The sequence below is a fragment of the Pseudonocardia sp. ICBG162 genome, from assembly GCF_020496225.1.
Lineage (GTDB): Bacteria > Actinomycetota > Actinomycetes > Mycobacteriales > Pseudonocardiaceae > Pseudonocardia > Pseudonocardia alni.
Genome location: NZ_JAHLJD010000017.1, coordinates 223,251 through 336,572 on the forward strand (window position 1 = coordinate 223,251; position 113,322 = coordinate 336,572).

Consider the following 113,322-nt stretch of genomic DNA (forward strand, 5'->3'; position numbering starts at 1 on the left):
GCCTGCAGCCGGGCCCGCTGCTGCTGGAGCGCTCCGGGGACATCGTGTGGGCGCTGCTCGCCGGGTTCTTCCTGGCGATGATCGTGCTGCTGATCCTCAACCTGCCGTTCGCGCCGCTGTGGGCGCAGCTGCTGCGGGTCCCGAAGTCCTACCTGTACGCGGGCATCGCGGTGTTCGCCGCATTCGGCGTGTACGCCTCCGGGGCGAGCCAGGTCGACCTGGTGATCATGCTGGTGGTGGGGTGCTCGGGCTGGCGATGCGGCTCTACGACATCCCCGTCGCGCCGGTGCTGATCGCGGTGATCCTCGGGCCGCTGGCGGAGTACTCGCTGCGCGACGCGATGGGCAACTCCGACAACGACCCGGCGGTGCTGGTGTCGAGCCCGATCACCGTGGTGCTGTACCTGCTGCTCCTCGCCGGCCTGGGGTGGACGGCGTGGCGCCGGTTCGCCGAGAAGCGCGCCGCCGACGTGTGATCACCCCGCGGCGCGGGCCAGCTCGACGGCCCGCGCCAGGGTGGTGAGGCGCTCGTCGAGCGTCTCCCCCGCGGGGTAGAGCCGGACGGTGCCGACGCCGGCGGCGGCCCAGTCCCGCAGCCGCGCGGCGACCCGTTCCTCGGTGCCGATCAGCGTCGTCCCCAGCACCATCTCGTCGGTGACCAGGGCCGCGGCGCCGGCCCGGTCCCCGCCCTGCCAGGCGGCGCGGACGGCGTCGGCGCGCTCGCCCCAGCCCTGGCGGCGGTAGGCGTCGAAGTAGAAGTTCCGCCGGGCGGTGCCCATCCCGCCGAGGCTGAACGCGATGCCGGGGCGGCGGGCGTCGACCATCGCCGCCTGGTCGGCCTCGTCGGCGGCGAAGGCGACCTCGGCGCCCTGGCAGACCTCGATCGCGGACCGGTCCCGCCCGGCGGCGCGCAGACCGGTGTCGAGGTGGGCGAGGTAGGCGTCGGCGCCCTCGGGGACGAAGCTCGTGCCCAGCCAGCCGTCGGCGACCCGCCCGGTGAGCTCCAGCATCCGCGGGGACAGCGCCGCGACGAACACCGGCAGGTCCGGCACCGGCGTGGTCGACAGCCGCATCGGGCGGCCCTCACCGCCGGGCAGCGGGATCGCGACGGTCTCGCCGTCGTAGGCGATGCGCTCCCCCGCGCAGGCGGCCCGGATGACCTCGATCGTCTCGCGCAGCCGGGTGAGCGGGCGGGCGAACGGCACCCCGTGCAGGCCTTCGATCACCTGCGGGCCGGACGGGCCGAGCCCGAGCAGGAACCGGCCCTGCGACATGTCGTGCAGGGTCAGCGCGGCCTGGGCGATCGCGACCGGCGAGCGGGTGCCGACCTGGATCACCCCGGAGCCGAGCCGGATCCGCTCGGTGCGGGCGGCGAGGTAGCCCAGCGCCGACGGCGCGTCCGAGCCCCACGCCTCGGCGACCCAGCAGTCGTCGAGGCCCAGGCGTTCGGCCTCGACGACGAACTCGACGGTCTCGCGCCAGTCACCGCCGGAGGCCTCGACCGTCGTGGCGGTCCTCATCGGCCGTCCCGGACGAGCCCGACCGGGCCGTACGCGGGCACGTCCCCCGCGGCGAGCACCGCCGCGACCATCGGCGCCAGCAGCGCGGCGAGCTCGGCGGTCCGTTCCGGGTTGAGAGCGCCCCACGGGCGGGCGGCGGCCCGGTCGGTGAGCCGTTCGATCTCGTCGTGCTCGTCGGCGCCGGCGGCGGTGAGCGCGCCGGTGGCGTCGACCCAGCCGCGGGCCCGCAGGTCCTCCGCGCCGGCCGCCCAGGCCTCCGGGTCGAAGCCGCGGGCGGTGCGCAGCCACTCGCCGTCGGTCTCCCCGGCGGCGATCTTGAGGTGGTGCGCGGCGACCGGGCCGACGCCCCGCGCGACCAGGACCGCGACGTGACCGTCCCCGCGGTGCTCGCGCAGCGTCGTCGTCGCCTGCCAGAGGGTCTCGAGGTCGCCGTCGGGGCGGGGCAGCGCGGCGTTCGCGGCGGCGAGGACGCGGCCGTCGACGTCGACCTCCCCGGCGGCGGCCCAGGCGAGCTCCGCGGCCCGGTGCAGCGCGGCCGGGTCGGCGGCCGGGCCGGTGCCGTCGAGCCCGGACCGGCGCAGCGCGGCGGCGGAACCGGCGAGCCGGGCCGCGAGCGCCCCGTCGGGGGTCGCGAGCGACCAGACCCCGGGCAGCGCACGGGCGGCCATCGACGGGTGGAAGCCGTGGAACGCGGCCGTCACGGGTGCCGCTCCCACCGGCCCCAGCGGGGCGGCGCGCATCGCGAAGTAGCCGCGCCAGAACCCGCGGAACCCGGCCGCCTCGGCGGCGGCCCGCGCCTCGGGGGCGAAGTACACGACGTCGTGGACCGGTTCGAGCTCGGTCCACAGTGTCCGCGCGGTCTGCACCGCGATGTCGGGGACGGTCACCACCGCACCGTAGTGCGGCGGTGACCGTCCCGGACAGGTCTCTCCCGCTCGGCGGTCAGGAGAGGTGGTGGCGCTCCTGCAGCGCGTAGACGGGGGTGTCGATGCCCGCCTCACGCGCCTTGAGCTGCAACGCCAGGTACAGCGAGTAGAACCGGCTCTGGTGCAGGTTGCCGCCGTGGAACCACAGGTTCTGCTGCTGGGTGGGCTTCCACATGTTGCGCTGCTCGCCCTCCCAGGGACCGGGGTCCTTGGTCGTGTCCGAGCCGAGGCCCCACACCTTGCCCACCTTGTCCGCGACGTCCTGGCCGACGATGTCGGCGGCGAGGCCGTTCATCGACCGGTAGCCGGTCGCGAACACGACGAGGTCGGCGTCGAGCTCGGTGCCGTCGGCGAGCCGCACGCCCTTCTCGGTGAACTCCTGCATCTGCCCGCGGACCAGCTTCACCTTGCCGTCGGCGACGAGCTCGGCGGCACCGACGTCGATGTAGTAGCCCGAGCCCCGGCGCAGGTACTTCATGAACAGGCCGGAGTCGTCGTCGCCGAAGTCCAGCTCGAACCCGGCCTCCTCCAGCCGCCGGTAGTAGTCCGCGTCGACCTCGCGGGCCTTGTCGTAGGCGGGCTTCTGGAAGGTGTGCATGATCCGGTACGGCAGCGACGCGAAGATCATGTCGGCGGTGTGGGTGTCGACGCCCGCCTTGACCGCGCGCTCGGAGTAGAGATCCCCGAGGCCGTACTCCATCAGTGTGTCGGACTTGATGATGTGGGTGGACGAGCGCTGCACCATGGTGACGTCGGCGCCGACCTCCCACAGCGACCCGCAGATGTCGAACGCGGAGTTGTTCGACCCGATGACCACGACCTTCTTGCCCCGGTAGGCGTCCGGGCCGGGGTGCTGCGACGAGTGCTGCACCTCGCCCCGGAACTGCTCCCTGCCCGGGAAGTCGGGGATGTTCGGCTTGCCGGAGACGCCGAGCGCGATCACCAGCTGGCGCGGGCGCAGGGTGATCTGCTCGCCCGCCTTGTCGACGACGACGCTCCACCGGCCGGACGCCTCGTCGAACTCGGCGCTGCGCGCGGTGGTGGAGCCCCAGTAGTTCAGCTCCATGATCCGCGTGTAGAACTCCAGCCAGTCGCCGATCTTGTCCTTCGGCGCGAACACCGGCCAGTTGTCCGGGAACTTCAGGTACGGCAGGTGGTCGTACCAGACCGGGTCGTGCAGGGCGAGGCTCTTGTAGCGCTTGCGCCACGAGTCGCCGGGCCGCTCGTTGCGCTCGACGATGATCGTGTCGACGCCGAGCTGGCGCAGCCGGGCACCCAGCGCGATACCGCCCTGGCCGCCACCGATGATCACGACCTCGGGGTCGCGGGTGCGCCCCAGCTCGGCCAGCTCGGCCTCGCGGCGCTCCTTCCAGGTGACCCGGTCCGGGTTGGCGCCGTGCTCGGTGCCGAACGGCCGGTTCTCCCCGCGGGGCTCCTCGTGCCCCTTGAGCTCGTCGAGGGTGGTGAGGAAGGTCCACGCCTTCCCGTCGACGATGCGGACGTGCCCGGAGCCGCGCCCGACGGCGGTCTCGAAGGTGAACCACCCGTCGGTGACACCACCGGCCTCGGTCGGCTCGGCGGACAGCGTCCAGTGCGACGGGTCGGTCGCGTCCAGGGTGTTCCGGAGCAGGTCACGGACGCCGTCGTGGTGCTCGACGGTCTTCAGGTTCCAGGTGAACGCGACCAGGTCGCGCCAGTAGCTCTCGTCGGCGAACAGCGCGACGGCGCGGTCGATGTCACGGGCGGACAGGGCGTCGGCGAAGGCGGTGAGCCAGCCCTCCGCGGTCGTGCGTGCCGCCGTCTTCTCCTGCGTGGTGGTCACGGGCACCTCCTGCGAGCGGTTCGCCACGACCGGGGCGGCGCTCGCCGTCCTGCCGCGGTCGTCGGGGCAACGGAGGTGAGTGAACACCACGCGCGTGACCCACGACACCGGTTGCGGGGAGGTTGCAACCGCCGCGCGGTGCGGCAAGCTCGTGCCCTGTGCGGGTGTTGGTGGTCGAGGACGACGCGGGCGTGGCCGGCGCGGTGGTCGACGCCGTGCGGGCCCGCGGGCACGGCGTGCTGCACGCGGCCACCACGACCGAGGCCGCCGAGCTGCTGGGCGAGGCCGAGCTGGTGCTGCTCGACCTGGGCCTGCCCGACGGCGACGGCCTGGGCCTGCTGCACCGCCTGCGCCGGACCTCGGCGGTGCCGGTGATCGTCCTGACGGCGCGCTCGGCCGAGCACGACGTCGTCCGCGGCCTGCACCTGGGCGCCGACGACTACCTGGTCAAGCCGGTGCGGTTGCGCGAGCTGCTGGCCCGGATCGACGCCGTCGCCCGCCGGGTCCCGGCCGGGACGGCGGCCCCCGGGGTGGTCGAGGCGGACGACGTGCGCGTCGACCTCGACGCGCGGCGGGTCACCGTCGGCGGCACCGAGACCGCGCTGACCGCGACGGAGTTCGCGGTGCTGGCCGCGCTGGCCCGCCGCCCCGGGGTCGCGGTGAGCCGCCGCCAGGTGCTCGAGGAGGTGTGGGGCGACGGGAGCATGGCCGCGTCCCGGTCGCTGGACGTGCACGTCGCCGCGCTGCGCGCCAAGCTCGACCGGCCCGGGCTGCTCGCGACGGTGCGCGGGTTCGGCTTCCGGCTGGGCCGGTGACGGCGTGCGCCGCCGCCTGCTGCTGGTGCTGTCGCTGTTCTCCCTGCTGACCGTGGCCGCGTTCGTCGCCCCCCTGCTCGACCAGCGCGCCACCGCGCGGGCCCAGGTGTGGACGCTGACCCGGTCCGACGACCTGGACCGCTTCGTCGCGCTCGCCGCGCTGGTGGCCGGGGGCGACGACACGGTGCGCGACGACCTGGACCGCGGCGCCCGCCGGCACGCCGAGCTGTACGGCGAGGGGGTGCTCGTCGTGGACGCGCAGCGCCGCACCGTGGTGTCCGCGGGTCTGGAGCCCGGCGACCCCGGTGTGCCCGCGGCGCTCGACGCGGCACTGCGCAACCAGCCCGCCGACGCGCCCGCCCGGCTCACCCCGTTCGACCGGGACCCGGTGCTGCTGTGGCAGCCGGTCGGCACCGGCACCAGGGCCGACGGCGCCGTGCTGCTGCGCGCCGACCCGTCGCGGGCCGCGTCCGACGTCGCCGTGACGTGGGTGCTCGTGCTGGCCGGGGCGCTGGCCGCCGCGGCGGTGTTCGCCGCGATCGCGCTGCTGCTCGCCCGCTGGGTGCTGCGCCCGGTCGGGGCGCTGGCCCGCGGGGTCGGGGCCGTCGCGCAGGGCCGGGCCGGGGAGCAGATCACGGTGTCCGACGGGCCGGTGGAGCTGCGTGCGCTCGCCGAGTCGTTCAACCGGATGTCGGCGTCGGTGCGGGCCGGCGCGGAGGAGCAGCGGCGGCTGGTCGCCGACGCCTCGCACCAGATCCGCAACCCGCTCGCGGCGCTGCGGCTGCGCGCGGACGGCCTGGACCCGTACGTCGGGCCGGGCGGGCGCGCCGCCTACGACTCGACGCTCGGCGAGGTCGACCGGCTGGAACGGCTGCTCGACGGCATGCTCGGGCTGGCCTCCGCGGAGGCGACGGCCTCGGCGGTCGCGGCCGGTGCCGCGGACCCGGCCCGGTGCGACGCCGGGCTGGTCGCCGCCGGCCGGGTCGACGCGTGGCGCCCGGCCGCCGACGCCGCCGGGGTCGTGCTCGACGGACGCGCCGGCCGCCTCGACGGGGGGCCCGACGACGCGACCGACGACGCGACCGACGACGGGGTCGACGTCGACTGGCCGGACACCGACCTGGAACAGGTGCTGGACGTGCTGCTGGACAACGCGGTCCGGCACACCCCGGCGGGCACGACGGTGCGGGTGCGCTGGGCGGGCGGCCCGGACGGGGTCACGGTCTCGGTCGCCGACGACGGCCCCGGCATCGCCGGGACCGACCTCGGCCGGGCCCGGGAGCGGTTCTGGCAGGGAGCCTCCCCCGGCGCCGGGGGCAGCTCCGGGCTGGGGCTGGCGATCGCCGACCGGCTCGCCGCGGCGCACGGCGGGCGCCTCGACCTGGGCCCCGCCGCGGGTGGCGGGTTGCTGGCCACCCTGGTCCTGGGGCGGGCGCGGTGACCGGGACGCGGGCGGCGTCCCCGGGGGACACGGCCGCCCCGCTCCCCCGGCGCACGGTCCTCGGTGGGCTCGGGCTGCTCGGGCTGCTCGCCGCGTGCTCCCCCGGCCCGGACCCCGCGCTGCCGCTGGCCGCCGGCGAGCCGGGTGGGTTCTACGCCGAGTTCTCCGCGCTGCTCGCCGGGGTCGCCGCCGCGGCCGGACCGGCGCTGCGCCCGGTCGTCACCGGCGGGTCGCGGGACAACGCCGTGCTCGTCGCCCGCGGAGGGGCGGCCGTCGGGCTCGCGCTGACCGACCTCGTGCTGGCCGCGCGGGCCGGGGCCGCCCCGTTCACCGCGCCGCTGGAGCTGCGCGCGATCGGCCGCGTCTACGAGAACTACCTGCAGCTCGCGGTGCGGGCCGACACGCCCTTCGCCCGGCTCGCCGACCTCGCCGACCGGCCGGTGTCGCTCGGCGCCCCCGGGTCCGGCGCCGCCCTGACCGGGGCCCGGTTGCTCGCCGTGTCCGGCACCCGGGTCCGGGCCCGCGAGCTCGACCTCGCGACGGCGACGGCGTCGCTGGCCGACGGCCGGATCGACGGCTTCCTCTGGTCCGGCGGGGTGCCGACCCCCGCCGTCGGGGAGCTCGCGGCACGCCGGGCGATCCGGCTGCTGCCCCTCGCCGAGCACCTGCCCGCCCTGCGGGCCCGGTTCGGCACCGGCCCCTACACGGCGGCGGCCGTCCCCGCCGGGGCGTACGGCGCGCCCGGCCCCGTCGCCACCGTCGGGGTGGCGAACCTGCTGGTCGCCGCGCCGCGGCTGCCGGACGCCGACGCCGGCGCCGTGGCCCGCCTGCTCGTCGAGCGCGCCCCCGACCTCGTGCCCGCCTCGGCGCTGGGCACCCAGTACCTCGACCAGCCGGCGCTGGTCGACACCGGCGACGTGCCGCTGCACCCCGGGGCCGCGGCCGCGTACCGCGAGCTGCACGGATGAGACTCCCAAGACCCGGTTAAGAACCGCAGGGCGGCGCCGGGCGCGCTCCTACCGTCGCGTCACCACCTCCGGCGCAACGAGGAGCCCGAGCATGAGCAACGACGCCACCGGACTGCAGCGACACCCGTCCGAACCCCTGATCCCACCGACCGGGCGCGCCCGGTTCCGCAGCCTGGGCCCCGGTCTGCTGGCCGCGGCGACCGGCGTCGGCGCGGGCGACCTGGTCGCGACGATGGTCGCGGGCGCCCAGTACGGCACGGCGCTGCTCTGGGCCGCGGTGCTCGGCACCGTCCTGAAGCTGGCGCTGGGCGAGGGTGTCGGGCGCTGGCACCTCGCGTCCGGCTCGACGCTGCTCGACGGCTGGCGGCACCTGGGCCGCTGGGCGACCGGCTTCTTCGCCGCCTACATCGTGATCTGGGGCTTCGTCTACGGGGCCACCGCGATGTCGGCGGTCGGGCTGCCGCTCAACGCGCTGTTCGGCGGGCTGTCGGTGCGCTACTGGGCGATGATCGCCGGCGTCGTCGGCCTGGCCCTGGTGTGGGCGCAGCGCTACCACGTGTTCGAGAAGTTCATGACCGTGCTGGTGCTGGTCAAGTTCGTGTCCGTGGTGTCGGTGGCGGTGCTGGTATCCCCCGACCTCGGGAACCTCGCGACCGGGCTGGTCCCGACCCTGCCCGCCGGGTCGACGGTCTACGTCCTCGGCCTGATCGGCGGCGTCGGCGGGACCATCACCATGGCCGCCTACGGGTACTGGATGTTCGCGAAGGGCTGGAAGGGCACCGGCTGGCTGTCGATGATGCGCCTGGACAACGCCGTCGGCTACACGATGACCGGCGTCTTCGTCGTCGCGATGCTCGTCGTCGGCTCCACGATGCTGCTCGGCCAGGACCTCACCGAGAACGACCGCGGCCTGCTGACCCTGGGCGAGGCGCTCGGCGCGAGCTACGGCGAGTGGGCCCGCATCCTGTTCCTGGTCGGCTTCCTCGCGGTCACCTCCAGCTCGCTGTTCGGCGTCTGGAACGGCGTGAGCCTGCTGTTCGCCGACCTGGTCCGCACGCTGCGCCTGCCGCACGGGAAGGCCGCCGCGACCGCCGGCACCGAGGCCGCCGTGGGCGGGACGGCGACCGTCGCGGCCGACGGCGAGGCCGCGGGCGGGAGCCGCGAGGGCGCGTTCGTCTCCACCGTCGTCGAGCGGTCGCGGCCCTTCCGCGGCTACCTGCTCTGGCTGACCTTCCCGCCGATGATGCTGCTGTTCATCGACCGGCCCTTCGGGCTGACCCTGGTCTACGGGGTGCTCGGCTCGGTGTTCATGCCGTTCCTCGCGGTCACCCTGATGCTGCTGCTCAACTCGCGGCGCATCCCGGCCGCGGGCCGGTCCGGGTGGCTGTCGAACGTGCTGCTCGGTTCCTCCTCGGCGCTGTTCCTGACGCTCCTGGTGACCGACCTCCACCAGCGCTTCTTCTCCTGAGCGGGTCGCGGGGTCGCGGGGTCGGCGTCCGTCCGCCGGCAGGTCCGCGATCCCGCGCGGGGTGGCTCGGGCAGGTCAGGACCTGCAGGACGTCCGCCCCGTCAGGCCGCGCCGGGAGACGACGGGGTCCGCTCGCCCGCCTCGACCGGCACGTCCAGGGTGTTGCCGGCGGGCGGCAGCGGGCAGGTGGCGTGCGCGGTGAACGCGCACGGCAGGTTCACCACCCGGTTCAGGTCCACCTCCAGCGTCCCGTCCGGCGCCGGGTCGTCGGTGCGCAGGATGCGGCCGCCGCCGTAGGTGGTGTCCCCGGAGGTGGCGTCGCGGAAGTGCAGCGACAGGCCGCCGTCCTTCCCGGCCAGCGCCACGAGCCGCTGCGGGGCACCGGCCCAGGTGAACGCGACCTCGCCGACCGCGGTCGGGAAGTGCTGCAACCCGGCGACGACGGCGTCGACCGTCACCGTCCGCGGCGCGTCGTAGGGGGTGAACACGGCGTCGACGACGGCGGCCGGGTCGTAGGGCCAGGCGGGCACCCCGGTGAACGCGGTCCGGGTGCGGGCCTGCGGGTCGCGCACGCGCAGCGCCCACGAGTCGGTGCGCCGCGCGATCTCGACGACCCGCTCCCCCACCGCGATCATCACGCCGGGGGCGCCGTCGACGGGCCGGACGTGCGCGGTGCCGTCGAGCGGTCCGGTCGCGCCGGGCAGCACGACCCCGTCGGCCGCGACGGCGGTGACCGCGACCTCGTCGGGTCCCGCGGCGCGCCAGGTCCCGGGCAGCCCGGGTACGGCACCGGCACCGTCGTCGAGTCAGTGCAGGGCGGTCAGGGACAGCCAGCCGTGCGGCTCGCGGAGGGTCTGCTCGCGCGCGGCACGCCACGCGTCGTGGGCGGTGAGGGTGCTCGTCATGTGGGGGCAACACCCCACCCGGGCTGAGGTGTTCCCCCGGTGCCGCGGCTCAGTGCACGCGGCGGCGGACCGACTCCGGGTCCGGGCGGGTCAGCGCGATCACCCCGCCGAGCGCGACGAGGACACCGGCCAGCGCCGCCCCCTCCCAGCCGGGCCGGATCCGGTCGCCGAGCAGCGCGATCCCGACGAGACCGGGCACGACCACCTCGGTCACCGACAGCACCGCCGTCGCCGGGCCGACGGCGCCGTCCTGCAGGGCGCGGGCGAAGGCCAGCACCCCGAGCACCCCCAACGCGACGACGCCGTACACCAGCGGGTCGAGCAGCAGGCTGCCCGCGGTCTCCCACCGGAGCGGGCCGGGGTGGATCGCGCGGACGGCCAGCGCCGTGCCGCCGAAGCCCAGCCCGGCCAGCAGCGCCAGCAGCATCGGCCGCCCGGCCCGCCACACGAACGGGGCGGCGGCGAGGATCACCACGAACGACACCAGCAGGACCGGGGTGGCCACGGGGGGCAGCGCGTCCGGGCGGTCCGGCTCGGCGCTCGCGGCGACCACGACCAGCCCCGCCAGCACCGCGGCGACCGCCCACCGGTCGCGCCGGATGAGGTTCCACGGGTTCCAGCCGTGGTCGGCCAGCGTGGTCAGCGCGATCGCGCCCGCCAGGATCGACTGCACCGCGAAGACCGGCAGGTACCGCAGCGCGACGACGGTGAGCACCCAGGCCACGACGTCGGCGAGCAGCCCGGCCAGGAACCACGGCTGCAGCCACACCGGGCGCCCGTACTTCGCCAGCCTGCTGCCGCGGGCCTCCCAGAGGGCGGCGACGGTGTTGCCGACCATCGCGGTCGCGGCGATCAGCAGGGCGAACAGTGTGGTCATGTCCGGGCCCATCCTGCCCGCCCGCGGCACGATCTGCTCCGGACACGCCGATCGGCGCCCGTGGGTGTGGTGGCCGGTGCCGGGCGTGCACACTCGGCGCATGCGCATGCGGTTCGGCCCGGACTCCGACGACGAGTTCCACGCGGCCGCCCAGGAACTGCTCGACGGGTTCGCGGCGTGGCTGACCGAGAACGAGGTGGTCGCCGAACCGATGTCGGCGGAGCTGCTGCTGCAGTACAAGTGGCTCGCCGGCGACGGCGACCTCGCCGACTGGCCGCTGGAGCACATCGAGACCTTCCTCGACGGCTGGTGCCCGCACATCGTGCTGGAGCACCGGCTGCCGGTGCGGCTGGTGCCCGCCAGCGTCGCCGCGTTCGTGGAGTTCCTCGACGAGCGCGGACTGCTGGCCCCGGGCTCGCCGCGGCCGTCGCAGGTGCGGCGGCTGTGCGGCGAGTACGTCGAGGAGTACGACGAGCTGGAGGCCGGGGCCGGGTCGCCGCTGCTCACCGAGCTGGGCGACGACCCGGACCCGGTGCGGATCCCCTCGCCCGCCGACCGGGCGGCGTCCGCGGCGCAGGCCCGGATCCTGCACGACGCGCGGGCGCTGGCCGGCTGGTGCGGCCCGCGCGGCCGGGCCCTGACCGCGACGGGCAACCTGCGCCTGGCCGACGCCCGCGAGCTGGTCGGCCTGCTCGGCACCGGCGACGAGCCGGACCGCGTCGCCCGCCTCGACCGCTCGACCCGGCTGCGGACCCTGACCTGGGTGCTGGAGACGAGCGTGCGCGCCGGCGCCGTCCGGCGGGAGTCGGGGCGGCTGGTGGCGGTGCCGCGCTTCGCCGGGCTGGACGACACCTCCGCCCACGAGGACCTGGTGCTCGCCGCCCGCGAGGTGGGCGCGCTGTCGACCGGCTGGCCGCACGTCGCCGCCGAGGACACCGCGGACCCGGACCTGCCCGTCCGGGAGGCCGCGCCGATCGCGGTCGACGACACCGCACCCGACGCGGACGTGGTGTTCACCGGCGAGATCGACGACGAGGCGATCGAGGCACTGCTGCGCGCCGAGGAGGGTCCGCCGTCGGAGGACGCGACCCCGGCCCTGCTGTTCCTGCTGCGCCACGTCGACGACGGCGTCGACCACGACGACCTGCGCCACGCCCTGGACGTGCTGCTCGACTGGACCGAGGACGCGGACGGGGACGCCGACGTCGCCTCGCTCCGGACCGCGACGCTGCTGGAGCAGCTGGAGCGGCTCGGGTTGGTCGAATGGGCCGGGTCGCGCCACGAGCCCGACGGGGCGGAGGAGGTCCGGGTCGGCGGGATCGTGCAGCTCACCCCGGGCGGGGTCGCGTGTGCGCTCCTGCTGCTCGCCGCGGAGGACCTGCACTACCCGACCCGGCCGGACCCGGCGGTCGCCTCGGCCGCGGAGATCGTCGAGCTGGCCGGGGAGGTCCCGCCCGACGAGTGGCGCCGCGACATCGACGCCTGGCACGCCGCGCAGCCCGATCCGGCGCGGGCGGTGGCCGAGTTCGTGGCGGCGGCGCTCGCACCGGGCCAGACCCTGCTCGTCGCCCTCACCGCGACCGGCGTGGCCGCGGACCGCTTCGGCGCCGAGGCCGTCGACACCCTGCTGCACGACCACCTCGACGGCCCGCACCGCGGCATGGTGGCGCGCCGGCTGGTCGCGCGCGGCGAGATCGACGCCGACGCCGTCGAGCCGGAGCTGCTGCTCACCGCCTCGATCGACGTGCTGGCCGTCGCGCTGGACACCGTCGACGCCGAGGACTGGCCGGACGCGTTCGCCGCCGAGTTCCCGCCCGAGACCCTCGAGGTGTTCGACGCCGTGTGGCAGCTGGACCACCCGCGGGTCGGCGAGGTGCTGGCCGCGCTCGGCGAGCACCACCCGGACGCCGCGGTGGCCACGGCCGCACGCCGGGCCCGGGAACGCTGGCGCAGCCGGACCGGGGGCGCCTGAGCCGTCGGGCGCAGCCGCTCGCCGCGAACCCCGACGCATGCGAACATGTGTTCGTGCGCGGCCTGGCCACCATCCTGCATGCCGACCTGGACTCGTTCTACGCGTCGGTCGAGCAGCGCGACGACCCGCGCCTGCGGAGGCGGCCGGTGATCGTGGGCGGCGGTGTCGTGCTGGCCGCGAGCTACGAGGCGAAGGCACACGGTGTGCGGACCGCCATGAACGGCCGCCAGGCGCGGGCGCTGTGCCCGCAGGCGGTCGTCGTCCCACCGCGGATGGCGGCCTACTCCGAGGCGAGCCGCCGGGTGTTCGCGCTGTTCCGCGACACGACCCCCGAGGTCGAGGGACTGTCGATCGACGAGGCGTTCCTGGAGGTCGGCGGCCTGGCGAGGATCGCGGGCACGCCCCGGGAGATCGCCGCGCGGCTGCGCGAGCGGGTGGCCAGGGAGGCGGGGCTGCCGATCAGCGTCGGCGTGGCCCGCACCAAGTTCCTCGCCAAGGTGGCCAGTGGGGCGTCGAAACCGGACGGGCTGCTCGTCGTCGACCCGGCACGGGAGCGGGAGTTCCTGCACCCGCTGCCGGTGCGCAGCCTATGGGGCGTCGGGGCGGTGACGGCGGGGCGGCTGCACGAGGTGGGCGTGCGGACCGTCGCCGACGTCGCCGCGCTCGGCGAGGCCGCGCTCGTGTCCTACCTGGGGCCGGCCGCGGGACGGCACCTGCACGCGCTCGCGCACCTGCGGGACCCCCGCCCGGTGGACACGCACCGGACACGCCGTTCGATCGGGTCGCAGCGGGCCCTGGGCCGCCGCCCGCGCACCGACGCCGAGCTCGACGGCATCCTGGCCTCGACCGTCGACCGGCTGGCCCGGCGCCTGCGCGCCCCCCGCGGGTCCGACCGCGACGAGCCGGACGAGACCCTCGACCCTCTCGGCGCCGCGGGGGGCGGGCGGGTCTGCCGCACCGTCGTGCTGCGGGTGCGGTTCGGCGACTACGCCCGGATCACGCGCTCGCACACGCTGCCGGTCGCGACCGCGCACACGCCGACGATCCTCTCGGCCGCCCGCCGGCTGCTGCACGACGCCCTGCCCGACATCCACGCCCGCGGCATCACCCTGCTCGGCCTGTCGCTGACCAACCTGGACCGCGACGACGCCCTGCAGCTGGAGCTCCCCCTCGACGCCCACGCCGGCCCGGCCCTGGACACCGCGCTCGACGCCGTCCGCAGCCGGTTCGGCTCGGCCTCGGTCGGCCGCGCCAGCCGCCTCGGCCACGACGAGGGGCTGCAGGTGCCCCTGCTCCCCGAACACGAGTGATCGTCAACCCGAGGTTGACGAAAGACGGTCGTCAACTTACGGTTGACGCATGACGCCACCGACGCCCCTGGGCGGCACCGTCCGCCTCGACGACCTCATCCACGCCATCACCTCGGTCCACCAGGACCCGCTGGAGCAGCTCTCCGACGCCGTGCTCGCCGGGGACCACCTCGGCGAGGTCGCCGACCACCTGATCGGCCACTTCGTGGACCGGGCCCGCCGGGCCGGGGCGTCGTGGACCGACATCGGCCGCAGCATGGGCGTCACCAAGCAGGCCGCGCAGAAGCGGTTCGTCCCCCGTCCGGACGCCCCGGAGAACATGGCCCAGGGCTTCGAGCGGTTCACCCCGCGGGCCCGCAACGTCGTGGTCTCCGCGCAGAACGAGGCCCGCACGGCCGAGAACGACCGGATCACCCCGGCGCACCTGGTCCTCGGCCTGCTCGCCGAGCCGCAGGGGCTGGCCGTCGCGCTGCTGACCGGGCTGGGCACCGACACCACGGCGCTGCGCGAGGCCGCCGTCGCCGCGCTCCCGGAACGCGCGACGACGGTGCCCGCCCTGATCCCGTTCGACCCGGCCGCGAAGAAGGCCCTGGAGCTGACCTTCCGGCACGCGCTGCGGATGGGGCACAACTACGTCGGGACCGAGCACGTCCTGCTGGCCCTGCTGGAGCAGGAGGACGGCGACGGTGTCCTGACCCGGTCGGGCGTCGACGATGAGCGGGTGGAGCAGGCCGTCACCGAGGCGATCGCCGCGATGACCGGGGGCGGGGCCGGGGAGAGCTGACGGCGGGGTGGAGACGCCGTGGCCGGGGCGGGACCCCGGGCGGGCTCAGGTCGCGAGCTCGATGCTCCCCCGCACCGACTCCGGTGCCCCGTCGGACCCGGCCGCGACGTCGATGCGGTCCCCGTCCGGGGTCCCGCCGACCCAGACGTCGGCGCCGGCGAAGGCGGGAGCGGTGAGGCGGTACTCGAAGCCGCGCACGAACGCCGTCGGGCGGTGGCGGCGCGCGATCTCCAGGCCGAGCAGGGCGAACAGCGGGCCGTGCACGACCAGACCGGGGTAGCCCTCGACGCCGGTGACGTAGGGCAGGTCGTAGTGGATGCGGTGGGTGTTGTAGGTCAGCGCCGACATCCGGAACAGCAGCTCCGGGCCGGTCGGCACGGTGAAGGCCCACTCGTGCTCCGGGCGTGGTGCCGGGTCCGGCGCGACCGTGCCCCGGACCGTGCCGGCCGGCTGCGAGCGGTAGACGATGTCCTGCTCCTCGACGCAGAGCAGCGTGTCGCCGCGGCGGAACTCCGCCCGCGTCGTCACGAACGCCATCTCGCCGCTGCGGCCCTGCTTGACCCGGACCGGGCCGAGCTCCTGGCGGCGGGTCACCGGTTCGCCGACCCGCCACGGGGCGTGCCAGGTCAGGCGTCCGCCGGCGAACATGCGTCGCCGGTCCGGGACCGGCGGCAGGAAGTGGCCCTCGCGGGGGTGGCCGTCGTCGCCGAGCGCGGACATCGGCGGGGTGTCGAGGAAGGCGAGCCAGTGCCACAGCGGCGGGAGCGGGTCCCCGTCGGCGGCGACCGGGTCGAGGTCGAGCAGCCCGGAGAACGCGGCGACCGACCACGGGGTGACGGTGTCGGTGCCGACGAGCGGACCGGGGGCCCAGCCGTCGAGGGCGGCGGCCAGGTCCGCGGGGGCGTCGCCGGGGCCGGTCACGACGCGACCTGGTAGCGGGTGTGCTGCAGGATCGTCCAGGCCACCAACGCCGGGTTGTCCACCATCGGCACGTGCCCGACGCCGGGGAGCACCACCAGCTCGGCGCCGGGGACGGCGTCCATCATCGGGCGGCCGTAGCGGCCGTAGGGGATGGTGCGGTCGGAGCCCGACCAGGCGATCCGCACCGGGCAGGGCAGCTGCTCGAACGGGGCGATCGCGGTGTCCATCCGGGCCGCGGACAGCAGCGGCTCCAGGATGGTGCAGCCGGCGAGGTCGTCGAACAGCTCCGCGACCTCCTCGGGGGTGTAGCGGTCGGTGTGCTCGGCCAGGGTGAGCAGCAGCAGCCTGCGGATCACCCCGCACGAGGCCAGCGCACGCACCGGCGCCCAGCCGGCGAGCAGCGCCCCGATCCGGAACGTCGCGAGCAGCCGGTACAGGTCCGCGGGCACCGACCAGGCCCCGGCCGGGGACAGCGCGACGACCGACCGGGCCCGGCCGCGACGGGCCAGCTCCAGCGCGGCCCAGCCGCCGAGGGAGTTGCCGACCACGTGCGGCCGCTCGGGCACACCGATCGCGTCGAGCTGCTCGGTCAGGCCGTCGACCAGCAGGTCGACGCTGAACTCGCCCTCGGGCATCGGCGGGCCGTCGAGGTGGCCGGGCATGGTCACCGCCCAGACCTCGTGGTGCTCCTCCAACATGGGCAGCAACGGCTTCCAGGCCCGCCACGACGAGGTCATCCCGTGGAGCAGCAGCAGCGGCTCCCCCGAGCCGCCGACGTGGTACGCGCTCATCCGACGATCATGGGCTCCGCGGCCCCGGGCTGCAGCGCGAGGACCTCCGCGAAACCGCCGGCCAGGCAGCGGGCGAACTCCTCGCGGTCGGTGATCGCGGCCGCGTCGATGTTGGCGCCGACGCAGCACTGGTCCCCGTGGGTGACCACGGAGATCATCGCGGCGCAGCCGGGCAGCGGCGCGAACGGGTAGACGCGGTCGATCCGGGCGCCGCAGAGGAACGCCTCGGAGCGCAGCCCCGGCACGTTCGACGCCTGGAGGTCGTTGCCCTGCGTCGACCCGCCCGCGACCAGGGTCAGCAGCGGGCCGGGCAGCCGGGCCAGCAGCGGCGCGACGACGTCGGGGCTCTCCAGTGCGGGCTCCTCGCGGGCCGCACGCATCTGCTCCCCCACCTCCCGGATCCTCCGGGCCGGGTCGGCGATGCCCATCGGCGCGGCGAGCCGGGCCGGCGCCCAGCGGTTGCCGCCCGCGGCGTCGCCCTCGCGGCGCACCGACACCGGCACCGAGGTGCGCAGCGTCGCGTCGCCGGTGACCGGGTGCCCCATCGCCTCGTGGTAGAGCCGGAACCCGCCGAGCAGCGAGGCGACGAAGGCGTCGTTGAACGAGCCGCCCACCGACTTGCCCGCCGCGCGCAGGTCGGCGAAGTCGACGTCGAGCGCCACGAACCGCCAGGACATGCCACGCGGGCGCAGCAGCTCCGAACCGCCGCCCGGCGGCGGGGACAGCACCCGCAGCGCCGAGTCGAGGTAGCGGGCGGTGTCGCGGGCCGCCGAGAGCGGGTGGGTGAGCGCGCCGACGACGTCGCGGGCGGCACGGGCGGCCGCCGGGACGATCCCGGCCTCGCGGCGGACGAGCCGGTCGACCTCGGCGAGCGGGTCGGGCGAGGTCGGCTCGGGCGCGGCGGGCTGCGGCTTGGTGTCGTCGTGCTCGCGCTTGCGGCTGTGCAGCTGCGACAGGAGCTGGACCACGCCCATGCCGTCGGTGAGCACGTGGTGCAGCTTCAGCAGGAACGCCGCGCGCCCGCCGGGCAGCCCCTCGACGAGCATGGCCTCCCACGGCGGCCGCTCCCGGTCGAACGGGGTCATCATGAACTGCTCGGCGATCGGGGACAGCTCCGCCCAGAAGCCCGGTCCGGCGCCGGGGATCCGCACCCGGCGCAGGTGGTAGTGCAGGTCGAACTCGACGTCGTGGATCCAGTACGGCGTGCCGAGCCCGCCCAGCGGCTCCCGGATGCGCTCGCGGAAGCGCGGGACCATCCGCGTCGCCCAGTCCACGGCGGCGACGAGCCGGTCCCAGTCGGGCTTGGCGTCGAGCAGCTCGACCGCCAGGACCGGGGACCGGAAACGGGGGTCGTCGCCCTCGGCCCGCCACATCATGACCTCGAACGGCGACATCTCGCGGGCCGAGCCCCAGCCCGCCGGGGAGTCGCTCATGCCGGGTCCTCCTGGCTGTCGTCGCTGCGGTCGTACTGCTGGGCGATGCGGCGCTCCGGCCACGCGGCGAGCGTGTCGAGGAACCGGCCGCGGACCTCCTCGGCGTACTTCCCGGCGTCCTCGGGGACCCAGGACGAGGTGTCCACCGGGGGCAGGACGGCGACCTGCACGGTGCCGCCGCGCAGGGTCTGGGCGCCCCGCCACATGATCTCCCCCGCGTTGCGGATGACCACGGGCACGATCGGCACTCCGGCCTGCATCGCGATGTGGAACGCGCCCTTCTTGAACGGGCCGAGCCGGGGCGTCGGCGAGCGCGTGCCCTCCGGCGCGATCGCGAGCGAGATCCCCTCGTCGCGCAGCTTGTCGACGGCCGGCTGCAGCGCCGCCCGGGCGGCGCGGGAGTTGGAGCGGTCGATGAACGCGACGTCGGCGGCCCAGAACAGCTGTCCCCACACGGGGATCTGCGCGGCCTCCTTCTTCGCGACGCCGGTGAAGTTCTCGCGCAGCAGCTTCATCAGCACCGGCACGTCGAACTTCGACTGGTGGTTGAACACGAACACGCACGGCCGGGCGGAGTGGAGGTACTCCGCGCCGGTCACCTCGACGTCGATGCCGGCCAGCCCGAAGCCGACGTCGGCGCCGACCGAGCCCGCCATGTCGACGAAGCGGCGCCGCGAGCCGTGCAGCAGGCCCGCCCCGGCCGCGGCGGCCAGCCCGGCGGCCATGCCGCCGTAGAAGACCGCGGTGCGGGCGACGTCGGTGACGCTGGGGAACAGCCCGCCGCGCGGCGCGCAGTCCAGGACCGGCCAGCCCCTCTCGCCGGCGAGCGCGCGCAGCGAGTCGGTCGGTGAGACCGCGACCGCGTGGCCGACCGCGGACAGGAACTCCGCGTCCTCGGTGCCGTTGGCGTAGCCGAAGCAGTCCGCCAGGTCGACGCCGTGCGCGGCGGCGTCGGCGCGGACCGCCTCGGCCTTGCCCGCGCCCCACAGCGAGGTGCCCGCGACGCGGCCGGTGAGCACGCCGTCGCGCACCTCCAGCTCGGTGCACAGCACCCGGTCCGCGCCGAGCTCGTCGGCCATCGGCTGCACCTGGAACCGGGTGGCCGAGGACGCCATGACGACCTGGTGGCCCTGCTCCTGGTGGGCGGCGACCAGCTCCCACACCTCCGGGTGCAGCGAGCCCGCGATCTCGTCGCGGAACAGCGTCCGCCCGAGGGCGTGGAGCTCGTCCTCGCTGCGGCCCTTCCAGGTCGCGAGCGTGATGGACAGGAACTCCTTGAAGTCGTCGTCGGTGCGGATCCCGCGCATGCCCGACAGCACGGTGCGCACCATCTCGACCGGCCCGACGTCGAACTCGCGCAGCCGTCTGCGGTAGAAGGCGCCCGCGGAGTAGCCGTCGATGACGGTGCCGTCGTAGTCGAAGTACGCGACCGTCCCCGGTCCCGGCTCCGCCTCCCGGATGGCCCGGAGCCGGTCCCGGGTGTCCCCGGCCGGCGTCCCGTCAGCTGGCGACACCCGTATCCCCTTCCACACGCTGCTCCGTCCCGGACGGCGGGACCACCGGTGACACCGGGACGGCCCCGGGCACCGCCGTCCCGCCGGAGCCGAGGACCACCTCGAGGCGGGCGCGCTGCAGCTCGCCCAGCCGTCCCAGATCGTGGATCACCGCGGTGACCTCCGCCAGCCAGGCCGCGCGCCGCTCGCCCAGGGGCGCTCCGGCCGCGCCGGACTCCGGTTCGCCGAGCAGGTCGCGGTTGTCGGCCTGGCGCACTGCGGTGGCGTACAGCTCACGCGACACCGAGTCGGCGCGGTCGACCCGCTGCTGCAGCAGCATCTGCCGCCCGACGCCGAGGCAGTCCTCCAGGAACTCCTTCTCGTCGGTCATCGGCTCCTCGCCCAGGGCGGCGAGCCGGTCCGCGACGACGAGCTGGGCGTCGAGGAACGACCGCAGCACGCCCGGTGCGACCAGCAGCGGCGCCTGGCGCAGCGCGCCGCGCACGTCGGACGGGTTCGCCGCGCGGGTCCGCCACTCCGGGTCGACCAGGTCCAGCTCGGCGATGATCTCGGCCCGGAACTCGCGGCGGGTGGAGAAGAAGAACTCGAACTTGAGCAGGTCACGCAGCCGGGCCAGCTCGCGCCACGCGACCTCGACGATGTCCTCGTCGGGGTCGGCGTCGCCGACGCGCAGCAGTGCGACCTCGAGCATGGCGCGGTTGAGCAGGTGGTGCAGGGCGCCGTTGCGGTAGAACGCCGCGACGTGGTGGCGGTCGGTGCTGACGGCGAACACCGGCTCGGTGCCGGCGTCGTAGACGGTGACGACACCGGCCTCGGCGAGCCGGTCCAGCGTCATCCGCAGGCCGTGCCGGGTCCGCAGTTCGGCGATCGGCACCGGGATCCCGCGCGCTTCCAGGTAGTCCGCCAGCGGCGCGACGACCTCCCGGACCTGCTGCAGGGTCAGCGCCCGGTCCTGCGCCCAGAGCAGCGCGAACGTCGCGAGCGAGGTCGCCGTCGCCGGGGTGACGCGGTTGATGCCCGCGCACACCCGGAACGCGACCTTCTCCAGCTGCGCGCGGCCGGGGCCGGCGTCCTCCAGGGCGCGGCGCAGCGCGAACGGCTCGGCGAAGCGCACCCGGGCGGTGCCGATGTGGCGGCGCTGGTCGCGGAAGTAGCCGAACAGCCAGCCCAGTCCCTCGGCCTTCTTCTGCCCGCCGCGCTGCTCGGCGGCCATCGCGCCGACCTCGTGCAGCTGGTCGTAGACGATGGACACCGGGACCAGCACGGCGTCGAGCTCCGGGCGCTCCTCCAGCGCGGAGACCAGGTAGCGCAGCAGCCCGATGCGGGGCTTGCGCAGCTTCCCGGTGCGACTGCGGCCGCCCTCGAGGTACCACTCCAGGTTGAAGCGCTTGGACAGCAGGTGGCCGAGGTACTCGGTCATCGCCGCCTTGTAGACGGTGTCGCCGCCGAAGCTGCGGCGGATGAACACGATCCCGGCCCGGCGGCCCAGCGACCCCAGCGGCCAGAACGACAGGTTGTTGCCGCCGAGCACGTGGTTGCGCGGGAAGTTGCGGTCGTGCAGGACCTCGGCGAACAGCAGCGGGTCGGCGTAGGAGCGGTGGCTGGGCAGGAACACCAGCGCGTGCTCCTTGTTGAGCTCCCGCAGCCGCTCCAGGCCCGACTCGTCGACCTGGACGTCCCAGGCCTTCGCGTGCATCGGGCTCATCACGGCCCGGAAGGCGTCGATCGCCGGCGGGCTCTGCACGGCCGCCATCTCGTGCAGGCAGGACTCCAGGTCCCGCTCGATCTCGGCGGCGGGCTTCCCGGTCCGCGCGGCCAGCCCGTCGACGAGCGTCGGGAAGCGGGCCGAGGAGGTGATCTGCTCGACCATCCGGCGCGGCACCTTGTACCGGTCACCGAGGACGCGGCGCTCGGCGCGGTCGCAGGCCAGGATCGCCTGCCGGGCGACGAACCGGGTGAACCCGTCCGAGCCGGGCCTGCCGTTCTCCTGGGCGACGAACCGGGACACCAGGTCGGCGACGGTCGCGGGCTCCCCCGTCACGACCCGGGCCGCGTCCGGGCGGTGCTTCACCATCGACGGGTGCAGCGGCGACCAGGCCATCCGCATGACCGCGGACGTCGCCAGGCCGGTGAGCTTGCGGACCGGGCCGCTGTCCTCCGGCTCGGGGGTCAGCCACGCGACCCGGGCCGGGACGATCACCGTGCCGTCGCCGTGCAGGGCCTCCCCCAGCGCGGACGGCACCTCGCCGTTCGCGCCGAGCGCGACCACGGCGGCGGCCGGGTGCTCCTGTTCGGCCCAGCGGCGCAGGATGCCGCGTTCGGTGTGCGACCGGGCCTGGGTGACGACGACCTCTCGTCCGCCGGTGAGGTCGTTGTTCGTCATGGAGGCCCCCTGTCGGCACGCCCCGCCGCGGTGCGGCGCCTGGGGGGTCAACCTAGTTACCCGCCGGTTGGGCAACAACCCGACGCGGCGGGTCCCGGCGAACTCACACGATCTTGTACGCCTCGGTGAGCACGTGCCGCAGGATCTGCTCCATCTCGTCGAACTCGGCCCGGCCGGCGATCAGCGGCGGCGCCAGCTGGATCACGACGTCGCCGCGGTCGTCGGGGCGGCAGTACAGGCCCGCCTCGAACAGCGCCCCGGGCAGGAACCCGCGCACGAGCTTCTCCCGCTCCTGCGGGCCGAAGGTCTCCCGGGTGTCCCGGTCGCGCACGAGCTCGATCGCCCAGAAGTAGCCGTCGCCGCGGACGTCGCCGACGATCGGAAGGTCACGGAGCCGGTCGAGGGTCGCGCCGAACTCGTCGGCGTGGGACAGGACGTTGCCGTAGAGGTCCTCGCGCTCCATGAGGTCGAGGTTCGCGAGCGCGACGGCGGCCGAGACCGGGTGCCCGCCCCAGGTGTAGCCGTGCGGGAACGTGACGCCGGGGGCGAGGAACGGCTCGATCACCTTCTCCGAGGCGATCATCGCGCCCATCGGCCCGTAGCCCGAGGTCATGCCCTTCGCGCAGGTGATGATGTCCGGGGTGAACCCGAACTTCGCGCTGGCGAACGGGACGCCGTGGCGGCCGAAGCCGGTGATCACCTCGTCGGCGACGAGCAGCACGTCGTGCCGGTCGCAGATCTCGCGGACCCGGGCGAAGTACGACGGCGGCGCGGTCAGGCAGCCGCCGGAGTTCTGCACCGGCTCCAGCACGACCGCGGCGACGGTGTCCGCGCCCTCGAACGCGATGGCCTCCTCGATCCGGTCGGCGGCCCAGCGGCCCAGAGCCTCGGCGTCGCCGTCGAACTCGGGGTGGCGGTAGAGGTTGGTGTTGGGCACGCGGAACCCGCCGGGCGCCAGCGGCTCGAAGTCCTTCTTCATCGCAGGCAGCCCGGTCACGGCCATCGCCCCGTGCGTGGTGCCGTGGTACGCCGTCGCCCGGGAGATCACCTTGTGCTTGAGCGGGCGGCCGCGGAGCTTGAAGTACTGCTTGGCCACCTTCCAGGCGCTCTCGACGGCCTCGCCGCCGCCGGAGGTGAAGAAGACCCGGTTCAGGTCGCCGGGGGCGAGGTGGGCCAGCCGCTCGGCGAGCTCGGCCGCGGGCGGGGTCGTGTAGCCCCAGACCGGGAAGAACGCCAGCTCCGACGCCTGCTTCGCGGCGACCTCGGCCAGCTCACGCCGCCCGTGCCCGGCCTGCACGACGAACAGGCCGGCGAGGCCGTCGAGGATGCGGCGGCCGCGGTCGTCCCACAGGTGCACGCCCTCGCCGCGGGTGATGACGGGGATCGGGTTCGCGCCGTCGCGGCCGTGCATCCGGGCGAAGTGCATCCAGAGGTGTCGGCCGGCGGCGTCGGCGTGCGGCGAGAGGGCGGGCGCGTCCGGGGTGGCTCCGGCCTCGGTCCGGGTCGTGTTCTCGACGGCGGTCACGTGGGGCTCCCTCGGTAGCGGCGCGGTACGCCTCCGATCGTCGGCGCCGCGGCGGCCCCGGTCAGGGATACGATCCGTATCGTCCTGGGCCTCCTGGCGGACGGAGTGGATCCCGGTGCACCCGACCATCGCCGACGTGCTGGCCCGTCCGGAGGTCCGGGCCGGGGCACCCGCCGTACGGGCCGGGCGGGCGGCGCTGGGCACCCCGGTGCGCTGGGTGCACGTCAGCGAGGTCGCCGACCCGGCCGGGACGCTGCCGCCGGGGGTGCTGGTGCTCTCGGTCGGGGTGCCGGTGGCCGACCCCACCACCGTCCCGGCCCGCTACGTCGACGCGCTGCGGGCCGCCGGGGCGGTCGGGCTGGTCGTGGAGATCGGCCAGCAGCTGCCGTCGCTGCCCGCCGGGCTGGTGCAGGCCGCCCGGGCGGCCGGGTTCCCGCTGGTGGAGCTGCGGCGCACGGTGCGTTTCGCCGAGATCGTCGCGGGCGTGCTGGGGCAGGTCGTCGCCCGCCGCGACGACGACCCGGGGCCGCCGGGCGCCGAGGCCGCGTTCCGGTCGCTCGCCCTGCACCGGGTGCCGCCGGGGCGCGTGGTCGGGGAGCTGACCCGCCGGATCGACGCGCCCGTGGTGTGCGAGGACCTCGCGCACCGGGTGCTGCTCACCGCGGGCGGTCCGGACCTGCGGGACTGGGCGGCGCGCTCGCGGCTGGCCGGGCCCGCCGGGCCGGAGGGCTGGGCGACCGCGCCGGTCGGGCGGCCCGGGGCGCGGTGGGGGCGGCTGACGGTGCCGTCGCGGCCGACGCCGGGCACCGCCGACCGGGTCCGCGCACTGCTCGACGCCGCCGCGGACGCGGTGTCGCTGCTCGACCCGTCGCCCGAGGGCCTGCTGCGGTCCGCCCGCGACGCGCTGGTGGCCGACCTGGCCGCGGCGGTGCCGTCCGACGCCGGACGGCTGGCGGTGCGGGCCCGCGCCGCCGGGCTGGACACCGAGGGTCCGCTGTCGGTGGTGGCGCTGCGCCCGGCCGGGGACGACGCCCCCGAGCGGGCCGTCGACCCGGAGCAGGCCGTCGACGCGGCGCTCGCCGTCGTCGCACCGGGGGCGACGGTGGTCTCCCCCGCGCCCGGGGAGCTGGTCGTGCTCGTGCCCGGCGACGGCGGCCCGCTGCTCGCCGCGCTGCCCGCCACGGTGGCCGCGGCGACGGCCGGGCCGGGCCCGTTCGCCGCGGTGGCGGACCTGCTGCGCCGGGCCCGCGACGACGCGGCCGCGCACGCCGCGACCGGCGGCCGCGGCCCCGTCCGGGTGCCCGCGCTGCGCGGGCTGGTGCACCGCCTCGGCGACGACCCGGCCCTGCTCGGCTTCGCCGCGGACGTGCTCGGCCCGGTGACGGCGCTGCCCGCCGCCGCGCGCGCCGACGCCCGGGACACGCTGTGGGCCCTGGTCGAGGCGGGCGGGGTCGTCGCCGACGTCGCCCGCAGGCTCGGGGTGGGCCGCCCCGCCGCCTACGCCCGGCTGCGCCGCCTGTCCGGCCTGCTGGGCCTCGACCTCACCGACCCCGAGGTGCGGACGGCACTGCACCTGGCCCTGCTGGTCGACGCCCGCGCCGCCCGCTGAGCCCGCCGCTCAGGGCCGGTCGGCCCACAGCAGCGTCGCCGAGCCGAGGGTGTCGGTGACCGTGTCGTGCAGCGGCCGCCCGTAGCCCGCGGCGACCTCGCGGACCGGGCGGGCGGTGACCGTCCAGCCGTGGCGGCGCAGCCAGTCGTCGCAGGACTCGGTCCGGGGCTCGGCGAAGAACAGCTCGCGGACGTCGGTGGTGTGCAGCATCTCCCGGGCCGCCGCGCGGAACGACGGCTCGTCCGCGATCCGGTCCACCTGGTCGCCGAAGTGCTCGACGGCGATCCGGCTGCCCGGCACCGACAGCGCGTGCACCCGCTCGAACAGGAGCTGCTCGGCGTCGGCGGGCAGGTAGGGCAGCAGCCCCTCGGCCAGCCAGGCGGTCGGCCGGTCCGGGTCGAAGCCGGCCGCGGCGAGCGCGGCGGGCCAGTCGTGGCGCAGGTCGACCGGCACGGTGACCCGGCGCGCGGTGGGCGCGATGCCCGCCCCGGCGACGACCTCGTCCTTGAAGTCCAGCACCTTCGGCTGGTCGACCTCGAACACCGTGGTCCCGGCGGGCCACGGCAGGCGCAGGGCCCGCGCGTCGAGGCCCGCGGCGAGCAGCACGACCTGGGTCGTCCCGGCGCCGGTCAGGGCCTCGTCGAAGAACCGGGAGCGCACGCCCTGGTAGCCGGCCTGCACGACCCACGGGTCGGCGGCGTCGTCCGGGTCCTCCGGCACGGCCGACAGCGTCCCGGCCGCGTCGACGAACCGCTGGGCGTACGGGTCGTCGACCAGCCGGTCGGCGCGGCGGGTCTCCAGTGCCCGCCCCGCGGCGACGGCCAGGGCGGTGGCGCCCACGCTGCTGGTGATGTCCCACTGATCGTCGGCTGTGCGCATGACGATCACGCTAGGAGCAGACGGTTAGCATTACTCATCAGTCACGCGGATGATCACTCGCACGGCGCAGGCGGTACCGGACACCGGATCCCATACCGACACTGCGTGTGTGAGCCGTAACACCGCGTAGATCGGGGGCGAGTCGGCCACATGGACCTCCGACGGGTCACCGGCTACCTCGCGCTCACCCTGCTCGCGCTGTACTGGCTGTGGGTGCTCACGCGCACCGCCCCGGTGCTGCGACGCGGCTGCCGCGACCGGCCGCTGCGCATCCGGCTGACCCTGCTCCGGACGGCCGCGGTCGGCTGGACGGCGCTGTTCGTCGCCACCGTGCACTTCTGGGCGACGTCGTGGTGGCACGTGGTCGTGGCGCTGCCGGTCGCGCTCGCGGGCGGGGCCGGGCTGCAGCGGGTGCACCGGCGCCTGGTCGCCCCGCCCCGGCACCGCGTCGCGCTGGCCCGGCGGGTCCGCCGCGCCGGTCACTTCCAGGTCATCCGCCACCCCGGGTCCCCCGGGCCGCACCGGCACGCGGCCGTCGAGGGCGCGCCGCGGCGCGTCCGGGACGTCCGCGACCTGGCGTGGCCGCCCGGTCAGCCCGCGGCGCCGACCGGGGTGCGGTCCTCGGGGTCGTCCTCCTCGGCGGGCTCGACGGCCGGCTCACCGACCAGCTCGCCGTAGACGACGGTCAGGGCCTCGGCGATCCGCGCCCGGTCGAACCGCGACACCGCACGGTCCCGGCCCGCGATCCCGAGCCCGGCGCGCAGGGCGTCGTCGCCGAGCACGCCGCGCAGCGCGACCGCCAGCTCGGCGGGCCGGGCCGGGCGGACCAGCACCCCGGTCACCCCCTCGACGACGACGTCGCGCAGCCCGCCCACGCCCGTCGCCACGACCGCCCGCGCGCAGGCCATCGCCTGCAGGACCGGCCCGACCCCGACGTCGTGCTCCGGTGCGGCGACCACGACGTCGGCCGAGCGCAGCAGCCGCGGCAGCAGGCCGCCCTCGACCGGCCCGAGGAACCGGACGCGCCCGGCCACGCCGGCCTCGCGGGCGATGCCGAACAGGCGCGCGCGGTCGGGGTCCGGGTCCGCCGCGCCGCCGGCGACGAGCAGCTCGGCGGTGCGGATCCGGGCCAGCGCCCGGATCACCGTGTCCATCCCGGCACCGTCGGCCAGCGAGCCGACGGCGAGCAGCCGCGGCCGGTCGCCCCGGCGCAGCGCCGGGCCGTCGGGGGTGAACACGTCGGTGTCGACGGCGGCGGGCACCGTCCGCAACGCCGCCCGCGGCACCCCGCGGCGCAGCAGGGCGGTGTGCTGCTCCTCGCTGGAGGCCAGCACGCGGGCCGCCCCCTGCGACGACCCGGTGCGGGCCGCGGGGATGGCAGCCGGGCCCGGGCAGTCGGCCGGGTAGACCTGCACGACCGGCACCCCGGTCGCGGCGGCGGCGGCCCCGGCTCGCGGGCCGATGGCGTGCACCACCTGGGGCGGGTCGTCGGACCATGCCGCGGCCAGTGCGGTGTCCTGCCCGGCGTCCCACGGCTGCACGCGCAGTGCGCCGCCACCGGCCGGGGCGGTCAGGTCGGGGTCGTCGGGGACGTCGGTGAACACCCGGACCGTGTGACCGGCGGCGGCCAGCGAGGCGGCGGTGATACCCGCGCCGCACGTTCGCGGGACCTCGGGGGTACGGATGACGGCGATGCGCAAGCGGATCCTCCACGTCGTGCTCGCGGCTGCGGGCACGCGCAGTTGGCTCTACGCGTCGGACCAGTGACCGTACCCGCTCCGGCCCGTCCACGGGTGGGGGACCGCGGGAGTGTGCGAAGCGGGCACATCGGGTAACCGGGTCGCGTCGGGCGGGCCGGCCCGGCAGGACGTGGAGGGGGCGGGGCCGTGACCGCGCAGTCCTGGATCCTGAGGGTGGAGCCCGACGCGGCCGCGTGCCGCACGGCCCGGCACGAGCTGACGCGGTTCCTGACCCCGCTGGTGGACGACCTGACCGTCGACGACGCGACGCTGGTGCTGCACGAGCTGGTCGCGAACGGCGTCGACCACGCGCACACCCCGATGCTGGTGACCGCCCGGGTGCGCGACGGCGCGGTGCGGCTGCGTGTGCGCGACGGATCGGTCGTATGCGGACACGAGCAGCCCCACGACCCCACCGCGACCCGCGGGCGCGGCCTGCAGATCGTCGGCCGGCTCTCGCAGCGCTGGGGGGTGCGCCGGCACCGCGGCGGCAAGACGACCTGGGCCGACGTCGGGCCGGTCGGCGCCAGCCCGGCCCCGGACCTGCACCTGGTGCGGCCGGCCTGACCGGTCCACCCGATCCGGCCGGTCCGGCCCGGGAACGGCCGGTGCGTGGCGCTACGGGCGGAGGGTCAGGCCCGGGCGGACAGCCGCGCGCCGTCGGACCGCGGCGCCAGCCCGAGACGCTCGACCAGCTCGGTCGTCGCCGTCGACCGGTTGAGGCAGTAGAAGTGGATCCCGGGGACTCCCTCGGCGAGCAGCCGCTCGCACAGCTCGCCGGTGACCTCCATGCCCGCGGCGCGGAACGCCGCCGTGTCACCGGAGTAGGGCGCGAGCCGCTCGACGAGCGCCGCCGGCAGCGGCGAGCCGGACAGCTCGGGCCCCTTGTGGAAGGTCTTCTCCGAGGTCAGCGGCATGATGCCGGGGATGATCGGCTGGTCGAACCCGGCGGCGGCGACCCGGTCGCGCAGCCGCAGGAAGCCGTCGGGCTCCAGGAACAGCTGGGTGACGGCGAACTCCGCCCCCGCCCGGAACTTCCCGACGAGCCGCTCGGTGTCGGCGTCGAGGTCGGCCGAGCGCGGGTGGCCGTAGGGGAACGCGGCGACGCCGACGCAGAACGGGCCGGACCGCTTGATCAGCGCGACGAGCTGGTCGGCGTACTCGAGCCCCTCGGGGTGGGCGACCCACTCGCCGAGCGGGTCGCCGGGCGGGTCCCCGCGCAGCGCCATGATGTTGCGGACGCCCGCGGCGGCCAGCGACCCGATCACGTGGCGCAGCTCGTCGGTCGAGTGCGAGACGGCGGTCAGGTGCGCCATCGAGCAGAGCGTGGTGTCGGTGGCGATCCGCTCGACCGTGCGCACGGTGCGGTCGCGGCTGGAGCCGCCCGCGCCGTAGGTCACCGAGACGTAGGCGGGGTCGAGCACCTCGAGGCGGCGGATGGCGCGCCACAGCTCCGCCTCGCCCTGGTCGTCCTTCGGCGGGAAGAACTCCACCGCGAAGAAGGGTCGGTCGACGCTGATCCGTTCGGTCACCGTGGATGCGGAACTCGTCGTCACGGCGACGACCTTACGGGGCGCACCACCGGCCGGTCGCCCACCGACGGGCCCGCACCGCCCCCGAGCGGCCATGACGTGCACCACCACCGCATCGACGGGCCGGGTCCCGGGTGCACCGATAGCCTGGTCGTCGTGGCCGACCCCGTCTCCCCCGTGTCCGCACCGTCCGGTCCGTCCGGGTCCCCGGGCCTGTCCACGGCAGGTCCGGCTCCGCTGGACGACGCGCTGCCCCAGCACGTGGAACGGGTGCTGGCCGGGTACCTGGACCGCCGCCGCACCGAGGTGCTGGGCATCGACCCGGTCGTCGTGCAGGCCGCCGACGCGCTGGCCGGGTTCGTCCTGGGCGGCGGGAAGCGGCTGCGGCCGACCTTCGCCTGGTGGGGCTGGCGCGGCGCGGGCGGCGACCCGGCCGACCCGCACGCGCAGGGCGTGCTGAGCGCGATCGCGTCGCTGGAGCTGATCCAGGCGTGCGCGCTGGTCCACGACGACCTGATGGACGCCTCCTCGACCCGGCGCGGCCGGCCCACGGTGCACGTCGAGTTCGCCCGGATGCACGCGGCGAACGGCTGGTCGGGCCCGCCGGCCCGGTTCGGCGCCGCCGTCGCGATCCTCGTCGGGGACCTGGCCCAGGTGTGGGCCGACGACATGTTCCACGCCGCCGCGCTGCCCGAGGGCGCCCACACCCGCGCGGCCGAGCCGTGGCGGGCGATGCGCACCGAGGTGCTGTCCGGCCAGTACCTCGACGTGCTGGCCCAGGCCTCCGGGGACACCGCCGAGTCGACCGCGCTGACCATCGACCGGTTCAAGACCGCCGCCTACACCGTCGAGCGGCCGCTGCACCTGGGCGCGGCGATCGCCGGGGCCGACCCGCGGGTCGTCGCGGCCTACCGGCGCTACGGCGCCGACATCGGCGTCGCCTTCCAGCTGCGCGACGACCTGCTGGGCGTGTTCGGCGACCCGCGGGTCACCGGCAAGCCCGCCGGGGACGACCTGCGCGAGGGCAAGCGGACCCTCCTGGTCGCCGCGGCCCTGCAGCGCGCCGAGCAGCGCGGGGACCGGGCCGCCGCCGACGTCGTCCTCTCCGCGCTCGGCGACCCCGACCTGGACGCCGCGAGCCTGGACCGGGCCCGCTCCGCGCTGTCGGAGCTGGGCGCGGTGCAGTCGGTGGAGCAGCGGATCGCCGCGCTCACCGGCGCCGCGCTCGACGCGCTCGACTCCGCTCCGGTCGCCGAACCGGGCCGCTCGCACCTGTTCGAGCTGGCCGAGCGCGCGACCCGGCGGGCCTGGTGAGCGGGGTGCGGCGGATCGAGGGGCACACCGACCACGTCGTCGTCGTGGGGGCGGGGCTGGCCGGGCTGTCGACGGCGCTGCACCTGCTGGGCGCGGGCCGCCGCGTCACGATCGTCGAGCGGGAGGACTTCCCCGGCGGCCGCGCCGGGCGGCTCGACGTGACCGACGACCACGGCACCTACGCCCTGGACACCGGGCCGACCGTGCTGACCATGCCGGAGCTGCTGGACTCCGCGTTCGCCGCCGTCGGCGAGACGACCGCGGACCGGCTCGACCTCGTCCGGCTCGACCCGGCCTACCGGGCCGAGTTCGCCGACGGCTCGGCCATCGCCGTGCACACCGACGCCGCCGCGATGGAGCACGAGATCCGCGAGCAGTGCGGCCCGGACTCCGCGGCCGGGTACCGGCGGCTGCGCCGCTGGCTCACCGACCTCTACCGCGCCGAGATGGACGACTTCATCGGCGCGAACATGGACTCGCCGCTGTCGCTGCTCGGCCCCGACCTGGCCCGGCTCGCCGCGCTCGGCGGCTTCGGGCGGCTCGGGAAGCGGATCGACCGCTTCCTGCCCGACGAGCGGCTGCGCCGGGTGTTCTCCTTCCAGGCGCTCTACGCCGGTGTCTCCCCGCGCGACGCGCTCGGCGCCTACGGCGTGATCGCCTACATGGACACCGTCGCGGGCGTGTACTTCCCGCGCGGCGGCATGCGGATGATGGGCACCGCGCTGGCCGGCGCGGCCGCCGACGCGGGAGCGGAGATCCACTACGGCCGCACCGTGACCGGCCTGGACCGCTCCGGGGACCGGGTCACCGCGGTCCGGCACGCCGGTCCCGACGGCGCCGACGAGTCGCTCACCCCGTGCGACGCGGTCGTGCTCACCCCCGAGCTGCCCGCGGCCTACGCCCTGCTCGGCGGGGCCCCGCGGCGCCCGGTCGGGCTGCGCTGGTCGCCCAGCGCCGTCGTCGTGCACGCCGGGATGCCCGCGCCCGCCCCCGGCACCGCGCAGCACCACCACACGATCTCCTTCGGCGGCTCCTGGGCGGGCACCTTCCGCGAGATCATCGACGAGGGACGGCTGATGTCCGACCCGTCGCTGCTGGTCACCCGGCCCGGGCTGACCGACCCGTCGCTGCAGCCCGGCGGGCGCGAGGTCATGAGCGTGCTCGCCCCGTGCCCGAACACCGCCGTGGCGCCCGGCATCGACTGGGACCGGGTCGGCCCGGCGTACGCCGAGGAGCTGTTCGGCGTGCTCGCCGACCGCGGGCTGGTGGACCCCTCCGCGCAGCCGAGCTGGACCCGGATGTGGACCCCGCAGGACTGGGCGGCCGCCGGGATGGCCGCGGGCACGCCGTTCTCGGCGTCGCACACGCTGGCCCAGACCGGCCCGTTCCGGCCGCGCAACCTGGTCCGCGGGACGGCGAACGCGGTGCTCGCCGGGTGCGGCACGACCCCCGGCGTCGGGATCCCGCCGGTGCTGATCTCCGGGCGGCTGGCGGCCGAGCGGATCACCGGTCCGCGCCCGGCCGAGCACGCCGGGCACGGGGCCGCGGCCCGCACGGGGCCCTGAGGAGGGCACTGCGGGCGGGCGCCGAGTAGGAGCGCCGAGGGGCGTGGAATCATGCTTCCCGACGATGCCCGACCAGCACACACGGACACGATGACGGCTCAGCCCTCGCCCCCGCTCCCCCGCCCGGCGGCACCCGAACCGGTGACGCCGGACCCCGGCACGGGCGCGGTCGTGCCCCCGCCGCCCGCACCGCGGCCCGCGGGCCCCGGCCTGGTCGAGCGGCTCGGCTCGCCACCACGGGGCGTCCTGCTGCTGGGGCTGGCCGGGACCGTGCTGATGTTCCTCGGCTCGTTCGGCGGCGGCGGGATCCCGATGCGGGACCCGGTGATCGGCAACTCGGCGCTGTCGTTCTGGCGCTACGGCCACGGCGCGATGCTCGCGACGGTCGTGATCTACGTCGGCCTGGTGCTGATGGTGTGGGCGTGGGTGCGGCTGGGCCGCGCCGTGCTCGCCCGTCGCGCCGGTGGCCGCGCGGTGCTGACGACGGCGGCGGTGTGGATGCTGCCGATGCTCGTCACGGCGCCGCTGTTCACCCGCGACCCCTACAGCTACCTCGCCCAGGGCGCGCTGCCGCTGGCCGGGTACGACCCGTACGTCGTCGGGCCGGACACCATGGGCGGGATCTTCACCGACAACGTCCACTTCTTCTGGCAGGACACCCCCGCCCCCTACGGGCCGCTGTTCATCCTGCTCGCGCAGGGCGTGGTCCTGCTGGTCGGCCAGAACGTGCTGCTCGGCGTCGTGCTGATGCGGCTGACCCTGGTCACCGGGCTGCTGCTGCTCGTGGCGGTGCTGCCCGCGCTGACCCGGCGCCTCGGCGGGCGCCCCGCGGTCGCGCTGTGGCTGGCCGTGGCGAACCCGGTGATGGTCGTGCACATGGTCGGCGGGGTGCACAACGACCTGCTGGTCGTCGGCCTGCTGCCGCTGGCGGCGCTGCTGGCGCTGCGGCAGCGGTTCGTGTGGGCGATCGTCGTCGCGTCGCTGGCGATGGCGGTGAAGGCCTCGGCCGGGATCGTGCTGCCGTTCCTGGTGCTGGTGTGGGCCGCGAAGCTGTCCGGCGGGTTCTGGTCGCGGCTGGTCCGGGCCGGGGTGCCGTCGGTGGCCGTGTTCGGCGCTGTGTTCGGCGGGGCCACCTGGCTCACCGGGTTCGGGCTGGGCTGGCTGCCCGCGCTCAGCGCCCCGTCGATGATCGTGAACTGGCTGTCGGTGCCGACCGCCTTCGGTCAGGCGACCGCGAGCGTGGCCGGGATGTTCGCCGGTGAGGTGAACACCCAGGCGTTCGTCGACACGTTCCGGTTCATCGGCGCGCTGGTGATGGGCCTGCTGATCGCCCTGCTGTGGTGGCGCGGCCGCGACGACCCGCGGGCCGCGGTGCGCAACGCCGCGATCGCCCTCGCGCTGGCCGCCGTGCTCTCCCCCACCACGCTGCCGTGGTACCTGAGCTGGGGGTTCTGCCTGCTCGCGATGACCCCGTGGAGCGCGCGCGGACTGCAGTGGGTGGTCTTCGGCTCGATCTGGCTGATGATCGTGTACTTCCCCGACGGCGAGACCGCCCTCTACGTGCCGCACTACCTGCTGGTGTGTGCCATGGCCGGTGTCCTGGCCGCGGTGTCGCTGCTCCGCCCGGACCCGCTGGGGCTGCGCCGGGGCGCCCCGGAGGCACCGTCGACCGCGCCCACCACCGATGCGGGCGTCCGCGGCTGAGCGGGCCGGGCGCGTCGAGCTCGACGCCGCCGGCCTGACCGACCCGCAGCTGCGGGCCGCCTACGCGGCCTGCCGCGCGCTGCACGCCGAGCACGGGCGCACCTACTTCCTGGCGACCCGGCTGCTGCCCCCGGAGCGACGGGTCGACATCCACGCCCTCTACGGCTTCGCCCGCTTCGCCGACGAGATCGTCGACGACCCCGACGGCGCGGGCGGCGGGGACCCGCAGACGCGGCTCGACGCGCTCGACGCCGAGCTGGCGGCCGCACTGGCGGGCGCACCGCTGCGCGGCAGCAGGCCCGAGGTGCTCGCCGTCGCCGAGACCGCGCGCCGCCACGACCTCGACGCGTCGCTGTTCCGGGACTTCATGGTCTCGATGCGGATGGACCTGACCGTCACCGACTACGCCACCGACGACGAGCTGGCCGTCTACGTGCACGGCTCGGCCGCCGTGATCGGGCTCCAGACGCTGCCGGTGCTCGGGACGGTCGTGCCGCGGGCGGAGGCCGAGCCGCACGCCGCGCTGCTGGGCGTGGCGTTCCAGATCACGAACTTCCTGCGCGACGTCGGCGAGGACCTCGACCGCGGCCGGGTGTACCTGCCCGCCGACGAGCTCGCCGCGTTCGGCGTCGACCGGGAGCTGCTGGCCTGGAGCCGGCGCACCGGGCGCCCGGACCCGCGGATCCGCCGCGCCCTGGCCCACCTCGTCGCCCGGACCCGGGCCACCTACCGGCGGGCCGACCCCGGGATCCCGATGCTGGAGCCGGTGTCGCGGGCCTGCGTCGGCGCCGCCCGGGTGCTGTACGCGGAGATCCTCGACGAGATCGCCGACGCCGGTTACGACGTGCTGACCCACCGGGTCGCGGTGCCGAACCGGCGCCGGGCCGCCGTCGCGCTGCCCCGGCTCGGCCGGGCGCTGGCCGCCCGCGGGACCCAGCTGGCCCGCGAACGCGCCGGGCGTCCGTCCCGCGGGTGAGCCGGGCCGGGCGGAACGCTCAGAAGGCCATGGCCTGGGCGCGGCGCTTGATCTCCTTGTGCCGGCCCGCGCGCAGCGCGGTGATCGGGGCACCGGAGAGCGACTCCTCCTCGGTGAACAGCCAGCTCAGGATGGCGTCGTCGTCGTAGCCGCCGTCGCGGAGGACGACGATCGTGCCCGGCAACCCGCGCACGACACCGTCGTCGTCGAGCAGCGCGGTCGGGACGACGACGTCGTGCCCGTTCTTGAACGACAGGAGCTGCCCGTCGCGGACGAGCTGGTGCACCCGGGAGACGGGGATCGACAGGCGGTCGGCCACCTCGGCGACGCTCAGCGTCTCCTCGGTGACAGCGGCGGGGAGGGACTCGTTCACAGCCGGACACTGTCCCACACCGCCCCGGGCGGCGCCGACGCCCACCGGACCGGCCGACGCGGTGGGGTCCTACGCCGACCACCTGCACGACCGACCCGATCCCCACCGGTAACCTGACCCGCGATGAGCTCACCGTCCGGTCCGGTCGATCCCGGCGCCCCGGGTGGGGCCGGGCGGCTCGCCGCCGACGGCCCCGGCGAGGTGCTGCTCGACGGTCGCTACCGGGTCGGCCCGGTGCTGGCCCGCGGCGGCATGTCGACGGTGCACCACGGCACCGACACCCGTCTCGAACGCGCCGTCGCGATCAAGGTGATGGACCCGCGGATGGCCGGGGACCACGCCTTCCGCACCCGGTTCGACCGGGAGGCGCGGCTCGCGGCCCGGATCGACCACCCGTGCGTCGTCGCCGTCTACGACCGGGGCACCGTCCCCGCGGGCCCGCTGGGCGAGGCCAGCCTGTTCGTCGTCATGGAGCTGGTCGACGGCGGCACCCTGCGCGACGTGCTGCGCGCCCGCGGCGCGCTCGGGCTCCCGGCCGCGGTGCGGGTGCTCGAACCGGTCCTCGCCGGGCTGGCCCGCGCGCACCGGCTCGGCATGGTGCACCGCGACGTGAAGCCGGAGAACGTGCTGATCTCCTCCGGCGGCGAGGTGAAGGTGGCCGACTTCGGCCTGCTCACCGCGGCCGCCGAGGCCGGGGTCAGCCACGCAGGGATGATCCTCGGGACGATGGCCTACCTCTCCCCCGAGCAGGTGGTGTCCGGTCGCGCCGACGGCCGCAGCGACGTCTACGCCGCCGGGGTCGTGCTCTACGAGATGCTGACCGGGCAGCCGCCCTACACCGCCGACAACCCGCTGTCGGTGGCCTACCGCCACGTGAACGAGGACGTGCCGCCGCCGTCGGCGCTGGTCCCGGGGCTGCCGCCGGCCGTGGACGCGCTCGTCGCCCGGGCCACCTCGCGGGACCCCGAGCAGCGCCCGGTCGACGCGGAGCACTTCCGCCGCGAGCTGCTGGACATGGCCGACCGGCTGGGCCTGCCGCGGACCGCGACGCCGCGCCCGCCGGGCCCGCCCCCGCCCGACGACGGCGCCACCCTCCCCGCGGGCCCGCTGCGCCACCGCCCGCTCGACGCCGCCGCACCGGGCCCCGGCGGCACCCGGGTGCAGACCCGGGCCCGCGGCGCGCACGGCACCGCCGTCACCCCCGCCGGGCAGCCGGAGCCGATGACCCGCGAGGAGCTGGCCGGGCGCCGCCGTCGCGGCCGCCGGGTGTTCGCGCTGTGGATGGTGCTGCTCCTGCTGCTGGCCGCGCTGGCCGGGACGGGCGCCTGGTGGCTCGGGTCGGGCCGCTGGACCACGATGCCCGCGGTCACCGGCCTGGACCGCGAGCGGGCGACCGCGCTCGTCGCCGAGTCCGACCTGACGCCCACGGTCACCGAACGGGCCGACGACGACGTGGCGCCCGACCTCGTCGCGCAGGTGGACCCGGCTCCGGAGACCCGGGTGCTGCGCGGGACCACGGTCACCCTGGTGGTGTCCACCGGCCGTCCCGCGGTGCCCGACGTGCCCGCGGGCAGCGCCGTGGACACCGCGGAGGACGCCGTACGCCGCGCCGGGCTGACCCCGGTGCGCTCGACGAGCGCCGAGGAGTTCAGCAGCGAGGTCCCCGCCGGTGCGGTGATCCGCACCGACCCGCCCGCCGGGACCCGGCTCGCCGGTGGTGCCGCGGTCACCCTGGTGACCAGCCGGGGCGCCGAGCCGGCACCGCCGCCCCCGGCGCCGACCGCCGAGCCCGCGGCGCCCACCTCCGTGCCGTTCGTGATCGGCATGCGGGCCGACGAGGCGGAGGCGCTGCTGCGTCAGGACGGGTTCGAGGTCGACATCGAGCGCAGCTTCCCCTTCGGCCGCCGCGACGGCCGCGTGGTCGGCCAGGACCCGGGGGCGGGCGGCGACGCCGAGCCCGGCGACACGGTCACCCTGACCGTGCTCTGAGCCCGCGTCGCGGGTGGGAGCCGGCGTCCCGGCCGGGTGGCGGCCCGGCCGGGACACCGGCGTTCGAGGGGCCCTACAGCCCGAAGCGGGTGCGCTCGGCGTCGCCGATCTCGGGCAGCTGCGCCCCGGCGACGGTGACCGCGAGGGCACCGGCGCGCACGGCGTAGCGCGCGGCGTCCGGCAGGTCGTCCCCCGCGGCGAGCCGCACGGCGACGGCCGCCAGGAACGCGTCGCCCGACCCGGTGGTGTCCACCACGTCGGCCCGTATCGCATCCACTGTGGACACCGTAGCCGCTCGCGCGTCGTGCACCTCGCAGCCCGCGGCCCCGCGTGTCACGACCGACCGGGGCACCGGGTGCTCCCCCAGCAGCGCGGCCTCGTGCTCGTTGACCACGAGCACGTCGGTGGCGGCGAGCAGCTCGGCGGGCACCGGGGCGTAGGGCGAGAGGTTCAGCACCACCGTGGTCCCGGCGGCGCGGGCGGCCCGGGCGGCGGCCAGCACCGTCGGGACACCGATCTCCAGGCACAGGGTCAGCACCGCGACGTCGTCGAAGGCGGGCAGGTCCCCCGGCTCCAGGGCGGCGTTGGCCCCGGGCGAGACGACGATCGTGTTGTCGCCCGCGGCGTCGACGGTGATGACCGCGGTGCCGGTGGCCGTGCCGGTCCGCACCGCGACCCGGTCGACGTCGGCACCGGCGGCGGCGACGGCGTCGCGGACGGTCCGGCCGTGGTCGTCGTCGCCGACCGCGCCGACCATGCCCACGCCGACCCCGGCGGCGGCCCCGAGCCGGGCGGCGGCGACGGCCTGGTTGGCGCCCTTGCCGCCGGGGCCCACGGTCAGGTCCGACCCGGCCACGGTCTCCCCCGGCCCCGGGAAGCGCTCGGTGCGCACCACCAGGTCGGCGTTGAGCGAGCCGACGACCAGCACCCGGCTCATCGGGCGTCCACCACGTCGTGCGCGGCGCCGGTCTCGGCGGCGGCAGGGCGCGGGATGAGCAGCGACAGCGCGAACGCGCCCGCGGTGCACGCGGCCCCGACCAGCATGCCCGCGGTGTAGCCGCCGGCCCCGGTCTGCCCGGCCCCGCCGACGGCGACCTGCACCGCGGGCAGCACCACGAAGCTGATCCCGGCGCCGAGGTTGAACGCGCCGGCGTTGAGCCCGGGCAGCATGCCGGGCCGGTCGGCGGGCGAGAGCAGCACGCCCAGGCCGTTGAGCATGATGTTGGCGATGCCGGCGTAGGTGACGCCGAGCAGCAGCGTCGCGACGACCAGCACCGCGAACGAGTGCACGCCCACGACCGCCAGCAGCACGGTGGCGACGACGCTGCCGGCCAGCCCGACCCGCAGCACGGTGCGGTAGCCGAGCACCGGGGCCAGGCGACCGGCGAACGGCCCGACCAGCCAGCCGATCAGCGCGTAGGGGGCGAGCAGGGCGAGTGCGGTGAGGTCCGCACCGAGCCCGAACCCGGCCGTGGGGTTCTGCGCGATCGAGGCGACCAGGCCGTTGACCACGGCGAACACCCCGGTCACGGTCAGCAGCGTGGTGCCGAGCGTGGCCCAGGTGGCGCGCCGGCGCAGGTCCTCGGGCGCGACGAGCGGCTGCGCGGTGCGGCCCTGCAGCCGCCAGAACACCACCGCGGCGACGACGGCGAGCAGCGCGTACCCGGCGACCCGGCCCCAGCGCGCGTCGGACAGCGCGGCGGCCTCGTCGAAGGCCAGCAGCAGCGCGCCGACCGCGACGACCAGCGGGACGACCCCGCGCCAGTCCATCCGGGTGCCCTGCGAGGGGCGGGACTCCACGCCCCACACGGCGACGAGCACCAGCGCGACGACGGTGACCGCGGCGATGACCCAGAAGATCGAGCGGAAGCCGTGGTGGGTGGCCAGCCAGCCGCCGAGCAGCGCGTCGAGACCGGCCACGCCGCCGTTCACGGCGGTGATCAGGCCGAGCACGATCCCGTAGCGGCGCGGGTCGGCGATCTCGCTGCGCAGCATGAGCAGGCAGATCGGGACGACCGGCCCGGTGATGCCCTGCAGGGCCCGGCCGGCGAACAGCATCGGCACGCTGACGGCGAGGGCGGCGACGACGATGCCGACCAGCATGACCGCGAGCATCACCAGCAGCACCCGCCGGCGCCCCGCGATGTCGGACAGCCGCGGCAGGAACAGCGAGAACATCGCCGCGAGGGTGAAGAACATCGTCTGGGACAGGCCGACGGTGGCGTCGTCGGTGCCCAGCTCGCGGGCCATGGTGACCAGTGCGGGGCTGAGCATGGAGGCGTTGAGCTGGAACGCCACGCAGGCGGCCAGCACCGCCACGACGAGCGTGACGACCGGGCGGCGGTCGGGGGTGGTCATGCGATCTGCTCCGTTGCAGTGAGATCAGTGAGATCAGTGAGGTCGGCGGGGTCGCCGATGGCGCGCAGCGCGTCCACGACGAGCTCCCAGAACCGGGCGTGGTCGAGCTCCAGCGCGGCGTGCGTGCGGCATCCGGCCGGGGCCGGGCCGCGCCGGTCGGCGACCGTCATCCCGGTGGTGTGCCGGCCCGCGGTCTCGACGACGATCGGCATCGGGAACGCCCGCACGATCGTCGGGTCGATGACGTGGGCGACGGCGCACGGGTCGTGGACCGGCGGGGCGTCGAAGCCCTGGACGTCGCGGTAGGTGGCGGCGAAGAAGTCCAGCAGCTCGTCGACGAAGCGCGCCGGGCCGGTCCCGACGGCGCGGATCGCGCGGCGCACCTCGGGACCGGCCAGCGCCTGGTGGGTCAGGTCGAGCCCGACCATGACCACCTCCCAGCCCGCCTCGAACACGATCGCGGCGGCCTCGGGGTCGATGGCGATGTTGAACTCGGCCACCGGGGTCCGGTTGCCGACGGCGACGCCGCCGCCCATCAGCACCACCCGCTTGACCCGGTCGACGATCTCGGGGGCGCGCCGGGCGGCGAGCGCGATGTTGGTCAGCCCGCCGGTGGGGACGAGGGTGACGGTGCCCGGCTCGTGGGCCAGCACGGTCTCCACGATGAGGTCCACGGCGTGGGTGTCCACCGTGGCGAACGCCGGTGCGGGCAGCTCCGGGCCGTCCAGGCCGGTCTCGCCGTGGATGTCGGCGGCGACGGCGATCTCCCGCAGCAGCGGGCGGTCGGCGCCGGCCGCGAACGGCACGCCGGTGATCCCGGCCAGGGTCGCGACCGACAGCGCGTTGCGGGTCACCTTGTCCAGCGTCTGGTTCCCGACGACCGTGGTGACGGCGAGCAGCTCGATCCGCGGGTCGCCGTGGGCGAGCAGCAGCGCGATCGCGTCGTCGTGGCCCGGATCGCAGTCCAGGACGATCTTCTCGGTCATCTCCGGTGTCCCACCTCGTCGTCGCGGTCGTCCGGGGCGCTCCTGACGTGTCGACTGTGACTCGTCAAGCGCATGACGTCAAGCGCTTGATGTATGGCGCGTCCGGGTAGGCTCGCCGGATGGCAGGACCGGTGGGCCGGCGGGTGACCGCGGCGATGGTGGCCCGGCGGGCGGGGACGAGCGTGTCCACCGTGTCGCTGGTGGTGAACGGCAAGTCGCGCGGACGGGTGTCCGCGGTGATCACCGAGCGGGTCCGCGCCGCGGTCGACGAGCTGGGCTACGTGGTCGACCACGCGGCGAGCTCGCTCGCCCGCGGGACCACCGACCTCGTCGTGCTGCTCGCCCCCGACCTCCCCAACCCCTACTTCGGGCGGGTCACCACCGGGATCCGGGAGGCGCTGGGCAGCAGGCACCAGCTGATGCTGTCGGTGATCGAGGGCGGCGAACAGCCCGGCGCCGACGACGTCCGCCGGGTCGCGGCGTTCCGCCCGGCCGGGCTGCTGGTGCACGCGCCGTCGCCGACGTTCCTCGACGACCTCGAACCGGGCGGCCCGCCACTGGTGCTGATGGACGCCCCCGGCTTCGAGGGCCGCGCGGCCACCGTGACCTTCGACCTGGAGCCGGGCGTGCGCGCGCTGGTCGCGCACCTCGCCGAGGCCGGGCACACGGTGCTCGCCTACCTGGAGGGCTCGACGCCCTCGGCCACCTTCACCGTGCGCCGTGAGCTGCTCGCCCGGGTCGCCGCCGAGCACGGCCTGCGGGTCCTCGACGACGGCACCCGGGCCGGGCTGACCCTCGACGCCGCCGCCGACGTCAGCACCGAGGCGCTGCCGCGTTGGCGGGCGGCCGGGGCCACCGCGGTCGTCGCGGCGGCGGACACGATGGCCTACGGCGTGCTGGCCGCCGCGCACCGGCTCGGGCTGGCCGTGCCGGGGGACATCGCCGTCGCCGGGTTCGACGACCTGCCGTACTCGCAGGTGACGGCGCCGTCGCTGACGAGTGTGGCGCTGCCGGCCGAGGAGCTCGGCCGCGCCGCGGCCCAGCGGCTGGCCGCCGTGCTCGCCGGGGACGGCGACGGCGCCGCCGCTCCCCTGCTGCCCTCACGGCTCGCGGCCCGGGCCAGCACCGGCGGCTGAGACGCATCGAGGGCTGATCAGCCGAGCGACCAGGTCCAGATCTCCCCGCTCGACCCCGACACCGCCTGCCGCCCGTCCGGGGTGACGACGACGTCGAAGCCGGCACCCCGGTTCTGCATCCGGTCGACCACCCGGCCGGTCGCGGTGTCCCACACCCACAGACCGCCCTGGTTGCCGGTGGCGACCACCCGGGACCCGTCCGGGGTGAAGGTGACGGCCTGCAGGTGGTTGACCGGCCCGGTGAGCACGCGCACCGGGGCACCGTCGGCGGTCCGCCACAGGTGCACCCGCTCGCCGTCGGTGGCGGCGGCGACCAGCGCGCCGTCCGGGGCGAACGCGACGTCGTTGACCGCGAGCCCGTCACCGGTGTCGAGGGTCGCCCCCGGAGTGCCGTCGGCGCCGACGAGCACGACGGCGCCGTCGGTCCCGACCGCCACCGTCCCACCGTCCGGGGACCAGGCCAGCGCACGGGCGGTGTCCGGGACGGCGACGACCGGACCGGGTGCGCCGCCGGGCAGCACGCGGAAACGGACCGTGTCGTCGGCGCCGCCGGTCACCAGCGTCGCGCCGTCCGGGGCGAACGCGACCGCCTCGACGTCGCCGTCGTGACCGGGAAGCTCCACCGGGGCTCCGCCGGACAGGTCGTGGAGCCGGACCGCGCCGCGGTCGGACGCCGACGCCACCGTGCGCCCGTCCGGGCTCAGCGCGACGTCGTTGACGGCGGCGCCGGGGTCCCCGGGCAGCGCGCAGACCGCGGCCCCGGCGGCGCGGTCCCACACCGTGACCCGGCCGAGGCGGTCCCCGGCGACGAGCAGGTTCCCGTCGGCGGACAGGGCGAGCGCCAGCACCGTCCGGGCGTCCCGGTCCAGGGTGAGCCGCTGCCCGACCGCTCCCGGCGCGGCCGCCACCGGTGGGACCGGGGCGGGCGCGTCGGCCGGTGCCGCGCACCGGGGCGCGGACGACCCCGCTCCCGACGCCGTCGTCGCACCGCTGCCGCAGCCCGCCACCGGCAGTACCGTCAGCAGCAGCACCGCGCAGGCCCCACCCAGCCGTCGTCGCACGGCGTCCCCCTCCGTCGAACCGGTCGACATGGATCGAACCGGACGTCGAGGGGATACCGACCGTAGGACTACCGGCTCAGCCGCGCAGCATCTCCGCGACCAGGAACGCCAGCTCCAGGCTCTGCTGGGTGTTCAGCCGCGGGTCGCAGGCGGTCTCGTACCGGCCGGCGAGGTCGGTGTCGGAGATCCGCTGCGCGCCGCCGAGGCACTCGGTGACGTCCTCGCCGGTGACCTCGACGTGGATGCCGCCGGGGTGCGTGCCGAGCGAGCGGTGCACCTCGAAGAAGCCCTGCACCTCGTCGACGATCCGGTCGAAGTGCCGGGTCTTGTAGCCGGTCGAGGCCTCGTGGGTGTTGCCGTGCATCGGGTCGCACTGCCAGATGACCTTGTGCCCGGAGGCGGTCACCTTCTCGACGATCGCCGGGAGCACGTCGCGGACCTTGTCGTTGCCCATCCGGGAGATCAGCGACAGCCGGCCCGGGCGGTTGTGCGGGTCGAGCCGCTCGACGTACTCGACGGCCTGGTCGGGCGTCGTCGTCGGGCCGATCTTCATGCCGATCGGGTTGGCCAGCAGCTCCGCGAACGCGACGTGCGCGCCGTCGAGCTGGCGGGTCCGCTCGCCGATCCAGAGGAAGTGCGTGGACAGGTCGTAGAGCTTCGGGGACTCCCCGCCGGTGGGGTCGCGCTCCAGGTCCAGGCGCAGCATGGCGCGCTCGTAGTCGAGCAGCAGCGCCTCGTGGCTGGCGTAGAACTCGACCTGGTGCAGGTTGTGGTCGCGCACCCCGCAGGCGTCCATGAAGCGGACGGCGCGGTCGATCTCGGCGGCGACGGCCTCGTAGCGCACGCCCGCGGCAGAGGTGCGGACGAAGTCCTTGTTCCAGTCGTGCACCTTGGACAGGTCGGCCAGCCCGGTCGCGGTCAGGCCGCGGACCAGGTTCATCGCCGCCGAGGCGTTCGCGTAGGCGCGCACCATCCGCGACGGGTCCGGGATCCGGCCCTGCGCGTCCGGGGCGAGCCCGTTGACGATGTCCCCGCGGTAGGACGGCAGCCCGCTCGCGTCGGTCGGCGAGCTGCGCGGCTTGGCGTACTGCCCGGCGATCCGGCCGACCTTGACCACCGGCATCGAGGCGCCGTAGGTCAGAACGACGGCCATCTGCAGCAGCGTGCGAATCGTCGCCCGGATGTGCGGCTCGGTGTTGTCGACGAAGGTCTCGGCGCAGTCGCCGCCCTGCAGCAGGAACGCCTCGCCGTTCGCGACGTCGGCGAGCCGGGACTGCAGCCGGTCGACCTCCGGCGGCAGCACCACCGGCGGGACGGACTCGAGGACCTTCCGCACGTCGCCCACCTGCGACGGATCGGGCCACTCGGGCTGCTGGGCGGCAGGGCGGGAGAGCGCGTCGTCCAGGGCGGAGCGCAGGTCCGCGGGCAGCGGCGGCAGCTCCGGGAGGACGTCGATCGGCGCGTCGACGGACCAGTTCACGCCGCCCAGCCTAGGCCGCGGCCGATCCCTACCGGGGCGCGGCCCCCGTCGCGAGGGTCTCCGCGATCACTTCCCAGCGCCGCAGGTTGTGCCGGGCGTCGGCGAGCGCGTCGTGCGCCTCGGCGGGCGGCGGGGGCAGCGCCGGGCGGCCCGCGTCCTCCCACCGCTGGCGCAGCTCGCGGGTGAAGCGCGGGATCGGCCGCGGCAGCGCGGGCATCGCGCCCCACAGCTGGCACAGCGCCACATGGTCGTAGGCGGCGATCCAGGCCCACAGCTCGACGTCGCCGGGGGCGCCGGTGCAGAAGTCGAGGATCTCCTCGCGCATCCGGGCCCGCGACATCCAGGCCCGGTCGCTGGGCGAGGGCAGCTTGGGCAGGACGTTGGCCCGCACCCACTTGCCGGCCCGGTCCGGGTCGAACTCGGTGGACACGGCATAGAACTCGCGGCCGTCCTCGCCGACGATCCCGATCGACACCAGGTCGATCGTCGTGCCGTCCTCGATGAACTCGGTGTCGTAGAAGAAGCGCATGGTGCCGTCCTGTCTACCGGAGTCGATCAGGAGGCGCGGGAGTCGGGCACGTTCGCGTCCGGCCGCGGCAGGCTCTGGCGCGACGGGGCGGGCGGCGGCGCACCGGCCGCGGCCTTCTCCTTGACCGACGCCGCGTAGAGGTCGACGTAGGTCTGCCCGGACAGCTCCATCAGCGAGTACATGATCTCGTCGGTCATGGAGCGTTCGATGAACCGGTCCCCGGCCATGCCCTCGTACCGGGAGAAGTCCAGCGGCTCGCCGATCACGATCTTCACCTTGCGCGGGCGCCACATCTTGGACCCGATGGGGTTGACCTTGTCGGTGCCCACCATCGCGACCGGGATGACCGGCACCCCGGCCTCCAGGGCCATCCGGGCGACGCCGGTCTTGCCCTTGTAGAGCCGCCCGTCGGGCGAGCGGGTGCCCTCCGGGTAGATCCCGAGCAGCTTGCCCTCGTTCAGCAGCCGGACCGCGGTGTCCATCGCGGCGCGCGCCGCGGACCCGCCGGACCGGTCCACCGGGACCTGCCCGACGCCGGTGAAGAACTGCTTCTTGAACCAGCCGCGGATCCCGGGCTCGGTGAAGTACTCGCGCTTGGCGAGGAAGGTCACCCGCCGCGGCAGCATCAACGGCAGGAAGAAGGAGTCGGCCACCGCGAGGTGGTTGCTGGCGAGGATCGCGCCGGCACCACCGGGCACGTTCTCGGCACCGCGCACCTCCGGCCGGCAGAACAGCCTCATCAACGGGCCGAGCAGCACGAACTTGGACCACCAGTACAGCACCCTGCGCTGCCTCCCTACCGACTTCGGCGACAGCCTACGGAGCGTCGACACCTCCTCACAACGGGGCGGTGGTCACCGGGGTCGGGCGGTCCCCGCGCCGCGCCCGCGCGGGCCCGTGGGCGGTGTCGGGCGGGACACGGGCCGTGACAGGATGGGAGCCGCCGCGAGCGGGGAGGGACGGACGGGTATGAGTTCCGCAGACCCCGCGCGTGAGGGCGAGGACCGGCCCGACGACGACTTCGACTCCATCGTCGCCGCCTGGCGCGAGGAGGGGTCGGTCCCCGACTGGCCCACCGAGCGTGCCGAGCGCACCGACCCCGGTGACGCGGCCGGGGCCGCGGGGTCCACGGCCGACCGGCCCGCGCACCGGCCGGGCCCCGCCGCCCCGCACCCGGGCACCGGCACGGGTGCCGAGCAGGACGACCACTACCACCCCCCGGAGCCGCCGCCGCTGCCCCGGCCGGGACCGCCGGCCGTCGTGGGTGGCGGGCTGATCGCGGTCGGGCTGCTGCTGTGCATCGCGCCGGGGCTGATCGGCGTCGGCGGGACCTGGCCGCTGCCGCTGGGGCTGGTGCTCATCGCGGCCGGCCTGGGCTGGCTGCTGCTGCGGCTGTGGAGCCCGGACACCGACGAGGGCCCCGACCCCTGGGACGACGGCTCGCGGCTGTAGCGCTCAGCTCCGGACGCCGGTCCGCAGGCTCTCGCGGGCCAGCGTCGCCGCGCCCACGACGGCGGCGGCCGCGCCGAGCTGTGCGGTCCGGATCCGGGCCAGCGGCCGGTTGCCCGACCCGGTGAGGATGCGGGCGTAGTGCTCCCGGGCGGCGTCGAGGAACAGCGGCGCCGACGCCGACACCCCGCCCGCGATCACCACGAGGTCCGGGTCGAAGACGTCCGCGACGAGCGAGAGCCCCTCCCCCAGCCAGCGCCCCATGTCGTCGACGGCGGCGCGGGCGACCGGGTCGCCCTCGCGCGCGGCGGCGGCGACCCGCTTGCCGGTGACCCGCCCCGGGTCGACGGCGGCCTCGCGGGCCAGCCCGGACGGGCCGGGCACGTCGCCGCCCGAGAGCATCTCCAGCGCGGTGGCGCCGAGTGCGGTCCCGCTGCAGTAGCGCTCCCAGCAGCCGCGCTTGCCGCACGGGCAGGCCCGCCCGTCCGGGACGACCCGCAGGTGCCCCAGCTCGGGTGCGACGCCGTGCGCGCCGCGGTAGAGCCGGCCGTCGAGCAGCAGGGCGCCGCCGATCCCGGTGCCCAGCGCGATCACCAGCGCCACCGAGGCACCGGCCGCGGCGCCGTAGCGTCGCTCGGCGAGCGCGGCGGAGTTCGCGTCGTGCTCCACGACGACCGGGATCCCGCCGAGCCGGGCGCCGATCCGCTCGGCGACCGGGGCGTCGCGCCAGGACAGGTGCGGCGCGTAGCGGACCAGGCCGCGCGGGGCGTCGACGAACCCGGCGAGCGCGAGTCCGACGGCGGCGACGGTGTGCCTGCGCCGCAGCTCGTCGACGGCGCCGGCGATGGCCGCCTCCAGCGCGTCGTCGGTGCGCGGGGTCGGCGCGGAGGCGGAGTCGAGGATCTCCCCCTCGGCGTCGACGACGCCCGCGCGCACGCTGGTGCCCCCGACGTCCACCCCGATGGTGCGGACGTCGGACATCCTGGGGCTCATGTCCGGTGCACCACGATCCGCTGCACGGAGCGTCCGCCGCCGTGCGGACGGCGGGGTTCCTGGCGCGCGGGCGGGGCGGCCTCCTCGAGCACCGCGACGAGCACGGCGAGCAGCCCGGTGGCGTGGTCGGCGAGCCGGGTGACCAGCTCCGACCGCTCCCCCCGCACGACGGCGATCAGCGCGCACACCGGGCAGGCGGTGCAGGAGCCGGCGTCGCCGGGGCCGGGGTCGCTCCCGGCGGCCCGCAGCGAGTCCGACATCGTCTCGGTGGCCGCGCGCAGCCGGTCGAGCAGCGCCACCGCGGTGACCCGCAGGTCCTCCGGGATGCCGCCGTGGTCGCCGCAGTGGGTGCCGCCCCGCGTGTCACGGCCGGTCACGAGGTCATCCAGGTGCCCGGGTCGGGCACGAAGGAGATCACCAGGCGGGCGTCGGAGCCGCGGCCCTCCAGCCGGGCGCCGGTGGCCTCGCAGCGGCGCAGCACCGACGGCAGCGAGACCACGCGCCGGGAGAACCCGATGCCGACGACCATGTCGTCGCCGACCCGGGCGAGGTCCAGCGGGGCGTCCTGGGCGCCGGGCAGCGCCACGTCGAGCTCGAACTCGGTGTCGGCGGAGACGCCGTGGCCTGCGGTGCGGCGCAGCTCCATCAGCGGCCGCGGCGGGGCGCCGTCGGCGGTGCCCGCGGGGTCGTCGTCGCCGTAGACCGACAGGGCCAGCTCGCGCAGCGCGCCGACGCCGGTCGGCTCGGCGGCGGTGTAGCGGACCGCGGTCACCGGCACGTCCGCACCGAGCTCGCCCAGCTCGGCGAGCACGGACTGCTGCTCGGTCGCGCGTTCGCGCAGCCAGCGCGCCGCGGGCCCGCGCAGCGACGGCGGCGGGCCGGGCATCACCCGGTTCGCCAGCAGCCCGTCGACCCGCAGCTCGTGCAGGGCGAGCGCGGTCAGCGTCCGGCGGGTCTCGGCCGCGACGACCCGTTCCGGGGTCAGCACCAGCCGGATCGAGGTGCGGGACCGGTCGGCGAGCAGGCCGCGCAGCCCGCGCAGCTGCTCGGCCAGCACGCCGAGCGCGTCGACCGTGCGGTCCCAGCCCGCACCGTCGGCCTTGGCCCCGGCGAGCCCGGCGACCAGGCCGCGCACGGCGCGCCGGTGCGCGGGGAACAGCCGCTCCAGGTAGCCCGACAGCGCCTCGGGCAGGGTGAGCAGCCGCAGCGTCTCCGCGGTCGGCCCGCAGTCGACGACGACGACGTCGAAGCGGCCGGAGTCGGCGTAGCGCTGCACCTCGACCAGCGCGAGGAGGTCCTCGACGCCGGGCAGCACGGTCAGCTCGTCGGCGACGAGCTCGTCCACCCCGGCCCCGGCGAGCATCGTGCGCAGGTGCCCCTGCAGGTCGCCCCAGGCGCCCTCGAGCAGGTGGCGGGCCTCGATGTGGGCGCCCCACAGGTTCTCGGTGACCTCGGTGGGCTCGGCACCCAGCTCGGCGTCCAGCGCGTCACCGAGGGAGTGCGCCGGGTCGGTGGACACGACCAGCGCGGACCGGCCGGTCCCGGCGACGTGCGCGGCCGTCGCGGCGGCCAGGGTCGTCTTGCCGACCCCGCCCTTGCCGGTGAAGAGCACGACGCGCACAGCGCGGAGCCTAACGATCGCGTCCGCGTCGCCGCCGACCGGCTCAGCCCTTCTCGACGCGGCGCTTGAGGCCCTTCAGCGCGGCGTCGATGATCACTTTCTCCGCCTTGCGACGGAGCATCCCGATCATCGGGAAGTTGACCTCGACGCTGAGCTCGTAGGTGACGGTGGTGCCGCCGGCGTCGCCGACCAGCCGGTACGCGCCGTCCTGGGCGCGCTGGATGCCGCCCTTGACCAGCGTCCAGGACACCGAGCGGTCGTCGGCGGCCCAGTCGTAGTCGAGGGTGTAGGTGTCCTTGATGGCCCCGGCGTCCATCGCGAAGCGGACCTGGCGGGCGCGGCCGTCGGCACCGGCGTCGAGGATCTCGGCGCTGGTGATCTGGTCGGTCCACTCGGGGTAGGACGCGAAGTCCGCGATCACCGCCATGACCCGCTCCGGCGGGGCGTCGATGTGAATCGAGGACGAGGTCGCGTCGGCCATGGCGGGAGGCTATCCGGTGGTCAGAACCGGAGCACGTAGGGCGTGCCGTGCGCGCGGAAGTGTCCGGCGTTGACGCACTCGGTGCGGCCGATCCGGGCACGGCGGTGCAGCGGCTGGTGCACGTGCCCGAACAGGGCGTGCGACGGCTGCTCGGCCCGGATCCGCGCGGTCAGCGGGGCGCTGGCGATCTCGGCGCGACGGGTGACGACGTCGTAGGTCAGGCCCGGGTGCGCCGGCGGGACGTGGGTGCACAGCACGTCGGCCGGGCCGAGCGCGTCCAGGCGCGCGGTCCACTCCTCGTGGGTCACGAAGTGCGGCCGCCAGGGACCGGTGCGGCGCGGGTCGATCCCGGGCGGCAGCGGCACCCCGCCGAGGAAGCCGAACCGGCGACCGCCGATCTCGACCACCCGTCCGTCGGCGCGGGTGACGCCGTCGGTGTCGGGCCAGGCGTCGGGGACGTCGACGTTGCCCGGGATCGCCCAGACCGGCACCCCGAGCCCGCCCAGCACCCCGAAGACCTCGGCGTACTGCGCGGCGACGGCCTCGGCGACGGCGGCGCCCGGGTCGGCGAACCGGGCCCAGGAGCGCTCCAGCAGGCCCAGCATCTGCGCGCGCGGCGCCCCGATCCGGCGCATCCGGCCGAACTCCGCGGCCACCTCGGGCCCGAGCAGCCGGGAGATGATCCCGTTGGTCGGGTCGCGGTAGTCGATGAACTCCAGCAGGTCGCCGAGCACGAGCACCCCGTCGGCACCCTCGGCGGCGCGGGCGAGCGGGACGGTGGCGCCGTGGACGTCGGTGACGACGTGCAGCCGCACGCTCAGGCCGTCCGGTCCGGCCGGAACGCCGACGGCGCGACGCCCGCCGGGCGCCCGCCCTCCAGGCGTCGCTTGAGCGCGAAGGCGTGCGCCTTGAACGCGCGGTGCCGCCGGTCGGACTCCGCGCGCAGCCACCGGCGGCGCCGCAGCCGGCCACCGGGCGGCGGGCCGTCCGGGTCCGCGCGCAGGAAGAAGTGCAGGACGGTGCCGTCGCCCTCCGGCTCGCACCAGACCTCCATGGTCCCGACGAGCGCGCCGGTCACGGTCCAGCGCAGCCCGGCCGGTCCGCGGTCGTGCGCGACCTCGGGGCGCAGGTCGGGCCAGTACGACGGCCACCGGGCCGGGTCGGCGAACTCCGCCGCGACCCGCTCGCGGGGCACGGCCAGGAAGGTCTCGTCGATCACGTCGATCGCGGGCACCCGGTCAGCGTGCCACCCCGTGCGACGGCGCCGGTCACGGGTACCGTCGCGGCCCGGACCGGACCGGCGGCACCACCGACCGATCCGTTATGTCCGATTCGATGTACGTGGACCCTACTCTCCGGTAGGTTCTGCTCCGAGGTGTCGCCGCAGCCGTCGCGGCGACCGTGTTCAGCCTGTCGAGGCCGCCAGGAGGTCGATCCCCGTGCGTGAGTACAGCGTTCCCGCCGCGGTGTCCGTGGGAGACGAGGAATCGCTCTCGGACGCCGTGTTCGACAACGCCGCGCAGCACCCGTCGGACGTGCTCTACCGCCGCAAGGGCGCGGACGGGAGCTGGTCGGAGGTGACCGCGGCCGAGTTCGGCGAGCAGGTCACCCGGATCGCCGCCGGGCTGGTCGCCGCGGGCGTGCAGGCCGGGGACCGGGTCGCGCTGCTGTCGCGGACCCGGTACGAGTGGACCCTGTTCGACTACGCGATCCTCGCCGCGGGCGGGGTCACCGTGCCGATCTACGAGACGTCGTCGCCGGACCAGATCTCCTGGATCGTGTCCGACTCCGGCGCCGTCGGGATCGTCGTGGAGACCGCCGAGCACGCCGCGTCGGTGGAGAAGGTCCGCGGGGACCTGCCCGAGCTGCGCACCGTCTGGCAGATCGAGCCGGCCGCGTCGGCCCCGGACGCCCCCTCGGCGGTCGAGCAGCTGCGCGGCCTCGGCGCGGACACCCCCGACGACGTGGTGCACGAGCGCCGCGGCGGGGTGCGCGCCGACGACCTGTGCACCCTGATCTACACCTCGGGCACCACCGGCCGCCCCAAGGGCTGCGAGCTGACCCACCGCAACCTGATCGCCGAGATCCGCACGATCGCCGCGACGATCCCGCACCTGTTCGAGCCCGGGGACTCGGTGCTGCTGTTCCTGCCGCTCGCGCACGTGTTCGGCAAGGCCATCCAGTGCGGCTGCCTGTCCACCCGCACGATCGTCGGCCACTCCCCCGACGTGAAGACCCTGCTGCCCGACCTGGCGGACTTCCGGCCGACCTTCCTGCTCGCGGTGCCGCGGGTGTTCGAGAAGGTCTACAACGGCGCGCGGCTCAAGGCGCACAACGACGGCAAGGGCAAGATCTTCGACGCGGCCGCCGACACCGCGATCGCCTACTCCGAGGCGCTCGACGCGGGCGGGCCCGGCCTGCTGCTCAAGGCCCGGCACGCGCTGTTCGACAAGCTCGTCTACGGCAAGCTGCGCGCCGCCGTCGGCGGCCGGGTCAAGGCCGCGGTGTCCGGCTCGGCGCCGCTCGGGGGCCGGCTCGGGCACTTCTTCCGCGGCATCGGGCTGCCCGTGCTGGAGGGCTACGGCCTGACCGAGACCTCCGCGGGCATCACCCTGAACACCGTCGACGGCCAGCGCGTCGGCTCGGTGGGGCGCCCGGTCCCCGGCTGCGCGGTCCGGATCGCCTCCGACGGCGAGATCATGCTGCGCGGCGACATCGTCTTCCGCGGCTACTGGAAGAACGAGGAGGCCTCGAAGGAGGCCCTGGAGTCCGACGGCTGGTTCCACTCCGGCGACATCGGCGAGCTCGACGACGCCGGCTTCCTCACCATCACCGGCCGCAAGAAGGAGATCATCGTCACCGCCGGCGGCAAGAACGTCGCCCCGGCCGTGCTCGAGGACCGGCTGCGGGCGCACCCGCTGGTCGGGCAGTGCATCGTGATCGGCGACCAGAAGCCGTTCATCTCCGCGCTGGTCACCATCGACCCGGACGCCCTGCCGGGCTGGCGCGAGCGCAACGGCAAGCCCGCGGGCGACGGCAGCTCGGCCGCCGACCTCGTCGACGACCCGGAGCTGCGCGGCGAGATCGCGGCCGCGGTCGAGGACGCCAACCAGGCCGTCTCGCGGGCCGAGCAGATCCGCAAGTTCACGATCCTGCCGCACGACTTCAGCGAGGCCGGCGGCGAGCTGACGCCGACGATGAAGGTCAAGCGCAAGGTCGTCGTGGAGTCCTACTCCGGCGAGATCGAGGCGCTCTACGCGGGCACCACCGCCGACAAGGGCTGACCCCCGCCGGCGACGACGGGTCGTGCGCTCAGCGCGGCCCGTCGTCGCCGGTCAGGAAGCCGTGCAGGCGCGCCGCCGACGACGGCCCGCCCCAGATCCGCCGGACGCGGGCCCGCCCGGCGCGGCCCATCGCCGTCGCCCGGGCGGGGTCGACGAGCAGGTCCGCGACCCGGTCGGCGACGGCGGCGACGTCGCGTCCCGGCACGACGTGGCCGGTCACGCCCTCCTCGACGGTCTCCGGCGCCCCGCCGGAGTCCCCCGCGACGACGGGCAGTCCCGACGCCGCGGCCTCCAGCAGCGCGATCCCCAGCCCCTCGACGTCGAGCCCGCCCAGGTGGGTGCGGCACGGCAGGGCGAACACGTCCCCGGCGGCGTGGTGCGCGGCGAGCTCGGCGGCCGGGACCCCGCCGGTGAGCACCACGGCGTCGGTCACCCCGGCGCGTGCCGCCAGTGTGCGCAGCCGGTCCCGGTAGGGCCCGCCGCCGACGAGCAGCAGCCGGGCGCCCGGCACCCGGCGGCGGATCCGCGGCAGCGCCGCGACCAGCACGTCTTGGCCCTTGCGCGGCACCAGCCGGGACACGCACGTCACGACCGGTGCGTCGCCGAGCCGGTACCGGGCCCGGACCGCGGCGCGGGCGGCCGGGTCGGGTGCGAAGCGGACGGTGTCCACCGGGGGCGGCAGGACCTCCAGCGCCGCGTCCGGGCCGAGCGCGCCGGCGAGCCGGCCGCGGGTCCAGCGCGAGACCGTGGTGACGACGTCGGCGTCCCGGCCGATCCGGTGCAGCGCCCGGCGCGCGCCGGGCAGCATCGACCAGCCGACCTCGTGGCCGTGCGTGGTGGCGACGACCCGCTCCACCCCGGCCCGGCGGCGCAGGTACGGGCCGAGCAGCCCCAGCGGCGCGGCCGCGCCGAACCAGACGGTCCCGGCGTCGTGCTCGCGGGCCAGCTCCGCGGCGCGCCGGGCGACCTCGGGGACCGGCAGCATCAGCGACGACCGGTGCCGGTGCACCGGGAACGGCAGCGTGGCGTCGTGATCGGCGGCGCCGCGCCAGGCGGGCGCGTGGACCGCGAGCGAGTCCGGCGGGAGCGCGCGGGCGAGGTCGGACAGGTAGGACTGGATGCCGCCGGGCCGGGGCGGGAAGTCGTTGGTCACCAGCAGCGTGCGCGCCACGGTCGGCGACGCTAGTCCCCGGCGGGGCGCCGGCCCCCGGTGGTCACCGGCGGGCCGGGCGGCGGGGGTCGGGACGGCGGCTCCGCACGCGCGCTGCGCGTCGGGGATGCGGGCCGCCGTCCGACACTCCGGGGAGCGGACGAGTTCCGCGTCCTCACCGTTGCGTGACCGGAACGGTCGCCCGCCGGGGTGGCGCTGCTCCGTACGAGTGGTGGTGGTCGCTCGACGGCACAGCTGGTGAGGATGTCGTGCTGTTCAGGTGAACGAGCGCGGCGGCCCGCGGTGACGGCCCCGGCCCGGATTTTCTCCGGCGCGGCCATTCTGTCGGACCCCTCCCCTAGCGTCCGCGGTGCTCGACCACCTCGGGTCCGACGAAGGAGGAGCCATGATCGTCGACTGCGATCGCTGCGAGGTCCGCGGTGCCGCGTGCGGTGCCTGCGTCATCGGGGTGCTGCTGGAGGTCCCGGAGGACGACCGGCCGATCCCCTACCTTCCCGTCGACCTGCCCGCCGGCACGGTCGCCACGACCGTCGCCCCGGTCGAGTTCGCCGAGCCGGAGCGCCGGGCGCTGCAGGTGCTGGCCGAGGGCGGCCTCATCCCGCACCTGCGCCTGGTCGAGCCGGGCGCACCGGCGCCCGGCCGGGCCGGACGTACGGCGCTGCCGATGCCGGTGGTCCCGCCGGCCGGGCACGGGCCCCGGCACCGTGACGTGGGGTGAGCGCTCAGCCGCCGAGGCGGCGCAGCAGCACCGCGGACGCCACGGTGTGCGCGCCCCGGCGGCGCACCGAGCGCACGATCTCCTGGTCCGACGTCGCGACCAGCAGCGGCCGGCCCGCCGGCTCGGCGGCGACGAGGTCGCGGACGACGTCGTCGGCGATCACCCCGGCGTCGCTGAACAGCACCCGCACCCCGCGGCTGCCGCGCACCGGCGCGGCGATCACGGCGGCACCGTCGAACACCACGGTGATCTCGGCCCCCGTGCGGGCACCCAGCGCGCCGAGCTGGGCCACCAGCCGGGAGCGCTGGTCGGCCAGCGGCAGGTCCGGGTAGCCGGTCTTGCTGACGTTGTAGCCGTCGACGATGAGGTGCACCGACGGCACGGTCAGCAGCGCGTCCAGCGCGGCCAGCCCGTCGACGGGGGCCGCGACGCGCGCGCCGGTCCCGCGGTCGCCCGTGCCCGCGACGAGGTCCGCCGGCCGCGGTCCGCCCGCGCCGACGTCGAGCTCGCGGCGCAGGCCCGAGATCGCGCCGCTGACGGTGTCGAGCAGCAGCTCCAGGCGCACCTCGTCGCCGCGACGGGCCTCGCGGGCGGCCTGGCGGGCGGCGGCGACCTGACCGGCCGCGGCGTCGGCCCGGCGGCGTTCCCGGTCGGCGCGCTCGCGCTCGGCGGCGGTCTCGGCGCGGGAGCGGGCGAGCTCCTCGTCGACGCCGCCGCGCAGCCGCGCGACCTCCTCCTCCAGCTCGGTGCGGGCGTCGAGTGCGGCACGCAGCCGGGCGCCCTGGTCGCTGACCCGGCGGCGCATCTGCTGGTACTCGGTCTCCCGCTCCCCGACGAGCGCCCGTGCGCGTTCCCGTTCCTCGACCAGCTCGGCCCGGGCCCGTTCGAGCTCGGCGGTGAGCTTGTCGGCCTTGGCCAGGGCCTCGTCGCGCTCGGCGCGCAGGTTCGCCAGGTCCGCGGTCTGCCCCACCTCGGCGACCCGCCGGTGCGCGAGCGGATCGGCGGTGAGCAGCGCGACCGCGGCCGCGTCGAGCTTGTCGACCGGTGCGGGCAGCGGATCCGCGACGGACCCGGCCTCCGCGGCGGGGATCGTCCCGTCCACCGGTGATCCGGCCGCGCGCTGCGCCGCGGGACGGCCGGACGGGCCGGTCCCCTCCGCGGCTCCGGTGTCCCCGGTGGGTGCACCGGGTCCGCCCGGGGGCACGGGCGGGTCGCCGGCGGGTCCTGCCGAGGAGAGCTCGGGCAGCTCCAGCTCACCGGGCCGGTTCTCGGCCCACCAGGCCACCACGGCCGCCCGGAACGCCGCGTCCTGCTGCAGCCGGGCCACCAGCACCTGCCCGCCGAGACGGGCCCGCTTGGCGGGGGTGAACCGGGCGAAGCGGCGCAGCGGGGTGGGGACGTCCCCGGCCGGCAGCCCGCCCAGCGCGGTACCCGCGATCTCGGCGAGCCGGGCCCGCAGCGGGGCGGGCAGCTCCGGCCAGTCGCCCGCGGCCGGGTCGGCGGCGCACGACGAGGCCCCGGAGCACGTGGGCTCCGGTCGCTCCGTGTCGTCGTGCGCCATCGGTCCAGGTTATCCCCGCCCGACCCGGATCGCCGTCGGCGTGGCCGTCCGCACCCGGGACGTCCCCGATCGGTGTCGGCGCCCCGCTCCCCCGGTCCCGGGCCGGGTGTTCGAACATACTGTCGGACCCCACGGCTACGGTGCGGGGCGTGACCTCCTGCTCCCCGCAGCTCACCTTCGACGAGCTGGGCACGCCGCTGCGCGACGTCACCTTCTGCGTGGTGGACCTGGAGACCACCGGCGGCAGCCACCGGACCGACGCCATCACCGAGGTCGGCGCCGTCGCGGTGCGCGGCGGCAGCCGGATCTCCGAGCTCGGCACCCTCGTCGACCCGGGCGTGCGCGTCCCGGCCGACATCACCCGGCTGACCGGCATCACGAACGCGATGCTGCACGACGCGCCACCGCTGGGCGCGGTCCTGCCCTCGGTGCTCGACATGCTCCGCGGCTCGGTGCTGGTGGCGCACAACGCCCCGTTCGACACGGGGTTCCTCAAGGCCGCCTGCGAGCGCCTCGACCGCCCCTGGCCCGGCCCGCCGGTCCTGTGCACCGCCCGGCTCGCCCGGGCCGTGCTCCCGCACGCCGAGTGCCCCAGCGTGAAGCTGGGCACGCTGGCCCGGCACTTCGGCTCTGTGCCACCACCCCGGACCACCGGGCACTGACCGACGCCCGGGCGACCGTCGAGGTGCTGCACCACCTGCTGGAGCGGATCGGGAACCTGGGCGTGCAGAGCCTGGAGGAGCTGCTGCAGCTCGTCCGTGACCGGGCCCCGCACCGGCCCACCACCACCCAGCGCCGCCGCAGGCACCTGGCTAACGACGTGCCCTCCGAGCCCGGGGTGTACCTGTTCCGCGGCGGCGACGGCCAGGTGCTCTACGTCGGCACCAGCGGCGACCTGCACCGGCGGGTGCGGTCGTACTTCACGGCCGGGGAGAAGCGCCGACGGGTCCGCGACATGCTCGCCCGCGCCGAGAAGGTCGACACGGTGGTCTGCGCGCACGCCCTGGAGGCCTCGGTGCGCGAGCTGGCGCTCATCGCCGCGCACCGCCCGCCGTACAACCGGCGCTCCCGCAACCCCGGCCGGGCCTACTGGGTGGTGCCGACGGCGGAGGCGTTCCCGCGGCTGTCGGTCGTCGCCACCCCGCGGGCGGGTGCCCTGGGCCCGTTCGGGTCGCAGCGGGCCGCGACCGACGTGCTCGACGCGGCACTCGACGCGCTGCCGCTGCGCCGGTGCACGATCCGCATCCCGGCCCGGAACCCGTCGGCGACGCCGTGCGCGCTGCACGAGCTGGGCCGCTGCGCCGCCCCGTGCGCCGGGCTGCAGCCCGCCGAGGACTACGCGCCCGCCGTGCACGCCTGGGGCGACCTCGTCGCGGGGCGGGACGACGGCCCGCTGCGGGTGCTGGCCACCGAGGTCGACGACCGGTCCGCCGGCGGGCGCTACGAGGCGGCCGCACGGGCCCGGGACCGGCTGGCCACGCTGGCCGCCGGGGTCGACCGGGGCGGAACCCTCGCCGCGCTCGCGGGGATCGACGAGCTGGTCGGTGCCCGGCCCGACGGGCGGGGCGGCTGGGAGCTCGCCGTCCTGCGCCACGGACGGCTCGCCGCCGCGGGCAACGCCCCGCGCGGGGTGCGGCCGATGCCGGTCGTCGAGGCGCTGCGGACCGGAGCGCAGACGGTCCTGCCCGGCGACGGGCCGCTGCGCGGGGCCCCGTCGGAGGAGGTCCGGATCCTGCACCGCTGGCTCACCACCGGCGGGACCCGGCTGGTGTACTGCGACCCGCCGTGGGCGGAGCCGGCACGGGGCGGGGGTGCCTGGCGGGAGTGGGCCGACCGGGCCCGGGAGGCGTCGCACCGCACCGGGGACCGCTCCCCCGACGAGCCCGCCGGGGTCTGAGAACGTACGACGGCGGCCCCGCCGGAGACCGTGTCTCCGGCGGGGCCGCCGTGGAGTGCTTCCGGGCCGGGGCCCGGGCCGTGCTCAGTCGCGCGGCTGCTGCGGACGACCACCGTCGTCCGGGCGGCCCGCGAGCTCACCACTGCGGGACTCGAGCTCCGCCCGCGCCTCGTGACGCCGGCGGGACTCCTCGAGCTCCCGCTCATGGGCCTCGTGGCGGGCCACGGCCAGCGCACGGGACTCCTCGGCCGGGTCCGGCGTGAGCAGCGAACCGGAGACCGGCTCACCCGCCAGGCCGAGCTGGTTCATCCGCTTGGGCACCGAGGCGCCCTGGTACTCCAGCGGGATGGCGTGACCGTGCGAGTCGACGCCGCCCAGCGGCTGGTGCACCTCGATGAACTCACCGTGCGGCAGCCGCTTGATGATGCCCGTCTCGATGCCGTGCTCCAGCACCGCGCGGTCCGACCGCTGCAGACCGATGCACCAGCGGTAGGCCACCCAGTACACGATCGGCGGCACGACGAGCAGACCGATGCGGCCGGCCCACGTGGTCGCGTTCAGCGAGATGTGGAAGAAGTACGAGATCCAGTCGTTGAACCCGCACATCACGAGCCACAGGTAGAACGAGATCGCCATGGCGCCGAGCGCGGTCCGGACCGGGACGTCGCGCGGACGCTGCAGCAGGTTGTGCAGCGCGTCGTCCCCGGTGAAGCGCCGTTCGATGGCCGGGTAGGCCCCGGCGAGCACGAACAGCACCGGCAGGAAGCCCGCGGTGGGGATGAACGCCGCCGGGATCGTGTACGTCCCGAACAGGTAGAACTCCCACGGCGGGAAGATCCGGCCCATGCCCTCCGACCACAGCATGTAGAAGTCCGGCTGCGACCCGGCGGAGATGTGCGAGGCGTCGTACGGCCCGAGGTGCCAGATGGGGTTCATCTGGAACAGGCCCGAGATCAGCGTCAGCACACCGGCGACGACGAAGAAGAACGCGCCGCCCTTCGCCGCGAACTGCGGCATGATCCGCACGCCGACGACGTTGTTCTCGGTCCGGCCGGGGCCGGGGAACTGGGTGTGCTTCTGGTACCAGACCAGGCCGAGGTGCACGGCGATCAGCGCGAGGATGATGCCGGGCAGGATCAGCACGTGGATGATGTAGAGCCGCGGGATGATCTCGGTCCCGGGGAACTCGCCGCCGAACAGCGCCCAGTGCACCCAGGTGCCCATGATCGGCACGGTCAGCGTGATGCCCGAGGCGATCCGCAGCCCGACGCCCGAGAGCAGGTCGTCCGGCAGGGAGTAGCCGGTGAAGCCGGCGAAGGTGCCCAGCAGGATCAGGACGACGCCGATGGTCCAGTTGGCCTCACGCGGCTTGCGGAACGCGCCGGTGAAGAACACCCGGAACATGTGGATGATCATCGCCGCGACGAAGAGCAGCGCCGCCCAGTGGTGCAGCTGACGCATGAACAGGCCGCCGCGGACCTCGAGCGAGATCTCCAGCGCGGACTCGTAGGCCCGCGACATGTGGACGCCGCGCAGCGGGTCGTACGGCCCGTTGTAGACGACCTCCTGCATGGAGGGGTCGAAGAACAGCGCCAGGTAGGTGCCCGACAGCAGCACGATGATGAAGCTGTACAGGGCGATCTCGCCCAGCATGAACGACCAGTGGGTCGGGAAGACCTTGTTGAACTGCTTCCGGAGCCCCGCCGCCGCGTGGTAACGCTGGTCCGCCTGGTCGAGTGCCGCGCCGCCCTTGGCCGCGAGGCCACCCGAGGAGGTGGTGGGTGTCGTGATCGAACTCATGTCGTCTTCGGCCTCTCCCAGAACGCGGGTCCGACGGGCTCCACGAAGTCGCTGCGGGCGACGAAGTAGCCCTCCTCGTTCACCGTGATCGGCAGCTGCGGCAACGGCCGGGCGGCCGGCCCGAAGACGGGCTCGGCGTCCTGCGTGGCCAGGAACTGCGACTGGTGGCACGGGCAGAGAATGCGGTTGTCCTGCGCCTGGAACAGCGAGGTCGGGCACCCGAGGTGGGTACAGACCTTCGACCAGGCGTAGAAGTCACCGTAGTTGAAGTTCTCCTGACCGGGGCGCTTGGTGACCTCGGTCCCGGGGCGGAGACGGATGAGCATGACCGGCGCGTCCGAGGCGCGCTGCGCGTGCAGCAGCTCTTCCTCGTTGCCCCGCTCGCTCTCGCGGTACGGGAAGACGGTCATCATCGCACCCGGCTCCATGTCCTCGGGTCGCACTCGGGCGATCTCGGAGAGGATACCCGTGTCGGTGCGCAGGTACACCGTCTCGCCGTTCTCCGGACGCCAGCCGGTGTGCCACAGCGGGGAGTCGTCGCCCTCGGCCCACGGGTTCCGGATGATGCCGCCGAGCGCGACGACACCGGTGCCGATACCGGCCACCGCCGCGGCCAGACCGGCGCTGCGGATGATCAGCTTGCGACGCCCGATCGTGGTGCCCTTGCCGGCGTCGGCGACCTGGGCCAGGAAGGTGGCGCGGTCGACGTCGGTGGACGGGCCGTCGTGGCGCTGCTGGACCGAGGTCTCCTCCGGGAACAGCTTCTTCACCATCTGGATGACCGCGATGCCGATGGAGAGCACCGAGAACCCGAAGGTGAAGCCGATGACCGGGGTGTAGAGGTTGTAGAGCGCGTGGCCGGGCTCGCCGACGTTGACGTACTCCCACGGCCACGCGATGAACGCGACCACGAAGGCGATCATGGAGATCGCCGAGATGACGAACCACAGCGCGACCGAACGCTCGGCGCGCTTCTCCGCGCGGGTCCCCGGGATCGGGAACGCCGGCGTGTTGTGCACGACCTCGACCTCGTCGAGCTCGCCGGCCAGACGGGCCAGCTGCTCGGGCGACATCGCGTCGAGCTCCTCCTTGGTCGGACGACGGTCCGACCCGGTGCTGACTTCGCTGCTCAACTCTTCGCCCCCAACCAGATGGCGAACCCGACCAGACCGGACATCACGACGGCGAAGATGAAGACACCCTCGGCCGTCGGACCGAGACCCAGCAGCGAGTAGCCGCCCGGGTCGTTGGCGTGGTTCACCGACTTGATGTACGCGATGATGTCCTGCTTCTCCTGCGGCGTGAGCTGCTGGTCGGAGAAGCGCGGCATGTTCTGCGGACCGGTCTGCATCGCGGTGTAGATCTGCTCCTCGCTGGCCGGCTCGAGCGCGGGAGCGTACTTGCCGGACGACAGCGCGCCGCCGACACCGGTGAAGTTGTGGCACGAGGCGCAGTTCAGGCGGTACAGCACGCCGCCGCGGCCCGGGTCGTCGCCGCGCAGGGCCTCGCCGGTCGCGGCCGGGGTGACCGGCCCGCCGCCGTTGGCCTGCACGAACGCGCCCAGCGCCTCGAGGTTCGCCCGGCCCTCCTGGGTCTCCGGGTCGAAGATCGGCAGCGGGTGCTTGCGGGCCGCCTGGGCCTCCTGGCGCGCCATCGGCATACGGCCCGAGGACACCTGGAAGTAGACCGCCGCGTCACCGACGCCGATGAGGCTCGGGCCGCGGTCCTGGACGCCCTGCAGGTTCGCACCGTGGCAGGTGATGCAGGTGTTGTTGTAGAGCTGCTCGCCCTTGGCGATCAGCGCGGTGTCCTGCTGCGCCTGGGCGACCTGCGGCTGCGGCGCGAAGGCGGCGTAGAGGAAACCGACGGACAGCAGGCCCAGCCCGATGGCGAGGGCGCCGGCGATGCGGCGCTTCATCTTGCCGTGCGGACGGGTGCGGCCCCCGGCCTTCTCGTCCGGCCGTGCGGCCGGTGGTGGGTTCTGGTTCTCGGTCATCGCTGGGGGTCTTCCAACCTCGACGTCGTGGCGGGTGCTGTCAGGGAACGGGCGGCGCGATCGGTCAGCGGATGAAGTAGATCGTGGCGAACAGCCCGATCCACACCACGTCGACGAAGTGCCAGTAGTACGACACCACGATCGCCGCGGTGGCCTGGGCGGGCGTGAACTTGCTGAGCTTCGTGCGGATGATCAGGTACACGAACGCGACCAGGCCGCCGACCACGTGCAGCCCGTGGAAGCCGGTCGCCAGGTAGAAGACCGACCCGTAGGCGCTCGACGCGATCGTCGTCTCGTGCGAGGTGACCAGGGTGTAGTACTCGAAGGCCTGGCCGAGCACGAAGAACGTCCCCATCGCCAGCGTCAGGGCGTACCAGCGACGCAGGCCGAACACGTCACCACGCTCGGCGGCGAACACGCCGAACTGGCAGGTGAACGAGGACGCCACGAGCACGATCGTGATCGCGAGCGCGTAGGGGACGTCGAGCTCGGTGGGCGGCGGCGGCCAGGGGCCGTCGTTCTGCGCCCGCGCGGTGAAGTACATCGCGAACAGCCCGGCGAAGAACATCAGCTCGCTGGAGAGCCAGACGATGGTGCCGATGCTGACCAGGTTGGGGCGGTTCAGCGAATGGATCCGCGCGCTGATGTTGGGTGCCGCTGTCGTCACGTCGGGCATTATGACCCGAGCCGAACTTCTACGGCTTGTCGGGATACCCCTCGCCACATCACGATCGGCGAACGGACCCCATGATCACCGAACTCTTCGCCTGGTCGGGGCGACCGAACGGCCGCCGGACGGCCCCGTCCCGGACCGCCGACACGACAACGTTCGGGGGCGACGGAGGGTTCCCCTAGTATCCCCGGCGTGAGCGGACGAGCGGCAGAGATCGGCAGCGCGGCCGGATCGGTGACGGGGACCAGCACGGTGCTGGTCTACAGCCACCGTCCCGAGGTCCGCGAGAGCATCATCGAGGCGGTCGGGCGGCGGCCCGCGCCGGACGTGGGCCGGGTGCGCTGGGTGGAGGCGGCCGGCATCGCCGAGGTCCTCGCGGCCTGCGACGCCGGCGAGGCCGACCTGCTGGTCCTCGACGGCGAGGCGCAGCCGACCGGCGGGATGGGCGTGGCCAAGCAGCTGCGTCACGAGATCGTCGACTGCCCCCCGATCGTGCTGACCGTCCGCCGCCGGGACGACCGCTGGCTCGCCACCTGGTCGGAGGCGGACGCCGTGCTCGTGCACCCGCTCGACCCGATCGAGGCGGCCGAGGTCGTCGCGCAGGTCCTGCGCGACCACCGGCCCGGCACCCTGACCCAGCAGCAGTAGCGAGACAGAGGACACCTCACGTCGTGAGCGCACCCACCTGGCCCTCCGTGATCGGCCGCCTGATGCGCGGCGAGGACGTCACCGCCGACGAGGCGACCTGGGCGATGGGTCAGGTCTTCGCCGGCGAGGCGACCCCGGCGCAGCTCGCCGGGTTCCTCGTGGCGCTGCGCGCGAAGGGCGAGACGCCCGCGGAGATCTCGGGCATGGCCGACGCGATGCTCGCCCACGCGCTGCGGGTGCACGTGCCCGGCCGCTCGGTCGACGTCGTCGGCACCGGCGGGGACCAGGCGCACACGGTGAACATCTCCACGATGGCGGCGGTCGTCGTCGCGGCGGCGGGTGCGCCGGTGGTCAAGCACGGCGGGCGCGCGGCGTCGTCGCAGTGCGGGACGGCCGACGTGCTGGAGGAGCTGGGTGTCGCGATCGAGCTGACCCCGTCCGCGGTCGAGCGGTGCGCCGCGGAGCTGGGGATCGCGTTCTGCTTCGCGCAGTCCTTCCACCCCGCCATGCGCTACGCCGGCGGGGTCCGTCGCGAGCTCGGCGTCCCGACCGCGATGAACCTGCTCGGGCCGCTGTCCAACCCGGCCCAGCCGGAGACCGGCCTGATCGGCTGCGCCGACCCCCGGCACGCCGCGACGATGGCCGAGGTCTTCGCCCGGCGCGGCAAGTCGGTACTGGTGGTGCGCGGCGACGACGGGCTCGACGAGCTCACCACCACCGGGCGCAGCACCGTCTGGATCAGCGACGGCGGCACCGTCCGCGAGGAGCGGCTCGACCCGGCCGACCTCGGGGTCGGCGTGGCCACCGCCGAGGACCTGCGCGGCGGCACCCGGCAGGTCAACGCCGCCGTCGTCCGCGACCTGGTGGCCGGCAAGACCGGTCCGGTGCGCGACGCGGTGCTGCTCAACGCCGCCGGGGCGCTCGCCGCGCACCGCGGGGTGGGCCCGGACCTCACCGCGTCGGTCGGGGCGGCGCTCGACGCCGTCGCCGAGGCGGTGGACTCCGGTGCGGCCGCGGACCTGCTGGCCCGCTGGGCCGCGCTCTCGACCGAGCTCGCGTCGGCCTGACCCGCGGGGCCGGGCTCAGTCGAGCCCGATGGCGAACGCGGCGTCGGTGTCGGCCTTGGAGTAGGACCGGAACGCGATGTGGGTGTCGGTCCCGACGACGCCGTCGATCCGGCTGAGCCGGCTGGCGATCACGTCGGCGAGCTGCTCGTGCTCGCGCACCTTGACGATCGCGATCAGGTCCACGTCACCGGCGCAGGAGTAGACCTCCGACACGCCGTCGAGGTCCGCGATGGCCTGCGCGGTCTCGGGGATCCGGTCGGCGGCGGTGTGCACCAGGACGATCGCGGTGATCACGGTGGGGCTCCCCCTCGGGTCAGGGCGTGGCGGACACCGATGAGGCTAGTGGGGGCATCCCCTGTGGCGCAGGCCGCATCCGGTTGCTACTGTGATCGTCATGCGCACCGTCGAGCACACCCTTGCTCCGGCCGCAGCGCTGCCCGCACGACTTCTCGCGGTAGTAGCACTGCGCGTCGGCTGATCCAGGCCGCCGACGCGCCCGCGCCGCAATCCCGGCGCTTCCCTCCCGCACACCGCGGTGAGGATCTACGAGACCTGGCTCGCGTTCCCGCTTCTCTCTCGCGCAACGCATGGAGCCACATCATCATGAGCATCACCGCCGACCGTCCCACCACCACCTTCTCCTTCCCCACCGGTTCCGGTGGCGCCGCGGACATCGCGTCCCGGATGCCCCGCCGGCACACCGTCGTCACCGGCGACGGGATGGCCGGGGTCATGCAGATCGCCTCGGCGCTGCAGAGCTGCGGCCGCACGCTGCGCGAGTTCTGCGTCGACGTCCGTGAGGGCGTCGCCTACAGCTCGGTCACCTGCACCATGTCGATGACCCCCGACGAGGCCGACGACTTCTCCCGCGGCATGGGCGCGATGTCCTGCGTCATGGCGGTCGACCCATACTGAGCCGCACGGCGGCCGCGCGGGACCGGGCCGCTACGACCGTGAGCTGCGGCTGCGGGCGGCGTCGAGCATCTCCGCCCGGTCGGCGATCTTGACGCGGTCGGTGCCGCCGCGCCGCTCCCCCAGTGCGAGCTCAGCGGCGTCGAGACGCAGCCAGTCCTCCCACAGCACGGGGTCGACGCCGTAGGAGCGCATCCGCTCCACGACGGCGTCGCCACCCGGCCGCGGCGGCGTCGCCAGGGCCGGCAGGTCGGCCAGCACCGACTCCGCGGTCTGCGCGCCGTCGCCCTTGTTGGTGCCGATCACCCCGGTCGGGCCCCGCTTGATCCACCCGGCCACGTAGCTGCCGCGCACCGGCTCCCCGCCGAGCAGCACCCGTCCGGCCTCGTGCGGGACGGTGCCGGTGGCCGCGTCGAACGGCAGGCCCTCGATGGGCTCGCCCGCGTAGCCGATGGCCCGCACGACCAGGCCCGCCTCCAGGGTCTCCCGCTCCCCCGTGCCGCGCACGCGGCCGTCGTCGCCGAGGGCGTTGCGTTCGATCTCGACGGCGCCGACCCGGCCGGTGCCGTCGTCGACGAGGCGGACCGGGGACCGCAGGAACCGCAGGTGGATCCGCCGGGGCGCGCCGGTGGAGGACCGGCCGGCCCACTCGGTGAGCATCTCGATGTTCTGGCGCATCCGGCGTTCCTCCGGCTCGGCGACGCCCGCGGCGAGCAGGCCGTCGTCGTGCACCACGACGTCGACGTCGTCGAGGCCGCCGAGACCGCGCAGCTCGGCGGGGGTGAACTTCACGTGCAGCGGGTCGCGCCGGACCAGTACGTGCACGTCGGTGACCGCGCTCTCCCGCAGCGCGTCGAGCACCGCGTCGTGCGCGTCGGTGGCGGCGAGGTCGTCGGCGGGGCGGGCCAGGACCCGCGCGACGTCGACGGCGACGTTCCCCGCGCCGACCACGACCACGCCGGGGCGGTCGAGCAGCGGGCCGGGACCGACCGCGTCGGGGTGCCCGCAGTACCAGGACACGAACGCGCCGGACCCGACCGAGCCCGCGAGGTCCTCCCCCGGGACGCCGAGGTCGCGGTCGACCGCGCTGCCCGTCGCGTGCACGACGGCGTGGTAGTGCTCCCGCAGCGCCTCCCCCGGGATGCCGCCGGGGCCGACGTGGACGTTGCCGAGGAACCGGACGCGGTCGCTGTCGTCGAAGGTCTTCACCAGGGCCCGGATGACCGACTTCATCTTCACGTGGTCGGGGGCGACGCCGTAGCGGACCAGACCGTAGGGCGCGGGCAGCCGGTCGATCACGTCGACGTGCACCGACGGGTCACCCGCCAGCAGCGCCTCGGCCGTGTACAGGCCGGACGGTCCGGACCCGATGACGGCGATCCGGTGGGGTCGTGGGGCGGGGACCTGCGGGGTCGACACGTGCGCACCTCCGAGCCGGGGACGGTGACGACGCTAACAGCGATGACCCGTCCGGGCGATCATCGGCGCAGCGCGGTGCCGACGGCGCGCACCGCGGTCCGCCCGTCGGGCAGCAGCAGCTCCGTGCCCAGGGTGCGGAAGCGGCGGCCGTCGCGGATCGCGACGGTGCGGGCCCGCAGCCGGTCGGTGACCTGCACCGGGCGCAGGAACTCCACCGTCGTCGACAGCGGCCGGGCGTCCGCGGCGCCGGGGTGCGCGGACTGGGCCGCGGCGGCGAGCCCGGACAGGACCGCGCCGTGGGTGGTGCCGTTGAGGTTCGTCGTCGACGGGCCGGGGGTGAACACGACGTCGCCGTCGGCGTCGCGCTCGAGGTGCTCCGGCCGCAGCCGGGTGGCGTCGAACGGCGGCAGCGCGGCCCGGACGTCGGTGCCGGCGGCGGTGGTGGTCCCCGTCGCGGGCGCGGTCGCGAGCCCGCCGGGGCCCGCGGGGGCACCGGTCAGCGCGAAGGTGGCGACGACGTGCGCGACGGCGACCCCGGTGTCGTCGCGCATCTCGGCCCGGCCGACGCCGACCTCGTCGTCGAGGTGCAGCAGCGTCAGCTCGGCGCGCAGCCACCGCGCGTCCGGTGCGGGCACCCCGGCCACGTCCAGGCGCAGGTCGACGGTGGGCGCGCCGGCGGTGAGCCGCGCGGTGGAGAACACGAGGTAGCCGAGGCCCGCGTCGGCCAGCAGCGCCGGGAGGACCGGGAGGACCCGGCCGTCGGCGGTGCGGACACCGTCGTGCAGCGGGGCGCGCACCACCACGCGCTCCGGCGTCGACGACGGGTCGGGGGCCATCCCGAGACCGGACTCGACCGGCGCGCGCCGCAGCCGCTCCCGGGTGCCCGGTCCGGGCCTGGTCGGCTGCGGCTGCGTCGTGCCGGTCATGATCCCATCGTGCGTCACGCCGGGGGCGCTCCCGGCCCCGGGTCCCGGTACCAGGCGGTGAGCAGCTCGGCCTCGTCGTCGACGGCGCGCCGGTCGGCGGCGTCGAGCGGGGTGAACGGGGTGGTGACGACGCGGCCGTCGCGGTGCTCCCAGGTGCCGGCGACCCGGCCGTGCAGCAGGAACACCGGCGCCGAGCGGGGCCGGGTCGTGGCGAACACGTGATGGCGGTGCTCGGCGGGCACGATCCCGGTGGCCGCGGCGTGCCCGAGCAGCAGCACCGCGTCGTAGGGGCCGAGGAAGCGCACCGGCAGCGGGGTGCCGGGCCCGGGCAGCGGGGCGCGCGGCACGTCGAGCAGCGCGGTGCCGTCCTCGGCGGCGAACGGGCGCAGGTCCTGTCCCGCCAGGGCGGCACGGGCGACGCCGACCGGCCAGCCGGCGAACCGCGCGACGTCCGGCGCGGACGCGGGCCCGAAGGCCCGCAGGTAGCGGCGGGCCAGCGTGGCCCGTGCCGCGGCGGGATCGGGCTCCGGGCCGGGCGCGGCGAGGCCGTGGACGTGGGCGCGCGGGGTCGCCCAGGTACCGGCGGGCGGGACCCGCACGAGCCCGACCCAGTGCTGCACGCCGGGGAAGACACCCGCGGGCAGGCCCGCGTCGGCGAGTGCGGCGGTGATCTCGGCGTGCCGGCGCGGCCCGTCGGCCAGCAGCCCGCCGACGACGCGTGCGGCGGCGGTCATGTCGGCGTCGGTGACGTCGCGGAGCAGCCGCAGTCAGTCCGCGCGCTGCTCGGCGCGGACGGCGGCGGTGAACACCGGGTGGTCGCGGCGGCTGAGCATGTGGATGGTCGAGCGCATCGCCCAGGCCTGTACGACGCGTCCGTCGTGCAGCATCGCGGTCAGCGTGGCCCGCTCGAAGCCGGTCAGCCGCGACCACAGCCCGAGGTAGCCCGACGGGGCGTGCTGGGTCTGCAGCCCGCCGATGCGTTCCAGGGCGCGCGGCACCCTCAGGGCGGCGCGCCCGGTGAGGAGCTGGCGGGCGAGCAGGGCCCGCAGCCGGTCGTCGGCGGTGAGGACGCGCACCCGGCGAGTGTGCCGGTCAGCCCGCCGTCCGGGTGTACCGGTCCGCGGGGCGGGCGAGCCCGAAGCGGTCGCGCAGGGTGCCGTCGTAGGGGGCGGGCGTCCAGGCGTCGCCGAGTGCGGGCAGCAGGCCGTCGACGATCTCGTCCACCCCGGACGGCAGCGCCAGCGGGACCAGCACGAACCCGTCGGCGGCGCGCTCCTCGGCGGCGTCGCGCAGCAGGGCCGCGAGCGCGGCCGGGTCGCCGACGTGGCGCAGCGTCGCCGGGGCGGGGTCGGCGTCGGCGGGGGCGAGTGCGTCGAGCTCGCGCAGCCGCGCGGCGGCGTCGTCGCCCAGCAGGGTCTCGACGTCGAGCAGCACGGTGACCTGCTCGGGGTCGCGCCCGGCGTCGGCGACGGCGGCACGGACCCGGTCCCGGGCCTCGGCGGCTCCGGCGACCGTGTCGGCCGCGACCCGGACGACGTCGGCGTAGCGGCCGACGGTCGCCAGCGCCTCGGTCTCGTCGCCGCGCAGCACGGTCAGGGGCTGCCCCTGCGGCGGGCGCGGTGTGATCGACGGACCGGTCACGGAGAAGAACTCGCCGGTGAAGTCGATGTGGTGGAGCCGGTCGCGGTCGACGAAGCGTCCGGTGGCGGCGTCGCGGATCTCGGCGTCGTCCTCCCAGGAGTCCCACAGCCGGGCGGCGACCTCGATGGCCTCGCCGGCCTCCCGCCAGAGGGAGGCCGCGTCGCGGTCGGCGCGCGCACGGCCGAACAGGTCGGCCTCGGCCTGCGTGCGCGACACGTCGGGCTGCCAGCCGGCCCGCCCGGTGGACACGAAGTCCAGGGTGGCGACGGCCTTGGACAGGTGGAACGGCTCGGTGTGGGTGACCGTCACCGTCGGCACGACCCCGATGCCGGGGACGGCGGGCGCGACCCGCGCGGCGACGGCGACGGCGTCGAGGGTGCCGGGCAGTGCGGCCGGGTCGGCACCGGGCGGCCGCAGCGAGTCGGGCAGCGCGACGAGGTCGAGGCCGCCGCGCGCCGCGGTGCGGACCAGGTCCAGGTGGTACGGGGCGGTGAACAGCCGGGCCGGGTCGGCGCCGCCGAGCCGCCACGCGCCGGGGTGGCGCCCCGCCGCTCCGAGTTCGACCGCCAGGTGCAGACGTCCGCTCACCGTGCCTCCGTCGCTCGAGATCAGCTCCTGGGAGGGCCAACCCGCCGCGGGCGCGGTCTGTTCCCGGCTACCCGGCGGCGCGCAGGTCCGCCTCGATCGCGGCGGCGCAGGCGCGCAGCTCGGGCAGGATGTCGGCGCGCAGGCCGTCGGCGTCGTTGCGGGAGGCGTGGGTGGAGACGTTCGCGGCCGCGACGACCCGCCCGGCTCGGTCGTGGACGGGCACCGCGACCGAGCGCAGCCCGGCCTCCAGCTCCTGGTCGACGACGCAGTGCCCGTCGGTGCGGACCCGGTCCAGCTCGGTGCGCAGCTGCTCCGGGGTCGAGACGGTGTGCGCGGTCAGCGCCGCCGGCTCCAGCGCGCCGAGGTAGGAGTCGAGGGTGGCGGGCGGGAGCGCGGCGAGCAGGACGCGGCCCATCGACGTCGCCCAGGCCGGGAAGCGGGTCCCGATGGTGATGGTGACGGTCATGATCCGCGAGGTGGGGACGCGGGCGACGTAGACGACGTCGTAGCCGGTGTGCGGGTCGCCGTCGAGGACCGACACCGACGCGGACTCGCGCACCGTGGCGACCAGGCGCTCCAGGTGCGGGGCCGCGATCTCGGGCAGGCCCATCGCGGACAGGTAGGACCAGCCGAGCTCCAGCACCCGCGGGGTGAGGGTGAACAGCCTGCCGTCGGTGCGGACGTAGCCCTCCTCGGCCAGGGTGAGCAGGAACCGGCGGGCCGCGGCGCGGGTGAGCCCGGTGGCACGGGCGACGTCGGCGAGGGTCTGCTGCGGGCGCTGCGCGTCGAAGGACCGGATGACGGCCAGCCCGCGGGCCAGCGAGCGGACCTGCTCGGTGCGCGGGGCGCCCACGTCCTCCGGGGTGCTCACGCCGGCCGTCCGGCGAGGACGGTGTCGACCAGGTCGGCGGCGTGCCCGGTGCCGTGGCCCTGGGCGCCCGCGGCGAGGTCGAGGTTGCGGGCCATCGCCTCGGGGTGCACCTGCAGCCCCTCCAGGCTCACCCGCAGCCGGGCCGCGGCGCCCGCGGTGACCCGCAGCAGCGCGACGAGCGTCTCCCACTCCGCGTGCCAGGCCCCGGCGGCACGCTGGAACTCCTGCTCGGCGCCGGCGAGCAGCGTCGCGACCAGGCCGGGGGCGCGCTTCGCGGCGCCACGGGCGGTGACGGCCGCGGCCGGGTTGCGCTTGTGCGGCATCGACGACGAGTCCCCCGGCGCGGACTCCGACACCTCGCCGAGCTCGGTGGCGGACAGCAGCACGACGTCGCCCGCGGGTTTGGCGCAGGCCCCGGCGGCGACGCCGAGCGCCCCGGCGAGCTCGCCGATGCGGCTGCGTTCGGTGTGCCACGGCACGCCCTGCGGGGCGAGCCCGAGCCGCGCGGCCAGCGCGTCGGCGACGGCCGGGCCGTGCGGGTGGACGGCCGCGAGGGTGCCCGCGGCGCCGCCGTAGGAGACCGGCAGCGCGGTGAGCACCCGGTCGAGGCCGGTGCGGGCCCGGTCCAGCCCGGTGCACCAGGTGCCGGCGACCAGGCCGAAGGTGGTGGGCAGCGCCTGCTGGCCGAGGGTGCGGGCGGCGCACGGGGTGTCGCGGTGGGTGGCGGCGAGCGCGGCCGCGGCGTCGGCGCAGGCGGTGAGGTCGGCGACGACGCGGTGCCCGGCCCGGCGGGTGAGCAGCATCAGCGCGGTGTCCATGACGTCCTGGCTGGTGGCGCCCGGATGCACCGCCCGCTCGGCACCGGGCTGGATCCGCGCCGCGGCCGCCTTGAGCCGCTTGACCAGCGGGATCACCGGGTTGCCGCCCTCGACCGACTCGGCGGCCAGCGCGTGCGGGTCGACGCCCGCGACGGCGGCGACGGCGCGTTCCACCGCGTCGGCGTCGTGCTCGGTGACCGCGCCCTGCTCGGCGGCGACCGCCGACAGCGCCAGCTCGACCTCCAGCAGGGCGGCGATCCACGCGCCGTCGTCGAGCAGGCCGTCGACCCGGTCGGTGCCGGACAGCGGCCCGAGCAGTGTGTTCGCCATGCGTACAAGCGTACGACCTGCGACCGTCGGGGAGAAGGGACGGCCGGGTCACCCGGGAGGCAGAATGACCCGACGTGCTGACCCACATCCTGCTCGACCTCGACGGCACCCTCGTCGACTCCGCCCCCGGCATCCTCGGCTCGATGCGCCGCGCGATCGACGAGGTGGGCCTGGACGTCCCCGAGTCCGCGCTCGGCACGCACCTGCTCGGCCCGCCGCTCTACCGCAGCCTGCCCCCGATCCTCGGCGACGAGGGCACCGCCGCCGTGCTGCCGGTGTACCGGCGCTTCTACGGCGACGAGGACGGCTGCCTGGACTGCACGCCCTACCCCGGCGTCCCGGACCTGCTGCGTGCCCTGTCCGCGGCCGGCGTGACGATGGCCCTGGCCACCAGCAAGGGCGAGACCTCGGCGCGCAAGATCCTCGCCCACCACGGCTGGACCGACCTGTTCACCGAGATCGTCGGCGACACCCGCGCCGCGGACCGGCCGACCAAGGGCGCCGTCGTCGCCGAGGCGCTGCGCCGGCTCGGGTCGCCCTCGGGTGCGGACGAGCCGCTGATGGTCGGCGACCGGCTGCACGACGTCGAGGGCGCCGCCGAGCACGGCCTGCGCTGCGTCGGGGCGGGCTGGGGCTACGCCGAGCCGGGCGAGCTGGAGGCCGCGGGCGCCACGACGGTGTACGCCTCCGCCGACGAGCTGCGGGCGGCACTGCTCGGCCACTGAGCTGCGACGTCCGGGTGAACCGGGCACCGACGGCCGCGCATCTGCGGCCGTCGGCAGGGGTCGTGTCCTCAGCTGAGGAGCGCTCCCGCGGGCCCGTCCGTTCGGGCCGTGCGCGTCGAACGGACGGGCCGATATACACCGGACATGACGGTCGCCGCGCTCTACCGCTATCCGGTCAAGTCGATGCTCGGGGAGTCCCTGACCCGGGCCACCATCACCGAACGAGGACTGCTGGGCGACCGCGCCTACGCGGTGCTCGACACGGAGACCGGGAGCATCGCCAGCGCCAAGGTGCCCAAGCGCTGGCTCGGTCTGCTCAGCTTCTCGGCCCGGTTCGTCGCCGAGCCGGTGACCGGGGAGCCGCTGCCGCCGGTCGAGATCACCTTCCCGGACGGCTCGGTCCTGCGCAGCGACGACGAGGGCCTGGACACCGCGCTGTCCGCCGCGCTCGGCCGGGACGTGTCGCTGATCTCGGTGCCGCCGGAGGGCAGCTACTTCGAGGAGCTGTGGCCCGACATCGAGGGCCTCACCCCGCAGCAGCTCGCGCCGCGCAAGCTCATCGAGGACACGACGACCCGGCACGAGGACTCCGGCGAGGTCATCAGCCGGTTCGACATCTCCGCGTTCGGGGCGCCGGGCACGTTCTTCGACCTGTCGTCGCTGCACGTCCTCACCGAGTCCACCCTCGACCGGCTCCGTGAGCTCGCGCCGGAGGCGACCTTCGACCCGCTGCGCTACCGGCCGAACATCGTGCTCCGCGCCGACTCCTCCCCCGACGGCGGCCCCGGCTTCGTCGAGAACGACTGGCCGGGCAGCACGTCGACGATCGGCGACGAGGCCCGCGTCACCTTCTCCTTCGCCACCATGCGGTGCGTCATGACGACGCTCGCCCAGGGCGACCTGCCTAACGACCCGGACACCCTGCGCACGATCGCGAAGAACAACCGCATCGAGATCCCGCAGGTCGGCGGGGTCTGGGCCTGTGCGGGCGTGTACGCCGAGGTCGCCGCGGGCGGGGAGATCGCCGTCGGGGACCCGCACACCGCCCCCGCCCCGGCCTGACCACCACCCGCCCGGCCCGGCCCTCCGCACGGACGCCGCACCCCCGGCGTCGCCGCGGGCTGGGCTGAGCCGCGGGGCGGTCGCCGAGATGCAGCTCAGCGGGGATGCGGGGCACCCCCGGCCCCGCTGAGCTGCATCTCGGCGCGGACGCCGCTCCGCATGGGTTCGCATAGCGAACGCTTGTGCGTCTGTCGTACGCCGCGTACCGTCGTCGGCGACGGAGGTGCGTGATGGACAAGGTGGTGGCATCCGCCGCGGACGCGGTCGCCGACATCGGCGACGGGGCGTCGCTCGCGGTCGGCGGGTTCGGCATGTCCGGGGTTCCGACGGTGCTGATCGCGGCGCTGCTGGAGCAGGGCGCGACGGACCTGGAGACGATCTCGAACAACCTGGGCGTCGACGGCTTCGGCCTCGGCACCCTGCTCGCCGCCGGGCGGATCCGGCGCACGATCGGCTCCTACGTCGGCAACAACAAGGAGTTCGCCCGCCAGTACCTGGCCGGCGAGCTGGAGCTGGAGCTGACCCCGCAGGGCACGCTCGCCGAGCGGCTGCGGGCCGGCGGCGCGGGCATCCCGGCGTTCTACACCCCGGCCGGGGTCGGGACGCTGGTCGCCGAGGGCGGGCTGCCCTGGCGCTACGCCTCCGACGGCTCGGTCGCCGTCGAGTCCCCGGCGAAGGAGACCCGCGAGTTCGACGGCGTGACCTACGTCCTCGAGCGCGCCCTCACCCCGGACTTCGCGCTGGTCCACGCCTGGAAGGGCGACCGGCACGGCAACCTGGTGTTCCGGCGCGCGGCGCGCAACTTCAACCCGGACTGCGCCGCGGCCGGGCGGACCACGATCGCCCAGGTCGAGCACCTGGTCGAGCCCGGGGAGATCGACCCCGACGCGGTGCACACCCCCGGCATCCACGTGCACCGCGTGCTGCACGTCCCCGGCGCCGAGAAGCCGGTCGAGTTCAGGACGGTGCGTTGACATGGCCCTCAACCGTGACGAGATGGCCGCCCGGGTCGCGGCCGAGCTGCCCGACGGCTCCTACGTCAACCTCGGCATCGGCATGCCGACCCTGGTGCCCGGGCACATCCCCGAGGGCCGGACGGTCGTCCTGCACTCGGAGAACGGGATCCTCGGCGTCGGCCCCTACCCCACCGACGACGAGGTCGACGCCGACCTCATCAACGCCGGCAAGGAGACCGTCACCGTCGCCGACGGCGCCGCCTTCTTCGGCTCGGCGGAGAGCTTCGGCCAGATCCGGGCCGGGAAGCTCGACGTCGCCGTCCTGGGCGGGATGGAGGTCGCCGCGAACGGCGACCTCGCGAACTGGGCGATCCCCGGCAAGATGATCAAGGGGATGGGCGGGGCGATGGACCTCGTCCACGGCGCGCGCTCGGTGATCGTGATGATGGACCACGTCTCCAAGGACGGGTCTCCCAAGATCGTCGAGCGGTGCTCGCTGCCGATCACCGGCCTGGGCTGCGTCACAAAGATCGTCACCGACCTGGCCGTGATCGACGTGACGCCGGACGGGCTCGAGCTGGTCGAGACCGCGCCCGGCGTCAGCGCCGACGAGGTGCGGGAGAAGACCGGCGCACCGCTGCGCTGACACCGCCCGCCGGGCGCACCCCCCTCGGTCGCGCCCGGCGGCGGCGCTGCCCTCAGGCGGGCTCGCCCGGCGTGACCGGCAGCCGGGACAGGCCCCGGACCAGCGTCGACTCGCGGTACTCGAGCTCGGACGGCTCGACGGCCAGCGCCAGGTCCGGCCGCTGGGCGATGAGCTTGCCGATCGCCACCCGGCCCTCGGTGCGCGCGAGCTGCGCGCCCAGGCAGAAGTGGATGCCGTGACCGAAGAACACCCCGGACGACGAGTCCCGGGTGATGTCGAGCCGCTCCGGGTCCTCCAGCCACTCCGGGTCCCGGTTCGCCGCGGCGAGCCCGAGCATGACGGTCGACCCGGCCGGGATGGTCACCCCGGAGTACTCGACGTCCTCGCTGGCGAACCGCATCGGGGCGTTCGAGACCGGGGACTCGAAGCGCAGGAACTCCTCCACCGCCGAGGTGATCAGCGACGGGTCGACCTGCAGCCGGGCGCGCTGCTCGGGGTGGGTCAGCAGGGCGAGCACGCCGTTGCCGATCAGGTTGACCGTGGTCTCGTGCCCGGCGATGAGCAGCAGCGTCGCCATCGCGACGAGCTCCTCGGACGACAGGCGGTCGCCGTCGGCGTCGCTGACGGCGAGCAGGCCGGACAGCAGGGCGTCGTCGGGCTCGGTGCGCTTGTGCTCGATCAGCTCGGCGAGGTAGCCGTTCAGGCTGCCCATCGCGGCGAACTTCTCCTCCTGCGGAGAGTCGTCGACCATCACCGACGACCACGCGGAGAACCTGTCGCGGTCCTCGGCCGGGACGCCCAGCAGCTCGCAGATGACCAGCACCGGGACGAGGAACGCGTACTGGCGCATGAGGTCGACGGGGCCCTCGGCGGGCAGCGCGTCGAGCAGCTCCTGGGTGATCTCCTCGACCCGGGGCTGCAGGTCGTTCATCCGCCGCACGGTGAACGAGCGGCCGACGAGCTTGCGCAGCCGGGTGTGGTCCGGCGGGTCCATCAGGATCATCATCGGGATCGGCGCGGCCGGCTGGCCCTCGCGCTGGTCGGCGGGGAGCGTGTACCGCCAGTCCTTGCTCAGCCGCGGGTCGACGAACGCCGCGCGGACATCGGCGTAGCGGCTGATCAGCCACGCCTTCCCGTCCGGCAGTGCGAGCTCCCGCACCGGCTCCTCGGTGCGCAGGGCCGCGTAGGCGGGGTGCGGGTCGGTCCAGAAGTCGCCCGAGAACAGGTCGTGCGTCTCGGTGCCGGTGGTGGTCAGCGCCATGGGGACCATGGTGCCAGCCATGGGTAAGCGACCGCTTACGTCAGTCGTGTGACCGAGCACACAGCGGGGTCGAGCCCGACGTCGGCCGGGGCCGGGTGGCCCAGGACGACCGACGCGGCCAGCGCCGCCAGCGCCGGGGCGGACTCGATGCCCGACCCGCCCTGCCCCGCGATGAAGAAGAAGCCCGGGTGCTCCGGGCGCGCGCCCAGCACCGGGGCACGGTCGGGGGCGAAGGTCCGCAGCCCCGCCCACGCGGTCCGGACCGACCGCAGCCCGAGCGTGGTCACCGAGCCCACCCGGTCCAGGGCGAGGGCGACGTCGAGCTCCTCGGGCCGCGCGTCGCCCGGCTCGGCCGGGGTCTCGTCGGCCGGGGAGACCAGCACGATGTCCGCCTCGGCCTTGAGGTACCAGCGCTCCGCGGCGTCGGCGATCATCGGCAGGACGGCACCGTCGACGGTGAGCACCGACGGGTCACCGACCGGGCAGGCGGCGATCGTGCGCCGGTACGGGGTCAACCCGGCGCCGGGCACACCGGCCAGCGCCGCCACCGCGTCGGCCCAGGCCCCGGCCGCATCGACGACCACTCCCGCCCGCACCCGGTGCCCGGCGGTCGTCGTCGCGCTCCAGCCGGAGCCGTCCCGGTCCAGCGCGGCCACCCGGGCGCCGCGCAGCACGGTGCCGCCGCGGGCGCGCAGCCCGCGCCGATAGCCGTCGTGCAGGGCCGCGGTGTCGACGTCGCAGGCACCGGCGGTCCACGCGGCCGCACGCGGGGCACGGCGCAGCACCGGCGCGCGTCGCCACGCCTGCGCGGGGTCCAGGGCGACCGGGGCGCCGGACTCGCCGTGCTGCTCGCGCAGCGTCGTGGCGAGACGGTCGGCGGCCTGCTCGTCGTCGGCGAGGTGCAGGACCGGGCGCGGGGACAGCAGCGGCGGCGTCCCGAGCTGCTCGGGCAGCGCGGCGAACCGCGGCCCGGAGGCGTCGATCAGCGCGCGGAACGGGCCGGAGCCGTGACCGGGGATGTAGGTGGCGGCCGAGCGGGCGGTGGAGTGGACCGGCAGGTCCTGCTCGGCCTCGGTCAGCACGACGCGGGCGTGCGCGGCCAGCTCCCACGCGACCGACACCCCGGCGATGCCGCCGCCGACCACCAGCACGTCCGCCGTCTCCATGCCCGCGACGATAGGTCGGCGGCACCGGGGAAAACCGGTGGCCCCGGCCCGGGCGGTCGTCGTAGCGTCGCCGCCATGCTGATCCGGTTCCTCTGAGCGGCCCGCGGAGTCGACCTCCGCGCCCCCGCCGCCGGCCCGTGACGTCCACCGGGCCCGGAACCGTCGCCGCCCTCGTGCGGCCCTTCCGGCGTCCCCGCGCGTCACCGGCCCTCCGCACCCGGTCCGAGTCCGACCCGATGCTCCGAGGAGGTCGTATGCCCACGACCCGCCACACCCCTGTCCCCACCGCCGACACCGGTCCCGCCGGGGCGCCCACGCCCGCCAACCGCGCCGAGCGGCGCGCGGCGAAGCGCGGCCGGTCCGGCGCCCCGGGCGGCCCGGCGGTACCGCGCACGGCGGGGCCGGCCCCGCAGGCCCGCCCGGCCCACGTCCGCACGGACTTCGCCGCCCGCCGCAGCGGCTGAGGGCACGGGCACGATCACGGATCGGGCACCGGGGACGTCGGCAGGCGACCCTCCGCGTGCCCGATCCGTGATCACTCCCGGCAGTGCGGCCCGGTGCGGGGGCGACGTGGAAGGCTGGACGCCGTGACCGTCACCGTCTGGTGGGCCGCCCCGGCCGATCCCGGCGACCGCGCCGACCTCGTCGCGCTGCTGGACGCCCATGAACGCGAGCGGCTCCGCGCACTGCGCAGGCCCGAGGACCGCGCCCGCTACCTCGCCGCGCACGCCCTGGCCCGGCTCGTGCTCGCCGAGCGGCTCGACGCCGACCCCGCCGCGCTCGTCCTGGACCGGACCTGTCGCTGCGGGGAGCCGCACGGCAAGCCGCGCCTGGCCGGGCGCGGCGACGACCCCGGCTTCTCGCTGACCCACTCCGGCGCGCTGGTCGGCGTCGCGGTCGGGACCGGCCCGGTCGGCGTCGACGTCGAGGCGCACCGCCCGCTGTCCGGCCTCGACGGCCTGGTCCGGCACGCCCTCTCCCCCGCCGAGCTCGCCGCGGGCACGCCCGACGGCACCGGGTTCCTGGTCACCTGGACCCGCAAGGAGGCGCTGCTCAAGGCCACCGGCGAGGGCCTGTCGAGCCCGATGGACGCGATCACGCTGTCCCCGCCGCACGCCCCGGCCCGGGTGCTGGGCTGGACCGGCACCGGCGGGAGCTGGTGGGTCGCCGACGTCGCCACCGGTCTCGACGACCACCCGGGCGCCGTCGCCGGGGCGGGACCGGTGGCCCCGGCCGTCGCCGTCGCCGACGGCGACGCGGTCCTGTCGGTGCGCCGGGGCACGATGCACGGGTGATGGTGAGGTGACCGCGGCGGCCGACCGCTGGGTGCTGCATCTGGACATGGACGCGTTCTTCGCCTCCGTCGAGCAGCTGACCCGGCCCACGCTGGCCGACCGGCCGGTCCTGGTCGGCGGCGCAGGGCCGCGCGGCGTCGTCGCGGGGGCGAGCTACCAGGCGCGGGTGTTCGGGGCCCGCTCGGCGATGCCGATGGGCCAGGCGCGGCGGCGCTGCCCGCACGCGACCGTCCTGCCGCCCCGGTTCTCGCTGTACAAGGCGCTGTCCGAGGAGGTCATGGCCGTCCTCGGCGAGTTCTCCCCGGTGCTCGAGCCGGTGTCGGTCGACGAGGCGTTCGTGGAGCCGCCCGACCTCGTGGGGGCCTCCCCGGACCGGGTGCGGGAGTGGGGCACCCGGCTGCGCGGCGCGGTGCGCGAGCGCACCGGGCTGCCCGCCTCGGTGGGTGCCGGGTCGGGCAAGCAGGTCGCGAAGATCGCCTCCGAGCTGGCCAAGCCGGACGGGCTGCGGGTGATCGCCCACGCCGAGCAGGCCGCCGTGCTCGACCCGCTGCCGGTGCGGTCGCTGTGGGGCATCGGGCCGGTCTCCGGCGAGGCGCTGCGGAAGATCGGGATCGAGACGATCGGACAGCTCGCCGCGATGGACGCCCGCGAGGTCGCCGGAGTGCTGGGCGGCGCCGTCGGGTCCGAGCTGCACCGACTGGCCCGCGGCATCGACGACCGTCCGGTCGCCCCGCGCGGCGCGGCCAAGCAGATCAGCGCGGAGACGACCTTCGACGCCGACCTGACCGCGATGAGCGCGGTGCACACCGCGGTGGAGTCGATCTGCGTCGCCGTGCACCGGCGCCTGGTCGCCGACGGCCGGACCGCCCGCACCGTCACGGTGAAGGCGCGGACCGGGGACTTCACCACCCACACCCGCTCCGAGACCACCCCCTTCGGGACCCGGGACCTGGCGACCCTGGTCGCGGTGGCCCGGCGGCTGGCCGAGGGCGCCGTCGGCGAGGGCGGGGTGCGGCTGCTGGGGGTGTCGGTGTCCGGCTTCGGCGACGAGCCGCCACTGGCGCTGTTCGACGCGGTGCCCTCGGAGAGCGGGTGGACGACGGCCCCGGCCTCCGACTCCCCGCCCGCGCCCGCCGGCCCGGCCGCCGCGGCGGGGGTGACCGTGCTCGACGCACCCCCGGAGAGCGACGCAGCCACCGGGACCGGCGCGACCGTGGAGCCCGGCGACGTGCCCGGCCCGCTCCGCCCGGACCGGCCCGACCGCGAACCCGACCCGGACCGGCCCTGGCGCGCCGGCGACGACGTCGCCCACCCCGAGCACGGCCACGGCTGGGTCCAGGGCGCCGGGCACGGGCGGGTCACCGTGCGGTTCGAGACCGCGCTCACCGGCCCCGGACGCACCCGCACGCTCGACGCCGCCGACCCGGACCTCACCCGGGCCGACCCGCTGGGCAGCTGGCGGGCCTGAGCCCGGGCCCCGTGCGGGCTCAGCCGATCAGCGGGCTGCGGTGCGGCGGTGCGACGCGGCTGCCCTCGGCGACCCGGGCGCGCAGCGCGGGGGCGGTGCGGGCCAGCCCGTCGAGGACGGCGCCGAGCGCGGCGTCGCCCGCGGGGTCGCCCCCGACCAGCAGCACCGCGGCTCCGGCGGGCCCGGCGGCGGCCCAGGCCCCGATCCGGGCGACGGCGTCGCGCGGTGTGACCGGCTCGACCCGCCACGCCTCGGCGTAGAACAGGGCGGTCGACTCGGCCTGCGGGAAGGCGAAGACCGTCTCGGCCTCGGCCAGCAGGTCGTGCGCACCCGGGCGGGGCGCGTCGTCGCCGGACGGGTCGGTACCGAGCACCACCAGGTCGTGGCTCATCGCATGTCCTCCTCGAGGGTCCGCGCCCTCACCAGTGGGAATCCGCGACGACGGGCAGTGTCCTGGCTCCCGGATCGGCACGCCCTCCCCGGCCTTCCCCCCCTCGCGGGCGGTGGCGCCGGTGCGGGGAGGGCACTCCCCGGTGACAGTGGCGGGACCGCGCCGGACTCGCACCGGCTTCCTGTTCCGTCGTCGGCCGGGAGCCCATCACGCGACCGGGTTAGCGGTCAACAGTCCCCCGCCCGGCCACTCCCCGCAGATGGTCGAGCAGGTCGTGCTCGGCCAGCGTCCCGAGCAGCGGCCCGTCCGGCCCCTCCCGCACGGGCAGCGCGGCGCCCCGGTGTGCGGCGAGCACCCCGAGGACGTCGTGCACGGAGCCGTCCGGGTCCAGGGCGGGCAGCTCCGGGTCGGGCGTCGTGCCGTCGGCGGGGCGCATCACCTGGGCGACGACGACCCGGCGCAGCGCCTCGTCGGTCGGGGTGTCGGCGGCGAGGTCGATCCCGCGTCGCAGCAGCTTGAGCGTGTAGATGTTGTCCCGCGACACCAGGTTGGACAGGCCGGTGGCCAGGACGACGGCGGCCATCAGCGGCAGGATCAGGGCGTAGTCGCCGGTGAGCTCGAACACGATGAGCACCGCGGTGATCGGGGCGTGCGCGGCCCCCGCGAACACCGCCGCCATGCCGACCAGGCCGAACGCGCCGGGGTGCAGGTCGAGCGCCGGGAACAGGGCCGCGGCGGCGTAGCCGAAGGCGGTCCCGGCGGTGCCGCCGACGAACAGCGACGGCGCGAAGACGCCGCCGGACCCGCCTATGCCGATGGTGAGGCTGGAGGCGAGGATCTTCCCGACGACGAGCAGGAGCAGGAACCCGACGACGTACCGGCCGCCGATCGCGGCCTCCAGCACCGGGTAGCCCACGCCGTACATCTGGGGCAGCGCCAGCAGCAGCGCGCCGAGCAGCAGCCCGCCGACGGCCGGGCGCAGCCACTCCGGGCCGCGCCAGACGGCGTCGCAGGCGTCCTCGACGGCGTAGAGGATGCGGGCGAAGGCCCAGCCCAGCAGCCCCGCGAGCAGCCCCAGCAGCGCGTAGAGCGGCAGCTGGGCGGGGCTGCCCAGGTCGAAGTGCGGCAGGGTCAGGATCGCGCGGTCCCCGGCGATCACCTCGGCGACGACGTTCGCGACCACCGAGCTGATCACCAGCACGCCGAAGGCCTCGGCGCTGAACGACCGCAGGATCAGCTCCAGGCCGAACACCACCCCGGAGATCGGGGCGTCGAACGTCGCGGAGATGCCGCCCGCGGCGCCGCAGGCGACCATCAGGACCAGCCGGGTGGCGGGCACCCGCAGCCACTGCCCGATGGCCGAGCCGAGCGCGGAGCCGATCTGCACGATCGGGCCCTCCCGGCCGACGGAGCCGCCGGTGCCGATGCAGATCCCCGACGCGAGCGCCTTCACCGCGGCGACGGTGGCCGGGATCCGCCCGCCCCGGCGCGCGACGGCGAGCATCACCTCCGGCACCCCGTGCCCGCGGGCCTCCGGCGCGAACCGCTGGACCAGCGGGCCGTACACCAGGCCGCCGAGCACCGGGGCGACGAGCAGGAACCAGACCCCCAGCCCGGGCAGGTGCGGCGAGGCGACCCGGCCGGCGTCGGAGAAGTCCTCCCGGCCGGTGACCAGCCAGGTCACGCCGAGGATCAGCTCGTGGAACAGCACCGACCCGATGCCGGCGCCGATCCCGATGACCGTCGCCAGGCCGACGAGCCCCGGCCGGGTGCCGACGAGCGCGCGGTGCAGCGCGCGGACCGCGGTCACCGGGCACCGTCCTCGGCGGGCACGGGCGCGACGGCCCAGTCGGTCTCGCCGACCTCGCCCGCGGCCTCGGCGAAGCGGCGCAGCGCGTCGCGGACCGCGGTGCGCTCGGCGGCGGGCAGCGTCGCGAGCAGCCGGTGCATCTCGGCCCGACGCAGCCGGGTGACCTCGTCGACCAGCGCCCGCCCGGCCGGGCTGAGCGCGACGGCGACCTCGCGGCGGTCGTCGCCGGTGCGGGTGCGCGCGACGAGGCCGCGGCTCACCAGCCGGTCGCACATCCGGGTCGCCGTCGACGCCGACACGGTCAGCGCCGTGGCCAGGTCGGCCGGGCGCCGGGTGCCGTGCTGGGCCAGCACGACCAGCGCGCGGTACTGCGGCAGGGTCACCTCGCCCGCCGTCCCGCCGGCCTGCTCCCCCGCGGCGGCCAGGGATCCGGCCACCACGGAGAGCATCGCCCGGCTCGCGGTCATCACCGCGTCGACGACGTCATCGATCTCGTCCGTCACGCCACCGATCGTTGCACATTGCAAACTTGCAGTGTGCAACGAGTCGTCGGGGTCACCCCCCGACGGGCGCCTGCAGCCCCGCGACGGGCCCGATCACGACGATCGCCGGCGGGCTGATCTCCTGCTCGGTCGCCACCTGCTCGGCGGTCTCCAGCGTCGCGCGGACCGACCGCTCGATGCGGGTGGTGCCGTCCTGCACGATCAGCACCGGGGTGTCGGCCGGGCGGCCGTTGGAGATCAGCGCCTCGGCGAACTTCCCGAGCCGCTCCACGGCCATCATCAGCACGATCGTGCCGGTCATCCGGCCCAGCGCGGTCCAGTCGGTGAGGCTGCGCGGGTCACCCGGCGCGACGTGCCCGGACACGACGACGATCTCGTGCGCGACCCCGCGGTGGCTCACCGGCGTCCCGGCGACGGCCGGTGCGGCGAAGGCGCTGGTGATGCCCGGGACGACGGTCACCGGCACCCCCGCCGCGGCGCACGCCTGGACCTCTTCGAACCCCCGGCCGTAGACGAACGGGTCACCGCCCTTGAGGCGGACCACGAACTTCCCGGCCCTGGCGTGGGAGATGAGCAGCTCGTTGATCCGCTCCTGGGCCATGGCGCGGCCGTAGGGGATCTTCGAGGCGTCGATGACCTCGACCTCGGCGGACAGCTCGTCGAGGATGTCGCGCGGGCCGAGCCGGTCGGCGACGACGACCTCGGCGCGGGACAGCAGCCGCCGTCCGCGCACCGTGATCAGCTCCGGGTCGCCGGGGCCGCCACCGACCAGCGCGACACCGGCCTGCGGGGGCGCGGCCGACTCGTCGACGACGCCGGCGGCCAGTGCCTCGACCAGCGCGGTGCGCACGGCCGCGGACCGCCGGTGCGCGCCCCGGGCCAGCACGCCGACGGTGAGCCCGTCGTAGCCGCCGGTGGCGGGGGTGACCGCGGTGCCCTTGTCGCCGTCGTCGGCGCGGACGCAGAACACGCGGTCCCGCTCGGCCTCGGCGACGACGGCGGCGTTGGTCGCGGCCTCGTCGGTGGCCGCGATCGCGTACCAGGCGCCGGCGAGGTCGCCGTCGGTCCAGCGGCGGGCCGTCCAGCTGATCTCCCCGGCCGAGGCCATGCCCTCGACCGCCGGGGTGACCTCGGGCGAGACGACCTCGACGACCGCTCCCGCGGCGATCAGGCGGGCGACACGCCGCTGGGCGACCTGTCCCCCACCGACGACGACGGCCCGGCGGCCGGCCAGGTCCAGCCCGACCAGGTACTGCTCGTGGTGCGCGTTCAACGACGTTCCTCTCCCGGACTCCGACGCCCGGCGGTGGCAGCGGTTCCCTGCGCGGGGCCCCCGCTCGACGGCGACGCCGGACGATAGCCGGACCCGCATGTTTCGGAGGAGACCCCGGAGGGCAATCCCACATCCGCCGATCGGGCGGCCACGGCGACCGTGACGCCCTGACCAGCGGTCTTACCGACGATCAGGTGGGCACCGTCGCCGGCGGCGAGCAGTGCGGCGGCCTCTGCGACCGATGAGGTCCCGACGGCCGCAGCGACCCGGGCATCCGGCCGCGGCACCGCGACCGTGGCCAGCGCGGCGGCCGCGAACCCGTGCGGCTCCCGCGGTGCGACGGCCGCCCGCAGCCCCGGTTCCGACACCCGCCGGTCCAGGGTGGCGACGACGGCGTCGCCGAGCTCCAGCCCGTGCGCGGCGGCGACCCGGTCCAGCAGCGCGCGCACCGCGGCCTCGGAGGTGCCCGGCCGCAGCCCCACCCCGACGGTGATCACCGGTTGTGGAGCGGAGCGCTCGGCACGCGGACGCTCCGCTCCACAACCGGTGATCATGCGAGCGTGGCCGGGACGCCGAGGCGGGCCGCCGCGACGAACCGGGCGACGGCGCCGGGCACACCGGCCGGATGGGTGTGCAGGAACGACGCGTGCACCCGGGCGTCGACGTAGCCCTCCGGCTCGCCGCCGCGCCACGCCCAGGCGGGGGCGGCCCCGGCCCGTGGGGTGACCGCGCACCGGTGGAACTCGTGCGCCCCGGCCCGCTCGCCCGCCGCGAACAGCGGCGACGCCGACACCGCGACCGCGTCGCGGTAGCCGAGGGTGAGCCGCGGGGTCATCCCCGCCGACGCGTCGAGGACCCCGCACATCGGCGTCCCGTCGAGGTCGCGGCACAGGTACAGCAGCCCCCCGCACTCGGCGTGCACCGGCGCCCCGGACGCGGCCAGCGCGGCGACCTGCGCCCGCAGCGGCGCGTTGTCCCCGAGCGCGCCGACGTGCTCCTCGGGGAAGCCGCCGGGCAGCACGAGCGCGGCCGTGCCCGCCGGGAGCGCCGGGTCGCGCAGCGGGTCGAAGGTCACGACGTCGGCACCGGCCGCGGTGAGCAGCTCGGCGTGCTCGGCGTAGCCGAACCCGAAGGCCGGGCCCCCCGCGAGCGCGACCACCGGACGTCCCGGGACCGGGTCCGCCCCGAGCTCGGCCGCCGGGTCCCAGACGGGGCCGTCGGGCAGCGGGCGGGCGAGGGCGAGGACGGCGTCGAGGTCCACGTGCTCGGCGACGAGCGCGGCCATCGCGTCCACCGCGGCGGTCGCGGCGGCGCCGTGCTCGGCGGCGGTGACCAGGCCCAGGTGCCGCGAGGGCACCGCCAGCTCGGCCCGGCGCGGGACCGCGCCCAGCACCGGGAGCCCGACCTCCTCGGCCGCGGCCCGGCAGACCTGCGCGTGCCGGTCGGACCCGACCCGGTTCAGGATCAAGCCCGCGACCTGCACGGAGTCGTCGAACGAGCGGAAACCGTGCAGCAGTGCGGCCAGCGACCGGGACTGCCCCCGCACGTCGACGACCAGCACCACCGGCGCCCCCAGGGCCGCCGCGACCTGCGCGGTGGACCCGGCGCCGTCGGCGATGCGGCCGTCGAACAGCCCCATCACCCCCTCGACGACGGCGACGTCGGCGTCCCGGGCGCCGTGCCGGGCCAGCGGCGCGAGCCGGTCGGCGCCCTGCAGGACGACGTCGAGGTTCCGGCCCGGGCGGCCCGCGGCGAGGGTGTGGTAGCCGGGGTCGATGTAGTCCGGCCCGATCTTGAACGGCGCGACCCGGGTGCCGCGCCGCGACAGCGCGGCCATCAGCCCGGTCGCGACCGTGGTCTTCCCGCTCCCCGACGACGGCGCCGCGACGACCAGCGCGCGGGCCGTGGTCACCACTCGATCCCCCGCTGGCCCTTCTGTCCGGCGTCCATCGGGTGCTTGACCTTCGTGGTCTCCATGACCAGGTCGGCGGCCTCGACCAGGGCCGGCGGGGCGTCCCGGCCGGTGATGATCACGTGCTGCTGCCCGGGCCGGTTGACCAGCACGTCGACGACCTCGTCGACGTCGATCCAGCCCCACTTCAGCGGGTAGGTGAACTCGTCGAGCACGTAGACGCGGTGCGCCTCGGTCTCGATCCGGCGGCGGATCTCGGCCCAGCCCTCGGCGGCGTCGGCGGCGTGGTCGGTCTCGGTGCCGGCCTTGCGCGACCAGGACCAGCCCGAGCCCATCTTGTGCCACTCGACGGGCCCGCCCTGGCCGGTCCGCTCGTGGACCTCGCCCAGGGCGCGGAACGCCTCCTCCTCGCCGACCTTCCACTTCGCGGACTTGACGAACTGGAACACCCCGATCGACCAGCCCTGGTTCCAGCCGCGCAGCGCCATCCCGAACGCGGCGGTCGACTTCCCCTTCATCACCCCGGTGTGCACCACCAGCAGCGGCCGGTTGCGACGCTGGCGGGTGGTGAGCCCGTCGGTGGGCGTGACGGACACCTGTCCCTGCGGCACGGTGGTCTCCTCTCAGGCGGCGCGGGCGGACCGGGTCTCCCGGACCAGGTCGCCCACGCTGTCGGCGGTCAGCTCGTCGAGGGTCACCAGCTCGCCGCCCGCGGCGGCGGCGAGCGGCGCGGCGAGCCCGAGGCGGACGTGGCCCGCCTCGCAGTCGACGACGACGGTGTGCACCCCGTCCGCGGCGAGCAGCCCGGCGGCGCGGCGGGAGTCGGCGACGGGGTCCCCGCCGTCGCGGGCGGCGACGGTGGCCCGCCCGTCGGTGAGCAGCACGACCAGCGGGCGGCGGCGCGGGTCGCGGCGGCGCTCGGCGTCGAGCACGGCGCGGGCCTTGAGCAGGCCACCGGCCAGCGGGGTCCGCCCGCCGGTGCGCAGCCGGGACAGGCGCTGCTGGGCGGTCGGCACCGACGACGTCGGCGGCAGCGCCAGCTCCGCCTCCCGGGCCCGGAAGGTGACCAGCCCGACCTTGTCCCGCCGCTGGTAGGCGTCGCGGAGCAGACCCAGCACGGCCCCCGAGACGGCGGTCATCCGCTTGCGCGCGGCCATCGAGCCGGACGCGTCGACGACGAACAGCACCAGGTTCCCCTCGCGGCCCTCCCGCTCGGCGCGGCGCAGGTCGTCGCGGTGGACCAGCAGGCCCGGCCCGCGGCGACCGCGCCCGGCCTGGTGCGGCGCGGCGGCGAGCACGGTCGCGGGCAGGTGCAGGTCCGCGGCACGGGTGGTCCCGGCCCCGGACGGCCGGACGATGCGACCGGCGTCGGTGCGGGCCCGCGAGCGGCGGCCCGGTGCGCCCGCGCCCAGCCCGGGGACGGTGAACTTGCGGACCGTCGCCCGGTGCAGCCGCGCGGCGTCCCCGACGACGACGGCCCGGCCGTCCCCGCCGTCGCCGCCGGTCGGGGCCTCGGCGGTCTCCGGGGCCCGGTCGTCGCCCGGCGCCGCCGGGTCGGTGCCGTCGTCCCCGCCGTCGGTGCCGTCGGCACCGTCCGAGCCGGGCGCCTCGGCGCGCTCACCGGCGCCGGTCCCGCCGTCGCCGCGCGGGTCGCCGCCCGCGGGGGGCGTGTCCCCGGTCCCGTCGGCGCCCTCGGGCTCCTCGCCGGCGTCGGGGCCGTCCGGGCCGTCCTGCGGCTCGGCCGGGTCGTCGGGGCCGGGGCCGCCGGGGTCCGGGTCGTCGTCGGGGTCCGGGTCGTCCTCGGGGCCCAGGTGGTCCTCGGCGTCGGCGAGCGCGCGGTCCAGCTCGGCCGGGTCCAGGCCGGGCTCGTCGAACGGGTCGCGACGACGGCGGTGCGGCAGCGCGAGCCGGGCGGCGACGCGCACGTCGTCGGCGGTCACCGCGTCGCGGCCCTCCCAGGCGGCGTGCGCGGCCGCGGCCCGGGTGATGACCAGGTCGGCGCGCATGCCGTCGACGTCGAACCGGGCGCACACGAACGCGATCCGCCGCAGCTCCCGGTCGCTCACCGCGACGGAGGAGACGTGGGCCTGTGCGGCGCGGAGCCGGGCTGCGGTCGCGGTCTCGTCCGGGGCGAAGCGGGCGACGAACCCGGCCGGGTCGTCCTCGAACGCCATCCGCCGCCGGGTCACCTCGACCCGGGTGTCGACGTCGCGGCTGGCCCGCACCTCCACGGTCAGCCCGAACCGGTCGAGCAGCTGCGGGCGCAGCTCGCCCTCCTCCGGGTTCATCGTGCCGACCAGCAGGAAGCGGGCCGCGTGCGAGACGGAGACGCCGTCGCGCTCGACGTGCGCGCGGCCCATCGCGGCGGCGTCGAGCAGCAGGTCGACGAGGTGGTCGTGCAGGAGGTTGACCTCGTCGACGTAGAGCACCCCGCGGTGGGCGTCGGCGAGCAGGCCGGGCTGGTAGGCACGGCGGCCCTCGGACAGCGCCTTCTCCAGGTCGAGCGAGCCGACCAGGCGGTCCTCGGTCGCGCCGACGGGCAGCTCGACCAGCCGGGCCGGGCGACGCCCGCCCGCCGCGCCCGCCGGGTGCGGGCCGTCCGGGCAGGACGGGTCCGGCGCGGCGGGGTCGCAGGCGAACCGGCAGGCGTCGACGACCTCGTGCGAGGGCAGCAGCGCGGCCAGCGCGCGCACCGCCGTGGACTTCGCGGTGCCCTTCTCCCCGCGCACCAGGACACCGCCGACACCCGGGTGCACGGCGTTGAGCAGCAGCGCCAGCCGCAGGTCGTCGTGGCCGACGACGGCGGAGAACGGGAAACGGGGAGGTCCGGCGGCGGGGGCGGTGCTCGTGCTCACGCGGGTGAGGCTGCCAGACCGGAGGTCAGCACCGGGAGGTCCGGCGGCGCACCGTGTCCGATCACATGTTCAAGTGACGACGTGTCGAGGTGGTGTTCGACCAGGTCGGCCAGCAGATCCACCTGCCGGGTGCGCTCGGCCGCGAACGACGTGTCCTGTGCCACCACGAACCCGGTCCGTCCTGCCTCTTCGGCGAGGCGGGTGAGCAGCAGCCGCCGGAAGCCGTCGTTCTCGGCGAGGCCGTGCCAGTGCGTGCCCAGGACGTGGCCGCGGTCGCTGCCCTCGTCCCCGATCAGGCCGGGGTCGCCGGAGCGCACGACGCGGCCGTGGTGGATCTCGTAGCCGGTGACGGTCTCGCCCCACGCCGTCGCGGTGGGGGTGGCGAGGTGCTTGACCGGGTCGAACGCGATCTCCAGGTCCAGCAGACCCAGCCCGGCGACGGTCGTGCCGGGAGCGGCCTCGGCGCCGTCCGGGTCGCAGACGGTGTGCCCGAGCATCTGGTAGCCGCCGCAGATCCCCAGCACCGGGCGCCCGGCCGCGGCGTGCGCGCGCACCGCGTCGGCCATCCCGGACGCCCGCAGCCAGGCCAGGTCCGACACGGTCGCCTTGGTCCCGGGCAGCACGACGACGTCGGTGTCGGCGATCCGCGACGGCTCGGTCACGTACCGCACGGCGACGCCCGGTTCGCAGGCCAGCGCCTCGGCATCGGTGGCGTTGGAGATCCGCGGGAACCGGACGACGGCGACCCGCAGCCACTGCCCGCCGCGTGGCGGGGCCGGGTGCCCGAGCACCCCGTCGGCGACGGCCGAGAGCGAGTCCTCGGCGTCGAGCCAGAGTCCCTCGGCGAAGGGCAGTACGCCCAGCGTCGGCCGCCCGGTGAGCTCGCGCAGCCGGTCGAGGCCGGGTTCGAGCAGGCGGGGGTCCCCGCGGAACTTGTTGATCACGAAGCCGGCGATCAGCGCCTGGTCCGCCGGGTCGAGCACGGCGAGGGTGCCGAACAGGTGCGCGAGCACCCCGCCGCGGTCGATGTCGCCGACGACCAGCACCGGCAGGTCGTTGCGCCGGGCGAAGCCCATGTTGGCGAGGTCGGTGGCCCGCAGGTTGATCTCCGCGGGCGAGCCCGCTCCTTCGCAGACCACGACGTCGTGGCGGGCGCGCAGCCGGGCCAGGGAGTCGGCGACGACGTCGGACAGCGCCGCGGTGCGGTGCCGGTAGGACAGCGCCGACACCTGGCCGTCGGCGCGGCCGCGCACCACGACCTGCGAGGTCCGGTCCCCGCCGGGCTTGAGCAGCACCGGGTTCAGGTCGACCGAGGGGGCGATGCCGCTGGCGAAGGCCTGCATCGCCTGCGCGCGGCCGATCTCGCCGCCGTCCGGGGTGACGACCGAGTTGTTGCTCATGTTCTGCGCCTTGAACGGCGCCACCGAGACGCCGCGCCGGTGCAGCCACCGGCAGATACCGGCGACGACGGCGCTCTTGCCCGCGTCCGACGTCGTCCCCGCGACGAGGACCGCTCCCTGAACCACCACGGCGGGAAGTATCGCCCCGGCGGGACCGTCCGCGGGCGCGGCTACCCTGGGCGGCGTGCGTTTCCTGCTGCGTCCCGGGTGGATCGCGTTCGTCGTTGCGGTGCTGGCCTTCGCCGTCGCCTGCTACACGCTGCTCGCGCCGTGGCAGTTCGACCGTGAGTCCGAGCGCTCGGCGCAGAGCCGGGCCATCGCCACCGCCGACGCGACCCCCGCCGTCGGGTTCGACACGCTCGTCCCGCCGGGTACGGCGATCGGCGCCGACGACCAGTGGCGTCGGGTCACCCTGGCCGGCACCTTCGACCGTGCCGCGGAGACCCTGGTCCGCCTGCGGGTCGTCGACGGCGCGCCCGCCTTCGAGGTGCTGACGCCGCTGCGGCTCACCGACGGCCGGACCGTCGTGGTGAACCGGGGGTCGGTCCCGGCCGCGGACCGGGGCGCCGTGCCCGACTACGCCGCCGCGCCCGCCGGCCCGGTGACGATCGAGGGCAGGCTGCGCCTGGACGAGACCGACCCGCAGGGCCGCCCGCCGCTGATCGAGAACGGCACCCGCCAGGTCTACGTGTCCGACTCCCGCTCGGTCGCCGCCGCCACCGGCCTGACCCCGGTCGAGGGCGTCGTCGTGCTGGAGGCCGGCCAGCCCGGCGTGCTGGACCCGATCCCGGTCGAGCCGGTCGGGGGCGGAGCGCCGTTCAGCAACTTCTCCTACGCCCTGCAGTGGCTGACCTTCGGCGCTGTCGCCCTGGTCGCCCTGGTCCTGTTCATCCGGCTGGAGCTGTTGCAGCGCAACGGGAAGCGCGAGAAGGCGGGCAGCTTGCGGGACCAGCTCTCCGGCCGCGACGGCTTCGGCGACGAGCCCGTCCCCGCCGACCGTGCCGACGACAGCGCCCCCGGCACCACCCGCGACGCCGCCGCCGGGTCCGGTCCGGGCTCGGGCTGACCCCACGCCGCGCCGCACCCGTCGCGGGCCGCCGCCCTGCACGGTCCCGAGGTGCCACGTGAGTGCGCGGCGCCGGGCGCTCGGCTCATCGCGCCGGAGTACCGCGCGCCGGAGCCGCTCACCGCGGGTGCAGGTCCTCTCCGCCCCTTCGCCCCGGCCGAGTTCGCTCACCCGGTAAGCGGATTCACCCGTCCGGCATGGTGGCACGTCGGCAGTGCGCCGAGCCGCCACCCTCCGGGACAGCTCTCTCCGAACTCGCTTACCTGGTAAGCGAATTCCACGATCCACCCTCACCGACCGGGTAGGCGTGGAGATCGGCCGGACTCACCGGGACCCGGGCGGCGGGCCGCCGGAGCTACCCGAACAGACCCGCTGTCGCCGGAGACAGTTCATGCGGTGAACGGATTCCGGGCGCCACGGCACCGCGGGGCGCCGGACCACCCGCGGGCCGCGCAGGCGCGCAGGGTGCTCGCCGAGGCGGGCCGGGGTGGGCCGGGGTGGGCAGGACAGCGCTGCCGGCGAACCCGGGGCCGGCGGGCCGCGGCGACCGGCTCAGCCGCGCCGCCGCCCCAGCACCGCCGCCGTCGCGACGGCGAGCAGCCCGGCCGCCCCGGCCACCAGCCGGGACAGCCGCGCGACGCGGTGCAGGTCGGCCACCCGGGGCGGGTGCCCGTCGCCGAGCGACGGGCGGTCCTCGGTGCCGTAGGCGTAGACCGTCGGCCCGCCCAGACGCAGCCCGAGCGCGCCGGCGGCGCTCGCCTCGACCGGCCCGGCGTTCGGACTGGGGTGCCCGGCGGCGTCGCGGCGCCAGGCCCGCAGCGCGGTCGCCGGCGAGCCGCCCACCAGCGGCGCGACGGCCACGGTGACCACCGCGGTGACCCGGGCCGGGGCCAGGTTGACCACGTCGTCGAGACGGGCCGAGGCCCACCCGAAGCGGGCGTGCCGGGCCGAGCGGTAGCCGACCATCGCGTCGAGGGTGTTCACCGCGCGGTAGCCCAGCAGCCCCGGGATCCCGGCGACCGCGCCCCACACCAGCGGCCCGACGACGGCGTCGGAGGTGTTCTCGGCCAGCGACTCGGTCCCGGCGCGGGCCATGCCGTCGGCGTCGAGCAGCTCCGGGTCGCGCGCGCACAGGTGCGGGATCCGGGCGCGGGCGGCGGCCAGGTCACCGGCGTCGAGCGACGCGGCCAGCGCGGCGCCCTCCCCCACCAGCGAGGTCCCGCCGAGCACCGCCCAGGTGGCGACGGCGGTCAGCCCGGCCCGCACGACGGGCTCGGCCCGGGCGCCCGCACGCGTCGCACCCGCACGGGTCGCGACCGCCTCGGCGAGCGCCCCCGCCGCGACCGCCGACCCGACCAGGATCGCGGTGTAGGCCACCCCGGGTGCGACGGCGTCGCGGTGCATCCGGCCCTCCAGCCGGGCGGCGAGCGTGCCGAAGCCGGCGACCGGGTGACCCCGGCGCGGGTCGCCGAGCAGTGCGTCGGCGACGATCCCGGCGGCCAGCCCGGCCGCGCGGCCACGTGTTCCCATGCGCCGAACCTAGAGCGGCGCGCGCGCAGGCTGCGGGCAGGCCGGGCAGGATCATGGGCATGCGCACGGACCTCAAGCCGGACGAGATGGGCAGCGGCCCGTTCTACAAGCTCCTGACCAGCGTCGTCGTCCCCCGGCCGATCGCCTGGGTCTCCACCCGCTCGGCCGACGGCGTCGACAACCTCGCCCCGCACTCGTTCTTCACGGTGTCCTGCGTGGACCCGCCCATGATCCAGTTCACGTCGGTCGGGAAGAAGGACTCGCTGCGCAACGTGTCGCAGACCCGCGAGTTCGTCGTCTGCCTGGCGAACGAGCCGATGTTCGAGAAGATCAACGCGACCGGCACCGACTTCCCCGCCGAGATCAGCGAGTTCTCCTCGGTCGGGCTGACGGCCGAGGCGTCGTCGGTCGTCGCCCCGCCGCGGGTCGCGGAGTCACCGGTCGCGCTGGAGTGCCGGCTGCACGCCGCGATCGAGCTCGGCGACAGCACGGTGGTGATCGGCCGGGTCGTGCACGCCGCGATCGAGGAGAGCGTGTTCGTCACCGACGAGCGCGGCAACTCCCTGCCCGACATCCACCGGCTCGCCCCGCTGGCCCGACTGGGCCGCAACGAGTGGTCGCGGATGGGCGAGATCCTCGAGATCACCCGCATCCCCTACCAGCAGTGGCCGGGTCACTTCGGCGACGAGTGACCCGGCCCCCGCCGGGTCAGAGGGTGTACTCGGTGGGCGGCGTCGCGGCCGGGTCGGCGTGGATCTCGCCCTCCCGGCCGCGCAGCTCGACCCGGCGGATCTTGCCGGAGATCGTCTTCGGCAGCTCGAAGAACTCGAGCCTGCGGATCCGCTTGTAGGGCGCGAGGTTGTCGTAGGCGAACTGCAGGATCGCCTTCGCCGTCTCCTCGGTCGGCTCGTGCCCCTTGGCGAGCACCACGTAGGCCTTCGGCACGGCGAGGCGGACCGGGTCCGGGGACGGCACGACCGCGGCCTCGGCGACCGCCGGGTGTTCGATCAGCACGCTCTCCAGCTCGAACGGGCTGATCCGGTAGTCGCTGGCCTTGAACACGTCGTCGGCCCGGCCGACGTAGGTGATGTAGCCCGACTCGTCGCGGGAGCCGACGTCGCCGGTGTGGTAGTACCCGCCGGCCATGGCCTCGGCGTTGCGCTCCGGGTCGTCGGCGTAGCCCACCATCAGCCCGGTCGGGCGGTGGTCGAGGTCCAGGCAGATCTCGCCCTCGTCGGCGACCTTCCCGGTGGCCGGGTCGACCAGCGCGACGACGAACCCGGGGATCGGCCTGCCCATCGAGCCCGGCTTGACCGGCGGTCCGGGCGGGTTGCCGATCTGCACCGAGGACTCGGTCTGGCCGAACCCGTCGCGGATGCGCAGGCCCCACGCCTTCTCGACCTGCTCGATGACCTCGGGGTTGAGCGGCTCCCCCGCCCCGACGACCTTGGACGGCGGCGTCGCCAGCCCGGACAGGTCGGCCTGGATCAGCATGCGCCACACCGTCGGCGGGGCGCAGAAGCTGGTCACGCCGCAGGAGTCCAGGACCGACAGGACGGACTCGGCGTCGAACCGGGCGTAGTTCATGACGAGCACCGTCGCCTCGGCGATCCACGGCGCGAACACGTTCGACCAGGCGTGCTTGGCCCAGCCGGGCGAGGAGATGTTGAGGTGCACGTCGCCGGGCTCGAGGCCGATCCAGTACATCGTCGACAGGTGCCCGACAGGGTAGGACGTGTGGGTGTGCTCCACCAGCTTCGGCTTCGCCGTGGTGCCGGAGGTGAAGTACAGCAGCAGCGTGTCCGACGCCTTCGTGGCGCCGTCCGGGGTGAACTCGGCGGCGGCCGAGTAGGCCTCGCCGGTGTAGTCGCGCCAGCCCGCCACGGCGCCGCGGACGGCGATGCGGGTGTAGTCGCCGTCGACGTCGTCGAACTTGCCGGCGTCGTCCGCCCCGACGACGACGTGCGCCGCCCGCCCGCGGTCCACCCGGTCCTGCAGGTCGGCCGGGGTGAGCAGGGTGGTCGCGGGGATGACGACGGCGCCCAGCTTCATCGCCGCCAGCAGCGTCTCCCACAGCTCCAGCTGGTTGCCGAGCATCAGGATGATCCGGTCGCCCCGGGCGACGCCCTGCGCACGCAGCCAGTTCGCGACCCGGTTGGACCGCTCGGACAGCTCCGCCCACGTCCAGTGCGCCTGCGAGCCGTCCTGTTCGACGATCCACAGCGCCTTCCGCGCGCCCCGCTCGGGGTCGGCGGCGACGACGTCGAAGTGGTCGAGCGCGAAGTTGAACTCCTCGAGCTCCGGCCAGCGGAAGTCGCGGTAGGCCGTGTCGTAGTCCTCGCGGTGGGTCAGCAGGAAGTCGCGGGCGGCGAGGAACTTCTCCGTCGCCGGGCTGCCGGTCGCCATGGGGTGCACCTCGGTGGGCTCGTGCGGGGGGCCCGTGCCCCGGGCCCGTCGTGCGGGGCCGCCCGTGCGGCCGTACCGCGACCCTAGTCACTCCACCGGCGACCCGGCAGTGCGCGACGACCGCCGCCGGCCGGGTACCGACCGTGCGGCGCCGATCACGCGATGGTGGCGGCGAGGTCGCCCCGCCCGGGCGGGCCGGTGATCGTAAGGTGCCCGCGTGACCGTGCCGAACCTGCCGAAGGTGCCGACCCCCGACGTGTCGGTGTCCCGCCTGCGGGTGGGCCGGTACGGGCCGCGGCTGCTGCTGCGCGGCGTGCTCGTGGGGCTGGCGCTGCTGATCCTCGTGCTGCTGCTGGCCGGCTGCGGCAACGGCGAGCTGCCCGCGGCGTGGCGCACCCCGTCGCCGGTCCCGACGACGTCGCCGACCGCCACCCCGACGCCGACCCCGACGCCCACGCCGACGACGACCCCCACCCCGAGCCGCACCGCCGACCCGTCCCGCACGACGGCCGCGCCCGCGCCCGGGCGCGGCGGCACCGACGGCGGCGCCACCGGGCCGGGCCGCACCGGCGCCCCGGGGGCGGCCGCGGCGGCCTCGCCGATGTGGCCCGCGGGCGACGCGGCGACCGCGCGGCGGATGCAGCAGCAGTCCGACACCGGCGGCGACCCGTGGCTGCTCGACCCGGAGGAGGTCACGATCTCCTACGTCGGCAGCGAGCTCGGCTACCGGAACCCGACCGTCACCCGCCTCGGCAACGGCGTGTACGCCGCCACCGACGGCCGGTCGGCGCAGCGCTCGACGATCCGGCTCACCCAGCCGGTCCGCTCCGGCACCGGCGGGATCTGGGTGGTCGACCACGTCGACCGCGGCTGACCACGGACGGTCGGCCCGCACCGGCACCCAGCGTCACCGGTTCCCATACCGGACGGCATCTCTCGCCGGAGCCGGGCTCGCGTTACACCCTTTGCGCGCCTTGGGTACCGTGAGGTGAATGACAGTTGGCGCGAACGGGTGAAACCCGGCGCCGGGTGCAGCGTCCGGGCCCGTTCCGACGATGTTCCGTGTGAGGCCGTCGCGGTACCGCGGCGGTCGGGGGGTCCAGGAGAGGCGGAGCACGATGGCCAGCGAGTCGGTCCAGCAGGACGTCTTCACCGTGTTGCACGGGCAGGCGTCGCCGATCGTGAGCCGCTGGGCGTACCGCGCCTCGGACCCGTTCGCGATCTCGTTCTCGGTGCGCCGGTCCTCCGACCGCTGGATCGAGTGGCTCGTCGCCCGCGACCTCGTGATCGAGGGCCTGACCACGCCCACCGGCATCGGTGACATCCGGATGGCGCCGCGGCGCATCGACGGTTACGACGTCGTCGAGCTGGAGATCCGCTCCGACGGCGGGTCCGCCGTCCTGGAGGTCGACCGCGACCTGCTCGCCCAGTTCGTCGACTCGACGCTGGAGATCGTCGACCTCGGCGAGGAGCACGACCACCTCGACATCGACGGTGCCATCGCCCGGCTGACCGGTAGCGCGGCGGGTCCCACCACCCCCTGAGCACCGGCTCCCACCGACGACGAGGGCCCCGGACCGCACGACGCGGTACCGGGGCCCTCGTGTCCGCCGGGTGTCCCGGCGCTCAGCCGTTCTGCTCGGCCCACTCGGCGTCGGCCGCCGCCTCGTCGGCGTGGTCGGCGTCGCGGGCGAGCTGGTCGCTGACCTCCGGGTCCCCGACCGGGGACTCGTCGACCACCGGCACGATGCCCTCGTCGACGTCGTGCACGGCGGCCTCCTCGGCGCTGGCCGCGCCGCCGTCGATGCCCACGTCGGTCCCGGCGCCGTCGACGGCCGGGTCGCCCGCGGCGGAGTCGGTGGCGGCGGTCAGCCGCCCGGAGCGGCTCGGGTCGCCCTCGGGCAGCTCGTCGGGCAGCTCCCGGGCCAGCCGCGCGTCGTGCGACTCGCCCGCCTCCTGGCCCGCCGCGGTCACCGCGTTGTCCTCGACGCCGTAGGGGCGGTCCGGCGGGACGTAGCCGGAGTCCAGCGGGTCGGTGTCCGACGGACCGGTCAGCGCCTCGTCGGTGTCCAGCTGCATCGCCGACGCCATGTCCGGCGCCTCCGGCTGGAACTCGTTCTCGTCACCTGAAGCGGATGCCATCGGTTGCGGGTCTCCTCGGTGTGGCCGTGTGTCGGGCGGTGTTCGGTATCGACCGTGCGTACCCCGCGTCGCGCCGCGCCATGCGCCGGCGCCCGGACGCTACGGTCGCCGACACCGGACCCGCCGTGGCCGGTTCCCGCGCCGCACCCGTCGTACGAAGGAGCACTCCCCCGTGACCGCCGCCCCGTCCGCCCGTTCCGGTGACAGCACCCGCAGCGCCCTGCTCGCCGCGGCCGCGGACCTGTTCACCGAGCACGGCTACGACCGCACCTCGGTCCGCGCGATCGCCGACCGGGCCGGGGTGAACCAGGCGCTGCTCTTCCGCTACTTCGGCAGCAAGGACGCCCTGTTCGCCCGGGTCGCCGCCGAGCGCGCCCTCGCCGTGCTGCACGACGGCCCGCCCGAGGAGCTCCTGCCCCGCCTGCTCCGGTCGATCCTCGACGGCGGCGACGGGCCCGAGCGCGACCTGTTCGGGCCCGTCGTGCGCTCGGCCGGGACGTCGGAGGCGGCCGCGGCCGTGCGGGTGGAGCTGGCCGGGGCGTTCACCGAGGCGTTCGCGGCGCAGGCCGCCGGCGCCGCCGACCGGGCCGACGCCGAGCTGCGCGCGGAGCTGGTCCTGACCTGGCTGCTCGGGCTGAGCCTGGTCCAGCCGCTGCTGCCCGGGGGCGCGGTCGGGCGGGCCGACCCGGACACGGTGCTGGACCACGTCACGCGTGCCGCCCGCACCCTGCTGGAGGCGCCCGGGCTCAGCCGGTGAGCCGGTCCACCTCGGCGCGGAACCGCTCGCGCTGGGCCGGGGTCTCCCGGGTCCGCGACAGGTAGTGCGCCGGGCGCGGCGTGCGGTCGTGCCAGAACCGGCCGGTCCCGACCGCCGACGACGGCGCGGCCGCGAGCCACACGGCGGTGTCCGCGCCCTGGGCCGGGGTGCGCAGCACGGGGCCGACGACCTTGTCGAACAGCGGCAGCGACCCGGTGACGCCCGGGGTGCGGGCCCATCCGGGGTGCAGTGCGTGCACGGTGACGTGCCGGGGGGCCAGCTCGTCGGCGAGCAGCCCGGTCAGGACGACCTGCATCCGCTTGGTGCGGGCGTAGGCCGCGGTGCCGCCGTAGTCACCGGTGCGGAACTGCAGGTCGTCGTCGCGCAGGGGCTGGGCGTACATGCCGCCCGAGGACATGATGATCACCCGGGAGTCGGCTCCGGACCGCTCGGCGCCGGCCGCGAGGGTGTCGGTGAGCAGCCGGGTCAGCAGCAGCGGTCCGAGGACGTGCACGGCCAGGGTCAGCTCGTTGCCCTCGGAGGTCTCGCTGCGCTCGGGCGGGAGCAGCCCGGCGTTGTGCACCAGCACGTCCAGCGCGTCGACCTCGGAGGCGAACCGGGTCGCGAACGCGCGCACGTCGGCGAGCTCGCCCAGGTCGCAGACCTGCACCGGGAGCCGGTCGCGGGACAGGCCGGGGACCGCGGCCAGGATCCGGTCCTGCGCGGCGACGCCCTTGTCCCGGGAGCGGACGAGCAGGTGCACCGTCGCACCGAGCCGGACGAGCCCGGTCGCGATCGCCTCCCCCCAGCCCGCCGCCCGCACCGGTGACGAGCGCGGTGTGCCCGGTCAGGGCGCCGCGCGGCGGGTCGGCGCGGTCACCGCTCCATCCCGGGCGCCGCAGCAGGTACCCGATCCGTGAGTAGCCGGGGACCAGGGTGCGGTCGAGGACGGTATCCAGAGCGCTGCCGAGCACGGACCGATCCGACCACAGCGCCGCGCCGCCCGCGCGTCGATCAGCCCTGCAGACCCGGACCGGAGATGTAGGGGGTGCCGGGGACGTTCGCCGTCGGGAGCTTCGGGACGGCGTCGGTGACCGGGTCGGCGGTGGAGATCCGCTCCATCGCGCCGCAGCTGGACAGCGAGTACGACAGCGGGTTCACCGGCGGGGCGGTGGCCTTGTCGAAGCCGTGCTCGACCTTGCGGATCGACATGGTGCCGCCGGTCAGCTTGTACATGTTCCCCGACGGGTTGGGCGCCTCCAGGGTGCCGTTGCCGTTCTCGTCGACCTCCCACTCGCCGACGGTCTGGCCACCGGGCAGCGGGTTGGTGCCGTCGAGGATGCAGGGGTTGTTGTTGGTGGCGCTGGAGGTCGCGCCGTAGAAGAACGACACGTAGCGGGCGTCCGGGTCCATGCCGGTCGCGGTGCCGGAGACGGTGTCCTCATCCACAGTGGCGGTCCCGGCCACGCCGTCGGTGTTCTTCGACGCCAGGTCGACCTGCGTGGGCCCGGTGCTCGGGCCGCCGACGACCCCGGCCACGTCCGGCAGGCCGCCGAGACCCGAGTAGTCGGGCAGGCCCGCCGTGCGCGCGACGCCGGACAGGTCCGGCAGCGGGCCGTCCCTGCCGGTCAGCGGGGTGGTGTCGGGCAGGCCCGCGATCTCGTTGAGGCCCTCCAGCGGTCCGCCCGCGGTGAGGCCGGGGACGTCCGGCAGCTCGTCGGTGCTGCCGTCGGTGACGCCGGGGACCGACGGCAGCTCCGGCACGACGTCGCCGAGGCCGGTGAGGGTGTCGGTCGGGCCGGCCAGCGGGCTGTTGCCGGTGTCGGTGCCGACGACGGTGCCCACGGTGCCCACCGCGGTGTCGACCAGCGAGCCGGCCTGCCCGGCGCCGGGCACCGAGGCACTGGCGTCGGACAGGGTCTGCGCCGGGTCGGGCAGCGACGTCAGGGGCTTCGTGGGGGTGTTCAGGTCGACGCCCTTGCCGAGGCCGCCCGTGAGGTCGCCGAGGCCGGGGACCGCGTCGAGCGGACCGGTCGACGGGGCGGCGGAGTCCGTCGTGCCGGACGGGGCGGCGGAGTCCTTCGAGCCGGACGAGCCGGCGGAGGTCCGGTCCGCCCCCTCGGAGTCCTGGTCCGACGTCCCGGAGCCCTTCTCCGACTTCCCGGAGGCCTCACCCGACTTCCCCGAGCCCGTGTCCGACTTCCGGGAGCCCTTGTCCGACGTGTCGCGGCCCGGGCCGCCGTCGGCCGAGGAACCCGAGGAGCCCGATCCCGAGGAGCCCGATCCCAGCACCGAGCCGACGACGTCCGCGCCGGTCACCAGGTCACCCAGGCCCCCGGAGGAGGAGCCCGGGGAGTCCGAGCACGACCCGCCGACCGGGGTGGTGCCGTCCGGGCAGTCCGCCGAGGCACCCGACGAGTCGTCGTCGGAGCCCGTCCCGGCGAACGCCGTCCCGGCCGTCCCCCCGGAGGTCAGCAGCAGCGCGGCGAGCGCGGCGGGGGCGGCGACCCGGCGCGCGGTGCCCGTGGAGGGAGCGGCGTGCCTGCGCCGCCCGCGGAGGGACCGGCCGGCGGCCACCGCCGCGGCGACGCCGGTCGAACGGTGGCCGGTCCGGGTGTGCTTGCCCATCTCGAGCGGTCCTTCCGCCTCGCCGCGGGCGAGGGTGCTGGGGAGCGGTGGAGGACGGCGCGGGCACCGGCGTGGCCGGGGTGCGGGGGCACCCCTGGGGAGCGGCCGGATCGTGCCGGGTCACCCGGCTCGTCCGGTTCGGGACGTTACGAAACGGTGACCCGCCGAGGTTGCTTTCCTGAGAGGGCATCGGCGACCCGGGCGATCACGGGTCGGCCCCGGACGCCGAGTGACGGGTCGGCTGGACCGAACGGCTCAACGATCTACGACGAACACGCTCCGTGCTCTCAGGATCGCGGGAGGCCCCCTCCGTTCAACGAGCGGGCGGCGCCGGAGTGACGGGTCGTCGCAGATCCGCCACCGTTCGTACGTCCCGGCGCGTGGCCGCCACCCGGACGGGGAACTAGCCGAGGCGCTCGCGGACGGCGTCGAGGTTGCGTTCCATCCCGGTCCGCCACTCCCGCAGCCGGCCCTCGACGATCCGCTCCTCCTTGTCCGGCCACCGCTCGATCGCCTGCGTGAGACCCGACGGCCCGGGGCCCATCCGGGCCCACTGGCGCAGCGCGGTGCCGTCGCCGTCGGGGGTGAGCTCGAACCGCCACACGGCGGCCTCCCCGCCCTCGGCGTCGGCCTCGACGGTCCACTCGAACAGCCGACCCGGCTCCCAGCCGGTCACGGTGGACACCGTGCTCCAGCCGCCGCGGGCCTCGTGGTGGTGGTGCCCGCGCAGCTTCGCCCCGGGGCCCGGGACGTCGCCGTCGAGCCACTCGGCGCGCTGCATCTCGGTCGACACCCGGGCCAGGAACTCCGGGTCGGTCACCAGCTCCCACACCGCCTCGGGCGGTGCGCCGACCCGGGCGGTGGCCTCGGTGGTGGGTCCGTCGGCGTAGCGCATGCGACCTCCTCGTCGTCGGGCCGCGGCGGGTCAGCGCTCGTCGGCACCCCGGCGCAGCAGGTAGGTGTCCATGATCCACCCCTTGTTCTCCCGGGCCTCGGCCCGGACCTTCAGGATCTCCTCGGTCACCTCGACGAGCGGCCCGGCGACGAGCAGCTCGTCGGGCGTGCCCAGGTAGGCGCCCCAGTAGATGTGCAGCTCACGGCGCTGCTCGTCGGGCAGCGTGGCGAAGGCGGTGCGGCCGTCGAGCATCACGACGACGTCGTCGACGTCGGTGGGCATCCCCTCGGCGATCCGGCGCCCGGTGGTGATCAGGACGGGGCGCCCGACCCGGTTGAGGATCAGCCGGTGGGCGGCGGCGAGGGCGGCGACGCTGGAGATCCCGGCGACCGACTCGACCGACCACTGCTCCCCCGCGCCGTCGAGGACCCGGTCGAGCAGGCGCAGCGTCCCGTCGTAGAGCGAGGGGTCGCCCCAGACCAGGAAGGCGCCGGTCTGCCCGTCGGCCAGCTCGGCGTCGAGCATCTCGCGGTAGAGCCGGGCACGGCGGTCCTGCCAGTCGACGACGACGTCGCGGTAGCGCTCGTCGTCGCGCTCGACCTCGGTGCCGCGGTCCCGGCCCACCTCGGGCGCGGTGACCAGCCGGTACCCGCCGTCCGGGCGGTGCCGCCGCAGGAGCTCGGTGCGCATGGCCAGCAGGTCGTCCTGCGACCCCCCGCCGTCGAGCCCCTTGTCGATGACGAAGACGACGTCGGCCCGTTGCAGGGCGCGGACCGCCTGGAGGGTGAGGTGGTCGGGGTCACCGGCCCCGATCCCGATCACGAGAACCGTGCGCACCGGAGTGACCGTAATGGACCCCGGGTGCTCCCCGGCACTCCCCCGATCGGCAGGTGTCCCCCGCCCGATGTCGCCCGATGCGCGCAGCGTCCGACCCCGTCACGCGACGTCGTCACTCGGTAGTGTCATGGTGACCGGCGAGCCCCGACCGGGTCACCGGCCGACCGCCGACGACCGACCCCGCAGCGCCACCCCGGGAGGCCACGTCACCGTGCCCACCAGCGAGAGCAGCAGCAGGACCCTGACGATCGGACACCTCGTCGAGTCGCTCGACGACCGCGGCGTCGCCGCCGCGCTCGGTGACCTCGCCGCCGCGGCCCCGGACGCCGGGTTCCGGGTGGTGGTCGTCGCGCTGGCCCCGTCCGGGCACTCCGACGTCGCCGAACGCATGGCCCGCGCCGGGGCGCCACCGGTCGAGCTGAACGTCGCGCCGTGGGATCCGCGTGCCGTGGTGAAGGTGCTCGCCGCGTTCCGGGAGCACGGTGTGGACCTGGTGCACACCCACGGCGCCCGGCCCGACGTCGTGGGCTCGGCCGCCGCGGCCCGGCTGCGGGTGCCCGCGGTGTCCACGCTGCACCACATCCACGAGCACCCCGCCGACCGCGGCGACCAGCTCCGGCGGACCGCGAAGACGTTGGCGCGCAAACGGTTCATGACCCGCACGATCGCGACGTCGGCCCTGCAGCGCGACTGGTACCGCCGCGCCGCCGGGTCCACCGAGGGCCTGTCGGTGATCCCGGACGGCGCCGCCGACCCGGGCGAGGGCACACCCGAGGAGCGCGAGCGCCTGCGGCGCGGGCTCGGCGTGGACGACCACGAGGTCGTCGCCGTCTCGGTCGCGCCGATGCGCCGCGGCCAGGGGCAGGACATGCTGCTCGACGCCGTCGCCGGGATCGGTCCGGACGAGCCGCTCACCGTGGTGCTCGGCGGCGACGGGCCGCTGCGGCCGTGGCTGGAGTCGCGCGTCGCCGCCGACGAGGCCCTGTCCGGCCGGGTGGCGTTCCGCCGCAGCACCGACCCGGTCGCGCTGCTCCGCGCCGCCGACGTGCAGCTGCACACGACCCGGCACGACACGATGCCCCGCATGCTGCTGCTCGGCCACGGCACCGGGACCCCGGCGGTCGCGACGCGGGTCGGCGGGATCCCGGAGATCGTGACCCGCGAGACCGGCCTGCTCGCCCCGGCCGACTCCACCCGGATCGCCGACGAGCTGGTGCGGCTCACCCGCGACGCCGAGCTGCGCGCCCGGCTCGGGGCCGGGGCCCGGCGGCGGTTCCTCGACCGGTTCGCGGCGGCGCCCTGGGCGGCCCGGCTCGGCGACGTCTACCGCAGCGCGGCCGGGGTGGCGGGCGCACCCGCTCCCGCCGAGCTGGACACGCCGGAGCCGGTGGGCCGGGGCTGAGCCGGGCCGGCTGCGGCGGTCCCCGCCGGCCCGGCTCAGTGCGGGACGGGCGCGGGCCGGTCGGCGACCGGGTTCTCCAGGGTCCCGACGCCGTCGATCGCGACGGTGACCCGGTCCCCCGCGGTCATCGGCCCGACCCCGCCGGGGCTGCCGGTGAGCACGACGTCGCCGGGCTGCAGCGTGATCCAGCGGGTCACGTGGGCGAGGATCCGCGCCACGTCGAAGATCATCGCCCCGGTGTCTGACTCCTGGACGGTGCGGCCGTTCAGCGTGGTCCGCAGCCCCCACGGCCCCGCGCCCGGCTCGGTCTCGATCCACGGCCCGAGCGGGCAGAAGGTGTCCGCGCTCTTCGCCCGCGCCCACTGCCCGTCGGCGCGGTAGTCGTGCGCGGTGACGTCGTTGGCGCAGGTCAGGCCGAGCACGTGCGACCAGGCGGTGCGTTCGTCCAGGTCACGGGCCCGGCGACCGATCACCACCGCGAGCTCGCCCTCGTACTCCAGCCGCTCCACCCCGGCCGGGCGCAGCACCGGCTCCCCCGGCCCGACGACGGCGTTGGGCGCCTTGAGGAACAGCGCGGGCCGCTCCGGGCGGGGGCGTCCCTTCTCGGCGAGCTGGCAGGGGTAGTTGCTCCCGACGCACACGATGGTGCGGGGGTCGCAGGGGGCGAGCAGGACGACCTCGGCGAGCCGCCCGGCGACCGCCCCCGGCCCGGACGGGCCCAGCTCGCGGACGACGTCGCCGTCGCCGCCGGTCTCGACCCGCCCCGTGCGGGGGCCGTGGCCGGAGTCGTAGCGGACCAGTCGCATCCGCTCACACCGTCCCGGCCGGGCCGAGTGCCTCGCGCACCAGCTCCAGCGGGTGCCAGGCGGTGCGCCCGGCGCCGTGGAAGATCTGCTGGCGGCAGGAGACACCGGTCGCGGCGACCAGGGTGTCGGCGGGCTCGGCGTCGATCGCCGGGAGCAGCCGGTCCCGCCCGACCTCCATCGAGGTCGCGTAGTGCTCGGCCTCGAAGCCGAACGAGCCCGCCATCCCGCAGCAGCCGGAGTCGATCTCGGAGACCTCCAGCCCGGGGATGCGGCGCAGCAGCGCGAGCGTCGCCGCGGTCCCGACCTCGGCCTTCTGGTGGCAGTGCCCGTGGTAGACCACGCGCCGCCCGCTCAGCGCCGACCGCTCCGGCAGGACCAGACGGCCCTCGTCGAGCGCCTCGACGAGCAGCTCCTCGACCTGACGGACCCGCTCGCCCACCGACCGGGCCTCGGCGCTGTCCGGGAGCAGGGCGAGGGTCTCGTCGCGCAGGGTGAACACGCACGACGGCTCGCAGCCGACGATCGGCGCGTCGGCCGGGGTGTCCCGGGCGAGCGAGGTGACCAGGCCGGTCGCCTTGCGGCGGGCGTCGTCGAGCAGTCCCTTGGACAGGCTGGACCGGCCGCAGCAGCCGCCGCCGGCCAGCTCGACCCGCCACCCGGCCCGCTCCAGCAGACCGATCGCGGCCCGCCCGATGTGCGGCTCGGTGAAGGTGGTGAACGAGTCGGCCAGCCACACGACGGTCCCGGCCGGTGCCCCGGCCCGCGCGGGGTCACGGCGCCGGTACCACCGCATCAGGTTGTCCCGGTCGAAGCGCGGCAGCGGGCGGCGCGCGGTGATCCCGACGGTCCGTTCGGCGAGCCGGCGCAGCACCCCGACCCGGCCGGGCAGGTTGGACAGCGGCGCGGTCGCCGACCCGAGCCGGTTCAGCGTGCGGATGGCGCCGAACAGCCGCGAGCGCAGCGGCGTGCCGTGCACCGCGTGCTGCTGGTGGAGCGCCTCGGCCTTGAGCGAGGCCATGTCCACGCCCATCGGGCACTCGCTCTTGCAGGCCTTGCACATGAGGCACAGGTCGAGGATCTCGTGCAGCCGCCCGTCGGCGAGCCCGGCGGCCGGGTCCGGTTCGGACAGCGCCTTGACCAGCGCGTTCGCCCGGCCGCGCGTGGAGTGCTCCTCCTCGAGGGTGACCTGGTAGGACGGGCACATCACCCCGGCCGTGGTCTTGCGGCACAGGCCGATGTTCATGCAGCGGTCGGCGGCGTCGCGCATCCCGGTGGCGCCGGGGCCGCCGATCACCTCGAACGACAGCGCCGTGGTCAGCCGCGGGGCGGGCGCCAGCGCGTCGCGGTCGCGCAGGTTCTCGGTCATCGACGGGGCGTCGACGATCTTGCCGGGGTTCATGACGTTCCCCGGGTCGAACAGGGCCTTCACCCGGCGCATCGCCTCGTACAGCTCGTCGCCGAAGATCTCGCGGTTGAACTCCGAGCGCGCCAGGCCGTCGCCGTGCTCGGAGGAGTTCACGCCGCCGTACTCGGCGACCAGGTCCTTGATCCGCTCCGCTACCCGGCGCATCGTGGCGACCTGGGCCGGGTCGGTGAGGTCGACGAACGGGCGGATGTGCAGGCAACCGACCGAGCAGTGGCCGTAGAACCCCGCCTCGAGGCGGTTCTCGTCGAGGATCTCCTTGAACCGCGCGGTGTACTCGGCCAGGTGCTCGGGAGCCACCGCGGTGTCCTCGACGAAGGCCAGCGGGCGCCGGGTGCCCTCCCCCGCCGCCATGAGCAGCCCGAGGCTGGACTTGCGGACCTTGAGCAGCGCGGCCTGCTCGGCGGGGGTGACCAGCTCCAGGGTGTGGTAGCCGTGGCCGTGGCGCTCCCAGAGCGCGGCCAGCGCGCGCAGCTTCGCCACCAGCCCGGCCTCGTCGTCGCCGGAGAACGAGACGAACAGCAGCGCGGCCGGGTCGCCGACGAGGTGGTTGCCCAGGTCGGCGTACTCGATCTTGCGGCGGGACAGGTCGAGGATGGTCTTGTCCATCATCTCGACCTGGTGCGGATCGCAGCTCAGCGCGTCGGCGGTGGCGGAGATGGCGCCGTGCACGGTGTCGAAGTGGCCGACGGCGTAGACCGTCCGCGCGGGCTTGGGCACCAGGTCGACGACGGCGCGGGTCGCCAGCACCAGCGTGCCCTCGGCGCCGACGACGAACTTCGCCAGGTCGAACGTCCCGGACTCCGCGAAGCCCGCGAGCCGGTCCAGCCGGTAGCCGCAGGCCCGGCGCCAGAAGAGCGGCATGCCCGCGGCGATCGCGTCCTCGTTCTCGGTGACCAGCGCGGGGAGCTCGCGGTAGAGGGCGCCCTCCAGGGTGTCCGCGGCGGCGCGACGGCGGCGCTCGTCGGCGTCGACGGGTTCCAGCCGGGCGGTGGAGCCGTCGGACAGCACGACGTCGAGCGCGCGGACGTGGTCGATCGTCATCCCGAAGGTCAGCGACCCGCTGCCCGCGGAGTTGTTGCCGATCATCCCGCCGATCGTGGCCCGGTTGCTCGTGGAGGTGTCCGGGCCGAACATCAGCCCGTGCGCCGCCGCGGCCCGGTTGAGCTGGTCCTGCACCACCCCCGCCTCGACGACGGCGGTGCGCGCCACCGGGTCGAGCTCGACGATCCGGTTGAGGTGCCGGGACAGGTCGAGCACGAGCCCCGGTCCGACGGTCTGGCCGGCCAGGCTGGTGCCGGCACCGCGCGGGACGACCGGCACGCCGAACTCGGCCGCGGTGCGCACGGCCGCGGCCACGTCGTCGTGGGTACGGGGGAAGACCACTCCGAGCGGGGTGATCGCGTACATGCTCGCGTCGCGGGAGAACAGGTGGCGGCTGTAGTCGTCGAAGGCGACCTCGCCGGTCACCCGCGACCGGAGCGTCTCCTCCAGACCCGGGACGGCGGTGATGGCGGTGGCGGGACGGGTCAGCTCGGCGGTCATGGGGTGGCGTCCTCTCGCGACGGTGCGGGGGCGGTCGGGGCGGGTCAGTCGGTCTGCAGCCGCTCCAGCGCCGCGTCGAGGCCGGAGCCCGCGACCGGCACCCCGGCGAGACCGAGGCCCATCTGGACACCGGCGAGGGTCCCGGCCAGCGTGAGGTCGTTGAACGCACCGAGGTGGCCGATCCGGAAGATCCGCCCGGCGAGGCGGCCGAGACCGGCGCCCAGCGACATGTCGAAGCGGTCGAGGATCACCGCGCGGACCTTGTCGGCGTCGACGTCGTCGGGGACGAGCACGGCGGTGAGCGCGCTGGAGTACTCGCGCTCGTCGAGGGCCAGCACCTCCAGGCCCCACGCCCGCACCGCGGCCCGGGTGGCCTCGGCGTGGCGGGTGTGGCGGGCGAAGACGTTCTCCAGCCCCTCGTCGTGGAGCAGGCGCAGTGCCTCCTTCAGCCCGTACATGAGGTTGGTGTTCGGGGTGTAGGGGAAGAAGCCGCGCTCGTTGGCCGCGAGCATCGGGCCCCAGTCCCAGAAGGTGCGCGGCATCGTCGCGGTGCGGGAGCGCTCCAGGGCCTTGGCGCTGATCGCGTTGAAGCTCATCCCCGGCGGCAGCATCAGCCCCTTCTGCGAGCCGGCGACGGTCACGTCGACGCCCCACTCGTCGTGCCGGTAGTCGATGGAGCCGAGCGAGGAGATGGTGTCGACCAGCAGCAGGGCCGGGTGGTCGGCGGCGTCCATCGCGGCGCGGATCTCGACGATCCGGCTGGTGACACCGGTCGAGGTCTCGTTGTGCACCACGCAGACCGCGGCGATCCGGCGGCCGGTGTCGGCGGCGAGCCGCTCGGCGACGACGGCGGGGTCCGCCCCGTGCCGCCAGTCGCCGGGCACGAGGTCCACCCGGAGCCCGAGCCGGCCCGCCATCTCCTGCCACAGCGTGGCGAAGTGCCCGGTCTCGAAGCACAGCACCGTCTCCCCCGGGTTCAGGGTGTTGACCAGGGCCGCCTCCCACGCGCCGGTGCCGGTGGCCGGGTACATCACGACCGGGCCGGTGGTGCCGAAGACCGGGCGGACGTCGCGCAGCAGCTCCGTCCCCAGCGCCTGGAAGTCCGGGCCGCGGTGGTCGATCGTCGCGGCCGACATGGCGCGCAGCACCGAGTCCGGCACGTTCGTCGGGCCGGGGATCTGCAGGAAGTGCCGACCGGCTGCGTACGTCATGAGTTCCTCCACGCTCGGTGACCGATGGTTCCGGATGGCGGAATCCGGGTCTCGCGCTGATGACGGTATACCGTCCACAGTCTGCCGTCGAGAGGGTGCTGCAGGGCCTTCCCACACCCCGGCGGGCGGCATCGACGCCGCTTGACGGGCGTGTGTGATCCTGCTGATACTCGGGATATCGAATTCGTTCTCCGCATTGCGGAAAATGCGGCCCGGCGACGTCGCGCGGACCGCGTCATCAGTTCCTGTCTGCGTCAGTGCCGACCCCAGAGGAAAACGATGTCCATCGAACTCATCACCATCGTGGCACTCGCCCTGGTGTTTCTGATAGCGACGATCCTGCCGGTCCACATGGGCGCGCTGGCCTTCGTCGCCGCGTTCGTCGTCGGCACGGCGTTCGTCGGGGAGGACACCGACGACATCGTCGGCGGGTTCCCCGGCGACCTGTTCGTGATCCTCGTCGGCGTGACCCTGCTGTTCGCCATCGCCAAGGGCAACGGGACCGTGGATCGCCTGGTCCAGCTGGCGGTACGGGCCGTCGGCGGCCGGATCGCGCTGATCCCGTGGGTCATGTTCGGCGTCACCGCGGTCCTGACCGCGGTCGGCGCCGTCGTCCCCGCCGCGGTCGCCATCATCGCGCCGATCGGCATGGGATTCGCCCAACGCTACAAGATCAACCCGATGCTGATGGGCCTTCTCATCATCAACGGGGCGAGCGCGGGCGGCTTCTCGCCGATCAGCATCTTCGGCAGCATCGTGAACGGTGTCGTCGCCCGCAACAACCTGCCGAGCAATCCGGGACTGCTGTTCGTCTCGTCGTTCGTGTTCAATCTCGCGCTCAGCATCGTCGTGTTCCTGATGTTCGGCGGACGGGAACTGCTCCGCCGTTCCCGGGATGCCGCGGGATCCTCCGGCGCCGGCGACGACCGGGTCGCCGTGGCCGCCGAGCCGGGCACCTCGCTCGCCCTGGGCGGCGGCGCCGTCCCGCACCGCCGGTCACGGACGGTGACCGGTGGGGCCGGGTCGGGTGGGTCCGGGGCCGCCGAGCCACACGGACCGGACGACGACGAGCCGCACCGCCCGCTCGAACGCGACCACGTGTTCACGATCCTGGGCCTGGTCGCCCTGGCCGTCGGCGCACTCGCGTTCGGCCTCGACGTCGGCTTCACCGCGCTCACCGTGGCCGCGGTCCTCTCGGTCATCTCGCCGTCCTCGGCCAAGGCGGCCGTCGGGCAGGTCGCGTGGCCGACGGTGCTGCTGATCTGCGGGATCGTGACCTTCGTGTCGCTGATGGAGCGGGTCGGCACCATCGACTGGCTCGGCAACCTCGTGACGACGATCGGGTCCCCGCTGCTGGCCGCGATCATCATCTGCCTGATCGGCGCGATCGTGTCCGCGTTCGCCTCGACCACCGGCATCCTCGGCGCCCTGATCCCGCTGGCCGTGCCGTTCCTGCTCGCCGGCGAGGTGGGCGCGGTCGGCCTGATCATCGCGCTGTCGCTGTCGTCGTCGGTGGTGGACTCCTCGCCGTTCTCCACCAGCGGGGCGCTGGTCGTCGCGAACGCGCCGGCCGACCAGACCGACCGGGTGTTCCGCGGGCTCATGATCTGGGGCTTCAGCATGTGCGCGGTGGCGCCGCTGCTGAGCTGGCTGATCTTCGTCGTCCCCGGCTGGGGCTGATCCGGTGCCGGGAACGGGAGCAGGCCCGGGCGGCGGCGTCCAGTCCGTCGTCCGGGCCTTCCGGATCCTCGACGTGCTGGCCGAGGCGGACGGGGAGCTGTCGATCAGCGAGCTCGCCGCGGCCGTCGACCTGCCGCAGCCCACGATCCACCGGATCGTCGCGACCCTGCGCGAGCTCGGCCACGCCCACCAGGTGGCCAACCGCCGCTACACCCTCGGGCCCCGGCTGATCGGGCTCGGGGACCGGGCGTCGCGGGTGCTGGGGGTGCGCGCCGGGGACGACCTGCGCGCGGTGGCGGAGCGGTTCGGCGAGACCGCCAACATGGCCGTGCTCGACGGGGAGCGCGCCGTCTACACCGCGCAGGTGCCCGGGCCGCACTCGATGCGCACGTTCACCGAGGTCGGGCGGCGGGTGCCGCTGCACAGCACCGGCGTCGGGAAGGCGCTGCTCGCCCAGCTGCCCGCGCCCGCGGCACGGCGGCTGCTGGGCTCCACCGGGCTGCCCGCGGCGACCGACCACACCGTCGTCGACCCCGACCGGCTGCTCGACGAGCTGGACCGCATCCGCCGGGCCGGGTTCGCCGTGGACGCCGAGGAGCAGGAGGTCGGCGTGTTCTGCGTGGCCGTCCCGCTCGCCGGGGTGTCCAGCCCGGCGGCGCTGTCGGTGTCCGGCCCGATCCACCGCTTCGGACACGACCGCGTCCCCGAGGCGGCCGCGCTGCTGCGGGCCGCCGCCGAGGGCATCGGTGGGACGCTCGAGTGAGCGCCGCCCGGAGCTCAGGCCCCGCGGCGGCGGGCGAGCCACTCCTCGGACTCCGGCGTGCCGCCGTCGAGCCGGTCGACGAGGTCGAGCAGGAACGACGTGTGGCCGTGCTCGGTCAGGGCCCGCTGTGCGACCTCCGGGTCCCCCGCCTCGACCACGGCGAGCAGCTCACGGTGCCGCTCGACGTTCTCCAGCAGGGACTCGCGACGGGCGGTGCGGTTCATCGCCATGCACAGCTGCATCTGGAACGACAGCGCCCGGTAGGCCTCGGTCAGCCGCGAGTGCCCGGCCAGCGCGACCAGCGACAGGTGGAACTCGAACTTGTGGTGCAGGAACCGGCTCTCGTCGCCGGCCCGGCCGACCTCCTCGAACGCCGCCAGGGCCGCCCGGCAGCGCTCCAGCCGCTCGGGCACGCGCACCGGCACGCCGAGGCGGACGGCGAGCGCCTCCAGGTCCTCGCGCAGGGTCACGATCTCGTAGACGTCGTGCCGGGTCAGCGTGCGCACGGTCGCGCCGCGCCGCGGGTGCGCGACGACCAGACCCTCGTGGGTCAGCGTCTGCAGCGCCTCACGCAGCGGCGGGCGGGAGACCCCGAGCCGCTCGGTCAGGCGCGCCTCGACCAGCCGCTCCCCCAGCGCGAGCTCCCCGGAGAAGATCATCGCGCGCAGGGCGTCGGTCGCCAGCTCCGCCATGGACGGCGGCGCGACGATCCGGCCACCGGTACCCGTCTGTACCGCAGTCACCGCACCCACCTCTCCCGTGTTTCCGTATACCGTATATCAAGGCCGACGCCGACGACCCCGGAGGGCTGCCGATGCAGACCGACCCACCGCTGACCGGAGTGCTCGTGCTGGAGGTGGGGGCCTTCATGGCCGCGCCGTTCGCGACGATGCAGCTCGCCGACCTCGGAGCCCGGGTGGTCAAGGTCGAGCCGCCGGGCACCGGCGACCCGACCCGGTCCGCGGGGCCGTTCCTCGACGGCGAGAGCTCCCCGTTCCTGCGGCTCAACCGCAACAAGGAGTCCGTCGTCCTCGACCTCAAGGACGAGCGGGGCCGCGCCGCGTTCCTGGCCCTGGTCGACCGCGCCGACGTGGTGGTGGAGAACCTGCGGCCGGGCGCGATGGACCGGCTCGGGCTCGGCTACGAGGCCCTGGCTCAGCGCCGCCCGGAGCTGGTGTACGCCTCGGCGTCGGGCTGGGGTGTCGACGGTGCGGCCGCGACACGGCCGGGGCTCGACATCATGGCGCAGGCCGCGAGCGGGCTGATGAGCGTGACCGGGGAGCCCGACGGCGACCCGGTCAAGGTGGGCGTGCCGGTCTGCGACCTGGTGACCGCGCTCTACGTGGCGCTCGCGGTGACCGCGGCGCTGCGCGAGCGGGACCGCTCCGGGACCGGCCAGCACATCGACGTCTCGCTGCTGGAGTCGGGCGTCTCGCTCGCGGTGTGGGAGGCGGGCATGTACCTCGGCGACGGGGAGGTGCCCGCGCGGCAGGGCTCGGCCCATCAGCGCTACGCCCCGTACCAGGCCGTCCGCACCCGCGACGGGCACGTGACGGTCGGCGCGAACACCACCCGGCTCTGGACGTCGCTGTGCGCGGCGCTCGGGCTGGAACGCCTCGAGCACGACCCCCGCTTCGCCGACCCCGGCTCGCGGCTGGCGAACCGGGTGGCGCTGATCGACTGCATCGAGACGGTCACGACCACCCGGTCGTCGTCCGACGTGCTCGCCGCGCTCGACGCGGCCGGGGTCCCCTGCGCGTCCATCGCCGGCTACGACGAGGTCTTCACCGACCCGCTGCTCACCGGCCGGGACTTCTTCTGGGACGCCCCGCACCCGACCCTGCCCGCGGTCCGCCAGCTGGGGTCGCCGATGCGCTTCTCCCGCACCCCCGCGCGGCGGGGCACCGCCGGGCCCCCGCTCGGCGCGGCGACCGACGACGTCCTCGCCGAGCTGTCCGACCCCGCCCGCGGGGGCCACGCGTGAGCCCGGAGGTGACCGCGGAGCTCGCGGCCGGGGTGCTCACCGTGACCTTCCGCCGT

At 75.7% G+C, this 113,322-nt stretch carries 105 protein-coding genes, 1 pseudogene and 1 riboswitch (2 of these 107 running past the window's edge); of the genes and pseudogenes, 43 read left to right on the forward strand and 63 right to left on the reverse strand.

Features of this window, described 5'->3' with window-relative positions; genetic code table 11:
* Positions 1-293, forward strand: the end of a protein-coding gene (locus KPL60_RS15155; protein ID WP_308016760.1) for a tripartite tricarboxylate transporter permease. It extends 1,030 nt beyond the left edge of the window; the window shows 293 of its 1,323 coding nt (coding positions 1,031-1,323); the start codon falls outside the window, past its left edge; the stop codon is at positions 291-293.
* Entirely contained in the window at positions 257-475 is a 219-nt protein-coding gene (locus tag KPL60_RS34280) for a hypothetical protein (RefSeq protein ID WP_305080685.1), read from the forward strand. The genes KPL60_RS15155 and KPL60_RS34280 overlap by 37 nt, the downstream gene beginning before the upstream one ends.
* On the opposite strand, the gene KPL60_RS15160 is transcribed toward KPL60_RS34280, so the two are convergent.
* From KPL60_RS15160 to KPL60_RS15170, 3 genes are read right to left on the reverse strand one after another with little or no spacing between them, the layout of a single operon-like run.
* The gene (locus KPL60_RS15160) at positions 476-1,519 is read right to left on the reverse strand and encodes an LLM class flavin-dependent oxidoreductase (RefSeq protein ID WP_226357786.1); all 1,044 of its coding nucleotides are present in this window, start codon (positions 1,517-1,519) and stop codon (positions 476-478) included.
* Positions 1,516-2,406, reverse strand: a complete 891-nt coding sequence (locus KPL60_RS15165) for a hypothetical protein (RefSeq protein WP_226366227.1) — start codon at positions 2,404-2,406, stop codon at positions 1,516-1,518. Before KPL60_RS15165 ends, KPL60_RS15160 begins: the two co-directional genes overlap by 4 nt.
* Positions 2,407-2,461: 55 nt before the next feature.
* Positions 2,462-4,267, reverse strand: a complete 1,806-nt coding sequence (locus KPL60_RS15170; RefSeq protein ID WP_145983032.1) for an NAD(P)/FAD-dependent oxidoreductase — start codon at positions 4,265-4,267, stop codon at positions 2,462-2,464.
* Between the two features lie 158 nt (positions 4,268-4,425).
* Between KPL60_RS15170 and KPL60_RS15175 the strand changes: the two genes are divergently transcribed.
* The 4 genes from KPL60_RS15175 to KPL60_RS15190 all read left to right on the forward strand — a co-directional run bounded on the left by KPL60_RS15175 (position 4,426) and on the right by KPL60_RS15190 (position 8,959).
* Entirely contained in the window at positions 4,426-5,082 is a 657-nt protein-coding gene (locus KPL60_RS15175; RefSeq protein WP_226366228.1) for a response regulator transcription factor, read from the forward strand.
* A gap of 4 nt (positions 5,083-5,086) precedes the next feature.
* Positions 5,087-6,523, forward strand: a complete 1,437-nt coding sequence (locus KPL60_RS15180; RefSeq protein WP_226366229.1) for a HAMP domain-containing sensor histidine kinase — start codon at positions 5,087-5,089, stop codon at positions 6,521-6,523.
* The gene (locus KPL60_RS15185; protein WP_226366230.1) at positions 6,520-7,491 is read left to right on the forward strand and encodes a TAXI family TRAP transporter solute-binding subunit; all 972 of its coding nucleotides are present in this window, start codon (positions 6,520-6,522) and stop codon (positions 7,489-7,491) included. Before KPL60_RS15180 ends, KPL60_RS15185 begins: the two co-directional genes overlap by 4 nt.
* A 91-nt stretch (positions 7,492-7,582) precedes the next feature.
* Positions 7,583-8,959, forward strand: a complete 1,377-nt coding sequence (locus KPL60_RS15190; protein ID WP_226366231.1) for an Nramp family divalent metal transporter — start codon at positions 7,583-7,585, stop codon at positions 8,957-8,959.
* A gap of 101 nt (positions 8,960-9,060) precedes the next feature.
* On the opposite strand, the gene KPL60_RS15195 is transcribed toward KPL60_RS15190, so the two are convergent.
* Positions 9,061-9,666 carry a DUF1684 domain-containing protein gene (locus KPL60_RS15195; RefSeq protein ID WP_226366232.1) on the reverse strand — a complete coding sequence of 202 codons (606 nt, stop codon included), beginning with the start codon at positions 9,664-9,666 and terminating at the stop codon, positions 9,061-9,063.
* 247 nt (positions 9,667-9,913) lie between these two features.
* Complete coding sequence (locus KPL60_RS15200) at positions 9,914-10,741, reverse strand: hypothetical protein (protein WP_226366233.1); 828 nt, start codon at positions 10,739-10,741, stop codon at positions 9,914-9,916.
* Between KPL60_RS15200 and KPL60_RS15205 the strand changes: the two genes are divergently transcribed.
* Genes KPL60_RS15205 through KPL60_RS15215 form a run of 3 tightly spaced genes read left to right on the forward strand, consistent with a single transcriptional unit; the run spans position 10,740 to position 14,807 of the window.
* Positions 10,740-12,713, forward strand: a complete 1,974-nt coding sequence (locus KPL60_RS15205; protein ID WP_226366234.1) for a hypothetical protein — start codon at positions 10,740-10,742, stop codon at positions 12,711-12,713. The two genes, KPL60_RS15200 and KPL60_RS15205, sit on opposite strands and share 2 nt — an antisense overlap.
* A gap of 47 nt (positions 12,714-12,760) precedes the next feature.
* On the forward strand, positions 12,761-14,023 hold the full coding sequence (gene dinB, locus KPL60_RS15210; protein ID WP_226366235.1) for a DNA polymerase IV: 1,263 nt from the start codon (positions 12,761-12,763) through the stop codon (positions 14,021-14,023).
* A 49-nt stretch (positions 14,024-14,072) separates the two neighbouring features.
* A complete protein-coding gene (locus tag KPL60_RS15215) occupies positions 14,073-14,807 on the forward strand; it encodes a Clp protease N-terminal domain-containing protein (RefSeq protein ID WP_226357793.1) in 735 nt (244 codons plus the stop codon).
* Between the two features lie 45 nt (positions 14,808-14,852).
* On the opposite strand, the gene KPL60_RS15220 is transcribed toward KPL60_RS15215, so the two are convergent.
* The 6 genes from KPL60_RS15220 to KPL60_RS15245 form a co-directional block, all read right to left on the reverse strand.
* Positions 14,853-15,728 (reverse strand): MaoC family dehydratase N-terminal domain-containing protein, encoded by an 876-nt coding sequence (locus KPL60_RS15220; RefSeq protein WP_226366236.1) that lies wholly within the window; start codon positions 15,726-15,728, stop codon positions 14,853-14,855.
* A complete protein-coding gene (locus KPL60_RS15225; RefSeq protein WP_208821835.1) occupies positions 15,725-16,519 on the reverse strand; it encodes an alpha/beta fold hydrolase in 795 nt (264 codons plus the stop codon). Before KPL60_RS15225 ends, KPL60_RS15220 begins: the two co-directional genes overlap by 4 nt.
* Positions 16,516-17,952, reverse strand: a complete 1,437-nt coding sequence (locus KPL60_RS15230; RefSeq protein ID WP_226357796.1) for a wax ester/triacylglycerol synthase domain-containing protein — start codon at positions 17,950-17,952, stop codon at positions 16,516-16,518. The genes KPL60_RS15225 and KPL60_RS15230 overlap by 4 nt, the downstream gene beginning before the upstream one ends.
* Positions 17,949-19,466: an HAD-IB family hydrolase gene (locus tag KPL60_RS34680; protein WP_226357797.1), complete on the reverse strand. Its 1,518-nt coding sequence runs from the start codon at positions 19,464-19,466 to the stop codon at positions 17,949-17,951. The genes KPL60_RS15230 and KPL60_RS34680 overlap by 4 nt, the downstream gene beginning before the upstream one ends.
* Positions 19,453-21,849 (reverse strand): glycerol-3-phosphate 1-O-acyltransferase, encoded by a 2,397-nt coding sequence (locus tag KPL60_RS15240; protein WP_226366237.1) that lies wholly within the window; start codon positions 21,847-21,849, stop codon positions 19,453-19,455. The genes KPL60_RS34680 and KPL60_RS15240 overlap by 14 nt, the downstream gene beginning before the upstream one ends.
* A 103-nt stretch (positions 21,850-21,952) precedes the next feature.
* Positions 21,953-23,374, reverse strand: a complete 1,422-nt coding sequence (locus KPL60_RS15245) for an aspartate aminotransferase family protein (protein WP_226366238.1) — start codon at positions 23,372-23,374, stop codon at positions 21,953-21,955.
* Positions 23,375-23,489: 115 nt separating this feature from the next.
* Here KPL60_RS15245 and KPL60_RS15250 point away from each other — a divergent pair, with 115 nt between their 5' ends.
* Entirely contained in the window at positions 23,490-24,983 is a 1,494-nt protein-coding gene (locus tag KPL60_RS15250) for a PucR family transcriptional regulator (RefSeq protein WP_226366239.1), read from the forward strand.
* A 9-nt stretch (positions 24,984-24,992) separates the two neighbouring features.
* Here KPL60_RS15250 and KPL60_RS15255 read toward each other — a convergent pair whose 3' ends face one another.
* A complete protein-coding gene (locus tag KPL60_RS15255) occupies positions 24,993-25,862 on the reverse strand; it encodes an SAM-dependent methyltransferase (protein WP_226366240.1) in 870 nt (289 codons plus the stop codon).
* 150 nt (positions 25,863-26,012) lie between these two features.
* Between KPL60_RS15255 and KPL60_RS15260 the strand changes: the two genes are divergently transcribed.
* Positions 26,013-26,540: a hypothetical protein gene (locus KPL60_RS15260; RefSeq protein WP_226357802.1), complete on the forward strand. Its 528-nt coding sequence runs from the start codon at positions 26,013-26,015 to the stop codon at positions 26,538-26,540.
* Here KPL60_RS15260 and KPL60_RS15265 read toward each other — a convergent pair.
* Positions 26,453-27,562 carry a glycosyltransferase family 4 protein gene (locus KPL60_RS15265; RefSeq protein ID WP_226366241.1) on the reverse strand — a complete coding sequence of 370 codons (1,110 nt, stop codon included), beginning with the start codon at positions 27,560-27,562 and terminating at the stop codon, positions 26,453-26,455. The two genes, KPL60_RS15260 and KPL60_RS15265, sit on opposite strands and share 88 nt — an antisense overlap.
* Before the next feature lie 186 nt (positions 27,563-27,748).
* Here KPL60_RS15265 and KPL60_RS15270 point away from each other — a divergent pair, with 186 nt between their 5' ends.
* Entirely contained in the window at positions 27,749-28,168 is a 420-nt protein-coding gene (locus KPL60_RS15270; protein ID WP_226357804.1) for an ATP-binding protein, read from the forward strand.
* A 65-nt stretch (positions 28,169-28,233) separates the two neighbouring features.
* On the opposite strand, the gene KPL60_RS15275 is transcribed toward KPL60_RS15270, so the two are convergent.
* Positions 28,234-29,157 carry a methylenetetrahydrofolate reductase gene (locus KPL60_RS15275; RefSeq protein ID WP_226366242.1) on the reverse strand — a complete coding sequence of 308 codons (924 nt, stop codon included), beginning with the start codon at positions 29,155-29,157 and terminating at the stop codon, positions 28,234-28,236.
* A 189-nt stretch (positions 29,158-29,346) separates the two neighbouring features.
* On the opposite strand from KPL60_RS15275, the gene KPL60_RS15280 reads away from it, so the two are divergent.
* From KPL60_RS15280 to KPL60_RS15295, 4 genes are all read left to right on the forward strand, one after another.
* On the forward strand, positions 29,347-30,447 hold the full coding sequence (locus KPL60_RS15280; RefSeq protein ID WP_226358032.1) for a polyprenyl synthetase family protein: 1,101 nt from the start codon (positions 29,347-29,349) through the stop codon (positions 30,445-30,447).
* A 5-nt stretch (positions 30,448-30,452) separates the two neighbouring features.
* Positions 30,453-32,012, forward strand: a complete 1,560-nt coding sequence (gene crtI / locus KPL60_RS15285; RefSeq protein WP_226366600.1) for a phytoene desaturase family protein — start codon at positions 30,453-30,455, stop codon at positions 32,010-32,012.
* A 90-nt stretch (positions 32,013-32,102) separates the two neighbouring features.
* A complete protein-coding gene (mptB, locus tag KPL60_RS15290; RefSeq protein ID WP_226366243.1) occupies positions 32,103-33,716 on the forward strand; it encodes a polyprenol phosphomannose-dependent alpha 1,6 mannosyltransferase MptB in 1,614 nt (537 codons plus the stop codon).
* Positions 33,697-34,692: a phytoene/squalene synthase family protein gene (locus KPL60_RS15295; RefSeq protein ID WP_226366244.1), complete on the forward strand. Its 996-nt coding sequence runs from the start codon at positions 33,697-33,699 to the stop codon at positions 34,690-34,692. The genes mptB and KPL60_RS15295 overlap by 20 nt, the downstream gene beginning before the upstream one ends.
* 19 nt (positions 34,693-34,711) lie before the next feature.
* On the opposite strand, the gene KPL60_RS15300 is transcribed toward KPL60_RS15295, so the two are convergent.
* Positions 34,712-35,065: an Rv2175c family DNA-binding protein gene (locus tag KPL60_RS15300; protein ID WP_062396076.1), complete on the reverse strand. Its 354-nt coding sequence runs from the start codon at positions 35,063-35,065 to the stop codon at positions 34,712-34,714.
* Between the two features lie 123 nt (positions 35,066-35,188).
* Between KPL60_RS15300 and pknB the strand changes: the two genes are divergently transcribed.
* Positions 35,189-37,054, forward strand: a complete 1,866-nt coding sequence (gene pknB / locus KPL60_RS15305) for a Stk1 family PASTA domain-containing Ser/Thr kinase (RefSeq protein WP_226366245.1) — start codon at positions 35,189-35,191, stop codon at positions 37,052-37,054.
* Positions 37,055-37,127: 73 nt separating this feature from the next.
* Here the strand turns inward: pknB and KPL60_RS15310 are convergent, their stop codons facing one another.
* Genes KPL60_RS15310 through KPL60_RS15320 form a run of 3 tightly spaced genes read right to left on the reverse strand, consistent with a single transcriptional unit; the run spans position 37,128 to position 40,398 of the window.
* Complete coding sequence (locus KPL60_RS15310; RefSeq protein ID WP_226357810.1) at positions 37,128-37,991, reverse strand: PfkB family carbohydrate kinase; 864 nt, start codon at positions 37,989-37,991, stop codon at positions 37,128-37,130.
* Positions 37,988-39,412, reverse strand: coding sequence for an MFS transporter (locus KPL60_RS15315; protein ID WP_226366246.1), 1,425 nt, complete (start codon positions 39,410-39,412; stop codon positions 37,988-37,990). The genes KPL60_RS15310 and KPL60_RS15315 overlap by 4 nt, the downstream gene beginning before the upstream one ends.
* On the reverse strand, positions 39,409-40,398 hold the full coding sequence (locus tag KPL60_RS15320; protein ID WP_226366247.1) for a nucleoside hydrolase: 990 nt from the start codon (positions 40,396-40,398) through the stop codon (positions 39,409-39,411). The genes KPL60_RS15315 and KPL60_RS15320 overlap by 4 nt, the downstream gene beginning before the upstream one ends.
* 119 nt (positions 40,399-40,517) lie before the next feature.
* Between KPL60_RS15320 and KPL60_RS15325 the strand changes: the two genes are divergently transcribed.
* Positions 40,518-41,534, forward strand: a complete 1,017-nt coding sequence (locus tag KPL60_RS15325; RefSeq protein ID WP_226366248.1) for a LacI family DNA-binding transcriptional regulator — start codon at positions 40,518-40,520, stop codon at positions 41,532-41,534.
* Positions 41,535-41,551: 17 nt separating this feature from the next.
* Here the strand turns inward: KPL60_RS15325 and KPL60_RS15330 are convergent, their stop codons facing one another.
* The 4 genes from KPL60_RS15330 to KPL60_RS15345 all read right to left on the reverse strand — a co-directional run bounded on the left by KPL60_RS15330 (position 41,552) and on the right by KPL60_RS15345 (position 45,386).
* Positions 41,552-42,595: a WD40 repeat domain-containing protein gene (locus tag KPL60_RS15330; protein WP_226357814.1), complete on the reverse strand. Its 1,044-nt coding sequence runs from the start codon at positions 42,593-42,595 to the stop codon at positions 41,552-41,554.
* Between the two features lie 76 nt (positions 42,596-42,671).
* Entirely contained in the window at positions 42,672-44,075 is a 1,404-nt protein-coding gene (locus KPL60_RS15335; RefSeq protein ID WP_073574261.1) for a class II 3-deoxy-7-phosphoheptulonate synthase, read from the reverse strand.
* 28 nt (positions 44,076-44,103) lie between these two features.
* Positions 44,104-44,604, reverse strand: coding sequence for a polyadenylate-specific 3'-exoribonuclease AS (locus KPL60_RS15340; RefSeq protein WP_062396083.1), 501 nt, complete (start codon positions 44,602-44,604; stop codon positions 44,104-44,106).
* A gap of 26 nt (positions 44,605-44,630) precedes the next feature.
* Positions 44,631-45,386, reverse strand: a complete 756-nt coding sequence (locus KPL60_RS15345; protein ID WP_226357815.1) for a 1-acyl-sn-glycerol-3-phosphate acyltransferase — start codon at positions 45,384-45,386, stop codon at positions 44,631-44,633.
* Positions 45,387-45,573: 187 nt separating this feature from the next.
* On the opposite strand from KPL60_RS15345, the gene KPL60_RS15350 reads away from it, so the two are divergent.
* Positions 45,574-46,056, forward strand: a complete 483-nt coding sequence (locus KPL60_RS15350; RefSeq protein WP_226366249.1) for a hypothetical protein — start codon at positions 45,574-45,576, stop codon at positions 46,054-46,056.
* A 3-nt stretch (positions 46,057-46,059) separates the two neighbouring features.
* Here the strand turns inward: KPL60_RS15350 and KPL60_RS15355 are convergent, their stop codons facing one another.
* The 6 genes from KPL60_RS15355 to KPL60_RS15380 are packed head-to-tail and all read right to left on the reverse strand — an operon-like array spanning position 46,060 to position 50,382.
* Positions 46,060-47,046, reverse strand: coding sequence for an ROK family protein (locus KPL60_RS15355; RefSeq protein ID WP_226366250.1), 987 nt, complete (start codon positions 47,044-47,046; stop codon positions 46,060-46,062).
* Positions 47,043-47,423, reverse strand: a complete 381-nt coding sequence (locus KPL60_RS15360) for a hypothetical protein (RefSeq protein WP_226357818.1) — start codon at positions 47,421-47,423, stop codon at positions 47,043-47,045. Before KPL60_RS15360 ends, KPL60_RS15355 begins: the two co-directional genes overlap by 4 nt.
* Complete coding sequence (locus KPL60_RS15365) at positions 47,420-48,667, reverse strand: ArsA family ATPase (RefSeq protein WP_226357819.1); 1,248 nt, start codon at positions 48,665-48,667, stop codon at positions 47,420-47,422. The genes KPL60_RS15360 and KPL60_RS15365 overlap by 4 nt, the downstream gene beginning before the upstream one ends.
* A 43-nt stretch (positions 48,668-48,710) precedes the next feature.
* Positions 48,711-49,148: an SRPBCC family protein gene (locus KPL60_RS15370; RefSeq protein WP_226366251.1), complete on the reverse strand. Its 438-nt coding sequence runs from the start codon at positions 49,146-49,148 to the stop codon at positions 48,711-48,713.
* Between the two features lie 20 nt (positions 49,149-49,168).
* A complete protein-coding gene (locus KPL60_RS15375; protein ID WP_226366252.1) occupies positions 49,169-49,963 on the reverse strand; it encodes a metallophosphoesterase in 795 nt (264 codons plus the stop codon).
* A 2-nt stretch (positions 49,964-49,965) separates the two neighbouring features.
* Positions 49,966-50,382, reverse strand: a complete 417-nt coding sequence (locus KPL60_RS15380) for a hypothetical protein (protein ID WP_062396088.1) — start codon at positions 50,380-50,382, stop codon at positions 49,966-49,968.
* 205 nt (positions 50,383-50,587) lie between these two features.
* Here KPL60_RS15380 and KPL60_RS15385 point away from each other — a divergent pair, with 205 nt between their 5' ends.
* Entirely contained in the window at positions 50,588-52,432 is a 1,845-nt protein-coding gene (locus tag KPL60_RS15385) for a long-chain fatty acid--CoA ligase (RefSeq protein WP_226366253.1), read from the forward strand.
* A 28-nt stretch (positions 52,433-52,460) separates the two neighbouring features.
* Here the strand turns inward: KPL60_RS15385 and KPL60_RS15390 are convergent, their stop codons facing one another.
* Positions 52,461-53,603, reverse strand: a complete 1,143-nt coding sequence (locus KPL60_RS15390) for a glycosyltransferase family 4 protein (RefSeq protein WP_226357822.1) — start codon at positions 53,601-53,603, stop codon at positions 52,461-52,463.
* Between the two features lie 385 nt (positions 53,604-53,988).
* Here KPL60_RS15390 and KPL60_RS15395 point away from each other — a divergent pair, with 385 nt between their 5' ends.
* Positions 53,989-54,321 (forward strand): hypothetical protein, encoded by a 333-nt coding sequence (locus KPL60_RS15395; RefSeq protein WP_226357823.1) that lies wholly within the window; start codon positions 53,989-53,991, stop codon positions 54,319-54,321.
* A 4-nt stretch (positions 54,322-54,325) separates the two neighbouring features.
* Here the strand turns inward: KPL60_RS15395 and KPL60_RS15400 are convergent, their stop codons facing one another.
* Positions 54,326-55,882 (reverse strand): NYN domain-containing protein, encoded by a 1,557-nt coding sequence (locus tag KPL60_RS15400; RefSeq protein ID WP_226366254.1) that lies wholly within the window; start codon positions 55,880-55,882, stop codon positions 54,326-54,328.
* Positions 55,883-56,031: 149 nt separating this feature from the next.
* On the opposite strand from KPL60_RS15400, the gene KPL60_RS34685 reads away from it, so the two are divergent.
* Together KPL60_RS34685 and KPL60_RS15405 are read left to right on the forward strand one after the other, a co-directional pair.
* Positions 56,032-56,544 carry an exonuclease domain-containing protein gene (locus KPL60_RS34685; RefSeq protein ID WP_308016761.1) on the forward strand — a complete coding sequence of 171 codons (513 nt, stop codon included), beginning with the start codon at positions 56,032-56,034 and terminating at the stop codon, positions 56,542-56,544.
* Positions 56,545-56,567: 23 nt separating this feature from the next.
* Positions 56,568-57,779 (forward strand): DEDD exonuclease domain-containing protein, encoded by a 1,212-nt coding sequence (locus tag KPL60_RS15405; RefSeq protein ID WP_308016762.1) that lies wholly within the window; start codon positions 56,568-56,570, stop codon positions 57,777-57,779.
* A gap of 84 nt (positions 57,780-57,863) precedes the next feature.
* Here the strand turns inward: KPL60_RS15405 and KPL60_RS15410 are convergent, their stop codons facing one another.
* The 4 genes from KPL60_RS15410 to KPL60_RS15425 all read right to left on the reverse strand — a co-directional run bounded on the left by KPL60_RS15410 (position 57,864) and on the right by KPL60_RS15425 (position 62,251).
* A complete protein-coding gene (locus KPL60_RS15410; protein ID WP_226357826.1) occupies positions 57,864-59,579 on the reverse strand; it encodes a ubiquinol-cytochrome c reductase cytochrome b subunit in 1,716 nt (571 codons plus the stop codon).
* Positions 59,576-60,712 (reverse strand): ubiquinol-cytochrome c reductase iron-sulfur subunit, encoded by a 1,137-nt coding sequence (locus KPL60_RS15415; RefSeq protein ID WP_226357827.1) that lies wholly within the window; start codon positions 60,710-60,712, stop codon positions 59,576-59,578. Before KPL60_RS15415 ends, KPL60_RS15410 begins: the two co-directional genes overlap by 4 nt.
* A complete protein-coding gene (locus tag KPL60_RS15420) occupies positions 60,709-61,575 on the reverse strand; it encodes a c-type cytochrome (protein WP_374203908.1) in 867 nt (288 codons plus the stop codon). Before KPL60_RS15420 ends, KPL60_RS15415 begins: the two co-directional genes overlap by 4 nt.
* Positions 61,576-61,639: 64 nt before the next feature.
* The gene (locus tag KPL60_RS15425) at positions 61,640-62,251 is read right to left on the reverse strand and encodes a heme-copper oxidase subunit III (RefSeq protein WP_062396094.1); all 612 of its coding nucleotides are present in this window, start codon (positions 62,249-62,251) and stop codon (positions 61,640-61,642) included.
* Between the two features lie 249 nt (positions 62,252-62,500).
* Between KPL60_RS15425 and KPL60_RS15430 the strand changes: the two genes are divergently transcribed.
* The gene (locus KPL60_RS15430) at positions 62,501-62,896 is read left to right on the forward strand and encodes a response regulator (protein ID WP_020625131.1); all 396 of its coding nucleotides are present in this window, start codon (positions 62,501-62,503) and stop codon (positions 62,894-62,896) included.
* A 23-nt stretch (positions 62,897-62,919) separates the two neighbouring features.
* Entirely contained in the window at positions 62,920-63,963 is a 1,044-nt protein-coding gene (gene trpD / locus KPL60_RS15435) for an anthranilate phosphoribosyltransferase (RefSeq protein WP_226366255.1), read from the forward strand.
* Between the two features lie 15 nt (positions 63,964-63,978).
* Here trpD and KPL60_RS15440 read toward each other — a convergent pair whose 3' ends face one another.
* On the reverse strand, positions 63,979-64,257 hold the full coding sequence (locus tag KPL60_RS15440) for an Lrp/AsnC family transcriptional regulator (RefSeq protein ID WP_060711495.1): 279 nt from the start codon (positions 64,255-64,257) through the stop codon (positions 63,979-63,981).
* Between the two features lie 309 nt (positions 64,258-64,566).
* Here KPL60_RS15440 and KPL60_RS15445 point away from each other — a divergent pair, with 309 nt between their 5' ends.
* Complete coding sequence (locus KPL60_RS15445) at positions 64,567-64,878, forward strand: hypothetical protein (RefSeq protein WP_062396096.1); 312 nt, start codon at positions 64,567-64,569, stop codon at positions 64,876-64,878.
* A 30-nt stretch (positions 64,879-64,908) separates the two neighbouring features.
* Here the strand turns inward: KPL60_RS15445 and KPL60_RS15450 are convergent, their stop codons facing one another.
* The 6 genes and pseudogenes from KPL60_RS15450 to KPL60_RS15475 all read right to left on the reverse strand — a co-directional run bounded on the left by KPL60_RS15450 (position 64,909) and on the right by KPL60_RS15475 (position 71,468).
* Positions 64,909-66,294 (reverse strand): FAD-dependent oxidoreductase, encoded by a 1,386-nt coding sequence (locus KPL60_RS15450; RefSeq protein ID WP_226366256.1) that lies wholly within the window; start codon positions 66,292-66,294, stop codon positions 64,909-64,911.
* A 59-nt stretch (positions 66,295-66,353) separates the two neighbouring features.
* Complete coding sequence (locus KPL60_RS15455; RefSeq protein WP_226366257.1) at positions 66,354-67,220, reverse strand: PaaI family thioesterase; 867 nt, start codon at positions 67,218-67,220, stop codon at positions 66,354-66,356.
* Positions 67,221-67,234: 14 nt separating this feature from the next.
* Positions 67,235-68,296 (reverse strand): annotated as a pseudogene (locus KPL60_RS15460) (winged helix DNA-binding domain-containing protein).
* A gap of 16 nt (positions 68,297-68,312) precedes the next feature.
* The gene (locus tag KPL60_RS15465; protein WP_226357834.1) at positions 68,313-69,449 is read right to left on the reverse strand and encodes an LLM class flavin-dependent oxidoreductase; all 1,137 of its coding nucleotides are present in this window, start codon (positions 69,447-69,449) and stop codon (positions 68,313-68,315) included.
* Positions 69,450-69,516: 67 nt separating this feature from the next.
* Entirely contained in the window at positions 69,517-70,320 is an 804-nt protein-coding gene (locus KPL60_RS15470) for an IclR family transcriptional regulator C-terminal domain-containing protein (protein WP_226357835.1), read from the reverse strand.
* The gene (locus KPL60_RS15475) at positions 70,317-71,468 is read right to left on the reverse strand and encodes a lyase family protein (RefSeq protein WP_226366258.1); all 1,152 of its coding nucleotides are present in this window, start codon (positions 71,466-71,468) and stop codon (positions 70,317-70,319) included. Before KPL60_RS15475 ends, KPL60_RS15470 begins: the two co-directional genes overlap by 4 nt.
* Positions 71,469-71,542: 74 nt before the next feature.
* Here KPL60_RS15475 and KPL60_RS15480 point away from each other — a divergent pair, with 74 nt between their 5' ends.
* The 4 genes from KPL60_RS15480 (at position 71,543) to KPL60_RS15495 (ending at position 74,857) form a co-directional block, all read left to right on the forward strand.
* A complete protein-coding gene (locus tag KPL60_RS15480; RefSeq protein ID WP_226366259.1) occupies positions 71,543-72,193 on the forward strand; it encodes an HAD hydrolase-like protein in 651 nt (216 codons plus the stop codon).
* A gap of 144 nt (positions 72,194-72,337) precedes the next feature.
* A complete protein-coding gene (locus KPL60_RS15485; protein WP_226366260.1) occupies positions 72,338-73,255 on the forward strand; it encodes an MOSC domain-containing protein in 918 nt (305 codons plus the stop codon).
* A 230-nt stretch (positions 73,256-73,485) separates the two neighbouring features.
* Complete coding sequence (locus KPL60_RS15490) at positions 73,486-74,229, forward strand: CoA transferase subunit A (protein ID WP_226357839.1); 744 nt, start codon at positions 73,486-73,488, stop codon at positions 74,227-74,229.
* A 1-nt stretch (position 74,230) separates the two neighbouring features.
* Positions 74,231-74,857 carry a 3-oxoacid CoA-transferase subunit B gene (locus KPL60_RS15495; protein ID WP_226357840.1) on the forward strand — a complete coding sequence of 209 codons (627 nt, stop codon included), beginning with the start codon at positions 74,231-74,233 and terminating at the stop codon, positions 74,855-74,857.
* A gap of 52 nt (positions 74,858-74,909) precedes the next feature.
* On the opposite strand, the gene KPL60_RS15500 is transcribed toward KPL60_RS15495, so the two are convergent.
* Both KPL60_RS15500 and KPL60_RS15505 read right to left on the reverse strand, forming a co-directional pair.
* A complete protein-coding gene (locus KPL60_RS15500) occupies positions 74,910-76,118 on the reverse strand; it encodes a cytochrome P450 (protein ID WP_226366261.1) in 1,209 nt (402 codons plus the stop codon).
* A 35-nt stretch (positions 76,119-76,153) separates the two neighbouring features.
* Positions 76,154-77,284: an FAD-binding oxidoreductase gene (locus tag KPL60_RS15505; RefSeq protein ID WP_226366262.1), complete on the reverse strand. Its 1,131-nt coding sequence runs from the start codon at positions 77,282-77,284 to the stop codon at positions 76,154-76,156.
* Positions 77,285-77,538: 254 nt separating this feature from the next.
* On the opposite strand from KPL60_RS15505, the gene KPL60_RS15510 reads away from it, so the two are divergent.
* The 3 genes from KPL60_RS15510 to KPL60_RS15520 all read left to right on the forward strand — a co-directional run bounded on the left by KPL60_RS15510 (position 77,539) and on the right by KPL60_RS15520 (position 80,047).
* Positions 77,539-77,748, forward strand: coding sequence for a hypothetical protein (locus KPL60_RS15510; RefSeq protein ID WP_226357843.1), 210 nt, complete (start codon positions 77,539-77,541; stop codon positions 77,746-77,748).
* Between the two features lie 123 nt (positions 77,749-77,871).
* Positions 77,872-78,579, forward strand: a complete 708-nt coding sequence (locus tag KPL60_RS15515) for a 4'-phosphopantetheinyl transferase superfamily protein (RefSeq protein ID WP_226366263.1) — start codon at positions 77,872-77,874, stop codon at positions 78,577-78,579.
* Between the two features lie 46 nt (positions 78,580-78,625).
* Complete coding sequence (locus KPL60_RS15520) at positions 78,626-80,047, forward strand: DNA polymerase IV (RefSeq protein WP_374228712.1); 1,422 nt, start codon at positions 78,626-78,628, stop codon at positions 80,045-80,047.
* A gap of 19 nt (positions 80,048-80,066) precedes the next feature.
* On the opposite strand, the gene KPL60_RS15525 is transcribed toward KPL60_RS15520, so the two are convergent.
* The 9 genes from KPL60_RS15525 to KPL60_RS15565 form a co-directional block, all read right to left on the reverse strand.
* Positions 80,067-80,438 (reverse strand): hypothetical protein, encoded by a 372-nt coding sequence (locus tag KPL60_RS15525; RefSeq protein ID WP_226357846.1) that lies wholly within the window; start codon positions 80,436-80,438, stop codon positions 80,067-80,069.
* Between the two features lie 34 nt (positions 80,439-80,472).
* Positions 80,473-80,662: riboswitch (cobalamin riboswitch) on the reverse strand.
* Complete coding sequence (locus tag KPL60_RS15530) at positions 80,659-82,248, reverse strand: chloride channel protein (protein WP_226366265.1); 1,590 nt, start codon at positions 82,246-82,248, stop codon at positions 80,659-80,661. (Overlaps the previous riboswitch by 4 nt.)
* A complete protein-coding gene (locus KPL60_RS15535) occupies positions 82,245-82,751 on the reverse strand; it encodes a MarR family winged helix-turn-helix transcriptional regulator (RefSeq protein WP_178372855.1) in 507 nt (168 codons plus the stop codon). The genes KPL60_RS15530 and KPL60_RS15535 overlap by 4 nt, the downstream gene beginning before the upstream one ends.
* Before the next feature lie 52 nt (positions 82,752-82,803).
* On the reverse strand, positions 82,804-84,024 hold the full coding sequence (gene cobA / locus KPL60_RS15540; protein WP_226366266.1) for a uroporphyrinogen-III C-methyltransferase: 1,221 nt from the start codon (positions 84,022-84,024) through the stop codon (positions 82,804-82,806).
* A complete protein-coding gene (locus KPL60_RS15545; RefSeq protein WP_226366267.1) occupies positions 84,021-84,578 on the reverse strand; it encodes a cobalamin biosynthesis protein in 558 nt (185 codons plus the stop codon). The genes cobA and KPL60_RS15545 overlap by 4 nt, the downstream gene beginning before the upstream one ends.
* Positions 84,575-85,939 (reverse strand): cobyrinate a,c-diamide synthase, encoded by a 1,365-nt coding sequence (locus tag KPL60_RS15550; RefSeq protein ID WP_226366268.1) that lies wholly within the window; start codon positions 85,937-85,939, stop codon positions 84,575-84,577. The genes KPL60_RS15545 and KPL60_RS15550 overlap by 4 nt, the downstream gene beginning before the upstream one ends.
* Complete coding sequence (cobO, locus tag KPL60_RS15555) at positions 85,933-86,547, reverse strand: cob(I)yrinic acid a,c-diamide adenosyltransferase (RefSeq protein ID WP_226357851.1); 615 nt, start codon at positions 86,545-86,547, stop codon at positions 85,933-85,935. Before cobO ends, KPL60_RS15550 begins: the two co-directional genes overlap by 7 nt.
* Positions 86,548-86,559: 12 nt before the next feature.
* Positions 86,560-88,791 (reverse strand): putative cobaltochelatase, encoded by a 2,232-nt coding sequence (locus KPL60_RS15560; RefSeq protein ID WP_226366269.1) that lies wholly within the window; start codon positions 88,789-88,791, stop codon positions 86,560-86,562.
* Positions 88,788-90,317, reverse strand: coding sequence for a cobyric acid synthase (locus KPL60_RS15565; RefSeq protein WP_226366601.1), 1,530 nt, complete (start codon positions 90,315-90,317; stop codon positions 88,788-88,790). The genes KPL60_RS15560 and KPL60_RS15565 overlap by 4 nt, the downstream gene beginning before the upstream one ends.
* Before the next feature lie 58 nt (positions 90,318-90,375).
* Between KPL60_RS15565 and KPL60_RS15570 the strand changes: the two genes are divergently transcribed.
* The gene (locus KPL60_RS15570; RefSeq protein ID WP_226366270.1) at positions 90,376-91,257 is read left to right on the forward strand and encodes an SURF1 family protein; all 882 of its coding nucleotides are present in this window, start codon (positions 90,376-90,378) and stop codon (positions 91,255-91,257) included.
* A gap of 552 nt (positions 91,258-91,809) precedes the next feature.
* Here KPL60_RS15570 and KPL60_RS15575 read toward each other — a convergent pair.
* Complete coding sequence (locus tag KPL60_RS15575) at positions 91,810-92,787, reverse strand: cobalamin biosynthesis protein (RefSeq protein WP_226366271.1); 978 nt, start codon at positions 92,785-92,787, stop codon at positions 91,810-91,812.
* 59 nt (positions 92,788-92,846) lie between these two features.
* Between KPL60_RS15575 and KPL60_RS15580 the strand changes: the two genes are divergently transcribed.
* The gene (locus KPL60_RS15580) at positions 92,847-93,479 is read left to right on the forward strand and encodes a flavin reductase family protein (protein WP_226366272.1); all 633 of its coding nucleotides are present in this window, start codon (positions 92,847-92,849) and stop codon (positions 93,477-93,479) included.
* A 16-nt stretch (positions 93,480-93,495) separates the two neighbouring features.
* Here KPL60_RS15580 and KPL60_RS15585 read toward each other — a convergent pair whose 3' ends face one another.
* Positions 93,496-95,193, reverse strand: coding sequence for an AMP-binding protein (locus KPL60_RS15585; RefSeq protein WP_226366273.1), 1,698 nt, complete (start codon positions 95,191-95,193; stop codon positions 93,496-93,498).
* A gap of 217 nt (positions 95,194-95,410) precedes the next feature.
* On the opposite strand from KPL60_RS15585, the gene KPL60_RS15590 reads away from it, so the two are divergent.
* Together KPL60_RS15590 and KPL60_RS15595 are read left to right on the forward strand one after the other, a co-directional pair.
* Positions 95,411-96,067, forward strand: a complete 657-nt coding sequence (locus tag KPL60_RS15590) for a hypothetical protein (RefSeq protein ID WP_226366274.1) — start codon at positions 95,411-95,413, stop codon at positions 96,065-96,067.
* Positions 96,068-96,311: 244 nt separating this feature from the next.
* Entirely contained in the window at positions 96,312-96,737 is a 426-nt protein-coding gene (locus KPL60_RS15595) for an SsgA family sporulation/cell division regulator (protein WP_226357858.1), read from the forward strand.
* 82 nt (positions 96,738-96,819) lie between these two features.
* Here KPL60_RS15595 and KPL60_RS15600 read toward each other — a convergent pair whose 3' ends face one another.
* Positions 96,820-97,335, reverse strand: coding sequence for a DUF5709 domain-containing protein (locus tag KPL60_RS15600; RefSeq protein ID WP_226366275.1), 516 nt, complete (start codon positions 97,333-97,335; stop codon positions 96,820-96,822).
* Between the two features lie 172 nt (positions 97,336-97,507).
* Between KPL60_RS15600 and KPL60_RS15605 the strand changes: the two genes are divergently transcribed.
* Positions 97,508-98,092: a TetR/AcrR family transcriptional regulator gene (locus KPL60_RS15605; RefSeq protein WP_226366276.1), complete on the forward strand. Its 585-nt coding sequence runs from the start codon at positions 97,508-97,510 to the stop codon at positions 98,090-98,092.
* Here KPL60_RS15605 and KPL60_RS15610 read toward each other — a convergent pair.
* From KPL60_RS15610 to cobF, 4 genes are all read right to left on the reverse strand, one after another.
* Positions 98,082-98,915: an SDR family NAD(P)-dependent oxidoreductase gene (locus tag KPL60_RS15610; RefSeq protein ID WP_226366277.1), complete on the reverse strand. Its 834-nt coding sequence runs from the start codon at positions 98,913-98,915 to the stop codon at positions 98,082-98,084. The two genes, KPL60_RS15605 and KPL60_RS15610, sit on opposite strands and share 11 nt — an antisense overlap.
* Before the next feature lie 191 nt (positions 98,916-99,106).
* Positions 99,107-100,720, reverse strand: coding sequence for a hypothetical protein (locus tag KPL60_RS15615; protein WP_226366278.1), 1,614 nt, complete (start codon positions 100,718-100,720; stop codon positions 99,107-99,109).
* 403 nt (positions 100,721-101,123) lie between these two features.
* Complete coding sequence (locus tag KPL60_RS15620) at positions 101,124-101,615, reverse strand: SRPBCC family protein (protein WP_226366279.1); 492 nt, start codon at positions 101,613-101,615, stop codon at positions 101,124-101,126.
* 30 nt (positions 101,616-101,645) lie between these two features.
* Positions 101,646-102,452 (reverse strand): precorrin-6A synthase (deacetylating), encoded by an 807-nt coding sequence (cobF, locus tag KPL60_RS15625; RefSeq protein ID WP_226366280.1) that lies wholly within the window; start codon positions 102,450-102,452, stop codon positions 101,646-101,648.
* Between the two features lie 211 nt (positions 102,453-102,663).
* On the opposite strand from cobF, the gene KPL60_RS15630 reads away from it, so the two are divergent.
* On the forward strand, positions 102,664-103,854 hold the full coding sequence (locus KPL60_RS15630; RefSeq protein WP_226366281.1) for a glycosyltransferase family 4 protein: 1,191 nt from the start codon (positions 102,664-102,666) through the stop codon (positions 103,852-103,854).
* Positions 103,855-103,889: 35 nt separating this feature from the next.
* On the opposite strand, the gene KPL60_RS15635 is transcribed toward KPL60_RS15630, so the two are convergent.
* From KPL60_RS15635 to KPL60_RS15645, 3 genes are read right to left on the reverse strand one after another with little or no spacing between them, the layout of a single operon-like run.
* On the reverse strand, positions 103,890-104,660 hold the full coding sequence (locus KPL60_RS15635) for a fumarylacetoacetate hydrolase family protein (RefSeq protein WP_226366282.1): 771 nt from the start codon (positions 104,658-104,660) through the stop codon (positions 103,890-103,892).
* A gap of 4 nt (positions 104,661-104,664) precedes the next feature.
* Positions 104,665-107,628, reverse strand: a complete 2,964-nt coding sequence (locus KPL60_RS15640) for an FAD-binding and (Fe-S)-binding domain-containing protein (protein ID WP_226366283.1) — start codon at positions 107,626-107,628, stop codon at positions 104,665-104,667.
* A 44-nt stretch (positions 107,629-107,672) separates the two neighbouring features.
* Complete coding sequence (locus KPL60_RS15645; protein ID WP_226357868.1) at positions 107,673-108,839, reverse strand: alanine--glyoxylate aminotransferase family protein; 1,167 nt, start codon at positions 108,837-108,839, stop codon at positions 107,673-107,675.
* A 279-nt stretch (positions 108,840-109,118) separates the two neighbouring features.
* Here KPL60_RS15645 and KPL60_RS15650 point away from each other — a divergent pair, with 279 nt between their 5' ends.
* Together KPL60_RS15650 and KPL60_RS34690 are read left to right on the forward strand one after the other, a co-directional pair.
* Entirely contained in the window at positions 109,119-110,519 is a 1,401-nt protein-coding gene (locus KPL60_RS15650) for an SLC13 family permease (RefSeq protein WP_226366284.1), read from the forward strand.
* Positions 110,520-110,523: 4 nt separating this feature from the next.
* Positions 110,524-111,282, forward strand: a complete 759-nt coding sequence (locus KPL60_RS34690; protein WP_226366285.1) for an IclR family transcriptional regulator — start codon at positions 110,524-110,526, stop codon at positions 111,280-111,282.
* 14 nt (positions 111,283-111,296) lie between these two features.
* On the opposite strand, the gene KPL60_RS15660 is transcribed toward KPL60_RS34690, so the two are convergent.
* Positions 111,297-112,025: a GntR family transcriptional regulator gene (locus KPL60_RS15660; RefSeq protein WP_374203909.1), complete on the reverse strand. Its 729-nt coding sequence runs from the start codon at positions 112,023-112,025 to the stop codon at positions 111,297-111,299.
* A gap of 71 nt (positions 112,026-112,096) precedes the next feature.
* Here KPL60_RS15660 and KPL60_RS15665 point away from each other — a divergent pair, with 71 nt between their 5' ends.
* Positions 112,097-113,266, forward strand: coding sequence for a CaiB/BaiF CoA-transferase family protein (locus KPL60_RS15665; RefSeq protein ID WP_060711459.1), 1,170 nt, complete (start codon positions 112,097-112,099; stop codon positions 113,264-113,266).
* Positions 113,263-113,322: the 5' portion of an enoyl-CoA hydratase gene (locus KPL60_RS15670; RefSeq protein WP_226366286.1), read on the forward strand. Its footprint extends 699 nt past the window's final position; only the first 60 of its 759 coding nucleotides appear in the window; its start codon is at positions 113,263-113,265; its stop codon lies beyond the right edge, outside the window. Before KPL60_RS15665 ends, KPL60_RS15670 begins: the two co-directional genes overlap by 4 nt.

What these genes read in the sequence shown, in the direction of transcription:
- KPL60_RS15500 (WP_226366261.1), bottom strand. Translation starts at nt 76,118, where the DNA reads ATGGCGCTGACCACCACCGGCACCGAGACGCACGACCTGTTCTCGGGC.
- KPL60_RS15620 (WP_226366279.1), bottom strand. Translation starts at nt 101,615, where the DNA reads ATGCGCTACGCCGACGGACCCACCACCGAGGCCACCGCCCGGGTCGGC.
- KPL60_RS15255 (WP_226366240.1), bottom strand. Translation starts at nt 25,862, where the DNA reads ATGCGCACAGCCGACGATCAGTGGGACATCACCAGCAGCGTGGGCGCC.
- KPL60_RS15190 (WP_226366231.1), top strand. Translation starts at nt 7,583, where the DNA reads ATGAGCAACGACGCCACCGGACTGCAGCGACACCCGTCCGAACCCCTG.
- KPL60_RS15295 (WP_226366244.1), top strand. Translation starts at nt 33,697, where the DNA reads ATGCGGGCGTCCGCGGCTGAGCGGGCCGGGCGCGTCGAGCTCGACGCC.
- KPL60_RS15665 (WP_060711459.1), top strand. Translation starts at nt 112,097, where the DNA reads ATGCAGACCGACCCACCGCTGACCGGAGTGCTCGTGCTGGAGGTGGGG.
- mptB (WP_226366243.1), top strand. Translation starts at nt 32,103, where the DNA reads ATGACGGCTCAGCCCTCGCCCCCGCTCCCCCGCCCGGCGGCACCCGAA.
- pknB (WP_226366245.1), top strand. Translation starts at nt 35,189, where the DNA reads ATGAGCTCACCGTCCGGTCCGGTCGATCCCGGCGCCCCGGGTGGGGCC.
- KPL60_RS15495 (WP_226357840.1), top strand. Translation starts at nt 74,231, where the DNA reads ATGGCCCTCAACCGTGACGAGATGGCCGCCCGGGTCGCGGCCGAGCTG.
- KPL60_RS15510 (WP_226357843.1), top strand. Translation starts at nt 77,539, where the DNA reads ATGCCCACGACCCGCCACACCCCTGTCCCCACCGCCGACACCGGTCCC.
- KPL60_RS15645 (WP_226357868.1), bottom strand. Translation starts at nt 108,839, where the DNA reads ATGACGTACGCAGCCGGTCGGCACTTCCTGCAGATCCCCGGCCCGACG.
- KPL60_RS15635 (WP_226366282.1), bottom strand. Translation starts at nt 104,660, where the DNA reads ATGCGACTGGTCCGCTACGACTCCGGCCACGGCCCCCGCACGGGGCGG.
- KPL60_RS15575 (WP_226366271.1), bottom strand. Translation starts at nt 92,787, where the DNA reads ATGGGAACACGTGGCCGCGCGGCCGGGCTGGCCGCCGGGATCGTCGCC.
- KPL60_RS15310 (WP_226357810.1), bottom strand. Translation starts at nt 37,991, where the DNA reads ATGAGCCGGGTGCTGGTCGTCGGCTCGCTCAACGCCGACCTGGTGGTG.
- KPL60_RS15325 (WP_226366248.1), top strand. Translation starts at nt 40,518, where the DNA reads ATGGCAGGACCGGTGGGCCGGCGGGTGACCGCGGCGATGGTGGCCCGG.
- KPL60_RS15525 (WP_226357846.1), bottom strand. Translation starts at nt 80,438, where the DNA reads ATGAGCCACGACCTGGTGGTGCTCGGTACCGACCCGTCCGGCGACGAC.
- KPL60_RS15340 (WP_062396083.1), bottom strand. Translation starts at nt 44,604, where the DNA reads ATGCGCTTCTTCTACGACACCGAGTTCATCGAGGACGGCACGACGATC.
- KPL60_RS15585 (WP_226366273.1), bottom strand. Translation starts at nt 95,193, where the DNA reads ATGGCGACCGGCAGCCCGGCGACGGAGAAGTTCCTCGCCGCCCGCGAC.
- KPL60_RS15650 (WP_226366284.1), top strand. Translation starts at nt 109,119, where the DNA reads ATGTCCATCGAACTCATCACCATCGTGGCACTCGCCCTGGTGTTTCTG.
- KPL60_RS15475 (WP_226366258.1), bottom strand. Translation starts at nt 71,468, where the DNA reads ATGGCGAACACACTGCTCGGGCCGCTGTCCGGCACCGACCGGGTCGAC.
- KPL60_RS15200 (WP_226366233.1), bottom strand. Translation starts at nt 10,741, where the DNA reads ATGACCACACTGTTCGCCCTGCTGATCGCCGCGACCGCGATGGTCGGC.
- KPL60_RS15350 (WP_226366249.1), top strand. Translation starts at nt 45,574, where the DNA reads ATGAGTTCCGCAGACCCCGCGCGTGAGGGCGAGGACCGGCCCGACGAC.
- KPL60_RS15230 (WP_226357796.1), bottom strand. Translation starts at nt 17,952, where the DNA reads ATGAGCGACTCCCCGGCGGGCTGGGGCTCGGCCCGCGAGATGTCGCCG.
- KPL60_RS15370 (WP_226366251.1), bottom strand. Translation starts at nt 49,148, where the DNA reads ATGGCCGACGCGACCTCGTCCTCGATTCACATCGACGCCCCGCCGGAG.
- KPL60_RS15240 (WP_226366237.1), bottom strand. Translation starts at nt 21,849, where the DNA reads ATGACGAACAACGACCTCACCGGCGGACGAGAGGTCGTCGTCACCCAG.
- KPL60_RS15505 (WP_226366262.1), bottom strand. Translation starts at nt 77,284, where the DNA reads ATGGAGACGGCGGACGTGCTGGTGGTCGGCGGCGGCATCGCCGGGGTG.
- KPL60_RS15260 (WP_226357802.1), top strand. Translation starts at nt 26,013, where the DNA reads ATGGACCTCCGACGGGTCACCGGCTACCTCGCGCTCACCCTGCTCGCG.
- KPL60_RS15395 (WP_226357823.1), top strand. Translation starts at nt 53,989, where the DNA reads ATGATCGTCGACTGCGATCGCTGCGAGGTCCGCGGTGCCGCGTGCGGT.
- KPL60_RS15490 (WP_226357839.1), top strand. Translation starts at nt 73,486, where the DNA reads ATGGACAAGGTGGTGGCATCCGCCGCGGACGCGGTCGCCGACATCGGC.
- KPL60_RS34280 (WP_305080685.1), top strand. Translation starts at nt 257, where the DNA reads ATGCGGCTCTACGACATCCCCGTCGCGCCGGTGCTGATCGCGGTGATC.
- KPL60_RS15615 (WP_226366278.1), bottom strand. Translation starts at nt 100,720, where the DNA reads ATGGGCAAGCACACCCGGACCGGCCACCGTTCGACCGGCGTCGCCGCG.
- KPL60_RS15485 (WP_226366260.1), top strand. Translation starts at nt 72,338, where the DNA reads ATGACGGTCGCCGCGCTCTACCGCTATCCGGTCAAGTCGATGCTCGGG.
- KPL60_RS15445 (WP_062396096.1), top strand. Translation starts at nt 64,567, where the DNA reads ATGAGCATCACCGCCGACCGTCCCACCACCACCTTCTCCTTCCCCACC.
- KPL60_RS15580 (WP_226366272.1), top strand. Translation starts at nt 92,847, where the DNA reads ATGCGCACGGACCTCAAGCCGGACGAGATGGGCAGCGGCCCGTTCTAC.
- KPL60_RS15455 (WP_226366257.1), bottom strand. Translation starts at nt 67,220, where the DNA reads ATGACCGGCACGACGCAGCCGCAGCCGACCAGGCCCGGACCGGGCACC.
- KPL60_RS15640 (WP_226366283.1), bottom strand. Translation starts at nt 107,628, where the DNA reads ATGACCGCCGAGCTGACCCGTCCCGCCACCGCCATCACCGCCGTCCCG.
- KPL60_RS15205 (WP_226366234.1), top strand. Translation starts at nt 10,740, where the DNA reads ATGTCCGGGCCCATCCTGCCCGCCCGCGGCACGATCTGCTCCGGACAC.
- KPL60_RS15420 (WP_374203908.1), bottom strand. Translation starts at nt 61,575, where the DNA reads ATGACCGAGAACCAGAACCCACCACCGGCCGCACGGCCGGACGAGAAG.
- KPL60_RS15520 (WP_374228712.1), top strand. Translation starts at nt 78,626, where the DNA reads ATGGACGCGTTCTTCGCCTCCGTCGAGCAGCTGACCCGGCCCACGCTG.
- KPL60_RS15410 (WP_226357826.1), bottom strand. Translation starts at nt 59,579, where the DNA reads ATGAGTTCGATCACGACACCCACCACCTCCTCGGGTGGCCTCGCGGCC.
- KPL60_RS15320 (WP_226366247.1), bottom strand. Translation starts at nt 40,398, where the DNA reads ATGACCGAGAAGATCGTCCTGGACTGCGATCCGGGCCACGACGACGCG.
- KPL60_RS15225 (WP_208821835.1), bottom strand. Translation starts at nt 16,519, where the DNA reads ATGAGCGCGTACCACGTCGGCGGCTCGGGGGAGCCGCTGCTGCTGCTC.
- KPL60_RS15355 (WP_226366250.1), bottom strand. Translation starts at nt 47,046, where the DNA reads ATGAGCCCCAGGATGTCCGACGTCCGCACCATCGGGGTGGACGTCGGG.
- KPL60_RS15315 (WP_226366246.1), bottom strand. Translation starts at nt 39,412, where the DNA reads ATGACCACCCCCGACCGCCGCCCGGTCGTCACGCTCGTCGTGGCGGTG.
- KPL60_RS15215 (WP_226357793.1), top strand. Translation starts at nt 14,073, where the DNA reads ATGACGCCACCGACGCCCCTGGGCGGCACCGTCCGCCTCGACGACCTC.
- KPL60_RS15160 (WP_226357786.1), bottom strand. Translation starts at nt 1,519, where the DNA reads ATGAGGACCGCCACGACGGTCGAGGCCTCCGGCGGTGACTGGCGCGAG.
- KPL60_RS15595 (WP_226357858.1), top strand. Translation starts at nt 96,312, where the DNA reads ATGGCCAGCGAGTCGGTCCAGCAGGACGTCTTCACCGTGTTGCACGGG.
- KPL60_RS15425 (WP_062396094.1), bottom strand. Translation starts at nt 62,251, where the DNA reads ATGCCCGACGTGACGACAGCGGCACCCAACATCAGCGCGCGGATCCAT.
- KPL60_RS15545 (WP_226366267.1), bottom strand. Translation starts at nt 84,578, where the DNA reads ATGATCACCGGTTGTGGAGCGGAGCGTCCGCGTGCCGAGCGCTCCGCT.
- KPL60_RS15600 (WP_226366275.1), bottom strand. Translation starts at nt 97,335, where the DNA reads ATGGCATCCGCTTCAGGTGACGAGAACGAGTTCCAGCCGGAGGCGCCG.
- KPL60_RS15400 (WP_226366254.1), bottom strand. Translation starts at nt 55,882, where the DNA reads ATGGCGCACGACGACACGGAGCGACCGGAGCCCACGTGCTCCGGGGCC.